101 protein-coding genes (1 of these 101 cut by a window edge) are annotated in these 113788 nt (G+C 66.1%); 50 read left to right on the top strand and 51 right to left on the bottom strand.

Annotated elements, in window-relative coordinates:
- Positions 1-250: the 3' end of an FAD-dependent oxidoreductase gene (locus JOD97_RS23450; protein ID WP_209724010.1), read on the top strand. It extends 1241 nt beyond the left edge of the window; the window shows 250 of its 1491 coding nt (coding positions 1242-1491); the start codon falls outside the window, past its left edge; it ends in the stop codon at positions 248-250.
- Positions 251-391: 141 nt separating this feature from the next.
- Here the strand turns inward: JOD97_RS23450 and JOD97_RS23445 are convergent, their stop codons facing one another.
- The 7 genes from JOD97_RS23445 to JOD97_RS23415 form a co-directional block, all read right to left on the bottom strand.
- On the bottom strand, positions 392-1507 hold the full coding sequence (locus JOD97_RS23445) for a ribonucleotide-diphosphate reductase subunit beta (protein WP_209724008.1): 1116 nt from the start codon (positions 1505-1507) through the stop codon (positions 392-394).
- Positions 1508-1604: 97 nt separating this feature from the next.
- Positions 1605-4547 carry a ribonucleoside-diphosphate reductase subunit alpha gene (locus tag JOD97_RS23440; RefSeq protein ID WP_209724006.1) on the bottom strand — a complete coding sequence of 981 codons (2943 nt, stop codon included), beginning with the start codon at positions 4545-4547 and terminating at the stop codon, positions 1605-1607.
- 286 nt (positions 4548-4833) lie between these two features.
- Positions 4834-5457, bottom strand: coding sequence for a 1,6-anhydro-N-acetylmuramyl-L-alanine amidase AmpD (ampD, locus tag JOD97_RS23435; RefSeq protein ID WP_209724004.1), 624 nt, complete (start codon positions 5455-5457; stop codon positions 4834-4836).
- Positions 5454-6932, bottom strand: a complete 1479-nt coding sequence (locus tag JOD97_RS23430; protein WP_209724002.1) for a sigma-54 dependent transcriptional regulator — start codon at positions 6930-6932, stop codon at positions 5454-5456. Before JOD97_RS23430 ends, ampD begins: the two co-directional genes overlap by 4 nt.
- A gap of 14 nt (positions 6933-6946) precedes the next feature.
- Positions 6947-8635 carry a PAS domain-containing sensor histidine kinase gene (locus JOD97_RS23425; protein WP_209724000.1) on the bottom strand — a complete coding sequence of 563 codons (1689 nt, stop codon included), beginning with the start codon at positions 8633-8635 and terminating at the stop codon, positions 6947-6949.
- A 15-nt stretch (positions 8636-8650) separates the two neighbouring features.
- Positions 8651-8959, bottom strand: coding sequence for a PP0621 family protein (locus tag JOD97_RS23420; protein WP_209723999.1), 309 nt, complete (start codon positions 8957-8959; stop codon positions 8651-8653).
- The gene (locus JOD97_RS23415; protein WP_209723997.1) at positions 8956-9759 is read right to left on the bottom strand and encodes an inner membrane protein YpjD; all 804 of its coding nucleotides are present in this window, start codon (positions 9757-9759) and stop codon (positions 8956-8958) included. The genes JOD97_RS23420 and JOD97_RS23415 overlap by 4 nt, the downstream gene beginning before the upstream one ends.
- Before the next feature lie 328 nt (positions 9760-10087).
- On the opposite strand from JOD97_RS23415, the gene JOD97_RS33145 reads away from it, so the two are divergent.
- On the top strand, positions 10088-15352 hold the full coding sequence (locus JOD97_RS33145; protein WP_209723995.1) for an autotransporter outer membrane beta-barrel domain-containing protein: 5265 nt from the start codon (positions 10088-10090) through the stop codon (positions 15350-15352).
- Between the two features lie 28 nt (positions 15353-15380).
- Here the strand turns inward: JOD97_RS33145 and JOD97_RS23405 are convergent, their stop codons facing one another.
- The 3 genes from JOD97_RS23405 to JOD97_RS23395 are packed head-to-tail and all read right to left on the bottom strand — an operon-like array spanning position 15381 to position 17989.
- Positions 15381-16178 (bottom strand): ABC transporter ATP-binding protein, encoded by a 798-nt coding sequence (locus JOD97_RS23405; RefSeq protein ID WP_209723993.1) that lies wholly within the window; start codon positions 16176-16178, stop codon positions 15381-15383.
- Positions 16179-16186: 8 nt separating this feature from the next.
- Positions 16187-17011, bottom strand: a complete 825-nt coding sequence (locus JOD97_RS23400) for an ABC transporter permease (RefSeq protein WP_209723991.1) — start codon at positions 17009-17011, stop codon at positions 16187-16189.
- Complete coding sequence (locus JOD97_RS23395; protein ID WP_209723989.1) at positions 17012-17989, bottom strand: ABC transporter substrate-binding protein; 978 nt, start codon at positions 17987-17989, stop codon at positions 17012-17014.
- Positions 17990-18199: 210 nt separating this feature from the next.
- On the opposite strand from JOD97_RS23395, the gene JOD97_RS23390 reads away from it, so the two are divergent.
- The 3 genes from JOD97_RS23390 (at position 18200) to JOD97_RS23380 (ending at position 20856) form a co-directional block, all read left to right on the top strand.
- Positions 18200-18718 (top strand): hypothetical protein, encoded by a 519-nt coding sequence (locus JOD97_RS23390; RefSeq protein WP_209723987.1) that lies wholly within the window; start codon positions 18200-18202, stop codon positions 18716-18718.
- Between the two features lie 139 nt (positions 18719-18857).
- Positions 18858-20225: a signal recognition particle protein gene (gene ffh / locus JOD97_RS23385; protein ID WP_209723985.1), complete on the top strand. Its 1368-nt coding sequence runs from the start codon at positions 18858-18860 to the stop codon at positions 20223-20225.
- 235 nt (positions 20226-20460) lie between these two features.
- Entirely contained in the window at positions 20461-20856 is a 396-nt protein-coding gene (locus tag JOD97_RS23380) for an SWIB/MDM2 domain-containing protein (protein WP_209723983.1), read from the top strand.
- Positions 20857-21026: 170 nt separating this feature from the next.
- Here the strand turns inward: JOD97_RS23380 and JOD97_RS23375 are convergent, their stop codons facing one another.
- Together JOD97_RS23375 and JOD97_RS23370 are read right to left on the bottom strand one after the other, a co-directional pair.
- Positions 21027-21626 (bottom strand): lytic transglycosylase domain-containing protein, encoded by a 600-nt coding sequence (locus tag JOD97_RS23375; protein WP_373999919.1) that lies wholly within the window; start codon positions 21624-21626, stop codon positions 21027-21029.
- Entirely contained in the window at positions 21623-23359 is a 1737-nt protein-coding gene (locus JOD97_RS23370) for a proline--tRNA ligase (protein ID WP_209723981.1), read from the bottom strand. The genes JOD97_RS23375 and JOD97_RS23370 overlap by 4 nt, the downstream gene beginning before the upstream one ends.
- Before the next feature lie 202 nt (positions 23360-23561).
- Between JOD97_RS23370 and JOD97_RS23365 the strand changes: the two genes are divergently transcribed.
- Together JOD97_RS23365 and JOD97_RS23360 are read left to right on the top strand one after the other, a co-directional pair.
- The gene (locus JOD97_RS23365) at positions 23562-24206 is read left to right on the top strand and encodes an RNA pyrophosphohydrolase (protein WP_209723979.1); all 645 of its coding nucleotides are present in this window, start codon (positions 23562-23564) and stop codon (positions 24204-24206) included.
- Positions 24207-24263: 57 nt separating this feature from the next.
- Positions 24264-24689 carry a DUF1841 family protein gene (locus JOD97_RS23360; RefSeq protein WP_209723977.1) on the top strand — a complete coding sequence of 142 codons (426 nt, stop codon included), beginning with the start codon at positions 24264-24266 and terminating at the stop codon, positions 24687-24689.
- A gap of 149 nt (positions 24690-24838) precedes the next feature.
- Here the strand turns inward: JOD97_RS23360 and mqo are convergent, their stop codons facing one another.
- The 3 genes from mqo to JOD97_RS23345 all read right to left on the bottom strand — a co-directional run bounded on the left by mqo (position 24839) and on the right by JOD97_RS23345 (position 27580).
- Positions 24839-26473, bottom strand: coding sequence for a malate dehydrogenase (quinone) (gene mqo / locus JOD97_RS23355; RefSeq protein WP_209723975.1), 1635 nt, complete (start codon positions 26471-26473; stop codon positions 24839-24841).
- A gap of 409 nt (positions 26474-26882) precedes the next feature.
- Positions 26883-27224, bottom strand: coding sequence for a cytochrome c (locus JOD97_RS23350; protein ID WP_209723973.1), 342 nt, complete (start codon positions 27222-27224; stop codon positions 26883-26885).
- Positions 27225-27235: 11 nt separating this feature from the next.
- Positions 27236-27580: a cytochrome c gene (locus tag JOD97_RS23345; RefSeq protein WP_209723971.1), complete on the bottom strand. Its 345-nt coding sequence runs from the start codon at positions 27578-27580 to the stop codon at positions 27236-27238.
- A 207-nt stretch (positions 27581-27787) separates the two neighbouring features.
- On the opposite strand from JOD97_RS23345, the gene JOD97_RS23340 reads away from it, so the two are divergent.
- From JOD97_RS23340 to JOD97_RS23330, 3 genes are read left to right on the top strand one after another with little or no spacing between them, the layout of a single operon-like run.
- Positions 27788-28642, top strand: a complete 855-nt coding sequence (locus JOD97_RS23340) for a MoxR family ATPase (RefSeq protein WP_209723969.1) — start codon at positions 27788-27790, stop codon at positions 28640-28642.
- The gene (locus JOD97_RS23335; RefSeq protein WP_209723967.1) at positions 28642-29235 is read left to right on the top strand and encodes a GNAT family N-acetyltransferase; all 594 of its coding nucleotides are present in this window, start codon (positions 28642-28644) and stop codon (positions 29233-29235) included. Before JOD97_RS23340 ends, JOD97_RS23335 begins: the two co-directional genes overlap by 1 nt.
- A gap of 1 nt (position 29236) precedes the next feature.
- On the top strand, positions 29237-30406 hold the full coding sequence (locus JOD97_RS23330) for a VWA domain-containing protein (protein WP_209723965.1): 1170 nt from the start codon (positions 29237-29239) through the stop codon (positions 30404-30406).
- Positions 30407-30535: 129 nt separating this feature from the next.
- Here JOD97_RS23330 and kdpE read toward each other — a convergent pair whose 3' ends face one another.
- The 7 genes from kdpE to JOD97_RS23295 all read right to left on the bottom strand — a co-directional run bounded on the left by kdpE (position 30536) and on the right by JOD97_RS23295 (position 39772).
- The gene (kdpE, locus tag JOD97_RS23325; RefSeq protein ID WP_209723963.1) at positions 30536-31255 is read right to left on the bottom strand and encodes a two-component system response regulator KdpE; all 720 of its coding nucleotides are present in this window, start codon (positions 31253-31255) and stop codon (positions 30536-30538) included.
- Position 31256: 1 nt separating this feature from the next.
- Complete coding sequence (locus tag JOD97_RS23320; protein ID WP_209724577.1) at positions 31257-34079, bottom strand: DUF4118 domain-containing protein; 2823 nt, start codon at positions 34077-34079, stop codon at positions 31257-31259.
- Positions 34080-34094: 15 nt separating this feature from the next.
- The gene (gene kdpC / locus JOD97_RS23315; RefSeq protein WP_209723961.1) at positions 34095-34685 is read right to left on the bottom strand and encodes a potassium-transporting ATPase subunit KdpC; all 591 of its coding nucleotides are present in this window, start codon (positions 34683-34685) and stop codon (positions 34095-34097) included.
- Between the two features lie 10 nt (positions 34686-34695).
- A complete protein-coding gene (gene kdpB / locus JOD97_RS23310) occupies positions 34696-36780 on the bottom strand; it encodes a potassium-transporting ATPase subunit KdpB (RefSeq protein ID WP_209724575.1) in 2085 nt (694 codons plus the stop codon).
- Positions 36781-36813: 33 nt separating this feature from the next.
- Complete coding sequence (gene kdpA, locus JOD97_RS23305; protein WP_209723959.1) at positions 36814-38631, bottom strand: potassium-transporting ATPase subunit KdpA; 1818 nt, start codon at positions 38629-38631, stop codon at positions 36814-36816.
- Positions 38631-38720, bottom strand: a complete 90-nt coding sequence (gene kdpF, locus JOD97_RS23300) for a K(+)-transporting ATPase subunit F (protein ID WP_209723957.1) — start codon at positions 38718-38720, stop codon at positions 38631-38633. Before kdpF ends, kdpA begins: the two co-directional genes overlap by 1 nt.
- A 296-nt stretch (positions 38721-39016) precedes the next feature.
- A complete protein-coding gene (locus JOD97_RS23295; protein WP_209723955.1) occupies positions 39017-39772 on the bottom strand; it encodes a TorF family putative porin in 756 nt (251 codons plus the stop codon).
- A 223-nt stretch (positions 39773-39995) separates the two neighbouring features.
- Between JOD97_RS23295 and JOD97_RS23290 the strand changes: the two genes are divergently transcribed.
- On the top strand, positions 39996-41993 hold the full coding sequence (locus tag JOD97_RS23290) for a DNA topoisomerase IV subunit B (protein ID WP_209723953.1): 1998 nt from the start codon (positions 39996-39998) through the stop codon (positions 41991-41993).
- A gap of 12 nt (positions 41994-42005) precedes the next feature.
- Complete coding sequence (parC, locus tag JOD97_RS23285; RefSeq protein ID WP_229264664.1) at positions 42006-44414, top strand: DNA topoisomerase IV subunit A; 2409 nt, start codon at positions 42006-42008, stop codon at positions 44412-44414.
- Positions 44415-44577: 163 nt separating this feature from the next.
- Here parC and JOD97_RS23280 read toward each other — a convergent pair whose 3' ends face one another.
- The 5 genes from JOD97_RS23280 to JOD97_RS23260 form a co-directional block, all read right to left on the bottom strand.
- Positions 44578-45045 (bottom strand): hypothetical protein, encoded by a 468-nt coding sequence (locus JOD97_RS23280; RefSeq protein ID WP_209723951.1) that lies wholly within the window; start codon positions 45043-45045, stop codon positions 44578-44580.
- A 158-nt stretch (positions 45046-45203) separates the two neighbouring features.
- Positions 45204-46643, bottom strand: a complete 1440-nt coding sequence (locus tag JOD97_RS23275; RefSeq protein ID WP_209723949.1) for an IgA Peptidase M64 — start codon at positions 46641-46643, stop codon at positions 45204-45206.
- Between the two features lie 64 nt (positions 46644-46707).
- Complete coding sequence (locus tag JOD97_RS23270; RefSeq protein WP_229264663.1) at positions 46708-47895, bottom strand: cyanophycinase; 1188 nt, start codon at positions 47893-47895, stop codon at positions 46708-46710.
- A 166-nt stretch (positions 47896-48061) separates the two neighbouring features.
- A complete protein-coding gene (locus JOD97_RS23265) occupies positions 48062-49381 on the bottom strand; it encodes a cyanophycinase (protein WP_209723945.1) in 1320 nt (439 codons plus the stop codon).
- Positions 49382-49489: 108 nt separating this feature from the next.
- A complete protein-coding gene (locus JOD97_RS23260; protein WP_209723943.1) occupies positions 49490-52246 on the bottom strand; it encodes a TonB-dependent receptor in 2757 nt (918 codons plus the stop codon).
- A 223-nt stretch (positions 52247-52469) separates the two neighbouring features.
- On the opposite strand from JOD97_RS23260, the gene JOD97_RS23255 reads away from it, so the two are divergent.
- Positions 52470-53618: a succinylglutamate desuccinylase/aspartoacylase family protein gene (locus JOD97_RS23255; RefSeq protein ID WP_209723941.1), complete on the top strand. Its 1149-nt coding sequence runs from the start codon at positions 52470-52472 to the stop codon at positions 53616-53618.
- 55 nt (positions 53619-53673) lie between these two features.
- Entirely contained in the window at positions 53674-55068 is a 1395-nt protein-coding gene (locus JOD97_RS23250; protein ID WP_209723939.1) for a YfcC family protein, read from the top strand.
- Between the two features lie 111 nt (positions 55069-55179).
- Here the strand turns inward: JOD97_RS23250 and JOD97_RS23245 are convergent, their stop codons facing one another.
- On the bottom strand, positions 55180-55605 hold the full coding sequence (locus JOD97_RS23245; RefSeq protein WP_209723937.1) for a GNAT family N-acetyltransferase: 426 nt from the start codon (positions 55603-55605) through the stop codon (positions 55180-55182).
- A 96-nt stretch (positions 55606-55701) separates the two neighbouring features.
- Here JOD97_RS23245 and argH point away from each other — a divergent pair, with 96 nt between their 5' ends.
- Positions 55702-57099: an argininosuccinate lyase gene (argH, locus tag JOD97_RS23240; protein ID WP_209723935.1), complete on the top strand. Its 1398-nt coding sequence runs from the start codon at positions 55702-55704 to the stop codon at positions 57097-57099.
- A 9-nt stretch (positions 57100-57108) separates the two neighbouring features.
- Here the strand turns inward: argH and JOD97_RS23235 are convergent, their stop codons facing one another.
- Positions 57109-57765, bottom strand: a complete 657-nt coding sequence (locus JOD97_RS23235; protein ID WP_209723933.1) for a hypothetical protein — start codon at positions 57763-57765, stop codon at positions 57109-57111.
- Positions 57766-58522: 757 nt separating this feature from the next.
- Between JOD97_RS23235 and JOD97_RS23230 the strand changes: the two genes are divergently transcribed.
- From JOD97_RS23230 to JOD97_RS23175, 12 genes are all read left to right on the top strand, one after another.
- Positions 58523-61069, top strand: coding sequence for a M4 family metallopeptidase (locus tag JOD97_RS23230; RefSeq protein ID WP_209723930.1), 2547 nt, complete (start codon positions 58523-58525; stop codon positions 61067-61069).
- A 67-nt stretch (positions 61070-61136) separates the two neighbouring features.
- Positions 61137-62339, top strand: coding sequence for a type II secretion system F family protein (locus JOD97_RS23225; RefSeq protein ID WP_209723928.1), 1203 nt, complete (start codon positions 61137-61139; stop codon positions 62337-62339).
- A complete protein-coding gene (locus tag JOD97_RS23220) occupies positions 62336-64018 on the top strand; it encodes a GspE/PulE family protein (RefSeq protein ID WP_209723926.1) in 1683 nt (560 codons plus the stop codon). The genes JOD97_RS23225 and JOD97_RS23220 overlap by 4 nt, the downstream gene beginning before the upstream one ends.
- On the top strand, positions 64005-64904 hold the full coding sequence (locus tag JOD97_RS23215) for a hypothetical protein (RefSeq protein WP_209723924.1): 900 nt from the start codon (positions 64005-64007) through the stop codon (positions 64902-64904). The genes JOD97_RS23220 and JOD97_RS23215 overlap by 14 nt, the downstream gene beginning before the upstream one ends.
- Positions 64901-65476: a hypothetical protein gene (locus JOD97_RS23210; protein ID WP_209723923.1), complete on the top strand. Its 576-nt coding sequence runs from the start codon at positions 64901-64903 to the stop codon at positions 65474-65476. Before JOD97_RS23215 ends, JOD97_RS23210 begins: the two co-directional genes overlap by 4 nt.
- Positions 65464-66063, top strand: a complete 600-nt coding sequence (locus JOD97_RS23205) for a hypothetical protein (RefSeq protein ID WP_209723921.1) — start codon at positions 65464-65466, stop codon at positions 66061-66063. The genes JOD97_RS23210 and JOD97_RS23205 overlap by 13 nt, the downstream gene beginning before the upstream one ends.
- Positions 66060-66605: a hypothetical protein gene (locus JOD97_RS23200; RefSeq protein WP_209723919.1), complete on the top strand. Its 546-nt coding sequence runs from the start codon at positions 66060-66062 to the stop codon at positions 66603-66605. Before JOD97_RS23205 ends, JOD97_RS23200 begins: the two co-directional genes overlap by 4 nt.
- On the top strand, positions 66602-68560 hold the full coding sequence (locus tag JOD97_RS23195) for a secretin and TonB N-terminal domain-containing protein (RefSeq protein WP_209723917.1): 1959 nt from the start codon (positions 66602-66604) through the stop codon (positions 68558-68560). The genes JOD97_RS23200 and JOD97_RS23195 overlap by 4 nt, the downstream gene beginning before the upstream one ends.
- 2 nt (positions 68561-68562) lie before the next feature.
- Positions 68563-69063 (top strand): type II secretion system protein, encoded by a 501-nt coding sequence (locus tag JOD97_RS23190; RefSeq protein ID WP_209723915.1) that lies wholly within the window; start codon positions 68563-68565, stop codon positions 69061-69063.
- A 4-nt stretch (positions 69064-69067) separates the two neighbouring features.
- On the top strand, positions 69068-69445 hold the full coding sequence (locus JOD97_RS23185; RefSeq protein WP_209723913.1) for a type II secretion system protein: 378 nt from the start codon (positions 69068-69070) through the stop codon (positions 69443-69445).
- Positions 69420-69932, top strand: coding sequence for a type II secretion system protein (locus JOD97_RS23180; protein ID WP_209723911.1), 513 nt, complete (start codon positions 69420-69422; stop codon positions 69930-69932). The genes JOD97_RS23185 and JOD97_RS23180 overlap by 26 nt, the downstream gene beginning before the upstream one ends.
- A gap of 129 nt (positions 69933-70061) precedes the next feature.
- Positions 70062-72290: a M4 family metallopeptidase gene (locus JOD97_RS23175; protein WP_209723909.1), complete on the top strand. Its 2229-nt coding sequence runs from the start codon at positions 70062-70064 to the stop codon at positions 72288-72290.
- 13 nt (positions 72291-72303) lie between these two features.
- Here the strand turns inward: JOD97_RS23175 and JOD97_RS23170 are convergent, their stop codons facing one another.
- Entirely contained in the window at positions 72304-73935 is a 1632-nt protein-coding gene (locus tag JOD97_RS23170; RefSeq protein WP_209723907.1) for an S-layer protein, read from the bottom strand.
- A 164-nt stretch (positions 73936-74099) separates the two neighbouring features.
- On the opposite strand from JOD97_RS23170, the gene JOD97_RS23165 reads away from it, so the two are divergent.
- Complete coding sequence (locus JOD97_RS23165) at positions 74100-75326, top strand: Xaa-Pro peptidase family protein (RefSeq protein ID WP_209723904.1); 1227 nt, start codon at positions 74100-74102, stop codon at positions 75324-75326.
- Positions 75327-75334: 8 nt separating this feature from the next.
- Positions 75335-75565: a hypothetical protein gene (locus tag JOD97_RS23160; protein WP_209723902.1), complete on the top strand. Its 231-nt coding sequence runs from the start codon at positions 75335-75337 to the stop codon at positions 75563-75565.
- Positions 75566-75712: 147 nt separating this feature from the next.
- Here the strand turns inward: JOD97_RS23160 and JOD97_RS23155 are convergent, their stop codons facing one another.
- The 12 genes from JOD97_RS23155 to paaA form a co-directional block, all read right to left on the bottom strand.
- Positions 75713-76144, bottom strand: coding sequence for a hypothetical protein (locus JOD97_RS23155; RefSeq protein ID WP_209723900.1), 432 nt, complete (start codon positions 76142-76144; stop codon positions 75713-75715).
- Between the two features lie 78 nt (positions 76145-76222).
- Positions 76223-78274, bottom strand: a complete 2052-nt coding sequence (paaZ, locus tag JOD97_RS23150) for a phenylacetic acid degradation bifunctional protein PaaZ (protein ID WP_209723899.1) — start codon at positions 78272-78274, stop codon at positions 76223-76225.
- A gap of 17 nt (positions 78275-78291) precedes the next feature.
- Positions 78292-78903 (bottom strand): phenylacetic acid degradation protein PaaY, encoded by a 612-nt coding sequence (gene paaY / locus JOD97_RS23145; protein ID WP_209723897.1) that lies wholly within the window; start codon positions 78901-78903, stop codon positions 78292-78294.
- Between the two features lie 9 nt (positions 78904-78912).
- Entirely contained in the window at positions 78913-80238 is a 1326-nt protein-coding gene (gene paaK / locus JOD97_RS23140) for a phenylacetate--CoA ligase PaaK (RefSeq protein WP_209723895.1), read from the bottom strand.
- Positions 80239-80256: 18 nt separating this feature from the next.
- Positions 80257-80727 carry a hydroxyphenylacetyl-CoA thioesterase PaaI gene (gene paaI, locus JOD97_RS23135; protein WP_209723893.1) on the bottom strand — a complete coding sequence of 157 codons (471 nt, stop codon included), beginning with the start codon at positions 80725-80727 and terminating at the stop codon, positions 80257-80259.
- Positions 80720-82312 (bottom strand): 3-hydroxyacyl-CoA dehydrogenase PaaH, encoded by a 1593-nt coding sequence (paaH, locus tag JOD97_RS23130; RefSeq protein WP_209723890.1) that lies wholly within the window; start codon positions 82310-82312, stop codon positions 80720-80722. Before paaH ends, paaI begins: the two co-directional genes overlap by 8 nt.
- Positions 82313-82314: 2 nt before the next feature.
- On the bottom strand, positions 82315-83106 hold the full coding sequence (gene paaG, locus JOD97_RS23125; protein ID WP_209723889.1) for a 2-(1,2-epoxy-1,2-dihydrophenyl)acetyl-CoA isomerase PaaG: 792 nt from the start codon (positions 83104-83106) through the stop codon (positions 82315-82317).
- A gap of 17 nt (positions 83107-83123) precedes the next feature.
- Positions 83124-84203: a 1,2-phenylacetyl-CoA epoxidase subunit PaaE gene (gene paaE, locus JOD97_RS23120; RefSeq protein WP_209723887.1), complete on the bottom strand. Its 1080-nt coding sequence runs from the start codon at positions 84201-84203 to the stop codon at positions 83124-83126.
- Between the two features lie 5 nt (positions 84204-84208).
- A complete protein-coding gene (gene paaD / locus JOD97_RS23115; RefSeq protein WP_209723884.1) occupies positions 84209-84757 on the bottom strand; it encodes a 1,2-phenylacetyl-CoA epoxidase subunit PaaD in 549 nt (182 codons plus the stop codon).
- 10 nt (positions 84758-84767) lie between these two features.
- On the bottom strand, positions 84768-85520 hold the full coding sequence (gene paaC, locus JOD97_RS23110) for a 1,2-phenylacetyl-CoA epoxidase subunit PaaC (protein WP_209723882.1): 753 nt from the start codon (positions 85518-85520) through the stop codon (positions 84768-84770).
- Positions 85521-85532: 12 nt separating this feature from the next.
- Entirely contained in the window at positions 85533-85817 is a 285-nt protein-coding gene (gene paaB / locus JOD97_RS23105; protein ID WP_090317313.1) for a 1,2-phenylacetyl-CoA epoxidase subunit PaaB, read from the bottom strand.
- Positions 85814-86803: a 1,2-phenylacetyl-CoA epoxidase subunit PaaA gene (paaA, locus tag JOD97_RS23100; protein WP_209723880.1), complete on the bottom strand. Its 990-nt coding sequence runs from the start codon at positions 86801-86803 to the stop codon at positions 85814-85816. Before paaA ends, paaB begins: the two co-directional genes overlap by 4 nt.
- A 168-nt stretch (positions 86804-86971) precedes the next feature.
- Between paaA and paaX the strand changes: the two genes are divergently transcribed.
- Positions 86972-87898: a phenylacetic acid degradation operon negative regulatory protein PaaX gene (gene paaX, locus JOD97_RS23095; protein ID WP_209723878.1), complete on the top strand. Its 927-nt coding sequence runs from the start codon at positions 86972-86974 to the stop codon at positions 87896-87898.
- A 112-nt stretch (positions 87899-88010) separates the two neighbouring features.
- Here paaX and JOD97_RS23090 read toward each other — a convergent pair whose 3' ends face one another.
- Entirely contained in the window at positions 88011-88256 is a 246-nt protein-coding gene (locus JOD97_RS23090) for a DUF4160 domain-containing protein (RefSeq protein WP_209723877.1), read from the bottom strand.
- Positions 88257-88421: 165 nt separating this feature from the next.
- Here JOD97_RS23090 and JOD97_RS23085 point away from each other — a divergent pair, with 165 nt between their 5' ends.
- Complete coding sequence (locus JOD97_RS23085; RefSeq protein ID WP_209723875.1) at positions 88422-89552, top strand: M14-type cytosolic carboxypeptidase; 1131 nt, start codon at positions 88422-88424, stop codon at positions 89550-89552.
- Between the two features lie 111 nt (positions 89553-89663).
- Positions 89664-90818: a hypothetical protein gene (locus JOD97_RS23080; protein WP_209723873.1), complete on the top strand. Its 1155-nt coding sequence runs from the start codon at positions 89664-89666 to the stop codon at positions 90816-90818.
- Positions 90819-90856: 38 nt separating this feature from the next.
- On the opposite strand, the gene pmbA is transcribed toward JOD97_RS23080, so the two are convergent.
- The gene (gene pmbA / locus JOD97_RS23075) at positions 90857-92209 is read right to left on the bottom strand and encodes a metalloprotease PmbA (protein ID WP_209723871.1); all 1353 of its coding nucleotides are present in this window, start codon (positions 92207-92209) and stop codon (positions 90857-90859) included.
- A gap of 94 nt (positions 92210-92303) precedes the next feature.
- On the opposite strand from pmbA, the gene yjgA reads away from it, so the two are divergent.
- The 3 genes from yjgA (at position 92304) to JOD97_RS23060 (ending at position 94314) form a co-directional block, all read left to right on the top strand.
- Entirely contained in the window at positions 92304-92903 is a 600-nt protein-coding gene (yjgA, locus tag JOD97_RS23070) for a ribosome biogenesis factor YjgA (protein WP_209723869.1), read from the top strand.
- Entirely contained in the window at positions 92893-93531 is a 639-nt protein-coding gene (mog, locus tag JOD97_RS23065) for a molybdopterin adenylyltransferase (RefSeq protein WP_209723867.1), read from the top strand. The genes yjgA and mog overlap by 11 nt, the downstream gene beginning before the upstream one ends.
- 117 nt (positions 93532-93648) lie before the next feature.
- The gene (locus JOD97_RS23060; RefSeq protein WP_209723866.1) at positions 93649-94314 is read left to right on the top strand and encodes an alpha/beta hydrolase; all 666 of its coding nucleotides are present in this window, start codon (positions 93649-93651) and stop codon (positions 94312-94314) included.
- Between the two features lie 367 nt (positions 94315-94681).
- Here JOD97_RS23060 and JOD97_RS23055 read toward each other — a convergent pair whose 3' ends face one another.
- Positions 94682-95236: a carboxymuconolactone decarboxylase family protein gene (locus tag JOD97_RS23055; RefSeq protein WP_209723864.1), complete on the bottom strand. Its 555-nt coding sequence runs from the start codon at positions 95234-95236 to the stop codon at positions 94682-94684.
- A gap of 124 nt (positions 95237-95360) precedes the next feature.
- Here JOD97_RS23055 and JOD97_RS23050 point away from each other — a divergent pair, with 124 nt between their 5' ends.
- Complete coding sequence (locus JOD97_RS23050) at positions 95361-96692, top strand: aspartate aminotransferase family protein (RefSeq protein WP_209723861.1); 1332 nt, start codon at positions 95361-95363, stop codon at positions 96690-96692.
- A 216-nt stretch (positions 96693-96908) separates the two neighbouring features.
- Here the strand turns inward: JOD97_RS23050 and JOD97_RS23045 are convergent, their stop codons facing one another.
- The 4 genes from JOD97_RS23045 to JOD97_RS23030 all read right to left on the bottom strand — a co-directional run bounded on the left by JOD97_RS23045 (position 96909) and on the right by JOD97_RS23030 (position 101575).
- Entirely contained in the window at positions 96909-97760 is an 852-nt protein-coding gene (locus JOD97_RS23045; protein WP_209723859.1) for a fumarylacetoacetate hydrolase family protein, read from the bottom strand.
- A 31-nt stretch (positions 97761-97791) separates the two neighbouring features.
- The gene (locus JOD97_RS23040; RefSeq protein ID WP_229264662.1) at positions 97792-98697 is read right to left on the bottom strand and encodes a 2OG-Fe(II) oxygenase; all 906 of its coding nucleotides are present in this window, start codon (positions 98695-98697) and stop codon (positions 97792-97794) included.
- Between the two features lie 4 nt (positions 98698-98701).
- Positions 98702-99970, bottom strand: a complete 1269-nt coding sequence (locus JOD97_RS23035) for a nitrate/nitrite transporter (protein WP_209723857.1) — start codon at positions 99968-99970, stop codon at positions 98702-98704.
- A 147-nt stretch (positions 99971-100117) separates the two neighbouring features.
- Positions 100118-101575 carry a KamA family radical SAM protein gene (locus JOD97_RS23030; RefSeq protein ID WP_209723855.1) on the bottom strand — a complete coding sequence of 486 codons (1458 nt, stop codon included), beginning with the start codon at positions 101573-101575 and terminating at the stop codon, positions 100118-100120.
- Between the two features lie 234 nt (positions 101576-101809).
- Here JOD97_RS23030 and JOD97_RS23025 point away from each other — a divergent pair, with 234 nt between their 5' ends.
- Together JOD97_RS23025 and JOD97_RS23020 are read left to right on the top strand one after the other, a co-directional pair.
- On the top strand, positions 101810-102265 hold the full coding sequence (locus tag JOD97_RS23025; RefSeq protein WP_209723853.1) for a cache domain-containing protein: 456 nt from the start codon (positions 101810-101812) through the stop codon (positions 102263-102265).
- 51 nt (positions 102266-102316) lie between these two features.
- On the top strand, positions 102317-103990 hold the full coding sequence (locus tag JOD97_RS23020) for a methyl-accepting chemotaxis protein (protein WP_209723851.1): 1674 nt from the start codon (positions 102317-102319) through the stop codon (positions 103988-103990).
- On the opposite strand, the gene JOD97_RS23015 is transcribed toward JOD97_RS23020, so the two are convergent.
- Positions 103892-104479 (bottom strand): DNA-3-methyladenine glycosylase, encoded by a 588-nt coding sequence (locus JOD97_RS23015; protein WP_209723850.1) that lies wholly within the window; start codon positions 104477-104479, stop codon positions 103892-103894. The genes JOD97_RS23020 and JOD97_RS23015 overlap by 99 nt on opposite strands.
- A 261-nt stretch (positions 104480-104740) precedes the next feature.
- Between JOD97_RS23015 and JOD97_RS23010 the strand changes: the two genes are divergently transcribed.
- The 9 genes from JOD97_RS23010 to JOD97_RS22970 all read left to right on the top strand — a co-directional run bounded on the left by JOD97_RS23010 (position 104741) and on the right by JOD97_RS22970 (position 111584).
- Positions 104741-105607, top strand: a complete 867-nt coding sequence (locus JOD97_RS23010; protein WP_209723848.1) for an HDOD domain-containing protein — start codon at positions 104741-104743, stop codon at positions 105605-105607.
- 11 nt (positions 105608-105618) lie between these two features.
- Positions 105619-106839: a DUF2863 family protein gene (locus tag JOD97_RS23005; protein WP_209723846.1), complete on the top strand. Its 1221-nt coding sequence runs from the start codon at positions 105619-105621 to the stop codon at positions 106837-106839.
- A gap of 330 nt (positions 106840-107169) precedes the next feature.
- Complete coding sequence (locus JOD97_RS23000; RefSeq protein ID WP_209723844.1) at positions 107170-108348, top strand: tetratricopeptide repeat protein; 1179 nt, start codon at positions 107170-107172, stop codon at positions 108346-108348.
- A 16-nt stretch (positions 108349-108364) separates the two neighbouring features.
- Positions 108365-109066 (top strand): GNAT family N-acetyltransferase, encoded by a 702-nt coding sequence (locus JOD97_RS22995; protein WP_209723842.1) that lies wholly within the window; start codon positions 108365-108367, stop codon positions 109064-109066.
- A 69-nt stretch (positions 109067-109135) separates the two neighbouring features.
- The gene (locus JOD97_RS22990) at positions 109136-109396 is read left to right on the top strand and encodes a type II toxin-antitoxin system CcdA family antitoxin (RefSeq protein WP_209723840.1); all 261 of its coding nucleotides are present in this window, start codon (positions 109136-109138) and stop codon (positions 109394-109396) included.
- A 71-nt stretch (positions 109397-109467) separates the two neighbouring features.
- Entirely contained in the window at positions 109468-109824 is a 357-nt protein-coding gene (locus JOD97_RS22985) for a helix-turn-helix transcriptional regulator (RefSeq protein WP_209723838.1), read from the top strand.
- The gene (locus tag JOD97_RS22980; RefSeq protein WP_209723836.1) at positions 109821-110894 is read left to right on the top strand and encodes an SRPBCC domain-containing protein; all 1074 of its coding nucleotides are present in this window, start codon (positions 109821-109823) and stop codon (positions 110892-110894) included. Before JOD97_RS22985 ends, JOD97_RS22980 begins: the two co-directional genes overlap by 4 nt.
- A 118-nt stretch (positions 110895-111012) precedes the next feature.
- Positions 111013-111297 (top strand): CopG family ribbon-helix-helix protein, encoded by a 285-nt coding sequence (locus tag JOD97_RS22975; RefSeq protein WP_209723834.1) that lies wholly within the window; start codon positions 111013-111015, stop codon positions 111295-111297.
- Positions 111285-111584, top strand: coding sequence for a type II toxin-antitoxin system RelE/ParE family toxin (locus JOD97_RS22970; RefSeq protein WP_209723832.1), 300 nt, complete (start codon positions 111285-111287; stop codon positions 111582-111584). The genes JOD97_RS22975 and JOD97_RS22970 overlap by 13 nt, the downstream gene beginning before the upstream one ends.
- A 211-nt stretch (positions 111585-111795) precedes the next feature.
- Here the strand turns inward: JOD97_RS22970 and JOD97_RS22965 are convergent, their stop codons facing one another.
- On the bottom strand, positions 111796-112296 hold the full coding sequence (locus JOD97_RS22965) for a DNA-deoxyinosine glycosylase (protein WP_209723830.1): 501 nt from the start codon (positions 112294-112296) through the stop codon (positions 111796-111798).
- Positions 112297-112536: 240 nt separating this feature from the next.
- Between JOD97_RS22965 and JOD97_RS22960 the strand changes: the two genes are divergently transcribed.
- The 3 genes from JOD97_RS22960 to JOD97_RS22950 all read left to right on the top strand — a co-directional run bounded on the left by JOD97_RS22960 (position 112537) and on the right by JOD97_RS22950 (position 113673).
- Complete coding sequence (locus JOD97_RS22960) at positions 112537-112731, top strand: type II toxin-antitoxin system VapB family antitoxin (RefSeq protein WP_209723828.1); 195 nt, start codon at positions 112537-112539, stop codon at positions 112729-112731.
- Positions 112728-113123: a PIN domain nuclease gene (locus JOD97_RS22955; protein ID WP_209723826.1), complete on the top strand. Its 396-nt coding sequence runs from the start codon at positions 112728-112730 to the stop codon at positions 113121-113123. Before JOD97_RS22960 ends, JOD97_RS22955 begins: the two co-directional genes overlap by 4 nt.
- 112 nt (positions 113124-113235) lie before the next feature.
- Entirely contained in the window at positions 113236-113673 is a 438-nt protein-coding gene (locus JOD97_RS22950) for a DUF962 domain-containing protein (protein ID WP_209723824.1), read from the top strand.
- Positions 113674-113788 lie beyond the last annotated feature (115 nt).

The following is a 113788-nucleotide window of genomic DNA, read 5'->3' as shown; positions in this document are numbered from 1 at the left end:
GGCCGGCGGCTGGACCTTGCTGCGGTATGAACCGGACGGCGCCGGCGTGGTCGCGCCGCGCAAGGGGCTGAGAATAGTGACGGTTGGAATGGACGGCGAGCTGCGCGACGACGGCGGGCATCTGCGGACGGCGTACGGCTTCGCGCCGGGGGAGGTGGCGCTGATACGGCCGGATGGCTACATCGGGGCGCTGGCGAGCGACGAGCGCGGTCCGGCATTGAACACATATATTGCGAACTCGCTGATTTAACCCGCAAAGCCCGCGCACAAGGGGTCGGACCCCACGGGGTCCGACCCCGCCCGGCCCTGCGGGTTGAGCGCCGGCGTCCACCCGCCGCAAAAAAAAAACGGGCCCTCCCGGACCCGTTCCACAACCCATGCGATGCGGCGATCAATCCCAGTTCAGCGCGCCGCCGGTCTGGTACTCGATCACGCGCGTCTCGAAGAAGTTGCGCTCCTTCTTCAAGTCGATCATCTCGCTCATCCATGGGAATGGATTATCTTCCTGGTCGAACAAGGTCTCCAAACCGATCTGCGTGGCGCGGCGGTTGGCGATGAAGCGCAGGTAGCCCTTGAACATGGTCGCGTTCAGACCGAGCACGCCGCGCGGCATGGTGTCTTCGGCGTACGCGTATTCCAGATCGACGGCCTTCAGGAACAGCTGCTTGATCTCCTCCTTGAACGCCGGGGTCCACAGCAGCGGATTTTCCATCTTGATCGTGTTGATCAAATCGATACCGAAATTGCAATGCATCGATTCGTCGCGCAGGATGTACTGATACTGTTCGGCCGCGCCCATCATCTTGTTCTGGCGGCCCAGCGCCAGGATCTGGGTGAAGCCGACGTAGAAGAACAGCCCTTCCATCAGGCAGGCGAACACGATCAGGGACTTGAGCAGCTTCTGGTCGTTTTCCACGGTGCCGGTGGTGAAGGCCGGATCGGTCAAGGTGTCGATGAACGGGATCAGGAACTCGTCCTTGTCGCGGATCGATTTGACTTCGTTGTAGGCGTTGAAGATCTCCGCCTCGTCCAGGCCCAGCGACTCGACGATGTACTGGTAGGCGTGGGTATGGATCGCTTCCTCGAACGCCTGGCGCAGCAGGTACTGGCGGCACTCCGGCGCCGTGATGTGGCGGTAGGTGCCCAGCACGATGTTGTTGGCGGCCAGCGAGTCGGCGGTGACGAAGAAGCCGAGGTTGCGCTTGACCAGGCGGCGCTCGTCCTCGGTCAGGCCGTTCGGGTTCTTCCACAGCTCGATGTCGCGCTGCATGTTCACTTCCTGCGGCATCCAGTGGTTGGCGCAGCCGGCCAGGTATTTGTCCCATGCCCACTTGTACTTGAACGGCACCAGCTGATTGACGTCGGTTTTGCCGTTGATGATGCGCTTGTCGTCGGCGTTGACGCGACGCGAGACTTGTTCGGCGTTGGCTTCGCCGGTGGCCAGCGCGGCTTCGTTGACAGCTTGTGGTACCGCTGGTGCGGCTTCTTCGTCCCAGGACAGCGACATAGTGTGTTTCCTTCAGAATTCGGTGTGTTCGGTGTAAAGCGAACCGCCCGGACGGGCCGGGACGGTTCTCTCTCTATATATATTAGTCAGCGCCGGCTTATTGGCAAGCTTCGCATTCCTCGAAGCCGTCGTCGCCCGGACGCAGGTAGCAGGCTTCGCCATCCGCTTCGGCCGTGACGGCCGGGGCCGCCGCTACCGGTGCCGGGGCCGCCGCGGCGGCCGAGGCCATCGCGCTGGCCGACATGCCGCCGTCCACCGCCACCGCGTTCAGCGCGCCGGTCTTGGAGGTCGACTTCTCGGTGTGGGTGGCCGAAGTGGTGCGCAGGTAGTAGGTGGTCTTCAGGCCGCGCAGCCAGGCCAGCTTGTAGGTCTCGTCGAGCTTCTTGCCCGAGGCGCCGGCCATGTAGATGTTCAGCGATTGGGCCTGGTCGATCCACTTCTGGCGACGCGACGCCGCTTCCACCAGCCAGGTCGGCGACACTTCGAACGCGGTTGCATAAATGTCACGCAGGTCGTTCGGGATGCGGTCGATCTTGGCCAGCGAACCGTCGAAGTACTTCAAGTCGGCGATCATGACCTCGTCCCACAGGTCGCGCGCCTTCAGGTCGCGCACCAGGTAGGAGTTGATCTCGGTGAACTCGCCCGACAGGTTGGACTTCACGTACAGGTTCTGGAAGGTCGGCTCGATACAGGCCGACACGCCGATGATGTTCGAGATGGTCGCGGTCGGGGCGATCGCCACGCAGTTCGAGTTACGCATGCCGAACTTCTTGATGCGCTCGCGCACCGGGGTCCAGTCCATCGCCGACGACAGGTCCTGCTCCAGGTAGCCGCCGCGTTCTTCGGCCAGCAGCTTGACGGAATCCTGTGGCAGGATGCCGCGGTCCCACAGCGAACCTTTGTACGATTGATAATGGCCGCGCTCTTCCGCCAGCTCGGTCGAGGCCAGGTAGGCGTAGTAGCACACCGCTTCCATCGAGGTGTCGGCGAAGGCCACGCAGGCGTCCGACGAGAACGGCACGCGCATCATGTGCAGGCAGTCCTGGAAGCCCATCACGCCCAGGCCCACCGGACGGTGGCGCATGTTGGCGTTGCGGGCCTTGTCGACCGCGTAGTAGTTGATGTCGATGACGTTATCGAGCATGCGCATCGCGGTGCGGATGGTCTTTTGCAGCTTGACGTGATCGAGCTTGCCCTCTTTCATATGGGCCGGCATGTTGACCGAGCCGAGGTTGCAGACGGCGATTTCGTCCGGGCCGGTGTTCAGCGTGATCTCGGTGCACAGGTTCGAGCTGTGGACCATGCCCACGTGCGACTGCGGCGAACGGATGTTGCATGGGTCCTTGAAGGTGATCCATGGGTGGCCGGTTTCGAACAGCATCGACAGCATCTTGCGCCACAGGTCCAGCGCGGCGATCTTCTTGAACACGCGGATTTCGCCGGCGGCGGCCTTGGCTTCGTAGCCCAGGTAGGCTTTTTCGAAGGCCTTGCCGACCAGGTCGTGCAGGTCCGGGCAGTCGGACGGCGAGAACAGCGTCCAGTCGCCTTTTTCCATCACGCGCTTCATGAACAGGTCCGGAATCCAGTTGGCGGTGTTCATGTCGTGGGTGCGGCGGCGGTCGTCGCCGGTGTTCTTGCGCAGGTCCAGGAACTCTTCGATGTCCATGTGCCAGGTTTCCAGGTAGGCGCACACCGCGCCTTTGCGCTTGCCGCCCTGGTTGACCGCGACGGCGGTGTCGTTGACCACTTTCAGGAACGGCACCACGCCTTGCGATTTGCCGTTGGTGCCCTTGATGTGGGCGCCCAGCGCGCGCACCGGGGTCCAGTCGTTACCCAGGCCGCCGGCGAACTTGGCCAGCAGCGCGTTTTCCTTGATGGCGTCGTAGATGCCTTCCAGGTCGTCCGAGACCGTGGTCAGGTAGCACGACGACAGCTGCGAACGCAGGGTGCCCGAGTTGAACAGCGTCGGCGTCGACGACATGAAGTCGAACGACGACAGCAGCTGGTAGAACTCGATGGCGCGCGCTTCGCGGTCGCTTTCGTTCAGCGCCAGGCCCATCGCCACGCGCATGTAGAACGCCTGCGGCATTTCGATGCGCACGTCACGCACATGCAGGAAGTAGCGGTCGTACAGGGTTTGCAGGCCGATGTAGCCGAACTGCAGATCGCGGTCGGCGACCAGCGCCTTGGCCAAGCGGGCCAGGTCGAATTCGGCCAGCTTGGGGTCCAGCAGTTCGTTCTCGATACCCTTGGCGACGTATTGCGGGAAGTAAGTGATGTACTCGGCGGCGGCGGCGCCCTGCGCGACTTCCTTGCCGAAGACTTCCTTGCGAATGGTGTGCAGCAGGATGCGGGCCGTCACCTGCGAGTAGGCAGGGTCCTTTTCCATCAGCGCGCGGGCGGCCAGGATGGCGGATTTGTGCAGCTCTTCGACCGGCACGCCGTCGTACAGGTTCTTCAAGGTCTCGGCGACGATGGCGTCGGCGTCGACGTGCTTTTCCAGGCCGATGCAGGCGGCGTTGATCAGGCCCGTGACGCGGTCCATCTCCAGCGGCTTGCGCTCGCCGTTTTCCAGCACGTGGATTTGCGGCGCGGCGATCTTGGCGGTGGCGCCTTGCGCTTCCTTGAGCGCGCGGCGCTCTTCCATGTGCTTGGCGCGGTACAGGACATAGGCGCGCGCGACATCGTGTTCGCCGGAGCGCATCAGCGCCAGCTCGACCTGGTCTTGCACGTCTTCGATGTGGAAGGTGCCGCCGGACGGCTGGCGGCGCACCAGCGCCGTCACCACGCTGGAGGTCAGCTGTTCTACCAGTTCGCGGATGCGCGCCGAGGCGGCGCCCTGGCCGCCGTTCACGGCCAGGAAGGCCTTGGTGACGGCGATCGCGATTTTCGACGGTTCAAACGCGACGACCGCGCCGTTGCGGCGGATGATGCGGTAGTCACCGAGGTCGCTGGCGGCCGTCGTCGGGCTGCTGGCGGTGCTCGCAGCGGCCGCTGGTACCAGCGCTGGATTGATGGTGATGTCTTGAGTAGATTGCATTTAAGCTCCCCGATAACGGCGTGCAGTCAGTGCTGCGCGGCTATGTTTGTAAATAAAAAGGCCAAAATGAAGCGATCAGCCACACCTGCCTGGCTGGTTTAACTGCAACAAAAAGGAGTGGGACCTGGCCCCGAGGGCATGATGTAGATGAAGAACCAGTGTCATGAGAACTACTATATCTAGTGATTGCGAAGATTCAATACACTGATTGTAGTAGCCGAAGGCGGGTATATCAAGCTCTACCCTATTGAAAAAAGAAGAAATAATTAGGCTTGCACTATTGACTTTAAGGAAGCCCTTTGACAAAGCGCAATACGGCGGTAGCGTTCACTAACTCCGGTGCAAACTTTCTAGTTTCTTCACAGAATCCCAGCCAACTTTTAACATAAAAGTTCCAATCAAACAACGGTCCGGGGTCGGTTTTGCGGCCCGGCGCGATGTCCTCGTGGCCCTGGACGTCGGTCAGCCGGTAGCGCCGCCGCAGCGCCTCGGTCAGCGCAGCCAGCGCCGCGTACTGCGCCGGTTCGAACGGCGTGTCGTCGGTGCCTTCGAGCTCGATGCCGATCGAGTAGTCGTTACATTTTTCGCGGCCGCGAAACGACGACACGCCGGCGTGCCAGGCGCGCTCGTTGGCCGAGACGTACTGGATCACCGCGCCGCCGCGGCGGATGAAGAAGTGGGTCGACACCCTCAGCCCGCGCAGGTCCGCGAGCGAAGGGTCAGCATTATAGTCCACCCGGCAGGTAAACAGGTCGGAGACGTGGGGACCGCCGAAACAGCCGCCCGGCAGGCTGATATTGTGGATCACCAGCAGCGTGATGTCGTCCGGGTCGGGACGGCTGTCGAAGTTGGGGCTGTCGTAGCGCACCGCCGGCGGCCACCAGCCATCCGCGCCTATGCGGTGGTTCATGCGTCCGGCTCCTGGATGTTCAATTTCTGCATCTGATAGCGCAGCTGGCGGAAGCTGATGCCCAGCAGCTGCGCGGCCTGCGTGCGGTTGAACTGCGTTTGCGCCAGCGCGCGCAGGATGATGTCGCGCTCCACCTGGTTCAGGTAATCGGGCAGGCTGGCCGGCAGCGGCTCCGGCGACGGCGGCACCGGCGACGGCGCCGGCGCCTCCATTCCGGGCTCCGGTGGCGGCAGCGCGTTCGGCAGCGGTATCCACATCGGCGCCGGCGGCGGCGACGGCGCGGGCGCCTCGGCCACCCGCGCCCCCTTGAGCGCCAGGTCGGCCACCTCGATCACGCCGTCGTTGGCGAAGGCCAGCGCCCGCTCCAGGATGTTTTCCAGCTCGCGCACGTTGCCGGGGAAGGAATAGCCGCGCAGGGCGTCGAGCACGCCGGGCCCCAGCACCGCCTTGTGCTCGAAGGTGCCGAGCCGCGCCAGGATCGCCTCGGTCAGCACGGGCAGGTCGTCGAGCCGTTCGCGCAGCGGCGGCAGCGCCAGTTCGATCACGTTGAGCCGGTAGAACAGGTCCTGGCGGAAGCTGCCCTGCTCCACGCATTGCGCCAGGTTTTTATGGGTCGCGCTAATAATACGCACGTCGACCGGCTCCTCGGCGGTGGCGCCGATCTTGCGCACGCGCCGCTCCTGGATCGCGCGCAGCAGCTTGACCTGCATCGCCAGCGGCAGGTCGGCCACCTCGTCGAGCATCAGGGTGCCGCCGTTGGCCGCCTGGAAGAAGCCATCCCGCTCGTCGGCGGCGCCGGTGAAGGCGCCCTTGCGGTAGCCGAAGAACTCCGCCTCCATCAACGCCTCGGGGATGGCGCCGCAGTTGACGGCGATGAAGGGCTTGCCGGCGCGCGAACTTTGCGCATGGATTTCGCGCGCGGCCAGCTCCTTGCCGCTGCCCGATTCGCCATTGATGGCGATCGGCGCCATCGAGCGCGCCAGCCGGGCGATCTGCGCCCGCAGCGACTGGATCACGGCCGAATCGCCCTTCAGGCGGCTGGCGACGGGCGCGCCGCTGGCCGCCGGACCGGCCGCCGGTTCGGCGTTCAGCCGCAGGGCCGACTGCACCATCAGGCGCAACTGGTCCAGCGCCACCGGCTTGGAGATGTAGTCGAAGGCGCCGGCCTTGAGCGCGACGACGGCGTTGTCGGCGCTGCCGAAGGCTGTCACCACCGCGATCGGCGTGTTCTTGTGGGTGGCGCACACTTCGCGCACCAGCTCCAGACCCAGGCCGTCGGGCAGGCGCATGTCGGTCAGCACCAGCTGATATTCGCGCTGTTCGCCGCGCTCGGCGCCGGCCAGCAGCGCGCGCGCCTGCGCCAGGGTCGCCGCGCTGTCGACGTCCAGCCCCATTTTCAGCAGGGTCAGTTCCAGCAGTTCGCGCAGGTCGGCTTCATCGTCGACCACCAGCACGCGAGGAGAACGTACGCTCATGGAACCGCCTCTTCTTATTTTTGCGCCGGTTGGGCGAAGGTGATCACAAAGCGCCCGCTGGAGCGGCGGCCGCCATCGGCGCTGTCGCGGCTATCGAAACGGTATTCATAATCGAGCCGCGCCTCGTTATTCAAACACAATTCGCGCGCCAGATACAGCCCCAGGCCGGTGCCTTTGCTCGATGTGGTGTAAAACGGCTCGAACAGGTGGGCCCGCACCTCCGGCGAGATGCCCGGGCCGTCGTCCTGCACGTGCAGCTCCATGCGCTGCGCGTGGTGCGGATGGGTAAGCAGGTCGACCCGGATCGAGCGCGGCGCGCCGCTGGCGTAGCGCACGGCGTTGTTTAAAAGGTTCAGCACCACCTCGCGCAGGTGCAGCGGGTCGAAGCGCACCATCGTCCCCGGCGCCACCGACAGGCCGACGATATCGGCCGGCAGGCCGTGGGTGTCGACGAATTCGGTCATCAGCTCGGCCAGAAAGCCGTCCAGCGCCAGCGGCTCGTTGTTGGGCTGCACCTTGCGCGACAGCTGCAGGATATCCTCCACCATGCGGTTGACGCGCGCCACGTTGTCGCCGACGATCTTGAGCAGCCGCAGATGCACGGTGCTGTCCAGGTCCTCCCCCAGCAGCGCGGTGGCGTGGCCGATGGCCGACAGCGGGTTGCGCACCTCGTGCGCGATGCTGGCCGTCAGGCGCCCCATCGACGCCAGCTTGAGTTGCTGCGCCTGGTTTTCGATGCCCGTCACGTCCTGCAGGAAGATCACGCTGCGCTCCAGCCCCGGGCCGGAGGTGTCGACCGCCGCGAAGCGCACCTTCAGATGGGCCGACAGGTCGCGGCGCGCGCTCCAGGCGGCGGTCAGCCCTTGCAGCGCGGCGTCGCTGAACGGCTTGATGGTGATGAACACCGTGCTGCGCGCGGGGTCGGCGCGCCATTCGCCGTACACCTGCGCCAGCGGCGCCAGCGGCGCGGCCGCCGACAGCTTGAAGTTCAGCTCCGGCCCGGCCAGGCCGAGCATCTGGCGCGCCGCCGGGTTGCCGGCCGTGACCTGCCCGTCCGGATCGACCACCAGGATGCCGTCGCCGATGTTGGCCATGACCAGGCGGTTGACCGCCTGCTGCACGTTGATTTCCACGCCGCGCAGGATCGCCAGCTCCTCCTGCCCGATCAATTTGCCGGCCATGCGGTTGACCATGAACACGGCGGCGAAGAAGGCGGCGCCGTACAGGCCCGATTGCAGCAGGCCGTGCTGGCTCTCCATCGCCAGCAGCTGCCACATGCTTTCGCCCAGCATGAACAGCGCCACCAGCGCGGCGCAGAACAGCGCCAGCACCAGCGGCGACAGGATGGCCGAACCGGCCAGCGGGAACAGATACAGGATGGCCAGGCCGCTGCGCACGCCGCCGCCGGCGATGTACAGCAGCGAGATGACGGCCAGGTCGCAGGCGATCTGCGCCAGCAGCTGCGGCAGGAAGCGGCGCCGCCAGTACAGCGCCGACAGCGCGAAGGCGACGGCCAGGCCCAGATAGGCCAGGCAAACGGGCAGGTAGGGATATTCGCCGACGACGCGCAGTCCCCGGCTGTCGAAGCTCAGGTAAACCAGCAGCACCAGCGCGATGACGACGCGGGTGGCGCCGAACGTTTGCAGCGAGCGCCAGAAGGTGGCGCGCGATTCAGCCGACAGGGCTTGCAGGCGCGCCACCATCGGCCGGCCCGGGCCCTACGCCGCCGGCGCGGCGGCGTGCGCCGCGCAGCAGTAATCGCGGCCGTGGGCGTGGACCGCCTCGGAGGCGGGGAAGAAGATGCCGCACTTGGCGCATTCGAGCATCGTCTCGGCGTCGGCCAGCGCTTTTTCGGTGCCGCGCGCGCGGTAGCCGGCCGCCCCGCCGCCCTGGCCGGGCGGCACCTCCTGGTGCGGCGGCGCTTGACGGAACTGCTGCTCGTTGCGCTTCTGGGCGCCGCGGATCTTGCTGCGGACCGCGAAGAACACCAGGAAAATCAATGCCAGCCAAAATACGATACGGCTCATGCCCATCCTTTATGCAAAACCACCTCAAACACAAAACGGCTGCCGACATACGCCAGCAACAACGTCGCGAATCCGGCCAGCGTGAAGCTCAGCGCCGTCTTGCCGCGCCAGCCGCGGAAGCGGCGGCCGGCCAGCAGCGCGGCGAACAGCATCCACGACAGCAGCGTGAAGGCCGACTTGTGGTCCCATTTGAGCGCCTGGCCGAACAGCTGTTCCGAAAACACGATGCCCGACAACACCGTCAAACTCAGCAGCGCGAAACCGAAGCCTATCATGCGGAACAGCAGCTTCTCCATCGTCAGCAGCGCCGGCAGCTGGTCCAGCGCGCCGGACAGGAAGCTTTTGCGGTCGGTGGCCGCGTGCAGCCGCGCCTCCTGCAGTGCCATCAGCACGGCGTGGAAGGCGGCGATGGTCAGGGTGCTGTAGGCCATCGTGGCGATGGCGATGTGCCAGCCGAACAGCGAGCTTTTGCCCTCCAGCGGGATCAGGTTGCCGGGGAAGATGGCCTGCAGCGCGGCGGCGACTGCGGCGCTGGGCATGACCAGGCGGCGCATGCCGTCCAGGCTGAAGTTGCGGTTTTCCAGCCAGTAGGCCGCCACCGACACCCATAGCGCCGACGACAGCATGGCCGCGAAGCCGATCCGCAGCGAGCCGGCGGCGGCCACCTCCAGCCACAGGCCGGCGCCGTGCAGCGCCCAGGCGGCCACCGTCACGGCCGAAATCAAGCCGGCGCGGCGCGATGGCAGCGCGGCGCACAGGATGTACAGCGCGATGGCTGCGATGAACAAGTAGGTCTGCATGACCGGCAGTTTACACCATCGCCCGCCATCGCGGCCCGGCGCCGCTGGCGACGCCGCCGCCGGCGCCATTCTTCCCCGAACGCGGCCGCCGGACGGCGCTGTTGCGTAATTGCCATGGACTCAAGATAGCGCTAACTTTATTGACTATTGGTATGCTATTCTCCCAAAAAGTTGCATCGAATCACTATTCCTTCACCTCCCCGCAGCGGCGCCGGCGCACTTTGCGATGCTGTGGGCAACCTCAGAAAGCGAACGTATGGGACCTGTTTCGACCGCAAAGCCGGGCCGCGCCAACACCGGCGGGATGAAGAAAAGAACGAATAAAAGGATGAGCAAGCTCCACGCCGCCGGTTCCGGCGCACTGGCGCTGGCGGCGCTGATCCCCCCGCCGGGCATGGCCCAGAGCTACGACGTCGCCAATGAAACGGAACTGGGCGCGGCCGTCCAGGCGGCCAACGCCAGTGCCGGCGCCAGCGCCACGATCAATCTGACCGGCGGCTTCACGGGACAGGGCATACCGGCGGTCGCCAAGCCGATCACCTTCGACCTCCACGGCTTCTCGATGACCGGCACCTACACGCCGGGCACGCTCACCACCAGCGGCACGATCACCTTGACCGGCCCCGCGGGAGCCGGCCTGCTGACGCTGTCGGGCGCCGGCGCCATCCGGGGCGCCGACGCCGGCCCGGCCGCCGCCACCAACGGCGGCATCGGCCTGTTCCTGAACACGAGCGCGGCGCTCGTCAACGCCACCACCATCGTCGGCGGTGCCGGCGGCGGGGCCGGCGGGAGCGGCGGCGCCGGCGCGCGGCTGCTGAACAATTCGACCCTGGTCAACAGCGGCACCATCGCCGGCGGCCAGGGCCTGGCCGGCGGCGGCGGCCAGGGCGCGCAGCTCAGCTCGGGCGCGCTGACCAACGACGGCATCATCCGCGGCGGCGACAGCGCGTCGGGCAACGGCGGCCCGGGCGTGCTGTTCCGCGCGCCCGGCGGGCCGTCCGTGCTGACCAACAACGCCGGCGGCATCATCCGCGGCGGCACCGGCACCGTGCTCGGCGGCACGGGCATCGACGTGCGCGCCGGCGTCGGGCAAATCATCAACGCCGGCACCGTCGAAGGCGGCAACGGCGGCGTCGCGGTCTCCAGCAACGCCGCCCCGATCGACCTGGTCAACAGCGGCACCATCCGCGCCGGCGCCGGCCAGGCCAACGCGATCGGCTTCACCACGCCCGGCGCGGCCTCGGCGCTGACGCTCGAGCTGCGCGCCGGCTCCGTCATCGCGGGCAATGTCGTCGGCAACGCCGCCCAGCCCAACGACATGCTGCGGCTGGGCGGCACCGCCAACGCCAGCTTCGACGCCGCCGCCATCGGCGCCGCCGCGCAGTACCGCAATTTCGACCAGTTCGAAAAGACCGGCGCCAGCACCTGGACGCTTACCGGCGCCACCACGGCCACCACCGGCTGGACCATCGGGGGCGGCACGCTGGCGGTGGCCGACGACGCCAGCCTCGGCGACGCGGCCGGCGCGCTGACCATCAACGGCGGCGCGCTCGCCACCACCGCCAGCACGACGTCGGCGCGCGCGCTGGTGCTGGCCGGCGCGGCCACGCTCGACAGCGCCGCCGCCACCACCCACACCGTCGACGGCGCCATCACGGGCGCCGGCGCGCTGGCCAAAAGCGGGACCGGAACGCTGACGCTGACGGCCAACAGCGCCGCCTACAGCGGCGCCGTCGACGTGCTGGCCGGCACGCTGCGGGTCAACGGCGTCCTCGGCGACGCCAGCTCGACGGTGGCCGTGCGCGCCGGCGCCACGCTGGGCGGGTCCGGCACGCTCGGCGGCAACGTCGGCGTCGCCAACGGCGCCGTCCTGGCCCCCGGCAACAGCCCCGGCACGCTCACCATCAACGGCAATCTGACCCTGGCGCCGGCGGCGGTCTCGCGCTTCGAGCTCGGCCAGGCCAATGTCGCCGGCGGGGCGCTCAACGACCTGGTCAACGTCGGCGGCAACCTGGTGCTCGACGGCACGCTGGCGGTGACGCGCGCGGCCGGCGGCAGTTTCGATCCGGGCGTCTACCGCCTGTTCAACTATGGCGGCGCGCTCACCAACAACGGCCTGCAGGTCGCCTCCCTGCCCGGCGCCAACGAGGGCTATATCCAGACCTCGGTCGCCCAGCAGGTCAACCTGGTCAACACCGGCCCGGCCACCCCGGCGGTGCCGCCGGCGCCGCTCAACTTCTGGGACGGCGCGGCCGGCCACGCCAACGGCGCCATCGACGGCGGCGCCGGCGTGTGGCAAAGCGGCGCCGGCAACGCCAACTGGACCGGATCGACCGGCGCGGCCAACGGCGCCTACCAGGACGCCGCCTTCGCCATCTTCGGCGGCGCGCCCGGCGTCGTCACCGTCGACGCCGGCGCGGGCGCCGTCACGGCGTCGGGCCTGCAATTCGCCAGCGACGGCTACCGCGTCGCCGGCGCCAGCGTGGCGCTGACCGCGCCGCGCTCGGTCATCCGCGTCGGCGACGGCACCGCCGCCGGCGCCGCCTACCGCGCCACCATCGACGCCGCGCTCACCGGCGCGGGCGGGCTGGCCAAGGCCGACGGCGGCACGCTCACGCTCACCGGCGCCAACACCTACGCCGGCGGCACCGCGCTCGAACAGGGCGCGCTGCGCGTGGCCCGCGACGCCAACCTCGGCGCGGCGGCCGGCGCGCTGGCCTTCAACGGCGGCGCGCTCGAGACCACGGCCGACTTCGGCAGCGGGCGGGCGGTCGCGCTCACCGGCGCCGGCGCCATCGCCACCGATGCCGGCACCACCTTGACCCTGACCGGCGCGCTGGCCGGCGCCGGCGCGCTGACCAAGCGCGGCGCCGGCACCCTGGTGCTGGCCGGCGACGGCGCCTCGTTCGCCGGCGCGACGTCGGTCGCCGGCGGCACGCTGCTGGTAAACGGCAAGCTCGGCGGCGCCACCGGCGTGGTGGCCGGCGGCACGCTGGGCGGCACCGGCACCCTGGCCGGCAACGTCAACCTGACCGGCGGCGTGCTGGCGCCCGGCGCCGGCGGCGCCGGCACGCTGACCGTCGGCGGCAACCTGGTGCTCGGGGCGGGCGCGCGCATCGCCTACGACGCCGGCGCCGCCAACACGGTCGGCGGCGCGCTCAACGACTTGATCGACGTCGGCGGCGACCTGACGCTGGGCGGCACCCTGGACGTCGCGGTCACGCCCGGCGGCGCCTTCGGCGTCGGCATCTACCGGTTGGCCAACTACGGCGGCACGCTCACCGACAACGGCCTGGCGCTGGGCGCCCTGCCGGCCGGCGCGCTGGTGTCGGTGCAGACGGCGGTCGCCCACCAGGTCAACCTGGTCAACGCCGCGCCGCCGTCCACCCCGGCGGCGCCGGGCGCCGGCGGGCTCGAGTTCTGGGACGGCGCGGCCAAGCCGGGCGCCAACGGCGCCATCGACGGCGGCGCCGGCGTGTGGCAAAGCGGCGCCGGCAACACCCACTGGACCGACGCGGCCGGCGCGGTCAACGCCGGCTACCGCGACGGCGGCTTCGCCATCTTCACCGGCGCGGCCGGCAGCGTCACCATCGACAACAGCCGCGGCGCGGTCGCCGCCTCGGGCCTGCAATTCGCCCGCGACGGCTACGCGCTCGGCGGCGGCGCGCTGACGCTGGCCGGCGCGCAGGCGGCGATCCGCGTCGGCGACGGCACGGCGGCCGGCGCCGGCTACACCGCCAGCGTCGACGCCGAGCTGGCCGGCGGCGCGCAACTGGTCAAGCTCGACCTGGGCACGCTCGCGCTCACCGGCAACAACAGCTACACGGGCGGCACGCTGATCCGGCAAGGGCAGTTGCGCATCGCGGCCGACGCCAACCTCGGCGCCGCCGGCGGCCGCCTGACCCTGGACGGCGGCACGCTGGCGACCGCCGCGACGCTGGCGAGCGGGCGCGCCGTCACGGTGGCCGGCGCCGGCGCCATCGCCCCCGCGGCCGGGACCAGCCTCACCCTCTCCGGCGCGATCGACGGCGCCGGCGCCCTGACCAAGGCCGGCGCCGGCACGCTGCGGCTCACCGGCGACGGCGGCCGCTACACCGGCGCGGCCACGCTGGCCGCCGGCACGCTGGCGGTCGACGGCAGGCTCGGCGGCTCGCTGGCGGTCGCCGCCGGCGCCCGCCTCGAGGGCGGCGGCGTGGTCGGCGCGCTGGCCAACGCCGGCGTCGTCGCCCCCGGCGGCGAGCGCTTCGGCACCTTGACGGCCGCCGGCTACACGGGCGCGGGCGGACGCCTCGAGATCAAGGCCGAGCTGGGCGGCGACAACTCGCGCGCCGACCTGCTGGCCGTCACCGGCGCCACCGCCGGCGCCACCGTCGTCGGCGTGCGCAACCTCGGCGGCCTCGGCGCGGCCACGGTGAACGGCATCAAGATCATCGACGTGGCCGGCGCGTCGGCCGGCAGCTTCACCCTCGACGGCAACTACACATTCCGCGGCGAACCGGCGCTGATCGCCGGCGCCTACGGCTACCGGCTGCGCCAGAACGGCGTGGCCACGCCGGCCGACGGCGACTGGTACCTGCGCTCGAGCCTGATCGATGCGCCGGTCCAGGTTGTCGTGCCGGACCCGGCCGTCGCGCCGGGCCCGGCCGAACCGGCGGGCGCCCCGCTCTACCAGCCGGGCGTGCCGGTCTACGAAGCGTACGGCCAGACGCTGCTTGCGCTGAACGATGTCGGCACCATGCGCCAGCGCGTCGGCAACCGCCAGTGGCCGGCTGCCGCCGGCGGCCGGCCGTCAGCGGCCTGGGGCCGCGTGCAATCCGAGCGCGCGCGCCCGAACGCCGCGTTCTCGGCCAGCGGCGCCGGCCTGCGGGTCGACACCAGCAAGCTCGAAGTGGGCGTCGAGCGCCAGCTCGGCGGGCATGGCGACAACACGCTCGTGCTCGGTCTGCTCGGCAGCGTCGGCCAGGCCAACGCCGACGTCGGCTCGGTCTTCGGCAACGGCGCCATCGACACCAAGGCCTACGGCGCCGGCGCCACGCTCAGCTGGCTGGGGGCGGACGGCGGCTACGTCGACGCCCGCGCCCAGGCGAGCTGGTTCGACAGCAAACTGACCTCGTCGGTGCTCGGCACGCTGGCCGACGGCAACGACGGCCACGGCCAGGCTTACAGCGTCGAGGCGGGCCGGCGCTGGCCGGCCGGCGCGGCGCTGTCGCTCACGCCGCAGGTCCAGCTGGTGTATTCGAAGGTCGGTTTCAGCCGCTTCACCGGCCCGGCCGGGGTGGCGGTGCGGGCCGGCCGCGACGACAGCCTGACCACCCGCGCCGGACTCGCGCTCGACCGGCAGACCGGCGCCGGCCATCTGTACGGCATCGCCAACCTGCGCCGGGAATGGCGCGCCGGCACCGTCGCCGACGTCTCGGGCACGCCGATAGCACGCCGCAACCACCGCCTGTGGGGCGAGCTCGGCATGGGCGCCAGCACGATGGTGGACGAGCGCTGCTTCCTGTACGCCGAGGTGGCGGCCAACACCGCCGTCAGGGATTTCGGCAAGAGCTACGGTTTCAAGGGCGAGGTCAGCTTGCGCTTGGCCTTCTAGGGGCCGGCGACGTTGAAACCGGCCGCGCTCAGTCGACGGCCGCCAGCCGCAATTCGTCATTGTGGTGGCGCTGCTGTTCCTCCATGACCAGCTGGCCCAGTTCGCGCTTCAGGGCGTTGAATTGGGCGTCCGCCGGATCGCGCAGGCGCGGCAGCTCGACCAGCAGGTCGCGCTTGACGGTGCCGGGCCGGTAGGTCATGACGACGATGCGGTCGGCCAGGTAGATCGCCTCTTCTATACTGTGGGTGACGAAGATGATGGTCTTTTTCAGCTCGGCCCAGATGCGCAGCAGCTCGTCCTGCAGGTTGCGCCGGGTGAGCGCGTCGAGGGCGCCGAACGGCTCGTCCATCAGCATGATCGGCGAGTCCAGCGCCAGCACGCGGGCGATCGCCACCCGCTGGCGCATGCCGCCCGACAGGTCCTTCGGAAAGCGCTGGCGGAAGTCGTTCAAGGACAGCATGCCGAGCAGCTTGTCGACGATGGCGTCGATCTGCGCCCTGGCCATGCCCTTGATCTCCAGGCCGAAGGCGACGTTGTCGGCCACCGTCATCCACGGGAACAGCGCGTACTCCTGGAACACCATGCCGCGCTCGGGGCCCGGCCCCGTCACCAGCTTGCCGTCGGCGGTGATGGAGCCCGACGACGGCGGCGCGAAGCCGGCCACCGCGTTGAGCAGGGTCGACTTGCCGCAGCCGGAGGGCCCCAGCAGGCAGACGAACTGGCCCTGCGGGATCTCCAGGTTGATCTCCTTGAGCGCCACCAGTTCGCGGTCGGCGGTCTGGAACACCTTGCTGACATTCGATACGACGATATGGGTGGCGCTCATGGCCGCTCCTAGTTTTCCAGGCCGCGGTGCCAGCGCAGCAGGTGGTTATTCAGCTTGTTCATGCCGACGTCGATGGCCAGGCCGATCAAGCCGATGCTGATCATGCCGGCGATGATCTTGTCGGACCAGAAGTACTCGCGCGCCTCGAGGATGCGGAAACCGAGGCCGTTGTTCACCGCGATCATCTCCGAGACGATCACCACGATGAAGGCGGTGCCGATGCCGATGCGCACCCCGGACAAGATATACGGCACGGCGGCCGGCAGGATCACGCGGATGAACATGGTGCTGCCGGTGGCGCCCAGGTTGCGGGCCGCGCGCAGGTAGATGCCGTCGACCTGGCGCACGCCGGCGATGGTGTTCATCAGCACCGGGAAGAAGGCGCCCAGCGCGATCAGGAACACGGCCGGCGGATTACCGAGCCCGAACCACAGGATCGACAGCGGGATGTAGGCGATCGGCGGGATCGGCCGCAGCAGCTGCACCAGCGGATTGAGCCAGTCGTAGACCCTGGGCTTGGCGCCCATGGCCAGCCCGATCGGCAGCGCCAGCCCGGCGCCGATGACGAAGCCGACCACCACCCGATACAGGCTGCCGATCGAATCGGTGATCAATTCGCCGGAGACGGCCCAGCTCAGCCAGCCGCCGGCGGCCGGGTCGTACGGCTGCAGCGGCAGCAGGTAGGCGATCCACTTCTCCACCACCGCCAGCGGCGACGGCAGCACCTGCGGATTGACCCAGCCCAGCATCGCCACCGCCTGCCACAGCGCGATGACCAGGGCCGGCACGATCATGCCGACGGCGGCCTGCCGCCACGAGGAGTTGGCGGCCATTTACTTCACGCCCAGGTTTTTCTTGGCCGCGTCGAGCAGGTCGGTCTTGACCCAGTCCTTGGCCAGCGGCGGCTTGCCCATGCGGCCGACGCCGGTCTTGACCATGACGTCGGTGGTGGTCTGGATATGCTCGGGCGTGATGTCGTAGCTGTACGGCGAGTTGCCGATGGCGTCGTCGAAATCGTCCTTGGTGATCTGGCCCTTGAACACCACCTCGCGCACATACTTCTCGGCCAGCGCGCGGTTCTCGATGAAGGTCTTGGTGGCCTGCACGAAGCAGTTCATGAACTTCTCGGCCACCGGCCGCTTCTCCTTGTAGAACTTCTCGGTCATGACCATGGTGCGCACCGGCTCGCCGATCGGGGTGTCGTAGGGCTTGATGATCTCGGCGCCGAAGCCCTTGTTGATGGCCTGCGACGACTGCGGCTCGGACTGCATCATGGCGTCGATGTTCTTGCCCAGCAGCGCCTGGTTGAGGTCGGCGTAGGCGAGGAACACCAGTTGCACGTCCTTGCCCGGCTGGTCGGAGAAGGTCATGCCGTTGCGTTGCAGCTCGGCCAGCAGCAGCACCTCCTGGATGCCGCCGCGGGTGACGCCGACGCGCTTGCCCTTGAGGTCCTTGACGGTTTTCAGGTTGAGGTCGGTGCGCCCGACCAGCCGCGCGCCGCCCTTGGCGAAGCCGGCCACGACGAAGATCGGCGCGCCGCCGGCGCGGCCGGAGATGGCCGCCTCGGACGCCGTGGTCCCCACGTCGAGCTCGCCTGCGATGATGGCCTGCATCACGTCCAGCCCCTTGGCGAAGATGTGCTCCTCGACCTTGATGCCGCACTTGGGGGCGATCTCCTTGATATAGGCGACGGCGCCGTAGTGGGCGAACTTCAGGTTGCCAAGGCGGACCACGTCCTGCGCCTGGGCGCCGGCGGCCGTCATCATGGCCGCGGCCGCTATTATTATCTTGCCGAAGGGTGTCAATTTCATGCGATTTGTCTCCTGAGTTTAGGCCGGGCTGAACCCTTCCTATTATGTGCAAATCATACCAAGACGCATCTTCAGATACAGCGAAATTTTGCGCAATGTCATGCCGCGCGCTTATTTGGAGCTTGTTTATGTCACAATGATGTGCATATCACAACTGCCCTTCCCGGCCCCCCCACTCAAACCAAGAGGTCTGCATGCAGCACAACATCGTTGGACATCTATTCCGCGCCACGCTCAGCGCCTGCGGCGGCGGCGGCGCCGATACGCCGTCCAAGTCGGCGGCCGGCATCACGCTGTGCGCCGCGCGATCCGCAGCAGGCGCCGGACAGCTCGGGCGCGGCCGCGCGCTTCGACCTGCCGGTCCTTAACGGCGCCGACAGCGACGGCAATCTCTACGTCGCCGACCCTATCGTCGGCCATGGCTCGTCGGTGTTCCGCAACTACAAGATCACGCCGCAGGGCGTGGTGACGACCACCACGTTGAACGCCTTCACGCCGGCGCCGGTGCGCGACGACGCCGGGCGCGCCTACACCATCGCCTACGCCGCCGACGACGACCCGGTATCGACCGTGCGCAGGGACGACGGCACGATCGTGGCGGGCGTGCCCGGCCAGACCGGCAACCTGACCGGCCTGCTGGACCATCCGCGCCAGCCGGTGAAACTGGGGCCTTACAGCTTCGCCCTGATCTCGGGCTCGGCCATCGTGCGCCTGGACGTGCCGCACTAGCCGGGGCGGCGGCGCGGCGGCGGCCGGTCGACCGGCCGCCGCCCGTCCGGGCGGGGCCGCCGCCGGCGCGCGATGCGGTAAAATGGCGGCCATTGTCCGGCCCCGCGCCGGCCCACCCCACCGTTTCGCAGGTCCGAACATGCTAGATAATCTTACCCAACGCCTTGCCAAGGTCGTCAAAACGATGCGCGGCGAGGCCCGTCTGACCGAAGCCAACACCGCCGAGATGCTGCGCGAGGTGCGCATGGCGCTGCTCGAGGCCGACGTCGCCCTGCCGGCCGTGCGCGAATTCATCGCCCGGGTCAAGGAAAAAGCTCTCGGCGAGGAAGTGATCTCCTCGCTCACGCCCGGCCAGGCGCTGGTCGGCGTGGTGCAGCGCGAGCTGGCCGCCATCATGGGCGCCGACCTCGGCCCCGAGGCGGCGCAGCTGAGCTTTGCCCAGCAGCCGCCGGCGATCATCCTGATGGCCGGTTTGCAGGGGGTCGGTAAAACCACCACCGTCGGCAAGCTGGCCAAGTACCTCAAGGAAGAAAAGAAGAAGAAGGTGCTGACGGTGTCGGCCGACGTCTACCGTCCGGCCGCGATCGCGCAGCTGCAATCGGTCACCGCCCAGGTCGGCGCCGACTTCTTCCCGTCGACGGCGCAGGACAAGCCGGTCGACATCGCCCTGGCCGCGCTCGACTGGGCCAAGAAGCACTACCACGACGTGCTGATCATCGACACCGCCGGCCGCCTGGGCATCGACGAGGCGATGATGACCGAGATCGCCGCCGTGCACGCGGCCGTCAAGCCGATCGAAACCTTGTTCGTGGTCGACGCCATGCTCGGCCAGGACGCCATCAACACCGCCAAGGCCTTCAACGACGCGCTGCCGCTGACCGGCATCGTGCTCACCAAGCTCGACGGCGACTCGCGCGGCGGCGCGGCGCTGTCGGTGCGCCACATCACCGGCAAGCCGATCAAGTTCGCCGGCGTGTCCGAAAAGCTCGACGGCCTCGAGGCGTTCGACCCGGCGCGCATGGCCAACCGCGTGCTGGGCATGGGCGACATCATGGCGCTGGTCGAGGAGGCCCGCAAGGGCGTCGACAGCAAGGCGGCGGCCGACCTGGCGCAGAAGATGAAGGTCGGCGGCAAGTTCGACATGAACGACTTCAAGGCGCAGCTGGGGCAAATGAAAAAGATGGGCGGCATGGCCAGCCTGGTCGACAAGCTGCCGGCGCAGTTCCAGCAGGCCGCCGGCGGCGCCAACATGGACCAGGCCGACAAGCAGGTGCGGCGCATGGTCGGCATCATCGACTCGATGACGCCGCAGGAACGGGCCAAGCCGGAGCTGATCAAGGCCACCCGCAAGCGCCGCATCGCCGCCGGCGCCGGCGTGCAGGTGCAGGAGGTCAACCGCATGCTGACCCAGTTCGAGCAGATGCAATCGATGATGAAAAAGCTCTCCGGCGGCGGCATGATGAAGATGATGCGCTCGATGAAGGGCATGATGCCGGGCATGCGCTAACGCCGGCGGCGGCGCCTCCGGGCGGCGGGGGCGGCGCGCGCCAAAACGGCGCGGACACATGGAAATATGCGGCTTGGCGCCCCCGGAAGGTGCAACGGCCCACGTAGCCCGGGAATTACGTGGTGTTTCCAGACAAAAACGCGAAAAACACTTGCATAAGGCTTAAATCCCCACCAATATTAGCCGGTGCGATCAATTGCGCAATTTTCCATGTGTTCGTTAAGGAGGCTCGAGAATGGCAACAGCCAAAAAAACCCCAGCAGCAGCGCCAGCCAAGAAGGCCGCGGCCGCTAAACCGGCAGCCGCGAAAAAAGCAGCACCAGCAAAAGAAGCAGCAGCCAAACCCGCAGTGAAAAAAGCCGCGGCCCCAGCCGCCGCACGCAAGCCGAACGCCGCATTCATGAAAGCGATGACGCCATCGACCGTGCTCGCAGCCGTCGTGGGCGCCACCCCGCTGCCCCGCACCGAAGTGACCAAGAAAGTCTGGGACTACATCAAAAAGCTCGACCTGCAAGATCCGGCCAACCGCCGCATGATCAACGCCGACGACAAGCTGAAAGCGGTATTCGGCGGCAAAGCCCAAGTATCGATGTTCGAGATGACCAAGCTCATTTCCGACCACCTGAAATAATCAGCGCGGCGGCCATCCTCCTGGCCGCGCCGGGATGCCTCCCTCGCCACGCGACGGAGGCATTTTTTTCGCCTGTCACTCCGGGGTCAGGTCCACCATTTCTACACAAACCCGGCCGTAGACGGGCATTGCGGATGAACCCGTGTAGAAATGGTGGACCTGACCCCGGATTATTTCCAGTTGTTCCACGCCGTCAGCACGGCGTTCGGGTATTGGGGGCGTCCCCGGCTGCCGTTGTAGCGGCCCAGCGCGAGGTAGAGGTTGCCGCCCTCCATGTCGATGTACATGCGCAGGATCGCGCAGCCGTAGCGCAAATTGGTTTGCATATTGAACAGCGCGCTGCGGTCGCGGTCGCCGATCACGTTGGTCCAGAACGGCATGACCTGCATGTAGCCGCGCGCGCCCACCAGCGACACCGCGTACTTGCGGTAGGCCGATTCGACCTGGATCAGGCCGAGCACCATGCCCGGCTCGAGCCCGGCCCGGCGCGCCTCGTACCAGACGGTGGCGAGGAACTCGTGGCGGGTTTGCTGGTCGGGCAGCTTGCGCTGCAGGCGCGCCGACATCTGCGCCAGCCAGCCCTCGTAGCGCAGCCGTTCGGCCTCGCTGCGGAAGATGATGCGCGGCGGCGTCGCGTCCTTGATGCTGTTGGCGAGGGCGACGCGGACCGAATCGGCCAGCGCCTCCTCCTTCTGATTGCCGGCCTGCGCGGCCGGCGCCGTCACCACCGACAGCGCCAGCAGCAGGCCGGCTAGACCACGTTTGTTCACTGCGACATTTTGCCCTGGATGAAGCCGATCACATCGGCCACCGGCACGGCGGTGGCCTCGCTGTCGCGGCGGCCCTGGTATTCCAGGTTGCCTTCCTTGAGGCCGCGGTCGCCGATGACCACGCGGTGCGGCACGCCGATCAACTCCCAGTCGGCGAACATGCCGCCCGGACGCAGGCCGCGGTCGTCGAGGATGACGTCGATGCCGGCCGCCTGCGCCTCGGCGTACAGCTTCTCGGCCGCCTCCTTGACGGCCTCGCTGCGGTCCATGCCCATCGGGCACAGCACCAGTTCGAACGGCGCCAGCGACGCCGGCCAGATGATGCCCTTGTCGTCGAAGTTCTGCTCGATCGCCGCGCCCAGGATGCGGGTGATGCCGATGCCGTAGCAACCCATCTGCAGCGGCGCCGGTTTGCCGTTCTCGTCGAGGAAGGTGGCCTTCATCGCTTCCGAGTACGCGGTGCCCAGCTGGAACACGTGGCCCACTTCGATGCCGCGCTCGATCGCCAGCACGCCCTTGCCGTCCGGCGAGGCGTCGCCTTCGACGACGTTGCGCAGGTCGGCGACGATGGCCGGCTCGGCCACGTCGCGGCCCCAGTTGGCGCCGGTGTAGTGGAAGCCGGCGTCGTTCGCGCCGCAAACGAAGTCGGCCATGTTGGCGACGGTGCGGTCGGCAACCACGGTGACCGGGGCCTTGGTCCCGACAGGGCCCAGGTAGCCCGGCACGCAGCCGTACACTTCCAGGATTTCCGCCTCGGTCGAGAAGCGGTGCGCGGCCAGGCCGGCCACCTTGCCCAGCTTGACCTCGTTGAGCTCGTGGTCGCCGCGCAGCAGCAACATGAAATACTGTTTAGCTGTTTTACCGTCTTTTTCGGTCTCGACGGTCAGCGCCAAGGTCTTGACAGTGTGCGCCAGCGGCAGCTTGAGCTGCTCGGCCACCAGCTCGCACTTGGTGGCGTCCGGCGTGGCGACCTTGGTCAGCGCCTGGGTGGCGGCCGGACGGCTGGCGTTCAGCGGCAAGGCCTCGGCCGCCTCCATGTTGGCCGCGTAGTCCGACGTCGGGCAGTAGACGACCGCGTCCTCGCCGGTGCTGGCGATGACGTGGAATTCGTGCGAGCCGGTACCGCCGATGGCGCCGTTGTCGGCCGCCACCGCGCGGAACTTCAGGCCGAAGCGGTTGAAGATGCGCACGTAGGCGTCATACATGATTTGGTAGGAAGCCTGCATGCCGGCCAGGTCGCGGTCGAACGAGTAGGCGTCCTTCATCGTGAACTCGCGTCCGCGCATCAGGCCGAAGCGCGGGCGGCGCTCGTCGCGGAACTTGGTCTGGATGTGGTAAAAATTCAACGGAAGTTGACGGTACGATTTAATTTCCGAACGGACAACATCGGTGATGACTTCCTCGGCGGTCGGCTGGAAGGCGAACTCGCGGCCGTGGCGGTCCTTGATACGCAGCAACTCGGCGCCCATCTTGTCCCAGCGGCCCGTTTCCTGCCACAGCTCGGCCGGCTGGATCAGCGGCATCAGCAGCTCGATGGCGGCCGACTTGTTCATCTCTTCGCGCACGATGGCCTCGACCTTGCGGATCACGCGCAGGCCCATCGGCATGTAGGTGTAGATGCCCGAGCCGAGGCGCTTGATCATGCCCGCGCGCATCATTAACTGGTGACTGACGATCTCGGCGTCGGAAGGCGCTTCTTTAAGCGTGGAAATAAAAAATCGTGAGGCGCGCATACGGTGAATTCTTTTTAAAAAGAGAGAGTTATAATCAACCTAATTTTAAAGGATTAGCTGGCTGATGCGTCCATACTTTATACAAATGCGTTCAATAGATGGCCCTTCGACCGTTTTCGTACCCCGAAAACCCAGCCGTAGCGTCTTTTTATGGGCAAAAATATAAGCAGGGAGCTCAGTCGCAGAAAGTTTGAGGTGCAATATGCTCGATCGGGAGGGGTTTCGGCCCAACGTCGGCATCATCCTGCTCAACGCCCAGAACGAGGTGTGGTGGGGCAAGCGCGTGCGCGAGCACTCGTGGCAGTTTCCGCAAGGCGGCATCAAATACGGAGAAACGCCGGAGCAGGCGATGTACCGGGAGTTGGAGGAAGAGATCGGCCTGCGGGCCGAGCACGTGAAAATCGTCGGCCGCACGCGCGACTGGCTGCGCTATGAGGTGCCGGATCATTTCATCAAGCGGGAAATCCGCGGCCACTACCGCGGGCAAAAGCAGATTTGGTTCCTGCTGCGCATGTGTGCGCGCGACAACGACGTCAACCTGCGGCTGACCGACCATCCGGAATTCGACGCCTGGCGCTGGCACGAATACTGGGTGCCGCTCGATGTCGTGATTGAATTCAAGCGCGACGTGTACCAGCGCGCGCTGCAGGAGCTGTCGCGCTTCCTGACATGGCCGGCCAACGGCCACGACCGGCGCCAGCACGGCTCGCGCTACCTGCGCCAGCCGCATCCGCCGCGGCCGAACCCGGAACCGCCGGGGTCGACGTGCGCAACCGCCGACGGCGCGGCAACGTCCGCGGGCGCCGTCGCGGCCGGGCCGGCCGAGCCGGTCAAGAGCGACGGTTAAGACCAGCGGGACAGGCACACTGTCCCGCTTTTTTTTCGCCGGAGGTACAATGGCGGCATGTTCAATCCATCCTCCGACGACGTGCGCCGCTTCTTTTGCGAAGCCTACCGCAAGCAGCGCGCCAACGAAATCCTGACCCCGCTCGAGGCGATGGCCGCCGACTGGGCCCGCCACCACCCCGAATACCACGACGTGCTGGCCGACGTCGACGCCGCGCTGGCGCGCGACTACTCGGTCGAGGGCGCGCAAGCGAACCCGTTCCTGCACCTGTCGATGCACCTGTCGATCGACGAGCAGATCTCGATCGACCAGCCGCGCGGCATCCGCGACGCCGCCACCGCGCTCACGCTCAAGCTCGACTCCGCGCACGAAGCGCAGCACCAGATCATGGAATGCCTGGGCGAGATGATCTGGAACGCCCAGCGCACCGGCACGCCGCCGGACGGCGACGCCTACATCGAAGCGGTCAAGCGCCGCCTCTAAACTCCGGGGTCAGGTCCACCATTTCTACACGAACGCGGCCGTAAGGCGGTGATTCGGCCCGCCATTGTCCAGGCCGTGTAGAAATGGTGGACCTGACCCCGGATGAAAAAAGCCACGCGATGCGTGGCTTTTGGTTTTGCGCCGGCGGCTTACTCGCCGGTGTTGACTTCCGCTTTAGCCGCAGCGGGTGCGGCGGCAGCCGTGGCGGCCGCCGTCGACTCGTCCAGCGTGAACGCCTTCAGGCCCAGGATGTCGCTGCTGTAGTGGCGGATCTTGTTGGCCAGCACCGGATCGCTGTTGAGCTTGAGGCCGTACGACGGCACCATGGCCTTCATTTTCGCGTCCCATTCCGGCGTGGCCAGCTTGGCCTTGAACGCAGTCTGCAGCACCTTGATCATGATCGGCGGCGCGGTCGAGGCGCCCGGCGAGGCACCCAGCAAGGCGACGATGCTGCCGTCGGCCGAACCCACCACTTCCGTGCCGAACTGCAGCAGGCCGCCTTTTTCAGGGTCGTCCTTGACGATCTGCACGCGCTGGCCGGCGTTTTGCAAGGTCCAGTCCTCCAGCTTGGCCATCGGCAGGTATTCCTTCAGCGCCGCCAGACGGTCCTGCGGCGAATTCATCACCTGGCCGATCAGGTACTTGGTCAGCGGGATGTTGTCGTAGCCCGCTTGCAGCATCGGACGCACGTTGTGGCTGTCGATCGAGGCCGGCAGGTCGATCCACGAGCCGTTCTTCAGAAACTTGGTCGAGAACGTGGCGAACGGACCGAACAGCAGCGCCTTCTTGCCGTCGATGATGCGCGTGTCCAGGTGCGGCACCGACATCGGCGGCGAGCCGACCGACGCCTTGCCGTACACCTTGGCCGCGTGCTGGTCGATCAGCGCCTGGTTGGTGGTCACCAGCCATTGGCCGCCGACCGGCACGCCGCCGTAGCCCCTGGCTTCCGGAATGCCCGATTTTTCCAGCAGCGGCAGCGAACCGCCGCCGGCGCCGATGAACACGAACTTGGCGCGCACGGTCTTGACCGAGTCGTCGGCCAGGTTCTTGACGGTGACGTTCCAGGTGCCGTCGCTGCCGCGCTTGATGTCCTCGACCTGGTGGCGCAGGTTCAAGGTGGTGCCGTGGGTGTCGGTCAGGTGCTTGACCAGCGCCCGCGTGAGGTTGCCGAAATTGACGTCGGTGCCGATCTCCATGCGGGTGGCGGCCACTTTCTGGTGCTTGTCGCGGCCGGTCATGATCAGCGGCGCCCATTGCGCGATGACGGCCGGATCTTCCGAGTACAACATGCCCTTGAACAGGTTTTCCTTCTGCAGCGCCGCGTAGCGCTTGCGCAGGAAGTTGATGTTGTCGTCGCCCCAGACAAAGGCCATGTGCGGCACGTTGTTGATGAACGTTTGCGGCGCGCCGATGTATTTGTTCTTGACCTGGTAGGCCCAGAATTGCTTCGACACTTCGAACTGCTCGTTGATTTCAACGGCTTTCTTGGTCTCGATGTGGCCGTCGGCCGCTTCCGGGGTGTAGTTCAGCTCGGCGAACGCCGAGTGGCCGGTGCCGGCGTTGTTCATCGCGTCCGAGCTTTCGGCGGCGACCGAATCCATGCGCTCATAGATGGCCATGGTCAAGCTCGGGTCCATTTCCTTGAGCATGGTGCCCAAGGTGGCGCTCATGGTGCCGGCGCCGATCAGCAGCACGTCGACCGGTTTGTCGGACGACGCCGGCGGCGTTTTGCTACATGCCGCCAGGATCAGGCACGACATTAAAATTACAAGTGACTTACGCATACGTAACTCCATTCCTTAGGTACTGACTGGATTCCGGACTGGCAATGCCGGCCATCCCGCGCCGGGGCGGCGGGAAGTGGCATTCGAAGGTGACTGGTCGGCCGTGGCGGTGACCTGCGCGGACGAAGAGGGTGACGGCTGCCGGGCCCGCTCAATTCATGCCTGCGGCGACAACCGCCAGCACAAAATTGCGCAAGTGTCCATAGATAATATCAAGAAAGAGAATTTTAGCAGCGCGGGCTTGGCCGCAGATGAGGGATAACACTTAAGGAAAGCGGAAGAAACTACGTAGACGGCGCAAGAAAAACGGAGGAAAGATGCAAAAAAAGCCACGCAAGGCGTGGCTTTTCATAGTGCTAACCCGTCAACTTTTGGCGATACGCGCGCGCCGCGTATGGCCGTGCGGGTGTCAGCGGTGCACCGCCAGGCTGCCCGGCAGACTGTGCAGATAGGCCGCCACGTCCTTGATGTCCTGGTCGGTCAGCGGCTTGACCTGGCCGGTCATGATGGCGTTGTTGCGGCCGTTGGCGCCGTCGCCGCGCTTGTAGGCGGTCAGCGCATGCTGCAGGTAATCCTTGTGCTGGCCGGCCAGCTTCGGATAGCTGGGGTCGATCGGGGTGTTGTAATCCTTGCCATGACAGGTGAAGCAGCTGTACTTGTCGGCCACGGCCTTGCCGGCGGCGACATTGCCGCCGGCGACGGCGGAGAACGACAGTGCGGAACAGAACAGTGCGGCGATCAGTTTTTTCATGGTGGCGGTCCTCATTTCGCGGCCGTGCGCGTCTGCTGCGAGTAGAAGGCGGCGACATCGGCGATGTCCTGGTCCGACAGGCTGGCGGCGATACCCTTCATGGATGGGTGCTTGCGATCGCCCTTCTTATAGGCTTGCAGCGCGTTTTCAATATACTTGACCGACTGTCCGCCGATCATCGGCACTTGAAACACTTCCGGGAAAGTGGCTTTGTAGCCCGGAATTCCATGACAACCAATACACATTTCAACCTTTGCCTTGGCGTTCTGGGCATTGCCCACGATGTCGGCCGCAGCGGCGACCTGGGCGGTCTGGGCGAGGCCTGCGAGCACGAGAAGTGCGGTGATTTTTTTCATGGTGTTTGCAAGGTAAGTAATCGGATACTACCGCGGATGCAAAACTTGACTTTTGCACTATTAGCCTGCGATTCTAACTCAAGAAATTATTCTAAGCTACACGGAATCATTGCCAGAACAACACATTGAAGAGGCCGGCAGCCGGCCAACCACGCGGGCGATTCTCCCCTATACTCTTCAAATCCCATTTTCACCGAGACACCACGCATGCAAGCCACTCCCCGCTTTGAAGGTTCCGACCAGTACGTCGCGACCAATGACCTGAAACTGGCCGTGAATGCGGCCCTGACGCTGCAACGCCCGCTGCTGATCAAGGGCGAGCCGGGCACCGGCAAGACCATGCTGGCCGAGGAGGTGGCCGCCGCGCTGGGCATGCCGCTGATGCAGTGGCATATCAAGTCCACCACCAAGGCGCAACAGGGCTTGTACGAGTACGACGCGGTGTCGCGTTTGCGCGACTCCCAGCTCGGCGACGAGCGCGTGCGCGACATCCAGAACTACATCGTCAAGGGCGTGCTGTGGCAGGCGTTCACGGCGCCGGCGCCGGTGGTGCTGCTGATCGACGAAATCGACAAGGCCGACATCGAGTTCCCCAACGACCTGCTGCGCGAGCTCGATCGGATGGAGTTCTACGTCTACGAGACGCGCGAAATGGTGCGCGCGGTGCACCGGCCGCTGGTGATCATCACCTCCAACAACGAGAAAGAGCTGCCGGACGCCTTCCTGCGCCGCTGCTTCTTCCACTATATTAAATTCCCGGACCGCGACACGATGGAGCAGATCGTCGCCGTGCACTATCCGCAACTGAAAAAGGATCTGCTGGCGCAGGCGCTGCAAAGCTTCTACGAGGTGCGCGACGTGCCGGGTCTGAAGAAAAAGCCGTCGACGTCGGAGTTCCTGGACTGGCTCAAGCTGTTGATGGCCGAGGACATCCCGGCCGAGGCGCTGCGCAGCCAGGACGCCAAGGCCATCGTGCCACCGCTGCACGGCGCGCTGCTCAAGAACGAGCAGGACGTCCATCTGTTCGAGCGGCTGGTATTCATGTCGAGGACCAACCGCTGATGAAGTCCCCCGCCCCGCTCACCCTGGAATTGAACGGCGTGCGCCTCGAGCCGCTGGGGCCCCAGCACGCCGATGGCCTGCTGGCCGCCGCGCAGGACGGCGAACTGTGGAACCTGCGCGTCACCTCCGTGCCGGCGCCGAACGAAGTGGACGCCTACATCGACAAGGCGCTGGAGATGCGCCCCACCCGCCTGGCCTTCGCCGTCGTCGACGCGGCCAGCGGCGCCGTCATCGGCTCGACCAGCTACCACGACATCTTGCCGGAGCTTGGCCGCATCGAAATCGGCTACACCTGGTACGCCAAAAGCCGTCAGCGCAGCCACGTCAACACCACCTGCAAGCTGCTGCTGATGACGCACGCGTTCGAAAAACTGGGCGCGGCGCTGGTCGGCCTGCGCACCGATAACTTCAACCACGCCTCGCAGGCGGCCATCGAGCGGCTCGGCGCGCGCAAGGACGGCGTGCTGCGCCACCACGGGCTGCGGCGCGACGGCACCGTGCGCGACACCGTCATGTACAGCATCACCGCCGGCGAATGGCCGGAGATCAAGGCGCAGCTGCGCTATCGGCTGGAACGGCACGGGAAGGCCTGAGATGCTGATCGATTTCTTCTTCACGCTGAAAGACGCCAAGATCCCGGTCACGATCAAGGAGTTCCTGACGCTGCTCGAGGCGATGCAAAAAAACGTCATCGACGCCTCGCTCGACGACTTCTATTACCTGTCGCGCCTCACGCTGGTCAAGGACGAGGCCCACTTCGACAAATTCGACCGCGCCTTCGGCATGTACTTCAAGGGCGTCAACGACGTTTTCGAGACCAACAGCGCGATTCCGCTCGACTGGCTGCTGCAGCGCATGAAGCGTGAGCTCAGCGACGAACAAAGGGCCGAACTGGAGAAGTTCGGCTACGACAAGCTGATGGACCGCCTGCAGGAACTGCTCAAGGAGCAGAAGGAGCGCCACGAAGGCGGCAGCAAATGGATAGGCACGGGCGGCACCTCCCCGTTCGGCAACGGCGGCACCAATCCGGAGGGCGTGCGCATCGGCGGCAAGGGCGGCAACCGCACGGCGGTCAAGGTGTGGGAAGCGCGCGCCTACAAGGACTACGACGGCGACAAGGAAATCGGCACGCGCAACATCAAAGTCGCGCTGCGGCGCCTGCGCAAGTTCGCGCGCCAGGGCGCAGAGGAGGAACTGGCGCTCGACGCCACCATCCGCGCCACGGCCAACAACGCCGGCTACCTGGACATCAAGATGCGGCCCGAGCGCAAGAACAACATCAAGGTGCTGATGCTGTTCGACGTCGGCGGCACGATGGACGACCACATCGAACGCACGGAGGAACTGTTCTCGGCCTCGAAGACGGAGTTCAAGAACATGGAGTTCTTCTACTTCCACAACTGCGTGTACGACTACATGTGGAAGAACAACCGGCGGCGCCATTCGGAGCGTTTTCCGACTTGGGACATCCTGCGCAAATACCCGGCCGACACCAAGCTGATATTCGTCGGCGACGCCACCATGAGTCCATACGAGGTGCTGCAGCCTGGCGGATCGGTCGAATACAACAACGCCGAAGCGGGCAGCGCATGGCTGGCGCGCTTCACCAGCGCGTTTCCGAAATTCGCCTGGCTTAATCCGGAGCCGGAAGGGATCTGGCAGTACCGGCAATCGATCGGCATCATCCGCCAGCTGATGAACAACCGCATGTTCCCGCTGACGATGGACGGCCTGGAACGCGCCATGCGCACGCTGAGCAAATGACCGCGGCTGTCAAAATCTGCTAAATATTCTAAACCACGTAGGGCGGATTAGCGCGAAGCGCGTAATCGGCCATGTATGAGCCGTTGGCGGCGCATACATGGCCGATTACGGCGTTCCGCCTAATCCGCCCTACGAAAATCGCGAAGATTCGGCCAACTGCAAACGATAACCAACCGCCGTTTCGGTCAACAAATGACGCGGCTGGGTCGGATCTTCCTCCAGCTTATGCCGCAAGTGCCCCATATAGATGCGCAGATAATGCCCGTTCTCCGCCTGCGACGGCCCCCACACGGCGCGCAGCAACTGCGGATTGGTCATCACCCGCCCCGCGTTACCGACCAAAACCGCCAGCAGCCGATACTCGGTCGGCGTCAGATGCACATTCTCCCCGCCCCGCGTGACCCGCCGGTTCTTCAAATCCACCACGACGTCGCCGAACTCAATCAACCCGTCATGATCGACTGCCGGCTGGCGCTGCCGCCGCAACGTGGCCCGCACCCGCGCCAGCAACTCCCCCACCCCGAACGGCTTGGTCAGATAATCATCCGCCCCGGCATCGAGCGCGCGGATCTTGTCCGCCTCGTTAACCCGCGCCGACAGCACGATCACCGGCACCGCCGACCATTTGCGCAAATCCGTCACAAAATCGATGCCGTCGCCATCGGGCAGGCCGAGATCGAGCACGACGAGGTCCGGCTTGCGGGTGCCGGCGTCGATCAGGCCACGCTTCAAGGTCTCGGCCTCGTGCACCTGCCAGCCCTCCTCCTCCAGCGCGGCGCGCACGAAACGGCGGATCTGCGGCTCGTCCTCGACCAGCAAGGCGATGGGGGCGACGGTGACATCATTCATGTTAGCTATCCTGTTCCAGCTCCGGCATCTCCGGCATTTCCGGCGGCGCGCCAAGCGGCAGCGAGATCGTGAAGCCCGCACCGCCCAACGGCGACGGCGCCGCCGCGATGCGGCCTCCGTGCGCCTCGACGATGGCCCGGCAAATCGCCAGCCCCAACCCGACGCCCGGCTTGGCCGATTCCCGCTCGCCGCGCGTGAACTTCTCGAAAATGGCTTCCTCGCGCCCGGCCGGCAGTCCCGGACCGTCATCATAGACCATGATATCGATCCATGCCCCGTGCAGCGCGGCGGCGACGACGATCTGCGAGCCAAGCGGCGTGTACTTGGCGGCGTTTTCGACCAGGTTGCACAGCACCCGTTCGATCAGCACGGCGTCGTAGCGCAGCAGCGGCAGGTCGGACGGCAGCCGCGTACCCACGACGTGACCCCGGAGCTGGGAGCCGCTGGCGCGCAGCGCGCTGCCCACCACCTCCTCCAGCGGCTGCCATTGCAGGTTGAATTTAACCTCCCCGCTCTGGATGCGCGCCATGTCGAGCAGATTCGATACCAGGGTGCTCATGCGCAGCGCCTCGTCGTGCAGGGCGGCCGCCATATCCAACTGCGACGGCGCCAGCGCCGGCTTCGACCCGGCCAGCGATTCTGACAGGCCGACCAGTGACGTCAGCGGCGTGCGCAAGTCGTGCGACAGCGCCGCCAGCAGCGAGTTGCGCAACCGTTCCGACTCCATGTTGACCAGCGCGTTTTGCGCCACTTCGATGTAGTGCACCCGTTCCAGCGCGATGGCGGCCAGCGCGGCGAAGGTGTCGAGCTGCTGCCGCTGCTCGGGTATCAGTATCCAGCGCGCGTTCGCCGGTTCGATCGCCAGCACCCCGCGCGTGCGCATCGGCGCCTCCAGCGGCAGGTAGAAAATGCGGCTGGCCGGCAAGGTGCCGGTGCCCAGGCCCGCGCTTTCGGCGTGGTCGAACGACCATTGGGCGATGCCCATGTCGAGCGCCGAGCGGTGCGCGATGTAGGCGGCGTCGATGCCGGACGCGCCGCCGGCGCCGGGCGGCGGCATCCGCAGCCGGCCCGCGTCGTCCGGCACCATCAAGGTGGAGCGGGCGCGGAAGGCGCGCTGGACCGCCGCCTGCGTGGTCTCGAAGATTTGCTCGGCCTGCAGCGCCCCGGACAGTTCGCGGGCGAACTCGTACAGCGCGCGCGAACGCTTTTCGCGCTGCGAGGCGATGCGCGCCTCGAAGCGCAGGCCGGCGGTCAAATGGCCGGTGATCAGCCCCACCGCCAGCATGACCACGAACGTGATCACGTACTGGAAGTCGGTGACGGCGAAGGTGAAGCGCGGCGGCACGAAGAAAAAATCGAAGCAGGCCACGCTGACACACGTGCCCAGCACCGACGGCCCGCGACCGAAGCGCACCGCCACCAGCACCACCATCAGCAAAAACAGCATGGCGATGTTGGCCAGGTCGAGCCACGCCGCCAGCGGCGTCGCCACCAGCGCGGTAGCCACGCTGGACGTCGCCGCGATCAGGTAGCCGGCGGCGCGGCTGCGCAGCCATGGCACTTTGGCGCCGGCTTGTCCCGGCACGCTGGTGTCGTCGCCGCCGGGCATGTCCCCGTCCAGCTCCGCGCCCCTTGCGCCGGCGCGGCCATCCCAGGCGACCGGCGACGCCGTCTCCGGTTCCTTGCTGGCCCGGCCGATTTCGATCAGGTCCAGGTCCGGCGCGTACAGCGCCAGGCGCTTGATGTGCGGTGTTCGCCACGTCCAGGTCGGATGGGCGCGGCCAACCACGATCTTCGACAGATTGTGGCCACGCGCATAATCCACGGTCGCCAACGCGATGTCGCGCCCGGAAATGACCGCCGTGGTCGCGCCCAGGCTCTCGGCCAGCTTGAGGGTTTTGAGGATATGCTCGCGCCGCGCGGCCGGCAACCGGTGCAGCGAGGGCGTCTCGACATAGATCGCGTGCCAGCCGGTGCCGAGCTGGCCGGCCAAGCGCGCCGTGCTGCGCACCGTGTGCTCGCCGCCAGGGCGCGGGCCGACGCAGGCCAGCAGCGCGGCGCCGGTCTTCCAGATGTCGGCGATCGATTGCTCGACGCGGTAGGCGCGCACGTCGTCCTCGACCCGGTCGGCGGTGCGGCGCAGCGCCAGCTCGCGCAGCGCGATCAGATTCCCTTTGCGGAAGAAGTTTTTCGACGCGCGCTCGGCTTGCTGCTCCTGATAGACCTTGCCGCTCCTGAGGCGCGCCAGCAGCTCGTCGGCCGGAATATCGACCAGCACCACCTCGTCGGCCTGGTCGAACACGGTGTCTGGCACCGTCTCGCCGACGCGGATGCCGGTGATGCCGCCGACGACGTCGTTGAGGCTTTCCAGGTGCTGCACATTGACGGTGGTGAGCACGTCGATGCCGGCGTCGAGCAGCTCCTCGATGTCCTGCCAGCGCTTGGGGTGGCGCGAGCCGGGCGCGTTGGAGTGCGCCAGTTCGTCCATGAGGATCAGCGGCGGGCGCCGCTCCAGCGCCGCGTCCAGATCGAATTCGGCGAGGCTTTTGCCGCGATAATCGATGCGCTTGAGCGGCAGCACGTCCAGCTCCCCCAGCATGGCGGCCGTTTCGCTACGCCCGTGGGTCTCGACCACGCCGACCAGCACCGCCTGCCCTTCGGCCCGCAGCTTGCGGGCGGCGGCCAGCATCGCGTAGGTCTTGCCGACGCCGGCCGAGGCGCCGAAGTAGATGCGCAGCTTGCCGCGCGCGGCCTTGCGCTCCTGCGCCTGCACCTGCGCCAGCAGCGCATCGGGGTCGGGCCGTTGGCTCTCGTTGGGGAACATGGACATGCGCAGATTTTACCCCTTGTCCGGGCTTGCCGCCCGATCCAGAGCCAGATTCAACGCCAGCACATTGACCCTCGGCTCGCCGAAGAAACCAAACACCTGGGCGATCTGATGACGCTCGATCAACGCCAGCACCTCCTTGGCCGGCAGCTTGCGGGCGGCGGCGATGCGGCCGGCCTGATAGCGCGCGGCGGCCACGCTGATCTCGGGATCGAGCCCGCTGGCCGACGCCGTCACCAGATCGACCGGTATGGCTGCGGTGTTGGATGGATCGGCCGCCTTGAGCGCGTCGATACGCCCCTTGACCGCGTCCAGCAGCGCCGGATGGTTCGGTCCCAGGTTGGAGCCGCTGGAACCGGCCGCGTTGTTTGGCATCGGCCCGGTGGCCGATGGACGGCCCCAGAAATACTTCGGCGACGAGAACGACTGGCCGATCAGCGCGGAGCCGACCTGCTTGCCGCCCACTTCCACCAGGCTGCCGGCCGCCTTGGCCGAAAACGCGGCGGCACCGATGCCGGTGACGGCGAGCGGATAGACCACGCCGCAGATCAGGGTCAAGGCGCCGAAGACGACGACGGCGGGACGAATTGCGGAAAACGACATGATGAACTCCTTAAACCAGGTTAAGCGCCGACAGCAGCAGGTCGATGGCCTTGATGCCGACGAACGGCAGGATGATGCCGCCCACGCCGTACAGCAGCAGGTTGCGGCGCAACAGCGCGACGGCGCCGATGGCGCGGTAGCGCACGCCCTTGAGCGCCAGCGGAATCAGCGCGACGATGATCAGCGCATTGAAGATCACCGCAGACATGATGGCCGACGACGGGCTGGCCAGGTGCATGACGTCGAGCGCCTTCAGTTGCGGATAGGTGCCGACGAAGGCCGCCGGGATGATGGCGAAGTACTTGGCGATGTCGTTGGAGATCGAGAACGTCGTCAGCGAGCCGCGCGTCATCAGCATCTGCTTGCCGATTTCGACGATCTCCAGCAGCTTGGTCGGATTCGAATCCAGGTCGACCATGTTGCCGGCCTCCTTGGCCGCCTGCGTGCCGGAGTTCATCGCCACGGCCACATCGGCCTGCGCCAGCGCCGGCGCGTCGTTGGTGCCGTCGCCGGTCATCGCCACCAGCCGGCCCTCGGACTGGTAGCTGCGTATCAGTTTGAGCTTGTCCTCCGGCGTCGCCTCGGCCAGGAAGTCGTCGACACCCGCCTCGGCGGCGATGGCGGCGGCGGTCAGCTTGTTGTCGCCGGTGATCATGACGGTCTTGATGCCCATGCGGCGCAATTCCGCGAAGCGCTCCTTGATGCCGCCCTTGACGATGTCCTTCAACTCGACCACGCCCATCACGCGGCCGGCGTCGACCACCACCAGCGGGGTGCTGCCGCGACGCGAGATATCGTCGACCGCGCGGGTCACCTCGGCCGGATATGGCAGGCCCAGGGCCTCGACGTACTTGCGCACGGTGTCGGCCGCGCCCTTGCGGATCGCGCGCTCGCCGATATCGACGCCGCTCATGCGGGTTTGCGCGGTGAACGGCACGAACACCGCGTTCAGCGACGCCATCCCGCGCTCGCGCAGGTTGAACTTCTGCTTCGCCAGCACCACGATGCTGCGCCCTTCCGGCGTCTCGTCGGCCAGCGAGGCCAGTTGCGCGATGTCGGCCAGCTGCTGCTCGGTCACGCCGGGCGCCGGCACGAACGACGACGCCTGGCGGTTGCCGAGGGTGATGGTGCCGGTTTTATCGAGCAGCAGCACGTCGACGTCGCCGGCCGCCTCCACCGCGCGGCCGGAGGTGGCGATCACGTTGGCCTGCATCATGCGGCTCATGCCGGCCACCCCGATGGCGGACAGCAGGCCGCCGATGGTGGTCGGGATCAGGCACACCAGCAGCGCGATCAGCACCGTGATGGTGACCGGCGTGCCGCTGCCGCTGGCGGCCACGGAGAACAGCGAAAACGGCAGCAAGGTCACGGTGACGATCAAGAACACGATGGTCAGCGCCACCAGCAGGATCGTCAGCGCGATCTCGTTCGGGGTTTTCTGGCGCTTGGCGCCTTCGACCATCGAGATCATGCGGTCGAGGAAGGTCTCGCCCGGGTTGGCGGTGACTTTGACCACCAGCCAATCCGACAGCACGCGCGTGCCGCCGGTGACGGACGAGAAGTCGCCGCCGGATTCGCGGATCACCGGCGCCGATTCGCCGGTGATCGCGCTTTCGTCGACCGAGGCCACGCCTTCGATCACTTCGCCGTCGATCGGGATCACGTCGCCCGCCTCCACCAGGATGTAATGCCCCTTGCGCAGATCGAGCGCCGGCTGCGGCAGCCAGGTGGTGCCGTGCTTCGGCGTGGCCAGCTTCTTGGCGACCACGGTTTGCTTCAGGCTGCGCAGCGACGCCGCCTGCGCCTTGCTGCGGCCCTCGGCCATCGCCTCGGCGAAGTTCGCGAACAGCACCGTGAACCACAGCCAGACCGTGATCGCCAGGATGAAACCGGGGCTGGTCTCGCCCTTGCCCAACAGCGCCTGCGCGTACAGCAGCGTGGTGATGATGCTGCCGACGTAGACCACGAACATCACGGGGCTGCGCAGCTGCGTGGCGGGACTGAGCTTGCGGAACGAATCGGCGATGGCCGGCATTAGCAGCTCGGTATCGAACATCCCCTGCCTTTTGACGGGTGGATTGGTAAAGATCGTCATCTCTTTTTGAATTGTCTGCGACATGGTGATTCCTTATTTGGCAAACAGCTGCAGGTGGTCGACCACCGGGCCGAGCGCGAGCGCCGGAACGTAATTGAGCACGCCGACCAGCGCCACCACGCCGCACAGCAGCGCGATGAACATCGGGCCGTGGGTCGGCATCGTGCCGGCATTCGCTTGCAGCCTGTTTTTGCCGGCCAGCGAACCGGCGATGGCCAGGATAGGCACGATCATCGCGAAGCGGCCGAACCACATCGCCACCGCCAGCATGCTGTTATAGAACGGCGTGTTGGCGGACAGTCCGGCGAAGGCGCTGCCGTTGTTATTGGCGGCGGAGCTGAACGCATACAGGATCTCGGAGAAGCCGTGCGCGCCGGGATTGGCGATGCCCGCCTTGCCGGCTTCCGTCAGGACGGCGATGGCCGTCCCCACCAGCACCAGGGTCGGCGTCACCAGGATGGCGATGGAGGTCATCTTCATCTCGTAGGCCTGGATCTTCTTGCCCAGGTATTCCGGCGTGCGGCCGATCATCAGACCGGCGATGAAGACGGCCATGATCGCGAAGATCAGCATGCCGTACAGGCCGGAGCCGACGCCACCGAAAATCACCTCGCCGAACTGGATCAGCAGCATCGGGATCATGCCGCCGATCGGCATGAACGAATCGTGCATGGCGTTGACCGCGCCGCAGGAGGCGGCCGTCGTCACGGCGGCGAACAAGGCGGAGGCGCTGATGCCGAAGCGGGTCTCCTTGCCTTCCATGTTGCCGCCCGATTGCATCGCGCTCATGGCCTGGTCGACGTGCAGCGCCTGCAGCGCGGGGTGCGCCTGCTGCTCGGCGCCCAGCACGACGACGGTGGTGACGACGAACAGCAACGTCATCGCCCCCAGCACCGCCCAGCCCTGGCGTGGATCGCCCACCATGCGGCCGAACGCGAAGCACAAACCGGCCGGGATCAGGAAGATGGCCAGCATCTGCATGATGTTCGCCAGTGGCGTTGGATTCTCATACGGGTGCGCCGAATTGGCGTTGAAGAAGCCGCCGCCGTTCGTCCCCAGCATCTTGATCGCCTCCTGCGACGCGACCGGTCCCATGGCGATGGTCTGCGTGGTCGCGGTCAGCGTTTCGGTGACCGGCTCGCCCTTGGCGTCCTTCAGCGGTTGGCCGTCCGCGCCCACTTTGGGCTGGGTGTAGGTGACCGGATCGAGCAGGGTCACCTCTTGATAGGCGGAGAAGTTCTGGATCACGCCCTGCCCCATCAGGAACACGGCGAAGACCAGCGACAGCGGCAGCAGCACATACAAGGTCGAACGGGTGGCGTCGACCCAGAAGTTGCCGATCGACTTGGCCGAGCGCGAGGAAAAGCCCCGGATCAGCGCATAGGCGACTGCCATGCCGGTGGCGGCGGAGAAGAAGTTCTGGCCCGTCAGCACCAGCATCTGGGTCAGGTAGCTCATGGTCTGTTCGCCGCTGTAGCCCTGCCAGTTGGTGTTGGCGACAAAGCTGACGGCGGTGTTGAACGACGAGTCGGGACTGACGTTGGCCAGGCCCTGGGGATTAAGCGGCAGGAAGGCCTGCAGGCGTTGCAGCGCGTAGACGGCCAGCGCGCCGATGCCGTTAAAGGCCAGCAGCGCGATGGCGTAGGCTTTCCAGTTCTGGCCTGCGGGCTTGCCGTCCTTGCCGGCGATGCCGGCGGCGCGGTACAGCAGCGCCTCGATCTTGCCGATCCAGCCCATGCCGGGGATGGCGCCGCCATCGCCGACGCGCGCCAGCAGGATGCCAAGCGGGTAGGCCAGCGCGAAGACGGCGGCCAGGAACACCACCAGCAGAATGGTCGATTGCAGGGTCATCACAGCTCCTCCGCTTTCAGCAGCGCCACGATCAGATACACCAGCAGGCCGGTGGCGGCCACCGCGCCGATCACGTAGAACAGGTTCATGGCTGGCCTCCCAGCTTGTCGCAACCGGCGGCAAATGCCACGGTCACGGCAAAGAACACCACCATCGCACCGATAAATACTATGTCCATCACACCCTCACAGGTCTTGTTTTGATACTGAGAAGGTTAGCGGGAAGGGTCTAAAGATTTTGTAAAGACTTGGAGGGGCGGTGTAAACAAACCGTAAAAATCGCGCAATAATGGTGTCGTTCACCGCCGCACCCCGAACCGTTGCGGGGTCGTACCCCATGGGGTACGCCCCCTGCCCGGACCTGCGGGTTGGGTGCTAAAAAAAGATCAAAAGACTTTGCTGACCGTTAGCTGCAAAGCCGTCCTGCCCAGGAATTTTCCATTGGCCGGCGAAGCGTAGGCCGTCTTGCCGGCATTCGTGCCGATCACCGCCAGCGCCCCGGTCACCAAGCCGAAGTCCTTGGTCGCGCCGATCTTCCAATCGGTATAGCTGGAAGCGTCGTTGTGCTTCACCTTCTGATGTCCGGCGTGCAGGTTGACCATAAAACCATCGCCCGCGTCGATATTCGCGCCGACATCCACATAACCGCTGTTTTTGCTGTCGACGAAGCCGAACAGATTGGTCACCGAGTGCGAGTACTTAATATAGGCGGGTCCATAACCGAGCTGCCCGTAAATCTCGGTGGTATCGGCATTGGCGAAGCCACGGACGTTTTTCAGGTCGTTGGACGGGTACACGTAGGTCAGCACGCCGACGTCGTACGAGACAACCTCGCCGACCTGCCCGCGCTTGCCGGCGTAAATGTCCACCTCGACCTCCCCATCACCTCCCGCGTCCCTGGTCCATTTGATGGTCGACAGCCAGGTGCCCGCATATAAGCCGGTCGGGTTGTTCACATAATCGACACCACCCTGCAGCGCGGGCTTCAGGCGGGTCTGCGAGATGCCGCGATAGCGGTAGTCCGAAACGGCGGCGACGTTGAAGCTGGTCTCGTTGTCCGGTTTGGGCGCGTCGTCCCCCGCATACGCGTGGGCGCACGCGAAGGCCGCGCTGGCGGCAGCGGCGAGCATTAATTTGTTCATAAAGCGGTTCTTTCCGGTGGTTGTGAGACAAAACAGCTTATCCACGCGACCGTAAAAACGGTCTAAAAAGTCACGCCCCCGTTGTAAACATCGTGTATAAATTGGCCCGCAGCTATTTTTTGTCCAGTTTTAGGCCTCGATGGCGTCCGGTTGAGGATAGAATACGCAAACGAACGCCTAAAACTGTACATAAACCCAGTATTAAAATCACAAGCTTGAACGTATGGCCACTAAAAAACCAGTTTCCGACTACAGCGAATCATCCATCCGGGTCCTCAAGGGCCTGGAACCAGTCAAGCAACGTCCGGGCATGTACACCCGCACCGAAAATCCGCTGCACATCATCCAGGAAGTCATCGACAATGCCTCCGACGAGGCGCTGGGCGGCCATTGCAAGAACATCATCGTCACGCAAAACGCCGACGGCAGCGTCACCGTCGAAGACGACGGCCGCGGCATCCCGGTCGGCCTGCACCCCGAGGAAGGCGTGCCGACGGTGGAAATCGTCTTCACCCGCCTGCACGCGGGCGGTAAGTTCGACAAGGGCTCGGGCGGCGCGTACGCCTTCTCGGGCGGTCTGCACGGCGTCGGCGTGTCGGTCACCAACGCGCTGTCGAAGCGCCTGGAGATCACCGTCTGGCGCAAGGAACCCGACGGCACCGGCCTGCACAAGCTGGCCTTCGAACACGGCGACGTGGTCGAGCCGCTGTCCTCCGTGGTCGCGCCGCGCGACGGCAAAAAATCCGGTACCCGCGTCACGGCCTGGCCGGACGCCAAATACTTCGACTCGCCGGTCATCTCGCAAACCGAACTTCAGCGCCTGCTGCGCTCCAAGGCGGTGCTGCTGCCCGGCGTGTCCGTCACGCTGACCAACGCCAAGACCGGCGAATCGCAAACCTGGCAGTACAACGACGGCCTGCGCGGCTACCTGACCGAGGCGCTGGCGCAATCGACCGACGGCGAGACCCTGATCCCGCTGTTCGAGGGCGCGCAGTTCGCCGGCCCGGACGCCGAGGGCTTCGCCGAGGGCGAGGGCGCGGCCTGGGTGGTGGCGTGGACCGAGCAAGGCGCCGTGGTGCGCGAATCCTACGTCAACCTGATTCCAACGCCGAACGGCGGCACCCACGAATCGGGCCTGCGCGACGGTTTGTACGGCGCGGTGAAAAACTTCGTCGAAATGCACTCGCTGCTGCCGAAGGGCGTCAAGCTGCTGCCGGAGGACGTATTCGCGCGCGTCTCGTTCGTGCTGTCGGCCAAGGTGCTGGACCCGCAGTTCCAGGGCCAGATCAAGGAGCGCCTCAACTCGCGCGACGCCGTGCGCCTGGTGTCGACCTACTCCAAGCCGGCGCTCGAGCTGTGGCTCAACCACCACGTCGACTACGGCAAGAAGCTGGCGGAGCTGGTCATCAAACAGGCGCAATCGCGCCTGCGCTCCCTGCAAAAAGTCGAGAAGAAGAAGTCCTCCGGCGTGGCCGTCTTGCCGGGCAAGCTGACCGACTGCGAATCGAACGACGCGACGCGCACCGAATTGTTCCTGGTCGAGGGCGACTCGGCGGGCGGTTCGGCCAAGATGGGCCGCGACAAGGAATTCCAGGCCATCCTGCCGCTGCGCGGCAAGGTGCTCAACTCGTGGGAGACGGACCGCGACCGCCTGTTCGCCAACAACGAGATCCACGACATCTCGGTGGCCATCGGCGTCGATCCGCACACGGCCGACAGCACGCCGGATCTCTCCGGTCTGCGCTATGGCAAAATCTGCATCCTCTCCGATGCGGACGTCGACGGCTCGCACATCCAGGTGCTGCTGCTGACGCTCTTCTTCAAGCACTTCCCCGGCCTGATCGCCAACGGTAACATCTGCATCGCCCGTCCGCCGCTGTACCGCGTCGACGCGCCGGCGCGCGGCAAGAAGCCGATCCAGAAGCTGTACGCGCTCGACCCGGGCGAGCTGGTGGCCATCGAGGACAAGCTGCGCAAGGACGGCCTGAAGGAAGGCGCCTGGTCGATCTCGCGCTTCAAGGGCCTGGGCGAGATGAACGCCGAACAGCTGTGGGAAACCACGATGAATCCGGACACCCGCCGCCTGCTGCCGGTGTCGCTGGGCGCCTTCGCGCACGGCGAATCGGCCGCGCGCTTCAATATGCTGATGGGTAAAGGCGAAGCCGCCGCCCGCCGCGCGTGGATCGAAGAACACGGCAACGAAGCCGAAGCCGATATTTAATTTTGAACGACTATGACTCAAGCAAATCTCTTTGACGAATCCACGCCGGCGCCGGCCCAAGCCGGCCAGCCGCCGCAGCCCCCAGTGCCTCCCGTTCCGCCGCAAGGCGGCGACGGCGACGGCCCGATCGGCGGCGGCGATGGTGGCGACGGCGGCGAAACGCTGACCCTGTCCACCTTCGCCGAACGCGCCTACCTCGATTACGCCATCTCGGTGGTCAAGGGCCGCGCGCTGCCGGACGTCTGCGACGGCCAGAAGCCGGTGCAGCGCCGCATCCTGTACGCGATGAACGAAATGGGCCTGAACCCGACCGCCAAGCCGCGCAAATCGGCCACCGTGGTCGGCGACGTGCTGGGTAAATTGCACCCGCACGGCGACCAGTCGGTGTACGACGCCATGGTGCGCATGGCGCAGGACTTCTCGCTGCGCTATCCGCTGGTCGACGGCCAGGGTAACTTCGGCTCGCGCGACGGCGACGGCGCGGCGGCGATGCGATACACCGAGGCGCGGCTCACGCCGATCGCCAAGGTGCTGCTCGACGAGATCAACCTCGGCACCGTGGAATTCCAGGCCAACTACGACGGCTCGACCGAGGAACCGTGCCTGCTGCCGGCGCGCCTGCCGATGGTGCTGTTGAACGGCGCCTCGGGCATCGCGGTCGGCCTGGCGACGGAAATCCCGTCGCACAACCTGGGCGAGGTCACGCAGGCGGCCGTCGCCATGATCCGCAATCCGAAGATCTCGCACAGCGAGTTGATGGCGCTGGTGCCGGGCCCGGACTTCCCGGGCGGTGGCCAGATCATCACGCCGGCGGCGCAGATCAGCGAAATGTACGCCAACGGGCGTGGCAGCATGAAGGTGCGCGCGCGCTGGAAGATCGAAGAGCTGGCGCGCGGCCAGTGGCAGGCGGTGGTCACCGAACTGCCGCCGGGCACCTCGTCGCAGAAGGTGCTCGAGGAGATCGAGGAGCTGACCAATCCGAAGATCAAGATGGGCAAGAAGGCGCTGTCGCCGGAACAGCTGGCGCTCAAATCGCTGATCCTCAACTCGCTCGACACCATCCGCGACGAATCGGGCCGCGCCGCGCCGGTGCGCCTGGTGTTCGAACCGAAGTCGAAGAACCAGGATCAGACGGAATTCATGCTGATGCTGCTGGCGCACACCTCGCTCGAATCGTCGGCGTCGATCAACCTGGTGATGATCGGCGGCGACGGCCGTCCGCGGCAAAAGGGGCTGGGCGAGATTCTGCAGGAATGGATCGAGTTCCGCTTCGTCACCGTCACCCGCCGCACCAAGTTCAAGCTGGGCAAGGTCGACGCGCGCATCCATATCCTGGAAGGCCGCGAAACCATCCTGCTGAACATCGATGAAGTGATCCACATCATCCGCAACTCGGACGAACCGAAAGCGGCGCTGATGGAGCGTTTCCGCCTGTCGGACATCCAGGCCGAAGACATCCTGGAAATCCGCCTGCGCCAGCTGGCACGCCTGGAAGCGATTAAGATCCAGCAGGAACTGGCCGAACTGCGCAAAGAAAAGCAGCTGCTGCAGGACCTGCTCGACAACCCATCGTCGATGAAGCGCGCCATCATCAAGGAAATCGAAGCCGACACCAAGCAATACGGCGACGCCCGCCGCACGCTGATCGAAGAAGCGCAGAAAGCGGTGGTCGAGCAGAAGGTGGTGGATGAACCGGTCACCGTCATCATCTCGGAAAAAGGCTGGATACGCGCGCGCACCGGCATCGGCCACGACGCCACGCAATTCACGTTCAAGGCTGGCGACACGCTGTACGGCGCGTTCGAATGCCGCACGGTGGACAACCTGCTCGCCTTCGGCAGCAACGGCAAGGTGTACTCGGTGCCCGTGGCCGCGCTGCCGAACGCGCGCGGCGACGGCGTGCCGATCACCACCCTGATCGACCTGGCCAGCGGTGCCCGCATCCAGCACTACTTCGCCGGTCCCGCCGCGACGCAGCTGATGATGGCCACCAGCGCGGGCTTCGGCTTCATCGCCAAGGCCGGCGACATGGTCAGCCGCATCAAGGGCGGCAAGGCCTTCGTCACGCTGGACGAAGGCGACGTACCGCTGCCGCCGGCGGTGGTTGGCGACGGTGCCAGCGCGGTGGCGGTATTGTCGGCCAACGCGCGGGTGCTGGTGTTCGGCATGGACGAAATGAAGGTGCTGACCAACGGCGGCCGCGGCGTCATCCTGATGGAGCTGGACGACAAGGAGACCCTGATCGCGGCCAAGCCGATCAGCCAAAAAGGCGTGATCGTCTCGGGCATCGGACGTGGCGGCAAGGCGCAGGAAGAGCGGCTGTCGGCATCGGCGCTGGCGGTCCACTTCGGCAAACGCGCCCGCAAAGGCAAGGCGCTGGCGACGAAGATCAAGCCAACCTCGCTGACTCCGATCGTTTAACTCCAGGGTCAGGTCCACCATTTCTACACGAACTCGGCTGTAGGCGGATGACTTATCCGGCTACTGTCCGGGCCGTGTAGAATTGGTGGACCTGACCCCGGATTTAGGAATTTCTGGACGAAAAAAAAGACGGGCGAACCCGTCTTTTTTTATGCGCGGCTAATTAATGCTTGGCGGCGGCTTCTTTGACTTCGGCTGCCGATTTGGCTTTGACGGCGTCGGTCTTGTTGGCGGCCAGCGCTTTGTCTTCGGTGGCGTCAACGGTTGCCTTGATGGCTTTGGCGTCGGCTTTCACAGCCTTCTTGTTGGCTTTTTCTTCAGCCTTGGCGATGTTTTTTTCGCCTTTGGCGGCAGCTTTGTTTTTGTCTTCTGGATCGGCCTTGGCGATTTTTTCGTTCGCTTTGGCGGCTTCCACGTTTACTTTAGCCTGGGCTTCATCGTGGGTCTGGTTGGCTTTGGCGACGGCCTTGTTGGCTTTCTTGTCGGCTTTGGCGTCAACCTTCATTTCCTTCTGTTCCGCCTTGGCGACGTCTTTGTTGGCTTCTTGCTGCGCCTTGGTGACTTCAGGCGTTTGTGCGAAGGCAGCGGTTGCGAACAGGCCGGCGATCAGGGTAGCGATGATTTTGCTCATGATAATTCCTCTCAAGTTTAATTTGGATGCGTTCTTATCTTATTAAAGCAAGGCCTTGGGCCTTGCCTGCGTTGCGCTCTTGTTTAGAAGCGCCAGATCACGTATCCAGAATACCCCCGGGGACGGATGAGCTCTGTACGGTACCGTACTAAACCCGATTATTCCTGCGCGGGCCCCGAGTACAGGTCGATGATCGCGCCGATCGCGTCAGCGCACACGGAGCAGAACTTGTCGCTGCGGTCGAACATGATGCACTGCATCTCGGGCCGGTAATACCCCTTGGCCTCGTAGTTCGCGCCCTCGAACGCGCCCACCACGTGGCGGTTCGGATCGCGCGAGAACAATTGGTTGGTCTGCTCCAGATCCCTATGGAACAAGGCGCTCATCTCCGATTCGGGGCGGTTGGCCTGGCGCAGCGCCACGCGCTCCTTCTGGTAGGCGCGCGACGCCGTCTCGTATTCTTCCTTCTTCCACGGCGTCGGCAGCGCCGTGCCGTCCTTGACGAACTTCTTCCACTTCACATTGGCCGGGTCGCGCAGCGCCGTCGCATTCGGCTCCCATGGTTCCCGCCGCTCGCCGCCCGTGGCGTAGGCCACCGGCGAGGTGTAATACTCGTCCGCCAGCCCGGCGAAGTGGTGGCCGAATTCGTGGACGAACAGGTAGTTGGCCCAGTCGTTGCTGGCGGCGGCGGTGCTGAACTGGCCGAAGATGCCGCCACCGCCGTAGGTGTCGTTGTTGACCAGGATTTCGATGAATTCATACGGCGCGTTCTGCGCCAGTTCGCGCAACGCGCGGTTGTCGGTGGTGAGCACATAACGCTCGCTGCCGAAGATGTCGTAGCGCGTGCCCAGCGGCGAGGCGTGATGCACGCCGGTCGACGGGCGCGACACGCCCGATTCCTGGGTCGGCAGCGCCAGCGCCCAGACGTTGAAGTCCTTGGCGCGCTCCTTGAACGGCGAGGTGTCGAACAGATGGTCGGCCAGGCGGCGGGCGGTCGCCTCGAACTTTTTCATCTCGCCCGCCGTGTAGCCGTCGCCCAGGATCAGCAGATCGACCTTGTCCTTCGACGGGCCGTTGACGCGGATGCCGATCGGCTTGACCGGCGCCGGCGCCGACTTGCGCACCACGTCCATGGCGTCGGTGTCGACGCTGGCCGTCCACACCACGGAGAAGGCGCCACGCTCGTCGCGCTTGAGGATGCGCACCTTCACCGGCTTGTCCGGTTTCGGGAAGCGCACAGACTCCTGGAAGCCGCGATTGGCCTTGCCCGCCTCCTCGGTGCTGGCCCATTCGGCGAACACGGTCGAAAAACCGCGCGAGTACAGCAGCGCGCCCGATGCGGCGTCGACCACCTCCACCAGGTTGTTGCCGCGATTGGTGTTGTCGATGGTGCGGCGCATGTCGCCGGGCCACGGCAGCGGCTCGATGACCACCCGCTCCATCGCGTACTGCTCGTTGAGGGCGTTGCCGCTGTGGATATAGTCGAGACGGACGGTGGCCGGTTGCGCGGGCGGCGCGGCGAATGCGGGAGCGGCGCAGGCGGCCAGCGCCAGCATCAGCGCGGCGACGAAGCCACGGGGGTGTGCGAAGAGAGTCATGGGGGTCCTGGCGGTCGGTTGAAAACGTGCCCGCTATTTTAATCCCGTCGCGGCCAGGACCGGCCTAGTTTTTCGGGTTCGTCAGCGACTGGCCGATGTCGAGCGGGCGGATATCGAGCCGGACGTTGAGGATCGAGTAGCTTTGCGCCGCCGCCGACATGTAGCCGACGCTGTCGCGTGTTTTGCTGAAGGTGAACTGGAAGCCCAGCTCCGGCAGCAGCGATTGCGGGCCGCTGGTCGCGATGCCGATCGCCTCGACGCGGCGGTTGACGATCAGGCTTTCCATCAGCTCCACCACCGCGTTGCGGCCCAGGATATCGGGCGAGAACACCGGCTGGTGCAGCATCGCGTCGGCCGCCAGCAACCGCCCGCCGGCCTTGGCCTCCGACGGCGTGAAGGTGTGCGAGGCCAGGTCGTAGCGGTCGCCCCGGTCCAGATAGCTGATCACCGCGTTGGAGACGTTGAAGCCGGCGCTGGCGGCGTCCGTGGTGGCGCGCGACAGGTCGATCAGCAGCGCGCCCTTGTGGCCGACGATTTCCACATGGCGGCGGCTGTCGACCACCATGGCCGTGTTCTCGTCGATGCCCAGCCCGATCTTGTAGCCCTTCTTGAGCATCGCCGGGATCATGCGGGCGAAGCGTCCGCGCACCAGCAGATGCTGGTCGACGAAGACGTCGTCGCCGATGAAGCCCAGGCCGGGCGCGATCTCGCGGCCGTCGCTGACGCCCCCGCGCAAGGTGCCGAACACCGAATTGGGCGAGTAAAACATCGTGCTGCTCATGATGGCGGCGCCGGCGCTGTCGCCGGCCACCACGCCGCCGTCGCGGTAGACGTCCCACACCGCCTGCAGCACCGCGCTGCGGCTGCCGTCCTCGCGCACCAGCGCCTGCGTGATGCGGGCCTGGTCGCCGCCGGCGAAGAACACGCCGCCGGCGCCGCGCACGGCCTCCGCCAGTTCGCCATCCTCGGCCACCCGGCGGTAATCGCTGCCGGCCAGGCGCACCGCCAGCGGCACCACGAAGGCGGCCGCGCCGTACCCGTTAAGACGGGCGACGATGGCCTCGCCCACCCGCTCCGGGTCGGCCGCCGCCGACGGCAGCACGGCGATGCGCGCGCCCGGCCCGCCGGCCAGCGCCACGATGCGCTGCCAGACGTCGGCGTTGTCGCCGCGCAGGGCGCCGCCGATGATCACCAGCGAGCCTTTGGGGGAGTCCGGCGCCGCCACCGCGCCTTCCAGAGGAACGGCCAGCATAAAAACGGCCCCGATCAGGTGCTTCAGCAAGTTGCCTCGTGTGCGCATGATGACCGACTCCCCCAAAAAAGCCACGGAAAACCCGGCGAGCTTTTGCCGATACGCGTGCAGCGCCGCTTAGGGGTCGTACCCCAGGGGTACGACCCCGGATGGCGGTGCGTGTGCGCTACCGGTATCGGTAAAGCGGCTGCTGCAGCTGGATCGGCCGGATGTCCATCCTTAGTTTGAGCACCGAATAGGCCTCCACCTCGGTGGAGCTGTAACCGACGCTGTTGATGGTTTTACTGAACCGGAATTCGAAGCCCAGGTCCGGCGACGAGTCGCGCGGATTGCCGAAGGCGATGCCGATAGCCTCCTGCTGGGCGTTGTCGATCAGGTTCACCATCAGGTCCAGCACCGCGTTGTTGCCCAGGATGTCGTTGGTGTAGACGGTGCCGCGCGTGTCCGGCTGGTTCGGATCGAGCTTGTTGTCCGCCTTGTCCGCCGACGGCGTGAACTCGCGCGTCACCAGATTGAATTTGTCGCCCCGGTCCAGATAACTGATGGTGGCGTTACTGATATTAAAACCCTTGATGCCGCGGTCGGTGATCGCCGCCGACAGGTCGAGCAGCAGCGCGCCGCTGTAGCCGATGATCTCGACGTCGCGGCGGGCGTTGACCACCATCGCGCTGTTCTCGTCGATGCCCAGGCCGATCTGATAACCTTTTTTCAACATCACCGGGATCATGCGGGCGAAGCGGCCGCGCACCAGCAGATGCTGGTCGACGAAGACGTCGTCGCCGATGAAGCCCAGGCCCGGGGCGATCTCGTTGCCGTCGGTGACGCCCTGTTTGAGCATGTCCAAGGTCGCCTTGGCGTCGTAGAACATGGTCGTGCTCATGATCGCGGCGCCGGCGCTGGAGCCGGCTACCACGCCGCCGTCGCGGTACACGTCCCACACCGCCTCCAGCGCCAGGGTGCGCGAGCCGTCCGGGCGCACCAGCGCCTTGGTGATGCGGGCCTGGTCGCCGCCGGTGAAGTAGATGCCGGTGGCCGAATGGATCAGGGCCACCACCTCCGGGTCCTCTGCCGCCTTGCGGTAGTCGCTGTTGGGCAGGGTCACGCCGAGCGGGATGAAGAACGCCTGGGCGCCATATTGATTGAGTTTGTTGACCGTGTTCTGGGCCGACTTCTCGGGATTGATCGAGGCCGAGCCGAACACGCCGATGCGCGCGCCGCGGCCGCCGGCCAGCTGCACGATGCGCTGCCAGACTTCGGCGTTGTCGGCGCGCAGGCCGCCGCCGATGATGACCAGGTTGCCCGCCGGCGGCGCCAGCACGGGCTTGGGCGGCGGCACCGCCTTGGCCGGCTTGCTGGCCTTGGTGCTCGTCTGCGCCTTGGCCGACGACGTCACGGCCGCTCCCTGGGCCGCGTGCGCGCTGGCGCCGGCGAACACCAGCAGCCAAAGCATGCAAAGGCGCTGGAACGTAGAACCTGTAAATTTCATGTTGCCCTTCCAATGATGAAACCGGCGCCGGGGGCTTACGCGCGGCGCCGTGGTAATGCAGATGATACCAATCAATTACTTAAGCATGTATTACATTGTGGAGGGCTTTCATTTGAACGCGTAATTGGCGCTGGCGTAGAAGCGCCGGCCACGCGGATCGGTATAGGTGGGATCATACCCGGACAGGAAGAAGTAGGCTTGGTTCGAGTAAGGCGGCGCCTTGTCGAACAGGTTCTGGATGCCGGCGCGCAGCTTGAACGCCTTGCTCACCTGCCAGGCGCCCGACAGGTCCCACAGCGAGTACGAGGCCACCCGGTTGGCCGCCACCACGCTGCCGTCGTCGGTGTTGATGGCCGAGTTCTGGTCCTCGTAGGCGCCCGAGAAGGTGTTCGACAGGCTGGCCGCGAACGGACCCTGGTCCCAGTCGAAGGTGATGGTATGGCGCCAGCGTTGCACCACGCCGTCGGTGACGAATCGTCCCAGGTTGCTGACGTACGGGTCGCCCGGCGCGTTCTGGATCTTCGAATTCATCACGTAGGTGCCCGACAGGCGCCCGCCGAAGCGGCCGGCCCAGGTCTGCACGCCTTTGTAGTCGATCGTCAGGTCGAGGCCCGACGCCTTCTGCGCGCCGCGGTTTTCCTTGTTCATGTCGATGTAATCGATATAACCGTCTTCGTCGCGGTGTACCAGGCTGCCGTACTTGCCCTGGTTGGCCAGGATGATGTCGTCGCCGATCTCGGAAATCAGGTCGGTGCGCTTGATGTTCCAATAGTCCAGGGTCAGCATCACCTTGCTGCTCGGTTGCAGCACCATGCCGGCCGACAGCTGGCGGCTGCGCTCCGGCTTCAGGTTCGGGTTCGAATGGCGGCGGGTGTTCCAGGCGTCGGCGCACTCGGCGTAGTTGTTGTCCACCGTGGCGCAGTAGACCGGGTCCGGCAAGGTGGCGGTGGCGCCGGTCTGCATCGGCCGGTACAGGTCCGTCATCGACGGCGCGCGGAAGCCGCGGCCGGCCGAGGCGCGGAACAGCATGGTCTTGGTCGGCGTGTAGCTCACGCCCACCTTCGGGCTGGCCGCGCCGCCCACCACCTGGTAGTGGTCGTAGCGCGCCGACACCTGCGCCTCCCACTGCTTGGTGAACGGCAGCAGCAGTTCGCCGTAGATGGCCTTGACGTTGCGCGCGTAGCTGGTGGCCTGGCCGCCCTCCGGCGCGGCGTCGTTGTTGATGTTATCGCTCAGCAGCAGCGCCGACGGGTTGTAGTCGGTCTTCTCGCGCCGCACCTCGCCACCGACGGCCAGCGCCGCCTCGCCGCCGGCCAGCTGGCCGACCGCGTGCGAGAGCTTGAAGTCGATCGAATCCATGGTGCCGCGCGCGTGGCGCACCTCGTCGTTGACCTGCAGGCTGTCGAGCAGCTTGCGGCCGGCCGCGCTGGACGGGCCGAAGGGGTTGATCAGGCCATCGGTGATGCCCTGTACCAGCTCGTTGTACAGCACATAGCCGTGGGTGTCGCGGTCGCGCACGACGTTGACGCTGTGATTGAGGCCGACGTCGTAGTCCCAGCCATTGCGGCTGCCGGTCAGGCCGACCACGTAGCGCTGGCTCTCGCTGGTCAACTCGCTGGTGCGGCGGCCCGCCTCGTTCAGGCGGATGCGCAGTTCGACCTCGCCGTCGCCGCCGGCCTCCTCCGACGCCAGGTCGTAGCCGGCCAGCGCCGGCACGGCCGAATAATCGACGTTGGCGCGCACCCGCGCCGACGACGCCGCGTACCAGGTCTTGGAGCGGCTCAGCGCCACCTCCGCGTACAGCTGGTTGTCGGCGTTGAGCTGCAACACGCCGCGCGACAGGAAATTGGACTTCTCCGACTTCGGATACAGCTCGGTGTCGCCCATGTAATTATAGGTGCAGGCCTCGGGACCGCCGGTGCCGGTGGGCAGGTGCAGATTGGCCGGCGGCGAGCAGTTGGGCACCGATGGATTGATCAAGCGGCTGGTGATCGGCTTGCCGTTGATGGTGAAGCCGTTGGCCGCCAGGTAGTCGCGCTGGTCGCCCGACAGGCGGATGTTGGCCGGCGAGGTGTAGCCCGACAGCAGATGCGGCAGGCGCTCGGCGATGCGCAGGTCGCCGATGAAATCGCGCTGCGAGGTGCTCAGCGCGTCGGTGCGCTGGACGTCGACCACGGCGAACACGTTGTAGCCGTCCTTGGCCAGGTCGCCGTGGCCGACGGTCAGGCTGGCGGTGCGCTTGCCGGCGCCGCCCTCCTCGGTCTTCAAACCGTAGGCGTTGAGCTCCAGGCCCTGGAAGTCCTTGCGGGTGATGAAGTTGATCACGCCGCCGATGGCGTCGGTGCCGTACAGCGCCGAGGCGCCGTCGAGCAGCACCTCGACGCGCTGGATCGCGGCGGCCGGGATGTTATTCAGGTCGACGCCGGTATCGTCGCCGGGCGAGGCGAAGTTGGCCATGCGGCGGCCGTTGAGCAGCACCAGCGTCGACGAGGTGCCGATGCCGCGCAGGTTGGCGCTGTTGAAGCCCCGCTGGTCCTTGCCGTCGGTGATGCTGGCACTGTCGGTCAGGCCGCCGACGTTGGCCGACAGCCGCGCCAGGATCTCCGAGGCGGTGGTCACGCCGACCTTGTCGATCTCCTCGCGGGTGATGACCTGCACCGGCAGCGCGGTTTCCGATTCGATGCGCTTGATCGCCGAGCCGGTGATCTCCACCTTCGGCATCGGCTTGGCGGCGACGGCGTCGGCCGCCTCCTGCGCCAGCGCCACGCCGGTGTGACCGAGGACGCCGAGCACCGCCCCCAAGCCCAGCGCGCGGCGCACCGAGCGCGCCATCGTGGAAATTCGCATGCCGTCCAATTCAGCCATAGTTTTCTCTCTGCGGGTGGTGATGTTATAAGTAAAGTTAAATATAAATAATTCCAATCAACTAACTGTACGCATATCGAGCGGAAAACTCAAGAAAGCGGCGCCCGATTCGCGCCGAACGATTTACTTTGTGAAAATAGTGCTACATACTCAAGCGCTAAACCATGGCCGACGCCCGGGCCACGCCCCGCGTCGAACCGTCAACCCTCCCTGCCAGATCATCATGCACGCACAAAAACACACCCTTTCCGGCCCCCACAGCAGCACCGCGTTCGAGCTGACCAGCCTCCATTTCGGCACCCCGGGCGCCGGCAAGAAGGTCTACATCCAGGCCTCGCTGCACGCCGACGAGGTGCCGGGCATGCTGGTGGCGCAGTTCCTGCGCAAGCGCCTGGCCGCGCTGGAGGCGGCCGGCCAGATCGCCGGTGAGATCATCCTGGTGCCGGCGGCGAACCCGATCGGCCTGGCGCAGGCGATCCACGGCGCCGCCTTCGGCCGCTTCGACCTGACCACCGGCGTCAATTTCAACCGCAACTACAAGCACGTGTTCGACGACCTGAAAAAATCGCTGGACGGCCTGCTCGGCCAGGACGCCCAGGCCAACGTGCGCCTGATCCGCGAGCACGCGCGCGCCTCGATCGCCGAATGGCGCCCGTCCACCGACGCCGACACGCTCAAAAAAGCGCTGATGACGATGGCCGTCGACGCCGACATCGTGCTCGATCTGCACTGCGACAACGAGGCCGTGATGCACATCTACGCCGGCACGCCGCTGGCCGACGCCGTCGCGCCGCTGTCGGCCATCATGGGCGCGCACGCGCTGCTGCTGGCCTACCAGGCCGGCGGCGAACCGTTCGACGAGGCGTGCAGCCGCCTGTGGTGGGATCTGGAGCGCCACTTCGAAGGCAAATATCCGATTCCGCCGGCCTGCCTGTCGACCACCGTGGAGCTGCGCGGCGAGATGGAGGTGAGCTACGACCTGGCCGAAAAGGACGCCGCCGGCCTGCTGCGCTTCCTGGCCTTGAGCGGCGTGCTGCTCGACGACGGTAGCGGCGCCGGCGCAGCCGCCATCGCCGCCGCGCCGCTGCCGGTGCCGCTGTGCGAGGCCACGCCGCTCGAAGGGGTCGAGCCGCTCTACGCGCCGCACGCCGGTGTGCTGGTCTACACGCGCGAGCTCGGAGAGCGCGTGGCGCCCGGCGACGCCATCGCCGACCTGATCGACCCGGTCAGCGGCGAGACGACCGTGCTGCGCGCCGGCGTGGCCGGCGTCTTCTTCGCCCGCAGCGCCCACCGCCACGTCCTGCGCGGCATGAACGTCGGCAAAGTGGCCGGCGCCCAGGCCTATCGCGCGGGCGATCTGCTGAGCCAATAAGCGCGCCGTTAAGCGCCATTCAGCACCGGATAACGACAACAATAACGACGTCCCCATGACCACGAAAAAATTCAAGCTGCCGCACACCTTCGTCCTGCTCTTTATTATCCTGGCGCTGATCGCCACGGCCACCTGGCTGGTCCCGGGCGGCAAATACGACACCCACCTGGTCAACGGCAAGCAACTGATCGTGCCGGACAGCTTCCATTACGTGGACAGCGCGCCGCAGGGCGTGGTGGCGCTGCTCAAGGCGCCGATCAAGGGCTTCGTCGAGGCGGCGCAGATCATCGGCTTCGTGCTGATCGTCGGCGGCGCCTTCGCGGTGCTGCAAAAGACCGAGGCGGTCGATTCGATGATCAAGGCGCTGGCGCGCGCGCACAAGGATTCGGCCTTCATCCAGAAGGCGCTGATCCCGGTGTTCGTCACTTTGTTCTCGATCGGCGGCGCCACCTTCGGCATGAACGAGGAGGCCATACCGTTTATATTGATTTTCGTGCCGCTGGCGCTGGCGCTGGGGTATGACACCATCACCGGCGTCTCGATCCCCTTCCTCGGCTCGCAGGTCGGCTTCGGCGCCGCCTTCCTCAACCCCTTCAACGTCGGCATCGCGCAGGGCATCGCCGGCGTGCCGGTGTTCTCGGGGTGGGGCTACCGGCTGATCGCCTGGACCATCGCCACCGCCATCACGGCCGGCTTCCTGATGTGGTACGCGGCGCGCGTGAAGAAAAATCCGCAGCTCAGCCCCACCTACGCGCTCGATCTGGAAAAGCGCAAGGAGCAGCCGCACGGCCTGGGCGAATTCGACGGTATGACCGCGCGCCACAAGCGGGTGCTGTGGATCTTCGCCGCGTCGCTGGCCATCATGGTGGCGGGCGTGGTGCACTACGGCTGGTACATCGACGAAATCGCCGCGCTGTTCCTGACGATGGGCGTGGTGATCGGCCTGGTGGGCAAGCTCGACTCGGGGCAGATCGTCGAAGGCTTCATCCAGGGCGCGCGCGACCTGGTGGGCACGGCGCTGGTGATCGCGCTGGCGCGCGGCACGATGATTTTGGCGCGCGACGCCCAGATCATCGACACCATGCTGCACGCGTTGACGCCGCTGGTGCAGTCCTCCAGCCCGATCTTCACGGCGTGGAAGATGTTCGGCATCCAGACGGTGATCAACTTCTTCATCCACTCCGGCACCGGGCAGGCCGCGCTGACGATGCCGATCATGGCGCCGCTGGCGGACCTGGTGGGCGTGACGCGGCAGACGGCGATCCTGGCGTTCCAGTTCGGCGAGCTGACCACGCCGATGATCCCGACCTCCGGCATCACGGTGGGCGTGCTGGCGCTGGCGCGGGTACCGTGGATCACCTGGGCCAAGTGGATGATTCCACTGCAGCTGATCTACGCGGTGATGGCGCTGTCGCTGCTGGTGCCGCCGGTGCTAATGAACTGGCAATAACCCAGAGCGTCCATCTAAAACACGTAGGGCGGATTAGCGCAGCGTAATCGGCCATGCATGCGCCGCCAACGACGCAAACATGGCCGATTACGGCGTTCCGGCTAATCCGCCCTACTGGCGGTAAACGTCGGGGCAGTAGCGCTCCATCAGCGTGGCCGGCCGCACCGGCGGCGTGAACCCGAACTGCGCATACAGGCCGTGCGCATCGGCCGTCGCCAGCGTAAAGCGCCGCAATCCCTGCAGCTCCGGATGCGCGACGATCGCCTCCACCAAGCGCTTGCTGTAGCCGTGCCCCCGCTGCGCCGGCAGCACGAACACGTCGACCAGGTTGGCGAACGTGGCGCGGTCGGTCACCACGCGCGCGAAACCGACCTGCCGCCCGTCCAGATAGGCGCCGAAACACAGCGAATTGGCGATCGCCCGCTCCAGCACCGCGCGCGGCATGCCGATCGCCCACGTCGATTGCTCGCTGAGGAATTGATAAATCAGGGGCACGTCCAGTTGCCCCTTGTCGGTGCTGATCTGCAGAGTCGTCATGTTTTACGTGGCCAAAATAGCAATAATGACATATTTTTGAGCACTTGACGGTTTATAATCCGTCACACCAATACCGCGAAAACCATCCCCACCACTATGACCGCACAACTTTCCAAAAAGAGCGAAGCCTGGTCGGCCCGCTTCAACGAACCCGTTTCCGACCTCGTTAAACGCTATACCGCCTCCGTATTCTTCGACAAGCGCCTGGCCAAAGCCGACATCCAGGGCTCGCTGGCGCACGCCGAGATGCTGGCCGCGCAGGGCATCATCAGCGCCGCCGACCGCGCCGAGATCGAGCGCGGCATGGCGCAGATCTCGTCCGAGATCGAGGCCGGCCAGTTCGAGTGGCTGCTCGACCTGGAAGACGTCCACCTGAATATCGAAAAACGCCTGACCGAACTGGTTGGCGACGCCGGCAAGCGCCTGCACACCGGCCGCTCCCGCAACGACCAGGTGGCCACCGACATCCGCCTGTACGTGCGCAGCGCCATCGACGACGTGGTCGAACTGATCGGCGCCCTGCGCGGCGCGCTGACCGACCTGGCCGAGAAAAACGCCGACACCATCATGCCCGGCTTCACCCACATGCAGGTGGCGCAGCCGATCACCTTCGGCCACCACATGCTGGCCTATGTCGAAATGTTCGGCCGCGACGCCGAGCGCATGCTCGATTGCCGCAAGCGCGTCAACCGCCTGCCGCTGGGCGCCGCCGCGCTGGCCGGCACCACCTTCCCGATCGACCGCGTGCGCGTGGCCAAAACGCTCGGCTTCGACGACGTGTGCCACAACTCGCTGGACGCCGTCTCCGACCGCGACTTCGCGATCGAATTCACCGCCGCCGCCTCGCTGATCATGACGCACGTGTCGCGCATGTCCGAGGAGCTGGTGATCTGGATGAGCCCACGCGTGGGCTTCATCGACATCGCCGACCGCTTCTGCACCGGCTCGTCGATCATGCCGCAAAAGAAAAACCCGGACGTGCCGGAACTGGCGCGTGGCAAAACGGGCCGCGTTTACGGCCACCTGATGGGCCTTCTGACCTTGATGAAGGGCCAGCCGCTGGCCTACAACAAGGACAACCAGGAAGACAAGGAACCGCTGTTCGACACCGTCGACACCGTGGTCGACACCTTGCGCATCTTCGCCGACATGGCCGGCGGCATCAGCGTCAAGCCGGAGGCGATGCGCGCCGCCGCGCTGCAGGGCTACGCCACCGCGACCGACCTGGCCGACTACCTGGTCAAGAAAGGCCTGCCGTTCCGCGACGCCCACGAGGCGGTGGCCCACGCCGTGCGCGCCTGCGACGACCTGAGGATCGACCTGGCCGAGATGACGCTCGACCAGCTGCGCGCCTACTCGACGCTGATCGAGGACGACGTGTTCGCCGTGCTCACGCTCGAGGGCTCGGTGGCGGCGCGCGACCACGTCGGCGGCACCGCGCCGAACCAGGTGCGCAAGGCCATCGCCCGCGTGCGCGAACAACTGGCTAAATAACTGACCGCGCTAGTGCATCGCCAGCCGTGACAGCACCGAGAACGCCGCGCCGGTCTGCTCCTGCTTGAGCAGGATGGTCAGCTCGGTGTAGGTGCAGATCATGTTGACCAGGTTGATCTTGTCCCACGCCAGCTGCTTGAGTATCGCGTGATAGATGCCCGGCTCGCGGCTGGTGTCGGGATTGAGGTGCAGGGTCACGGCGTTCAGATCGTCCTGCCGCGCGAGCAGCCGCTCGCCGGCGAACACCTCTTCCACCACCTGCGCCAGCACCCGGCTGCAGATCACCATCACCTCGTTGACGCCGCGCGTGACCGTCACGAACGCGCCGCGCAGCGGCTCGGCCTTGGCCAGCAGCTCGCGATGGCAGTCGTGGATGCTGTCGGAGTGGCGGAACGTATATTCGGTCAGCTCCGTGCGCGTGGTCAGTTCGCCGGTCTTGTGCACCAGCGAGATCCCCCTGCTGGGCTGCTCGGGCAGCCGTTCGGCGACGCGCCGCAGCGCCATCACCACCGCCGCCTGGCCCACCGGCTTCCACAGATCGCTCTCGATCTGCGGCTGCAGCTGGCGCGCCAGCTCCGATAAATTGATCAACCCCCGTCTCAGTCCCTCGATCAGGAAGGACGACTCCATGACGATGCGTTCTACTTTGGTGGCAATCGACTGCATAAAAGATCCCCCTGTCCGCGCGCCGGCGGACAAAACCTGAACAACTAGCTGGCGCCGCGTCCGGCGGCCCACCGTGATCGGCGTCCGCGGGACGATACGATATCCGCCCCGGCGTCCCGGATAGGGACTGGCCGGCGGCCGATACGCAGCTAACGTGACCAAACGCGCGACGCGCTAGGTGGGGGGAGGCAGGCCGGTGCGGTTGGCGCGCAGCGCGTGGGCGGACATGCAAACGTGTTGAGGGTGTGTGATCATTTTCTCTTTTCCTGAAGTTCCCGGGTCGCGCTTGCGGGATCGTGCCCCTGCGCTTTTTATGCACCCGCTCGCGGCGACTAGCCACGGCCGGTTTGACCTAGTTTAATTCGCAAGATTAAAAATTTGCAACAGCCTTGCTGAAAAGATGAGCATAGTGTTGCGTAGCAACCGAAACTTATGTCAACGATCAACTTCCTGATTGATTTGCGACAAATTGCGCCAATCGTGCGCGTGCTAATGCGTCTTCCGTGTTAGCGCCAAGCCCCTCCAAAGTGATAGCCACGCCCGCGAAATGTCTCATTTGAGACATTTTTTTCATCCGCGACCAATTTTCTAAATTTTTTGACATCGCGATCTTGAAAAGAATAGTGTCCCCTCTACTCGCCGTTTTGACGCACAAAAATCGCCGCACAGCCATCCGCCAGCGCGGCATCGGAGACGCCGAGTTGGCCGCCACCATGGCCAGGCAAACCTTCGCGCACACACCTATCCTGGAGAAGAGATGAACCTACGTAAGACCCTACTTACCGCATCCGTCGTCGCCGCATTGCCGATCCTGGCCACCAACGCCGCGCACGCGGCCGGCCCGCTGATGGCGGCGCCAGTCAACCTCGCCTCTCCACAAGAGAGCGCGGGACTGGTCGCCAAACTGACCGCCCTCGACGCCCAGCGCGGCGTCGGCGGCGACAACGGCTTCCGCATCGCAAGCCAGCACCCCGGCGTCGTCGGCCAGAAGATCACCCGCGCGCAGCACACCTACAAAGGCCTGCGCGTGTTCGGTTCCGAATCGGTGGTGGTGACCAACAGCGCCGGCGACATCGTCAGCGAATCGGTGGCCGACCGCCGCGCCGGATTGAACGCGAACGGCGCCAACGCCGGCGCGGACTCCGGCCGTCCGCTGGCCGCCGCGGTGGCGGACCTGACGCCGGCGCTGAGCGCCACCGAGGCGATCGACAAGGTGGTCAAGGTGGTTTCGCCGCGCGCCGTGCACCGCTGGGCGCCAAGCGCCGAGCTGCTGATCTATCCGGTGATGAAATCGGTGCGCGTGCCGTCGGCCCTCAACAAATCCGAGGCCGCGCTCAACGCGACGGATCTGGAGGAAGTGGTCGACCGCTACGTGCTGGCCTACTATGTGCAAACGCGCATGTCGCAGGACCGCAAGCCGGTCTACTACGACACCATCCTCGACGCCAAGACCGGCGCCGTCGTCGCGCAATGGAAAGCGCTGCAAACCGTGGTCGGCACCGGCAACAGCCAGTACAACGGCGCGGTCCCGATCAACACCTCGCAATCGGGCAGCACCTTCCAGATGCTCGACTCCACGCGCGGCACCGGCGGCAAGTTCGGCGGCATGGCCATCACCAACGCCAACCACGCATCGGCCGACAGCCCGAGCCCGGGCACCATCTACACCAACAGCACCAACACCTGGGGCGACGGCAAGCAGTACATCGCCGGCGGCAGCACCACCAACGCCAACGGCCAGACCGCCGCCGTCAACGCGCTGTGGGGCCTGATGAACACCTACGACACCAACAAGAACGTGCTGGGTTGGCAGTCCCTCGACGGCAACAACACGGCGACCTACATCGCCGCCCACGTCGATACCGCCTACGACAACGCCTTCTTCGATCCGAGCTGCAAATGCATGTACATCGGCGACGGCGGCAGCAGCTTCAACAACCTGGGTTCGATCGACGTGATCGGCCACGAGATGTCGCACGGGATCACCGACGCCACCTCCAACCTGACCTATGCCGGCGAGTCGGGCGGCTTGAACGAATCGAACTCCGACATCGGCGGCGAGATGGTCGAAGCCTACGCCCGCGCCGGCGGCACCGGCACCGTCGTCCCGGCCGGCAACGACTGGATGACCGGCAAGGAGATCTCCAAGAGCGGCCAGCCGCTGCGCTGGCTGTACAAACCGAGCAAGGACGGCGCCAGCCCGAACGCGTGGAGCAGCACGATCAAGAACCTCGACGTCCACCTGTCGAGCGGTCCTAACAACCGCATGTTCTACTTCCTGTCGCAGGGATCGAACGCCACCTCCAGCAGCGACTACTACAGCCAGTATCTGACCAAGAGCCCGGCCGCGATGACCGGTATCGGCAACGACAAGGCCTATCGCATCTGGTTCAAGGCGCTGACCACCAAGTTCACGTCGTCGACCAACTACGCCGACGCCCGCGCCAAGGTGCTGCTGGCGGCGCAGGAGCTGTACGGCACCGGCTCGAAGGAAGCCATCGCCGTGCAGCGCGCCTACGCGGCCATCAACGTGGGCGCCGACGTCGACGAAGTGGCCGGCGGCTCCGGCGTCTCGATCACGACCCAGCCGGCCAGCGTGACCGTGGCCGCCGGCGCCACCGCCTCGTTCAGCGTGGGCGCCAGCGGCGGCACCTCGCCGTACACCTACAAGTGGTACCGCAACGGCGCGGTGATCAGCGGCGCCACCTCGGCCACCTATTCGTTGACGGCGCAAACGGCCGACAACGGCGCGGTGTTCAACGCCGTCGTCAGCGATTCGTCGTCGCCGGTCAAGACCGCGACCTCGGGCAACGCCACGCTGACCGTCGGCAGCAGCAGCTCGTCCGAGAAGATCGTCAACGGCGGCTTCGAGTCCGGCACCACCGGTTGGGCCGGCACCACCGGCGTGATCGGCACCTTCACCGGCCAGACGGCGTTCGAGGGCACGCGTTACGCCTGGTTGGGCGGCAACGGCGCAACGGCGACCGAAACGCTGACCCAGAGCGTGGCGATTCCGTCGACCGCCACCGCCGCCACGCTGACGTTCGCGCTGCATATCGACACCGCCGAAAGCGGCAGCACCGCCTACGACAAACTGGTCGTGACCGTGAAAAACAGCGCGGGCACCGTGCTGGGAACCCTGGCCACGTACTCGAATGCCAACGCGGCCAGCGGCTACCAGACCCGCAGCTTCAACCTGGTCTCCTACAAGGGCCAGACGGTGACGCTGTCGTTCGCGATGACGGAGGATTCGTCGCTGCAAACCTCGTTCGTGGTCGATAAGGTCAGCCTGATCACGCAATAAGGGTAAAGGGGGCGGCGCCGGCACATCGGTCGCCGCCCTGTTTTTGACCAGGAAGCCAAAGAATGCGATGCAGTTTCGATTACAAGTGCAGGGCGGGCCTGGCGGCCGGCAAACCATAGCGATCGACGCCGCCAGCGAGGCGGAGGCGATCCGGCAGGCGGCGCGCAACGGCTGGCGCGTGCTGGCCATCGACGGCACCGGCAACACGGGTGCGGGGGAGCGTGTACGCTCCGGTATCAGCAAGCAGCCGTTCCCGCTGCTGCAATTCAGCCAGGAGCTACTGGCGCTGCTTGAAGCGGGACTCAATCTGAGCGAGGCCACCGCCACGCTGCTCAACAAGGAAAGCCGCGCTGGCGCGCGCGCCACGCTGACGGCGATCCAGCGCTCGCTCCAGCAAGGCAAAAGCTTTTCCGACACCCTGGCCGACTTCCCGGCCGTCTTCCCCGAACTGTACGTCGCCACCGTGCGCGCGGCCGAACGCTCCGGCAACCTGCCCGAGGCGCTGGCGCGCTTCGTCGGCTACCAGCTGCAGTTCGACGCCATCCGCAAAAAACTCGTCTCGGCGGCGATCTATCCGGCCATGCTGCTGGTGGTCGGCACGCTGGTCACGCTGTTCTTGATGGGGTACGTGGTGCCCAAATTCAGCGTGGTGTACGAAAGCTCCGGCCGTGACATCCCCTGGGCGTCGCGGATGCTGCTCGGCTTCGGCCAAACGCTGGCGGCCCACCCGTGGCTGTGCGCCGGCGCGCTGGGCGCCATCTGCCTGGCCGTGGTGGTCGGCCTGGCCAACGCCGCGCTGCGCCAGCGGCTGGTGCTGGCGGTGCTGCGGCTGCCGGTGTTGTCGGCCAAGGCGGCCGAATTCCGGCTGGCGCGTTTTTACCGCGCCCTCAGCCTGCTGCTGCACGCGGGCATACCGCTGGCCAGGGCGCTGGCGATGACCAACGCCATGCTGCTGCCCGCGCAACAACAGCAGCTGGTGCAGACACGGCGTGCGGTCGAACAGGGGCTGCCCTTTTCCACCGCGCTGGAACAGAACGCGCTCGCCACGCCGGTGGCGCAATCGCTGCTCAAGGTGGGCGAGAACACCGGCCGCCTGGGCGACATGCTGGAACGCTCGGCCAAGTTCCACGACGAGGAATTCGCGCGCTGGGTCGATTGGGCTTCGCGCCTGCTCGAGCCGGTGTTGATGACGCTGATCGGGGTGGTGATCGGCGGCGTGGTGGTGTTGATGTACATGCCGATCTTCGAGTTGGCGGGGAGTTTGTCATGAATGCACGCGAACCGGCCGTCCTCGGCCCCGAGATGCTGCACAACGCGCGCGCCGCCGCGCTGGCGCAGGGCCGCCCGCCGATGACGGTGATGGAGGAGGCATCGGGCCTGACGCCGGAGGAATTCACGCGCCAGCTGGCGCAGTTGTTCTGCTATCCGGCCTGGCCGATGGCCAGACTGCAGGCGGCGATGCCCGCTTTCGACCTGCTGCCCTTCACCGATTGCGCCCAGCGCGAATGCGTGCTGCTGCGCGCGGAGGGCGGCCCGCCGGTGCTCGTCATCGGCAATCCGTTCGCGGACGACACCTTGCAGTGGGCCGACTACGCGATCGGCGCCGGCTACACGGTGGCGCTGGCGCATCCGGACGACCTGACGGCCTATCTGGCGCAGCAGGAGAACGTGCAGCAGGCCATGCAGGACATGATGGAGGACGGCAGCCACGGCGAGCTGGCCGGCCTCGATCAGAGCATCGAGGACATCTCGCTGATACGCATCAGCGAAGACAGCAGCCCGGTCGTCAAGCTGGTCAACTCGACCATCTACGACGCCCTCAAATTCCAGGCCAGCGATATCCACCTCGAATGCGACGCGGCCAGCCTGGTCATCAAATACCGCGTCGACGGGGTGCTGGTGCAGGCCGGCCAGGTGCAGGGCCTGCAGATGGCGGAGCAGATCATCTCCCGCATCAAGGTGCTGGCGGAACTGGACATCGCCGAGCGCCGCGTGCCGCAGGACGGCCGCTTCAAGGTGCGCGTCAAGGGCAGCGAGATCGATTTCCGCGTCTCGATCATGCCCAACATCTTCGGCGAGGACGCGGTGCTGCGGCTGCTGGACCGACGCGCGCTGACCGAGGCCGCGCAGGCGCTGCGGCTGGAAAGCCTGGGCCTCAACAGCGACGCCATCGTGCAGATCCGGCGCCTGGCCGCCAAGCCGCACGGCATGCTGCTGGTGACCGGGCCGACCGGCTCCGGCAAGACCACCACGCTGTACGCGGCCATCACCGAGATCAACACGGGACGCGACAAGATCGTCACCATCGAGGATCCGGTGGAGTACCGCCTGCCGCGCGTGCTGCAAATTCCCGTCAACGAAAAGAAGGGCCTGACCTTCGCGCGCGGCCTGCGCTCCATCCTGCGGCACGATCCGGACAAGATCATGATCGGCGAAATCCGCGACGACGAAACGGCGCAGATCGCGGTGCAGGCCTCGCTGACGGGCCACCTTGTCTTTACGACCGTCCACGCCAACAACGTGTTCGACGTGGTCGGCCGCTTCCTGCACATGGGCGTGGACCCGTACAGCTTTGCCGCCGCGCTGAACGGCATCGTCGCGCAGCGGCTGCTGCGGCTCAATTGCGAGCATTGCGCGGTCGATATCGAACCCGATCCGCAGGACTTGAAGGACAGCGGCCTGACGCCGGATCAGGTCGGCGAATGGCGCTTCAAGGCGGGCGCCGGCTGCGGGCATTGCCGCGGCACCGGCTACAAGGGCCGCAAGGCCGTGGCGGAGGTATTGATCTTGAACGACGCCATGCGCGAAATGATCTGCACCCGCGCGCCGGTTTCGCGCATGAAGGAGGAAGCCGCGACGATGGGATTCCGGCTGGCGCGCAGCGCCGGGCTGGATCTGGTGCGGCAGGGGGAAACCACTTTACTGGAGCTCAATCGTGTCACTTATTGAACGTCTGATCCGGCCGCTCCAGCCGGCAAGGCCGCGCAGCCTGGCCATCCTGCTGGCGCCGGGGCAGCTGTCGTGCGTGGTGCGCCAGGGACGGCGCCCCGTCGACGATGGCGCGCGGCGGATAGCTTTCGCCAATCCCGGCGGCCATTGGCAAGCCAGCCTGGATGCGCTGCGCGCGCTGCTGATGGAAGCCCCGGCCGCGTGGGCCGGTCTGCCGCTGGAGGTCAGCCTGTCCGGCCGCTGGAGCCACATGGTGGTGGCGCCGTGGAGCGACGCGCTGCTGTCGGAGCCGGCCGCCGCCCACTTTTTGCAATCGCAACTGACCGCCCTTTACGGCGACGCCGCGCGCGGCTGGCATATCGCCGGCGACGACGCGCCTTACGGACAGGCGCGCACCGTCTGCGGCGTCGATGCCACGCTGCTGCACGCGATCAAGGAGCTGGCCGGCGAATGCGGCCACCCGTGCCGGGCCATCGAACCGCTGCTGTGCACCGCGCTGCGCTCCCTGGCGGCGGACGAGTTGCGCGCGCCAGCCGCCGCGCTGGCGTTGATCGAACCCGGTCGCATCACCATGGCGGCCCTGGATCGCGGACGCGTGGCGGCGCTGCAGTCGCAGCCGGCCGGCGGCGGCTGGCGGCAGGAGCTGCCCCAGGCCTGGCAGCGCTGGACCCTGCGCGTGCCGGAGCTGGCCGCCATCGAGCATGTCGCCGTGGTGGATTTGAGCGCCGCACCCGCCACCGCGCCTGGCGCCATCGTGCAACTGGTCGCGGAGGCGCTGCCGCCGCGCTTCCGCATGGTTCCCCATCCATTCGGCTCCATCGGCGCGTCGCCAGCGAAGGAGCCGGCGAAACAGGCCGGCGCAACGCCATCGGGAGCGGCGGCATGACCCGGCTTGACTTTGTGCGGCGCGCCACGCCGCTGGCCGGCTGGCGCCTGGCGGTGCTTGCCATAGGGGTGCTGATGCTGCTGCCGGCGGCCGTCAACTGGATGGCGCAGTGGCAAACCGTCGGCCGGTTGCAAGCCCGCCTGGACGCGCAGTCGGCCGCGCTGCAACCACGGCGCCTGACCCGCCCCGCGCTGGCGCCGGCGCAGCAGCAGCAACTGGATCTGCAGGTGAAGGCGGTGGCCGAGGCGGTGCGTCAATTGAACCTGCCCGTCACCCGCCTGCTCAAGACGATCGAGGCGCGGGAGGATATGCGCATCGCGCTGCTCGGCCTGGACCTGAATGGCGAGCCGGCCCAGGACGGCCAGGCGGCCGCCCCGTCGACGCCGGCCGGCACGCTGAAAATCAGCGCCGAGGCGGAAACCGCGCAGGACATGATCAACTACCTGGCCTTCCTTAATCAGCAGCGGATGTTCCGGTCGGTGTATCTGCTCAAACATGAGATGACGGGCGCGGCGACCGGCACCGGCGAGCGCCCCTATCAATTCCAGCTGGAGGCGCAATGGCGGCAATAAAGACCAGCGAGGTTTTAAAACTGAAGGTCGCTCCTAACCTCCCGCACCGGCTGGCCTGGGAAGCACGCCGCACGATCCGACTCACCGGCACCGGTGCGGTCGTCGGCATCGGCTGCGCCCTGCTTGCGCTGCTGGCCCAGTGGCATGCGACGCAACTGGAGCAACGGCGCACCGCGTTGGCCGCGCAATTGAACATCGCCGCGCGCACGGCGGCGGCTCCGCAGGCGCCCGTGGTGACCACCGCCAGCGGTGTCGCCGCGTTCTTCGACCATCTGCCTGCGCACGACGCGATCCCCGACCAGCTCAAGGAACTGGTGCGGGTGGCACAACAGAGCAATATCCCGCTGGCCAAGGCCGAATACAAGCCGGAACAGGACGGCAACGCGGGATTTCTCCGCTACCGGATCACGCTGCCGGTCAAGGCCGATTTCGCCAACGTGCAAAGCTTTTTGATCACGGCGCTTCAAACGCTGCCGACGCTGACGCTGGAATCGGTCGCCTTCAAGCGGGAGCAGATCGAGGCCGGCGAGGTCGAAGCCCGTATCCAGTTCGTTTTGCTGGTGCGTCGGCAGGAGGAACGGCGATGAGGAAAATCGTACTTGGCACGGCGGCCGTGGCGACCTTGCTGGCGGCGTGGTTCGCGCCGGATCAGGACGGGGGCGTGGTCGGCCCGGCGGCGGCCACCACGCGCGAGGCGTCCGCGCCCGCAGGCAACCCGCAATTGGAGGCGCCTGCCGCCGCACTCCCCGCCATGGAGACCGCGCCGCCATCCGCGATCGATCTGCAAATCCACTCCCGGGTGGAAGACGATGAACCGGGCAATGTCTTCGCCAAACAAAGCTGGGCGCCACGGTCGCCGCTCAAGGTGATGGCGGAACAAGCGCCGCAACAGCATCAGGCCGCGGCGCCATCGGGCCCGCCGCCGCTGCCGTTCCAGTTCATGGGGCGCTTCACGGACGACGGCAAGACCGCCTACTTCCTGCAGATCGACGGCCAGAACGTGGTCGCCCGCCCCGGCGAAAAAGTCAACGACAGCTACCTGCTCGACAGCGTCAGCGGCGACACGATGAATTTCGTCTACCTGCCGCTCAACCAGAAACAATCTCTCGTCGTAGGGGACACCAATTGAACAAGACCATCGTCACGCGTCTGCACATCGCCGCCGCCAGTCTGCTGCTGTGCGCCTGCGCCGGCAACCAGACCTTCAAGGAAGGCAACGCGCTGCTGGACGCCGGCCAGATCGATCAAGGCCTGGCCAAGCTGGAACAGGCGGCCCAGGAAGATCCGCATAACGCCGAATACCGCATCGTCCTGCTGAACCGCAAGCTTAAGCTGGTCAACGCCATGAACAGCCGCGCCGACGCACTGCGCCTCAAGGGCCAGGGCGCCGACGCGGCCAAACTGTATGAGCAGGCGCTGGCGATCGATCCGGCGAACCAGGTCGCGCGCCAGGGCCTGTCGGCGCTGACCCAGGACCAGCGCAACCAGCAGGTGATGGCCGATGCCGAGGCGCTTTACCAGCGCGGCGGCGAGGCGGAGCTGGTCCAGGCCCAGGAGCTGCTGCGCCCCCTGCTGGCGCAGCGGCCCGGCCAGCGCGACCTGCTGCGGCTGAAGGCGCGGCTGAACGACGCGCAAACCCGCCTGCGGCCGGCCAGCGGACGGCTGGCCGCAGCCTACAGAAAACCGGTCACGCTGGAGTTCCGCGACGCGCCGGTGCGCGCCGTGTTCGATTTCATCGGCAAGGTGTCCGGCCTGAATTTCGTCTTCGACCGCGATGTCGATCCGGCGCTGCGGGCCACGATCTCGGTGCGCGACACCAGCATCGAGGAGGCCATCGGCATGCTGTTGAGCGCCAACCAGCTGGAGCAAACCGTCACGGGCGACCGCTCCATCACCATCTATCCGAACAATCCGCAAAAGGTGAAGGACTACCAGCAGCTGGTGGTGCGTAACTTCCTGCTGGCGAACGCCGACGTCAAGACGGTGGCATTCTCGCTCAAGACGCTGCTCAAGGCCAGGGACATCGTCACCGACGACCGTATCGGCAGCATCATCATGCGCGACACGCCGGCCATGATACGCATGGCCGAACGGATCATCTCGATGCAGGACGTCGCCGACCCGGAGGTGATGCTGGAGGTGGAGGTGCTGGAGGTGAAGCGCACGCGCGGCCAGGAGCTGGGCATACGCTGGCCCGATTCGGCCGGCCTGACGCTGCTCGGCAGCGGCGAGTTCGGCGCGCTCAATGTGGGTGACCTGCGGCATATCAACGGCAGCAAGATCGGCCTCGAACTGGGCTCGGTCAAACTGAACGCCAACAAGACCGATTCGGACAGCAATATCCTGGCCAATCCGCGCATCCGCGTGCGTAACAAGGACAAGGCCAAGGTGCTGATCGGCGACCGCGTGCCGGTGATCACGGTGACGACCAATAACGGCGTCAGCGCCGACAGCGTCAATTACGTGGACGTGGGCCTGAAGCTCGATGTCGAACCGAATGTGTATCTGGACGACGAAGTGGCCATCAAGATCAACCTGGAGGTCAGCAGCGTGGTCAAGGAGATCATCAGCAAATCCGGCACCCAGGCCTACCAGATCGGCACCCGCAGCGCGGCCACGGTGCTGCGCCTGAAGGACGGCGAGACCCAGGTGCTGGCGGGGCTGATCAGCGACGAGGACCGCACCACCGCCAACAAGGTGCCCGGCATCGGCGACTTGCCGATGATGAGCCGCCTGTTCGGCAGCCAGAAGGACGATTCGACCCGCAGCGAGATCGTGCTGTCGATCACGCCGCGCATCCTGCGCTCGATCCAGCGTCCGGAGCTGCCGGCGGCGGAATTCTACTCCGGCACCGAATCCGATGCCGGCGGACGCGGTCAATCCGGCGTGACGCTGGCCTCCGCCGGCGACGTCCCCCAAATGGCCGCCGACAGCGCGCCAACGCAGCCGCAGGCCGACAGCCCGGCGCCGGGCGGCGCGTTCGGCGGTTCCGGCATGACCGGATCGGATAGCGCGCCGGCGCCGCAGGCGGCAAAACCGGAACCCGCCGGCCAAACGCCGTATTCGCCAGGGAAGGGAAAATAGCCATGCATGGCAAGAACGCGCGCGGTTTCACCTTCATCGAGCTGATGATCACGCTGGCCATCCTCGCCACGCTGGCGATGGTGGCCGCGCCGATGGCGCAGGTGGCGGTGCAGCGCGAGCAGGAACGCCAGCTGCGCACCGCGCTGATCGAGATCCGCGAAGCCATCGACGCCTACAAGCGCGCCGCCGACAACGGCCGCATCAAACTGGCGATCGGCGACTCCGGCTATCCGAAGAAGCTGGAGGACCTGGTCAACGGGGTGCCGGACATACGCAGTCCGCGCAAGCAGAATATGTACTTCCTGCGCCGCCTGCCGCGCGATCCCTTCGCGCCGCCGGAAGGCAACGGCAACGGCTTCGCCAGCGGCGGCGCCGGCGGCGGCTGGGCGCTGCGCTCCTACGCGTCCCCGCCGGACAATCCGACCGAGGGCGAGGACGTCTTCGACATCAGTTCACGCTCCACTAAAACGGGATTGAACGGCATCCCGCTGCGACAATGGTGACGCCATGATCCAAAAACCCAAGGGATTCACGCTGGTCGAACTGCTGGTGGTGCTGGCGATCATATCGCTGCTGCTGACGGTCGCCCTGCCCCGCTATTTCAGCTCGGTCGACAAATCGAAGGAAATCGCGTTGAAGGAGAACCTGCAGGTCCTGCGCAGCGGCATCGACAAGTACTACGCCGACAAGGGCGAATACCCGGCCGCGCTGGCCGATCTGGTGAACCACCACTACTTCCGAAAAATCCCGCTGGATCCGGTGACGGAATCGGCATCGACCTGGCAGTTGCTGCCGTCGGCCGACGCCGAAAAACCCGGCGTGGCCGACATCCGCAGCGGCGCCAAAGGAAAGACCCGCGATGGCACGCCGTATCAACAGCTGTAGCCGGCGTCGCCAGCGCGGCTTCGCCTATCTGTGGACGCTGATGCTGGTGGCCTTCATGGGCGTCGGCCTGACCATCGGCGCGGACCTGTACGCGACGGCGGCGCGGCGCGACAAGGAGCGCGAGCTGCTCTTCATCGGCCACGAGTTCCGCCACGCGCTGGAGCGCTACTACAACGCCGGCGCGGCGGGCCAGAACCAGTATCCGCTGACGCTCGAGGACTTGCTGAAGGACCCGCGCTTCCCGAGTCCCCGCCGGCACCTGCGCCGCCTGTACGCCGACCCGGTCACCGGCAAGGCCGAATGGGCCCTGGTGCTGCAGCAGGGCCGCATCGTCGGCGTGCGCTCGACGTCGACGATGCGGCCGATCAAACAGGATAACTTCGACGACGACGACGCCGGCCTGGCCAGGAAATCGCGCTACGCCGACTGGATTTTCACGTATCCCCACGACCTGTTCACCGCCTCGCCGGGCGGCGACAAAAAGTAGTGCATAGTTCATAATATTTTGATCTGCGACATAACGACCCGTGCGCCGACGATCTAGCGTGGTTCATCCGCTTTTTGCGGAATCGGCGCCATCAATCGATGCCCGCCGGAACGGATTCGGGAGGACGAGATGAATTTGCACACCCCTTTACTAGCCGCATGCATCGCCGTGGCCGGCACCGCGCAAGCGGGCATTCAATTGATGGCGGCGCCGGTCGCGCCCCCGTCCCCGCAGGAGAGCGCGGGACTGGTATCGAAGCTGACGGCGCTCGAACGATCGCGCGGCATCCCTTCGGACTACAGCTTCCGCGTCAGCAGCCAGCATCCCGGCGTCGTCGGCCAGAAGATCACGCGCGCGCAGCACACCTTCAAAGGCTTGCGGGTGTTCGGCTCCGAGTCGGTGGTGGTCACCAACAACGCCGGCGAGATCGTCAGCTCCTCGGTGTCGGACCGCCGTCCGGGCCTGGTCCCCAGCGCGGTTGCCACGCCGATGGACTTGACGCCCGCGCTGACGTCCGCACAGGCCATCGATGTCGCCGTGAAGTCGGTTACGCCGGGCGCCGTGCACCGCTGGGCGCCGAGCGCCGAGCTGCTGCTCTATCCTGTGATGAAAACCGTGCGCGTGGCCTCCGCCGTCAACAAATCCGAGGCCGAACTCAATGCGCTCGATGTCCAGGAGGTGGTCGACCACCACGAACTGGCCTACTACGTGAAGATCCGCATGGCGAGCGGCGGCAAGCCGTTCTACTACGACATCGTGGTCAACGCCAAGACCGGCGCGATCATCGCCCAATGGCAGGCGCTGCAAACCGTCATCGGCGAGGGCAAGAGCCAGTACAACGGCGTGGTGCCGATCAGTACATCGCAATCCGGAGGCACGTTCCAGATGCTGGACGCGACGCGCGGCACCGGCGGAAAATTCGGCGGCATGGCCATCACCAACGCCGATCACAGCTCGTCCAACAATCCTAGTCCCGGCAGCATCTACGCCAACAGCACCAACAAGTGGGGCGACGGGCTGCAGTACAACGGCGGCGGCACCACCGACGCCAACGGCCAAACGGCGGCGGTCAACGCGCTATGGGGCCTGATGAACACCTACGACACCAACAAGAACGTGCTAGGATGGCATTCACTCGACGGCAACAACACCGCCACCTACATCGCCGTCCACGTCGACCGCGACTACGACAACGCCTTTTACGACGACAGCTGCAAGTGCATGTACATCGGCGACGGCTCCTTTTTCTACAGCCTGGGATCGATCGACGTGATCGGCCATGAGATGTCGCACGGCGTGACCGCGTCCACGGCGGACCTGGTGTACGCGGGCGAACCGGGCGGCTTGAACGAGTCGAACTCCGACATCGGCGGCGACATGGTGGAAGCCTACGCGCGCGCCGGCGGCACCGGCGACGTGGTGCCGGCGACCGGCAACGATTGGATGACGGGCAAGGAGATCAGCAAGAGCGGCGAGCCGCTGCGCTGGATGTACAAGCCGAGCAAGGACGGTCACAGCCCGGACGCGTGGAGCAGCTCCCTCAAGCGCCTGGACGTGCATTATTCGAGCGGCCCCAATAACCGCATGTTCTACTTCCTGTCGCAGGGCTCGAAGGCGGATCCCGCCAGCGACTATTACAGCAAATACCTGGTCAAGCAGCCGGCTGCGATGACCGGCATCGGCAACGACAAGGCCTATCGCATCTGGTTCAAGGCACTGACCACCAAGTTCACGTCGACGACCAACTACGCGGACGCGCGTGACAAGGTGTTGGCGGCGGCGCGGGAACTGTACGGCGCCAGCTCCAAGGAGGCCATCGCCGTGCAGCGCGCCTACGCGGCCATCAACGTCGGCGCCGATATCGACGAAGACGGTGTTGGCGGCGGCGATGGCGGCACCGAACTGGTGGTCAATGGCGGCTTCGAGGCCGGCACCACCGGCTGGCGCGGCACCACCAGCGCCATCGGCAGCATGGCCGGCCAGGCCGCGTACGAAGGCACCCGGTTCGCCTGGATGGGCGGCAAAGGCAAAAAGACCACGCAAACGCTGACCCAGGCGGTGACGATACCGGCGACGTCGGCCAGCGCGCAGCTCAGCTTCGCGCTGCATACCGATAGCGCCGACAAGACCAGCGTCGCCCACGACACGCTGGTGGCCACCGTCCGAAACAGCTTCGGCATGGTGCTGCGCACGCTGGCCACCTACTCCAATGCCGGTGCGGCCGACGGCTACCAGGTGCGCAGCTTCGACCTCAGCGAGTTCAAAGGCAAGAAGGTGACGCTGCACTTCGCCATGCGCGAGGACGCGTCGCTGAAAACCTCCTTCGTCCTCGACAAGGTCAGCCTGCTCGCCAAGTAGCGGCGAGCGCCGGTTACCGCAGCGTGACGAACACCGGGTTCGAATAGAACCACAGGCTGCGGTAGTTACGGTCGTTGATGTCGTTGAAGCGCTGGATGTTGTCGGTGGTGCCGGTGCGCTGGTCGGCCAGCGGTTCGCCGCCCTGCGTCAGGCCGGCGACATCGGTGCCCAGGTTGGTGCCGCGCAGGCGGTAGTACTGGTTCTTGGTGGCGGTGGTCTCGTAGCTGATGCTGAAGTAGCCGTCCGCATCGACCTTCCAATCGGCGCTGGTGAAGCGCTTGACCACCCTGGTGCTGGCGTTGGTGGCCACGCTGTAGGCTGCGCTGCCCTGCGCCGCTTTTGGTCCGACATCGCCGACGATCAGGTCGACGTGATCGACCACCGGCTTGACGTTGGCGGCGGTGCCGCTGTCGACCGGTTTCTCGTAGTTGTTCTTGGCGGGGCTCTTGAAGCGGATCGTGACGATCACCTTCTCGCCGCTGGCGACCTTCAGTTCCCCGCCCATCTCCTTGCGGTCATCCTTGCCGGCCAGGTTGAAGTCCAGCGCGTTGATCAAATCGCCGTAGACCGAGAACATTTTGCCCGAGCGCAGACCTTGCAGCAGGTCCTTCGCGGTCGGCACGCCCTGCGCGCCGTTGAAGACGTAGTTCTTCGCGTACTCGCCGGGGAAGTAGCCGCTGCTGTTGCCGTTGACGATCTTGAAGTGGGTGTCCGAATCGGTCAGGTTCCAGATCCGGCGCCCCTCGCCCAGCAGCGCGTCCCACACGCCGCCGACCTTGGCCACCACGTAATCGACGCCGCCATAGGCACGCAGGGGCGCGTTTTCAGGCGTGTAGGCGGCGGTGTAGCCGCCGCGATCCGGTTCCATCTGGTTGCCGACCATGCCTTCGATGGCGAACATGATGTTCGGCGCGATGTCGTTAAAGCGGCGGAAGTCATCGACCGTGTAGCTGCCCTTGTTGCGGGATGGGTGGTTGATCACCGCGTAGCTGGTGTCCGGGTAGTTGTCCTTCAACCAGCTGACCGCCTTGAGCGCGTCGTCGGCGGTCTTGTTGTAGCGGGTCTCGCCGTACTTCGCCTTCCACGCGGCGACGTCGGCGGCGTCGAACATGGCCGGGTCGCGGGTGGTGAACAGGTATTCGAATTCCTTCATGCCCTTGGTGCTGGAGGTGAGCTTGTCGGTGCCCTGGAACAGGCCGACGCCGAGATGGTCGTGAGTCGGCATGTCCCATTCGAAGCCGCTGAAAATGAGCTTGTCGGCGTAGGTTCCCGCCGCCTGCAAGGCCTGCACGTGCGGAATCTCGTAGCGCTCGACGCCGACCGACAGCGGTATCGACGAATCCAGGGTCGCGCCCTTCTCATCGCGCGTCGATACGCGCAGGTGGTTGGACACCGCCATCCAGTCCAGGCCAAAAGTGGTGAAAGCCTTGCCCAGCACCTTGTCCAGGGTCTGGCTGACGTCCGTGTCGGCCGATTGCGTGGTATGGGTATGCAGGTCGCCGGCGATCCAGCGGCCGCTCGGCAAAGGCGGCACGTTGCTGTTGACCGGCTGGTCGCTGCCGCCGCAGGCGACGGCCGCCACGACGATGGCGGCCGCGGTTGGAATCAGCAGGAGACGGGTGGAGAAGGCTTTGGTGCGCTGCATACTATTGTCCTGAAAGTGAGTGCGGAGAAGTCGGCACACTAGCATTTGATTGTTACGGGCCGATGACCGGCCGGCGGGGCGGCGCACGCAAAACTGCTATCATCGGGGGCTGTCGCGGACCGGCTCCGCGCACGTTCGAAAACTCTCACAGGGATGTTAAAAAAATGACTATTGGCGGAAAGACCATAGAGCAGGCTTTGTCGACGTTATCCGATATGACGGCGGGCGCGGTCCCGATCGGCAAGGAGGAACATCTGCAGCGTGTCGCCCGCGCCCAGGCCTTCATGCGCGAACAGGGCATCGCGGCGATCTATGTGAACGCCGGCGCCAACATGACCTACTTCACCGGCACCAAGTGGCACGCCAGCGAACGCATGGTCGGCGCCATCATTCCCGCCAGCGGCGCGGTCGAATACATCGCCCCGGCGTTCGAGGAAAGCACGCTGAAGGACTTCATGCTGGTCGACGGCCCGGTCAATTGCTGGCACGAGCATGAAAGCCCGTACCAGTTATTCGTCGACACGCTCAAGCGCATGGGCATCGCGCCCGCCGCCGGTGCGGCCGCGCCGCGCATCGGCATTTGCGAAAGCGCCGCCTTCTTCATCTACGACGGCATCCGTCCGCTGGCCGAAGGCTACGCGCTGGAGAACGCCAGCACCGTGACCGCGCACTGCCGCAGCCGCAAATCGGCGAACGAAATCGCCCTGATGCAGCGCGCCAAGGACATGACGCTGGCAGTCCACGTGGCCGCCGCCAGCATTCTGCGCGAAGGCATCACCACCGTCGAAGTGGAGGAATTCATCGACCGCGCGCACCGCAAGGTCGGCGCGTCGGGATCGTATTTCGTCATCGTGCTGTTTGGCGAAGCGACCGCGTATCCGCACGGCGTGAGTTACGTGCAGACGCTCAAGCCGGGCGACACGGTATTGATCGACACCGGCTGCAAGCTGCACAACTACATCTCCGACATCACGCGCACCTATGTGTACGGCGAGATCAGCGAGCGTCAGCGTTCGGTGTGGAACAGCGAGAAGGCGGCGCAACTGGCAGCCTTCAACGCGGCGCAACTGGGCGTACCGTGCGAGGAAGTCGACCAGGCCGCGCGCCGTTCGCTGGAGGCCGACGGTTTCGGTCCCGGCTACAAGCTGCCAGGCCTGCCGCACCGCACCGGTCATGGCATCGGCCTCGATATCCACGAGTGGCCGTATCTGGTCGGCGGCAACAAGACACCGCTGGATGTGGGCATGTGCTTCTCGAACGAGCCGATGATCTGCATCCCCGGCGAATTCGGCGTGCGCCACGAGGACCATTTCTACATGACGGAAAACGGTCCGAAATGGTTCACCGAACCGGCGCACAGCATCGACGATCCGTTCGGTCTCGCGCGCTGAGGGGCGGCATGCAGATTGCGACGATCCTCAGCCTGGCCGCCTCGGTAACGTGTGTCGGCCTTTTCACGAAGCAGAAGAACTGGGTGCTGGCGGCGGCCTTCGCCTTTTCCACGATCTACACGATATTAGACAAGGCGATCCACATCGCGGCGGTGCCGGCATTTGTGATCCCGTGGTGCGCCTACGCCTTTTTCGCCCTGGTGGCCTACGAGATCTTTAGAAAAGTCGTCCTGAGCTAACCGATTTGATCACGTAGGGCGGATTAGGCGGAACGCCGTAATCCGCCATTGCATGAGCCGCCAGCGGCGCATGCAATGGCGGATTACGCTACGCTAATCCGCCCTACGTGTTTTCGTGGTTTGCGCGGTTTAGAGTGGAGCCGACATTCAGGCCTGGATGCGCTTGAGCGCGCGATAAAAGCGCAGCGGGACCGTCACCGGGAATTCGCTGCCCACAGGCCGGCCGACGATGATCGGACCGAACATCGCGCGCAGCGGCGACGCGCTCTTGCGCACGAAGGTGCGGCCTTGCGCCGTCTCCTCCGCCGGCACGTAGCCGAACTGCGCGATCCGGCCGAGGAAGGCGGCTCTGCCCTCGGCCGACACCATGCCGCGCACAGGCAGGTGCTCGATCGCCGCCGAGCCGATATAGCCGGCGCAACCCAGTAGCACTATGCGCAGCACGCCCACCAGATCCCACCCGCGCGGCATTTGCGTCACCACGGCCAAACATAGCACCGCTACCGCGATGGTGACCCAGGTGCGGGGATTTTCCAGCGGATTGAGTACGATTTTGTGTTGGGTGATGGTGCTCGCCATGACTGCCGCCTGCTTAAAAATAAAGCGCTATTGTGACCGGCGGCGATAAAAAAGGAAAGCACCCTTCCCCACCCGCCCTTAGGCGCGCTTCATCACCAGCGTGAGGATGTCGTAGCTGGCCACCAGTTCTTCCCGCTGGTTGGTGACCTGCACGTCCCATGCGACCACACCCTGGCCGACGCCCTTGTCGTCGGTGCGGTTGCGGTCCACCTTGCGCTTGCACGTCAGGCGCGCGCGGATGGTGTCGCCGATGGCCACCGGCGTGATGAAGCGCAGGTTGTCCAGCCCATAATTGGCCAGCACCGGCCCCGGCGCCGGCGAGACGAACAGGCCGGCGGCGGCCGACAGCACGAAGTAGCCGTGGGCGATGCGCTTGCCGAACTGCGTGTCCTTGGCGGCGATGTCGTCGAAGTGCATGTAGAAGTAGTCGCCCGAGACGCCGCCGAAGTTGACGATGTCCGCCTCGCTGACGGTGCGCCGGTGCGTGAGCAGCGAGTCGCCGATCTTAAGCTCCTCGAAGTGCCTGCGGAACGGGTGCACGTCGCTTTCCTGCACCCGGGCGCCGCGCACGTACTCGCCGGTGACGGCGGCCAGCATCGTCGGCGAACCCTGCACCGCCGCGCGCTGCAGGAAGTGGCGCACCGCGCGAATGCCGCCCAGCTCCTCGCCGCCGCCGGCGCGTCCCGGGCCGCCGTGCTTGAGCTGCGGCAGCGGCGAGCCGTGGCCGGTCGAGTCGACCGACGCCTCGCGCTCCAATACCAGCACGCGGCCGTGCGAGGCGGCGGCCACCGGCACGGCGTAGGCGGCGATGGCCGGCTCCTTGGTCACCAAGGTCGACACCAGGCTGCCCTTGCCGCGCGCGGCCAGCGCCAGCGCTTCGTCGATGCCGTTGTAGCTGATGATGGTGCTGACCGGGCCGAAGGCTTCGACGTCGTGCACCGCGTCGTTGCCCATGCCGTCGCGGCACAGCAGCAAGGTCGGCGCGAAGAAGGCGCCGTCGGCGACACCGTCGCCCACCAATTTAAAGCCGTCGCGTTCCCCGAACAGCACCTCGTTGCCGCGCGCGAGCGTCTCCACCCGCTCGGCGACGTCGCGTTGCTGGTCCCTGGACGCCAGGGCGCCCATGCGCACGCCCTCGACCGACGGATCGCCGACGCTGACCTTGGCCAGCCGTTCGCGCAAGCGCGTGCCGACCGCGTCGACCATGTTCTCGGGGACGATGATGCGGCGGATGGCGGTGCATTTCTGGCCGGCCTTGCCGGTCATTTCGCGCGTGACCTCCTTGACGAACAGGTCGAACTCGACGTCGTCCGGCGTGACGTCCGGCGCCAGGATGGCGCAGTTGAGCGAATCCGCTTCGGCGGTGAACGGCACCGAGTTGGCGATCAGGTTGGGATTGACGCGCAGCCTGGCCGCGGTGTCGGCCGAGCCGGTGAAGGTGACGACGTCGGCGCCGCCCAGGCGGTCCAGCAGATCGCCGGTGCTGCCGATGACCAGCTGCAGCGCGCCTTCCGGCAGCAGGCCGGATTCGTGCATCATGCGCACCGCCGCCTCGGTCAGGTAGCTGGTGGCGGTGGCAGGCTTGCCGATGCACGGCATCGCCGCCAGGAAGCTGGGGGCGAATTTCTCCAGCAAGCCCCAGATCGGAAAGTTGAAGGCGTTGATGTGCACCGCCAGGCCGCCGCGCGGCACCAGGATGTGGGTGCCGCAAAAGCCGCCGTTTTTACCCAGCGCCATGGCCGGGCCTTCGTGCAGCACGTTCGACGACGGCAGCTCGCGCCCGCCCATGCTGGCGTAGGCGAACAAGGTGCCGGTGCCGCCTTCGATGTCGACCCAGCTGTCGGCGCGGGTGGCGCCGGTCAGGTGCGAGATCGCGTACAACTCTTCCTTGCGGCCGATCAGATACAGCGCCAGCGCCTTCAAGCGCGCGGCGCGCTGCTGGAAGTCGAGTTCCATCAGCGCCGGCACGCCGGTCTTGCGGGCGTAGGTCACCGCTTCGTCGAAGTCGATCCGTTCGGCGTGGGTGTGATAGATCAGCGAATTGTTCAACGCGTTGTGCAACGGCGTCGAGGCTTCGCGGCCGATCCAGCGGCCGCCGATCAGGCTTTGCAGGGTTGCTACTTGTGCCATGGTGTGTTCTCCGTGATTTATGCCGAGGCGTTCTTGTGCAGGTGCAGCGGCAGCGAGCTTTCCCACTCGATGCGCTTGCGGTCCGCTTCCACTTCGGTCAGCGCGTCGACCTCGCGCATGGTTCGCATGGACCGCACGGCCAGCTCCTGGTATTGGCCGGTGCCGGCGGTCTTCCATTGAATCTCGTCGTCGCGCAGTTCGCGCACCACCTTGGCCGGCGTGCCGACCACCAGGCTGCGGGCCGGCACCTCCATGCCGGCGCGGACGAAGGTCATGGCGGCGACGATGCTGTCGGCGCCGATGATGGCGTTGTCCATGATGACGCTGTTCATGCCGACCAGCGCGTTGCGGCCGATGCGGCAGCCGTGCAGCACCGCGCCATGGCCGATATGGCCGTCGCGTTCGACGACGGTGTCGGCGCCCGGGAAGGCGTGCATGACGCAGGTGTCCTGCAGATTGGCGCCCTCCTCCAGTATCAAGCGCCCGAAGTCGCCGCGCAGCGACGCCAGCGGACCGACGTAACAGCGCGGTCCGACAATGACGTCGCCGATCAGCACCGCGCTCGGATGCACGTACGCGGTCGGATGGACCACGGGGGTGACGCCATTGATCTCATAGACTTTGACCATGTTCGCCCCTTATGCCCGCTCGCGCGGCCGCTGGTCGACCACGCGGCGCGCCTTGCCGGTCAATGTGCGTTCGATGCCGTTGGGCGCCACCAGCCGCACCTTGGTGCTGACGCCGACGTTGGTCTTGATGCGTTGTTCCAGTTCGCGGCCCAGCGCTTCGACTTCGGTGGCCAGCACATCGCCGGCTTCCATACGCAGCTCGGCCAGCACCTCCAAGCGATCGAGATGGCCGTCGCGGGAAATGATCAACTGGTATTGCGGCGCCAGTTTCGGCATCTTGAGGATCAGTTCTTCGATCTGTGACGGGAAGACGTTGACGCCCCTGATGATCAGCATATCGTCCGAACGGCCGGTGATCTTGCCGATGCGGCGCATCGAGCGCGAGGTGGCCGGCAGCAGCCGCGTGAGATCGCGCGTGCGGTAGCGGATGATGGGCAGCGCCTCCTTGCTCAGCGAGGTGAATACCAGTTCGCCCTCCTCGCCATCGGGCAGCACCTCGCCGGTTTCGGGATCGATGATCTCCGGGTAGAAGTGGTCTTCCCAGATCACCGGACCGTCCTTGCTCTCGATGCATTCGCTGGCGACGCCGGGGCCCATCACCTCGGACAGGCCGTAGATGTCGACGGCGTCGATGCCGGCGCGCCGTTCGATCTCGGCGCGCATGGCGTCGGTCCAAGGCTCGGCGCCGAAGATGCCGACCTTGAGCGGGCTGGCGGCGGGGTCGAGGCCCTGGCGCTGGTACTCCTCGATGATGTTGAGCATATACGACGGCGTGACCATGATGATCGATGGTTTGAAGTCCTCGATCAGCTGCACCTGCTTTTCGGTCTGGCCGCCCGACATCGGGATGACCGTGCAGCCAAGGCGCTCGGCGCCATAATGCGCGCCAAGGCCGCCGGTGAACAAGCCATAGCCGTAGGAGATATGCACCATGTCGCCGCGCCGCCCGCCCGCCGCGCGGATCGACCGGGCCACCACGGCGGCCCAGGTGTCGATGTCGTTTTGCGTGTAGCCGACCACCGTCGGCTTGCCGGTGGTGCCGCTCGACGCGTGCACCCGCACCACCTGGTCGCGCGGGACGGCGAACATGCCGAACGGGTAGTTTTCGCGCAGTTCCTTCTTGCCCGTGAACGGGAATTTGGCGGTATCGGCCAGCGAGCGCAAATCATCGGGATGCACGCCCGCCGCGTCGAAGGCGGCGCGGTAGTGCGGCACGTTGTCGTAGGCGTGCTTGAGCGACCAGCGCATGCGCTGCAGTTGCAAGGCTTGAAGTTCATCCTTGCTGGCGCGTTCGATCGGCTCCAGATCGGCCGGCTCGGGAATGCGTTGGACCATCGGTGTCTCCTCGGTGCTTTATATGACTTCGCCGCCGACCCGCAGCGATTTGCCACGAAACAGGGCGATCGTTCGGCCTTCCTGATTGCTCACCTTGACGTCATAGACGCCGCTCTTGCCGTTGAGCGCCTGCTCCACCGCCTCGGCGGTGAGCACGTCGCCCAGCCGGCCGGGCGCCAGATAGTCGATCGTGCAGGCCGCGCCGACGGTGTTCAGGTTGTAGCTGTTGCAGGCGAAGGCGAAGGCGCTGTCGGCCAGCGTGAAGATAAAGCCGCCGTGGCAGCTTTGGTGGCCGTTCAACATGTCGGCGCGGATGGTCATCGACATGCTGGCGTAGCCCGGGCCGACGGCGTTGATGGTCATGCCCAGGCCTTGCGAGGCGGGGTCGCGCGCGAACATCCCGGCGGCGACGGATTCCGCCAGGGCTTGGGCGTCGGCGTCGGCGTCGGCGTCGTCATTGGCGCCGGAAATTTTCAATGGCTTATGCATAAAACCCCGCGCCGCTGGCATGTTTGCGGCGCAGCAGCGGCGAGACCCGGTAGCGGTCCTCGCCGTAGCTTGCGGCCAGGTTGGTCAGCACGGTAACGACCTGGCCGATGCCGATGGCGTCGGCCCAGGCCAGCGGCCCACGCGGATAGTTGACGCCCTTTTGCATGGCGATGTCCGCCGCCTCGGCGCTGCAGACGCCCTGGTTGACGGCGTCCGCCGCTTCGTTGACGAGCATCGCCACGGTGCGCATGACGGCCATGCCGGGGACGTCGTCCAGCCGCGTGACGGCGAAACCGGCGGCCTGGAACAGTCCCACCACCGATTGATACGCGGCCGGCGAGCACTGGTCGGAGCAGCTGACGGCGATACGCGTGGCGCTGGCGTAGTCCAGCGCCAGGTCGAACAATACCGTATCCGGGTGCTGGTTGTCGCGCGCGCGCTCGGTGGCGCTGCGGCCGTCGGTGAGGTACACCGCCGCGCCATTGCAATGGAACGCTGGAGCGCCGTCGGCGCCGGCGGCGTGGCCACGCGCCTCGGGAGACTGCCGATGGGTGACATTGACACCCGCCGCGCGCAAACGCCCGGCCAGCGCATCGGCGACCACGCTGCCGGCCACGCGCGGCGCGCCAGCCTTGGCGCCCTGCTCGACGGTGTAGCTAACGAATTCCGGCATCGGTTGCGCGGCCTCCGTGTGCGGCTGCGGCGCGACGGCGGCGCCATCGCCGTACGCATAAAAACCACGGCCGGATTTGCGCCCCAGGAACCCGGCATTGACCATCTCCTGCTGCAGCACCGACGGCGTGAAGCGCGGATCGTTGAAATAGGCGTTGAACACCGACTGCGTGACCGAGAAATTGACGTCGTGCCCGATCAGGTCCATCAACTCGAAGGGTCCCATGCGGAAGCCGCCGGCCTCGCGCATGACGGCGTCGATGGTGGCGGCATCGGCGGCCCGCTCGCCGAGCAGGCGCCAGCCCTCGGCGTAAAAAGGCCGCGCGACGCGGTTGACGATGAAGCCCGGCGTCGATTTGGCGTGCACCGGGTTCTTGCCCCAGGCGGCGGCGGTGTCGCACACCGTTTGCGCGACGGCGGCGTCGGTGGCCAGGCCGCTGATCACCTCGACCAGCGCCATCAACGGCACCGGATTGAAGAAGTGCATGCCGACCAGGCGTTCCGGCTTGCGCAGTTTGGCGGCGATGGCGGTGACCGAGATCGACGAGGTGTTGGTGGCGAGGACGCAATCGTCGCCGACGATGGATTCCAGTTCGGCGAACAGGCCACGCTTGGCGTCCAGGTTTTCGACGATCGCCTCCACCACCAGCCCGGCGCCGGCCACCTCGTCGAGCGTGACGGCGGCCCGCAGGCGGGCGATGGCGGCGGCGGCGGCGACGGCGCTCATGCGCTCCTTGGCCACCAGCTTGTTGAACACCAGCGCGATGTCGGAGATGGCCTTGGCCACCACTTCGGGGCGGGTGTCGTACAACTTGACGGTGTAGCCGGCGACGGCGGCCACCTGCGCGATGCCGGCGCCCATCGCCCCGCTGCCGATAACGGCGACCAGACGGTCCTTGCCCAGAGCTGCCATGCTTATTTCCCCTGGAATTGCGGTGCGCGTTTTTCCATGAAGGCGGCGACGCCCTCGCGATAGTCCTCGCTGCGACCCAGTTCGCTCATCATGCCGCATTCGAGCGTCAGTTGCTGCTGCAGCGTGTTGTGGGCGCTGGCGTACAGCGCCTGCTTGGTGAAGGCCAGTCCCTTGGTCGGCGCGCTGGCGAAGTGGCGCGCCAGGGCCATGGTTTCGGCGGCCAGGTCCTCGTCCGGCACGGCCTTCCAGATCAGGCCCCAGGCCTCGGCTTTCTCGGCGCTGAGTTTTTCACCCAGCATGGCCAGGCCCATGGCGCGGGCGCTGCCGATCAGGCGTGGCAGGAAATAGGTGCCGCCGGTGTCCGGGATCAGTCCCAGCTTGCAGAACATCTCGACGAACGATGCCGATTTGGCCGCGAGGACGATGTCGCACGCCAGCGCGAGGTTGGCGCCGGCGCCGGCGGCCACGCCGTTGACGGCGCAGATGACGGGCATCGGCAAGGCGCGCAGCGCCAGCACCAGCGGCGCGTAGTTTTTCTCGACCGAGTCGCCCAGGTCGACCGCCCGCGCGCCCGGTTCCACCGCGCGGTCGTTCAAATCCTGGCCGGCGCAGAAGCCGCGCCCGGCGCCGGTGAGGACGAACACGCGCACGCTCTTGTCGGTGCCGACCTTGTGGACGGCGTGGCGCACCTCGTCGTGCATCGCCTGCGTGAAGCTATTGAGTTTATCGGGGCGGTTCAGCGTCAACCGGGCGATGCCGTCGTTGATCTCAAAAAGGATGTTCTCGTAGTTCATGGCGTCTCCGTTTTATTCTATTCAGCCTGGTCGAAGTCGATGACGACTTTGTCCGTGATGGGGAAGCTCTGGCAGCTCAGGACATAGCCGCGCGCGATCTCGTAGTCTTCCAGCGCGTAGTTGACGTCCATGTCGACCTTACCTTCGATCAGTTTGCAGCGGCAGGTGGAGCACACGCCACCCTTGCAGGAATAGCGCATGTCGATGCCGGCGCGCAGGCCGGCGTCGAGCAATGACTCCTTGTCCTGGTCCATGGTGAAGCTGCTCGCGTTGCCGTCCATGATGACGGTGACTTCGGTTTCGTGGCGCCCCGCTGCCGGATCGAGGGCGCGCGGCTTGTGCTGGTGCTTGGGAATGCTGGCGGCGAACAGTTCGATCTTGATGTTCGACTTCGGCATGCCGGCCTCCTGCAGCGCCTCGGACACGCCCAGCATCATGTCCTCCGGCCCGCAGATGAAGGCGACGTCGACGTCCTCCACCCGCACCCAGTGGCGCAGGAACTGCGCGCATTTATCCTTGGTGATGCGGCCGTTGAACAATTCGATGTCCTGCTGCTCGCGGCTCATCACGTAGGCCAGCTTGAGGCGGTCCATATAGGTGTCCTTCAAGTCCGACAGTTCGTCCCTGAAGATCACCGACGACGAGGCCCGGTTGCCGTAGAAAAGCGTGAAGCGGCTGTGCGGTTCGGCGGCCAGCGTGGTCTTGATGATCGACAGGATGGGCGTGATGCCGCTGCCGGCGGCGAAGGCCAGGTAGTGCTTATGGTTGGCGGCGTCCAGCGGCACGTTGAAGTGGCCCATCGGCGGCATCACGTCGAGCGTGACGCCGGGCTTGATGGTGTCGTTGGCCCAGCTGGAGAACAGCCCGCCCTGGGTGCGCTTGATGGCCACGCGCAGCGCGCCGTCCTGCACGGCCGAGCAGATCGAATACGAGCGGCGCACGTCCTCGTCGTCGATGTGCGCGCGCAGGGTCAGGTGCTGGCCCTGCTGAAAGCGGAAGCTGTCCCTCAGCTCGGGCGGCACGGCGAAGGTGACGGCGATGGTGTCGCGCGTTTCGTTGCGCACTTGCGAGACGGTCAGCGGGTGGAATTTGCTCATGGTCGTTAGTGGCACTTGAAGTAGTCGAAAGGCTCGCGGCAGTCCAGGCATTTGTACAGCGCCTTGCAGGGCGTGGAGCCGAACTGGCTGGTGATTTCGGTGTGGCGGGAGCCGCAGTTGGGACAGGCGATGGACGGCGCCGCCGGTGCGCGGCGCGAGATGGCGGCCAGCGCGCCGCTGCGCAGGCGGCTGACATCGATCACCTTTTCGGCCGGCGGCGCGATGCCGTAGCCGGACAGCTTGGCCTTGCCCTCCTCGCTCATCCAGTCGGTGGTCCAGGCGGGCGACAACTGGTTTTGCAAGCGCACCTCGGCCACGCCGCGCGCGTGCAGCGCCCCGGTGATGGCGTCGGCGATGACCTGCATCGCCGGGCAGCCGGAGTAGGTGGGCGTGATGGTGACCGTGCAGGCGCCGTCGTCGTCGATCCGCACGTCGCGCACGATGCCCAGATCGACGATCGAGATGACCGGGATTTCGGGGTCCGCCACCTCGCCCAGCCAGGACCAGACCTGCCCGGGACTGACGGCGCGGGCGTCGATGGCGGCGGCGTTCATCGCTGCCCCCTCACCACTGGGCGCCGGGATAGGCGCGCTGCAGGAACTGCATCTCGGCCAGGATATAGCCCAGGTGCTCGGTGTGGCGCCCCTGCTTGCCGCCCTTTTGCATCCAGGCGTCGGCCGGCGGCATGGTCAGCGTCGCCTCGGCGAAGATCTCGGCCACGTGCGCCAGCCATTGCGCGCGCAGTGCGTCGGCCGGCGGCGCGATGCCTTCGGCGACCATGGCGTCGTCGACGGCGTCGTAGGCGAACACTTCGCCGCTGTACATCCACAGCTCGTCGGCGGCGGCCTGCGTGCGCGCGTGCGCCAGCTCGGTGCTGTCGCCCAGGCGCACGATCAAGTCGCCGCTGCGGCGCAGGTGGTAGGTCACCTCCTTGAGCGACTTCTCGGCGATGGCGGCGATGCGCGGGTCGGCGCTGCGCGTCAGGCCTTCGATCAGGAAGTAGTGCCAGGTGTCGAAGTAAAACTGCCGCATCATCGTATCGGCGTAGTTGCCGTTCGGCTGTTCGAGCAGCAGGCAGTTCTTGAAATCGTGGGCGTCGCGGTGGTAGGCCAGCTTGTCCTCGTCGCGGCCGGCGCCTTCGAGTTCGGCGGCGTATTCGTACCACAGGCGGGTCTGGCCCAGCAGATCCAGCGCGACGTTGGTCAGCGCCATGTCCTCTTCCAGCGCCGGCCCTTTGCCGCACAATTGCGAGAGCTGCTGGCTGAGGATCAGCGCATTGTCGCCCAGGCGAAGCAGGTAATTGACTTTGGTGTCCACGATGCGCTCCGCCTACAGGTTCTTGACTTCGGCCGGCATCGGGAAGAAGGTCGGATGGCGATAGACCTTGCTGTTGGCCGGCTCGAACAGCGCGCCCTTGTCGCCAGGGCTGCTGGCGACGATGTCGGCCGCGCGCACCACCCAGATGCTGACGCCCTCATTGCGGCGCGTGTAGACGTCGCGCGCGTTGTTGACGGCCATTTCGGCGTCCGGCGCGTGCAGGCTGCCGACATGCTTGTGCGCCAGACCGTGCTGGCTGCGGATGAACACTTCCCACAGGGGCCATTCCTTGCTCATGCCGTTCTCCTCGATTTAGCGTGTTTATCGGCGTGGACCACCAGCGCCTCGCGGAACCAGGCGCCGTCCTCCCAGGCCTTGACGCGGGTGCGCAGCCGTTCGCGGTTGCACGGGCCGTTGCCCTTCAAGACGTTGTGGAATTCGCTCCAGTCGATGGCGCCGAATTCGTAGTGGCCGGTGTCGGCGTTGAATTTGAGATCCGGGTCGGGCACCGTCAGGCCGAGGAATTCGGCCTGGGGCACGGTCTGGTCGACCATGCGCTGGCGCAGTTCGTCGTTGGAGAACAGCTTGATGCGCCATTGCGCCGACTGCGCGCTGTTGACCGATTCCGCGTCCGAGGGGCCGAACATCATCAGCGACGGCCACCACCAGCGGTTGAGCGCATCCTGCGCCATGGCTTTTTGCTCGGGCGTGCCGCGCGCCAGCGACAGCATGATGTCGTAGCCCTGGCGCGCGTGGAACGACTCCTCCTTGCAGACGCGGATCATGGCGCGCGCGTACGGACCGTACGAGCAGCGGCACAGCGGGATCTGGTTGATGATGGCCGAACCGTCGACCAGCCAGCCGATGGCGCCCATGTCGGCCCACGACAAGGTCGGGTAGTTGAAGATGCTCGAGTATTTGGCTTTGCCGCTGTGCAGGGCGGCCAGCAGCTCGTCGCGCGACACGCCCAGCGTTTCGGCGGCGCTATATAAATACAGTCCGTGGCCCGCTTCGTCCTGGATCTTGGCCAGCAGGATGGATTTGCGCTTGAGCGTGGGCGCGCGCGTGACCCAGTTCCCTTCCGGCAGCTGGCCGACGATCTCCGAGTGCGCGTGCTGCGAGATCTGGCGGATCAGGGTTTTGCGGTAGGCGTCCGGCATCCAGTCCTTGGCCTCGATCTTGACGCCGTCGTCGATGCGGGCCTGGAAGGCGCGTTCGTCGGCGGCCATGTCGTCGGCCGTGCGGACGGTGCTCAGGCCGGTCTCCACCATTTGTGCGTACATAGCTGTCTCCTCGTGTCACGCCATATTACGATACACAATCTGATTTTGCTACGACTATTTCGAATCATATTAAAATAGAGCATCCAAACAGAAACCGCCCAGAAATAAATGCTGCGCCGCAGTCGGGGCAAAGTAAACTATTGTTTCCATGTACAGAGACGTCCGCCTATGAATTATTCCGATTGGATAGCGCAGTTCCTCGCCGGCGAGCCGCCGCGCTCGAAGTCGCTGGTGGTGACGATTTTCGGCGACGCCATCGTGCCGCACGGGGGGATGGTCTGGCTGGGCAGTCTGATCGAGCTGTTGGCGCCGTTCGGGGTCAACGACCGGCTGTTGCGCACGTCGGTGTTCCGGCTGGCGCAGGAGGGCTGGCTGGGCGCCCAGCGCGACGGCCGGCGCAGCTCGTACGCGATCACGCCGGACGCGATGGCGCGCTTCGTGCACGCCTACCGCCGCATCTACGCGCCGCTCAACGTGCATTGGGACGGCAGCTGGACTTTGGTGCTCAACGGTGACGGCGGGCTCAACGCGGCCGAGCGCGGCGCCGTGCGCAAGGAACTGTTGTGGGAGGGCTACAGCGTGATCGCGCCCGGCATCATGGGGCATCCGGCGGCCGACGCCGCCGCGCTCGACGAGTTGCTCAAGCGGCTGGGCGTGGCGGGGAAGTTGTTCGTGGTGCAGGCCAAGTCGGTGGAGCGGGTCGCGGGCCGGCCGTTGAGCGATCTGGTGGCCGGCGGCTGGGATGTGGACGGCGTGGCGCTGGGCTATGGCGGCTTTATCGCGCGCTTCGAGCCGTTGCTGGCGGCGTTGCGGGCGCCGGGCGCGGCGGCGGCGTTGACGCCGGAGCAGGCGTTTGTGATCCGCACGCTGCTGATCCACGCGTACCGGCGGGTGCAGTTGCACGATCCGCAACTGCCGGTGGAGCTGCTGCCCACGCCGTGGCCGGGCGCGCTGGCCTATGAGCTGGCGCGCGGTATCTATCGGGCGGTGTTCGCGGACGCCGAGCGGCATGTGGAGGCGGTGCTGCGCCGCGAGGACGAGGCCGCGCCAGCGGCCGAGCCGGCGTTTTTCGAGCGGTTTGGTGGATTGGCTTGATGCGCCGCCGACGGCTCATCGATGGCCGATTACGGCGTTCCGCCTCTCAAGTCCTCCGGCAGGAGGACGCTCGTTCGATGTGCCCCCGGGGCGGATTGGCGGGCATCGCCCGCTAATCCGCCCTACGCAACCACGTGCGCCAGATTTGCCGCATTTGCGCAACATGGTCGACGATGAATTGCTCGGCTTCGCGCAGTTGCCTCTCCGATAACCCGGTGTGCCACGCCAGCGCCACCTCGGGCTCCAGCCAGAACTTGGCCGTGCCGTCCGGGTGCGAGACGTGGATGTGCATGCGCTTGTCGCCACGGGCGAAAAAATAGTAGCGGTAATCGTCGACCTGGAATAGCGGCGGATTCATGGCGGGCTCCTGCGCGGCGTGGCGGTCACCTCAACTTAGCAAACCCGCCGCCGGCCGGCTTGCGCTGGCGCAGAGCGCCCGGCCGCCGCGCCAGCCTGTATGATGTCGGCACTGCGCCAAAAGTGCAAACATCCTCTTTACACTGAATCCACCAGGACTTACGCAATGTCTATCAAAATCAGCCAGCAATTCGACGCCGGCGCCATCGAAGTCGTGCGCGCCGACGACCCGGCCGCCATCGACCTGAACATCCGCAAGGATTCCCACGCCGACATCACGCAATGGTTTTATTTCCGCGTCCAGGGCGCCGCGGCGACGCCGTTGAACCTGCGCTTCCTCAACGCCGGCGCGGCCGCCTACCCGGACGGCTGGAAAGATTACCAGGCCGTCGCCAGCTACGACCGCGACAGCTGGTTCCGCGTGCCGACCACCTATGACGGCCAGGTGATGACGATCAGTCACACGCCGGAATACGACAGCGTCTACTACGCCTACTTCGAGCCGTACTCGTGGGAACGCCACCTGGCGCTGCTGGACAACGCGCAACTGTCGCCGCTGGTCAAGCAGGTCGACCTGGGCAGCACCATCGACGGCCGCGACCTCAACATGCTGGTCATCGGCGACCCCGAGGCCGAACAAAAGGTGTGGGTCATCGCGCGCCAGCATCCGGGCGAGACGATGGCCGAGTGGTTCGTCGAGGGCATGGTCGACGCCCTGCTCGACCCGGCCAATCCGTTCGGCCGCCAGTGCCTCAAGGAGGCGGTGTTCTATGTGGTGCCGAACATGAATCCGGACGGCTCGGTGCGCGGCAACCTGCGCACCAACGCCGCCGGCGCCAACCTGAACCGCGAGTGGCTCAATCCGACGATGGAGCGCAGCCCGGAGGTGTTCCTGGTCAAGAACAAGATGCTCGAGATCGGCTGCGACCTGTGCCTCGACATCCACGGCGACGAGGGCTTGCCGTACGTGTTCGTGGCCGGCAGCGAGTCGTTGCCGAATTTCACGCCCGAACAGGCCGAGGCGCAACAGTATTTCATCGACAACTTCCTGATCGCCAGCCCGGACTTCCAGGACGAATACGGCTACGGCGAGACGCCGTACACGCCGGAAACGCTGACGATGGGTTCGCCGCACATCACCCACGCGTTCGGCTGCCTGTCGCTGACCCTGGAGATGCCGTTCAAGGACAACGCCAACGATCCGGACCCGGACACCGGCTGGAACGGCGCCCGCAGCGCCGAGCTGGGCCGGGCGGTGTTGCAGCCGGTGCTGCAATCGCTGCTCGCGCAGCAGTGACCATGGCAAGCGCCTGAGAAGGTTCCCTGCGGCGCGACAATGTGTTCGCCGCAGGGAAAAATACACTGGGCCTCACACGGCGCATCCCCGCGCCGCCCCGGGAGGTTCAGCATGATTACCCTGTTTTGCGCGCGCCGCGCGCTCGTTTGCGCCGCCATGTCGGCCACCGCCTTGCTGCTGGGCGCCTGCAACACCCCCTACCGACCGCCGCTGTTCGTCGAGCCCGACCCCGTCTTCCCCGGCCTGATCGACCTGGCCGCCCGGGCCGACGGCAAGGGCGCCGACGTGCTGCTGGTGCACGGCATGTGCACGCACGACGCCAAGTGGGCGCCCAAGGCGGTGGCGCAGATGACGCAAGCGCTTACGGCCGCCACGACGTCCCCCGAAGCCGGCCCCGCCGCCGGCGCGGCCGGGGAGGTCCCGCGGGTGCAAATCGTGCCGTCCACGGTGCGCACGCCGGCCGGCACGCTGCGCTTCGCCGCGATGATCTGGTCGCCGCTGACGGTGCCGCTCAAGCGCCAGCTATGCTACGACCAGACCAACAAATTGGCCATCTGCGCCGGCGAGCCGCCCTACCCGTTCACCCGCGCGCGCCTCAACGCCCGCCTGAAGGACGTGCTGGTCGACGATTGCCTGGCGGACGCGGTGGTGTATCAGGGCGTCTCGCGCGACGCCATCCAGCGCCGCATGCGCGAGGCGATTTTGCAGGTGCTGACGGCCAGCGACGGGCCGTCCGATCAGCCGCTGATGGTGGTCTCTAGCAGCCTGGGCAGCAAAATCCTGTTCGACACGCTGCTGCGCATGACCGAGGAGGAGCCCGGCGCCCGGGCGTCGCGGCTGGCGCTGCGGGCGGTCGAGCGCCTGCGCTTTCTGGTAATGGCGGGCAATCAGATTCCGCTGCTGTCGCTGGCCGACCAGCAGATCGGCGACGCCGACACCGCCCGCCGCCTGGTGCCGTCGCCGCCGGACAGTTTGCAGCTGCTGCTGCAAAAGCGCAGCGCCGGCAAGCGGCTGCCCGTCGCCGGGCCGGGGCTGACCCTGGTGGCGTTCACCGATCCCAACGATTTGTTGTCGTACACGCTGCCGGCCGAGCGCTACGCGGGCGACGACGTGGCGGTGTATAACATTATGGTATCCAACGCGCCCACATGGCTGGGCTTGCTCGCACGCCCGGACCAGGCCCACCTGGACTATCTGGACAATCCGGACGTCGGCCGCCTGATCGCCTGCGGCCGGCCGGCCAGCGCGCACTGCAAGCGGGAATAGCACCGCCGCGCGGGGCGGCGGGCGCTTCGGCGTATGGCTCAGCCGCCCGCCACCACCATGCTCTCGATCAGGATCGAGCCGGTTTCCTTGGTGCCGCGCACCAGCGTGTCGGCGCCGACGGCGACGATCTGCGCCAGCATGTCCTTCATGTTGCCGGCGATGGTGATCTCCTCGACCGGATACTGGATCACGCCGTTCTCGACCCAGAAGCCGGACGCCCCGCGCGAATAGTCGCCGGTCACGTAGTTGGTCCCTTGGCCCATCAACTCGGTCACCAGCAGGCCGGTGCCCAGCTTTTTGAGCATGGCCACGAAGTCGTCGCTGTTCCTGGTCAGGGTCGACGTCAGCGCCAGGTTGTGCGAGCCGCCGGCGTTGCCGGTGGTCTTCATGCCCAGCTTGCGCCCCGTGTAGGTCGACAGGAAGTAGCCCTGCACCACGCCGTCCTTGACGACGTCGCGCTTGACGGTGCGCACGCCCTCCTCGTCGAACGGCGCCGAGCCGACGCCGCCGATGATGTGCGGATCCTCGGTGATCTGCACGTGCTTGGGCAGCACCTGCTTGCCCAGCGAATCGATCAAAAAGCTCGACTTGCGGTACAGCGCCCCGCCGGACGTCGCCTGCACGAACGCGCCCAGCAAACCGGCCGCCAGCGGCGCCTCGAACAGCACCGGACAAGTGCGCGTGGCGATGGTGCGCGCGTTCAGGCGCGCCAGCGCGCGTTCGGCCGCGTACCGGCCGATGGCCTCCGGCGACGCCATCTTGCTGGCGTCGCGCACCGACGAATACCAGTCGTCGCGCTGCATGCCGGCGCCCTTGCCGGCGATCGGCGCCACCGACAGCGTATGGCGCGAGAACGGATAGCCGCCGATGAAGCCGCGCGAATTGGCCGACACGAAATGCGACTGCTGCACATGCACGTTGGCGCCCTCGGAATTGGTCACGCGCGGATCGACGTCGAACGCCGCCGCCTCGGCGCGCCGGGCCAGCGCCACCGCGCCCTCGGTGCTCAGGTCCCACGGATAGAACAGCTTCAGGTCGCGCGGCGCCAGCTCCAGCATGTCCTCGTCGGCCAGGCCGGCGCAATCGTCGTCGGCCGTGAAGCGGGCGATGTTGTAGGCCGCCTCCACGGTCGCCTTCAGCGCCGCCGGCGAAAAATCGGAGGTGCTGGCGTTGCCGCGGCGCTGGCCGATGAACACCGTCACGCCCATGCCCTTGTCCTTGTTTTGCTCGATCGTCTCGATCTCGCTCTTGCGGACGGACACCGACAGCCCACTGCCTTCGCTGATCTCGACGGCGCAATCGGTGCCGCCCTGCGCCTTGGCGAAGGCCAGCACATCGCGGGCGAGCTGCTGCAACTGGTCCTGGGTGTGGGTGAAATGGGGATCGCTCATGGGCTGTTTTCTTCGGGTGGCCGCTAAAACAGTTATCATAGCAGTCGTTTACAGTTTACAGGGGCAGGTACACGCCCCACCGAAAGTTGATATTATGGTAAATCCAAATCGCGGCGCGGTCGGCTTCAGCTCCACCGAATTCGAGCAAGAATACGAACGCCCTTCCAAATCCGAGATGAAGCGCCAGTCCGACGCCCTGCAGAAAATGGGCGAAACGCTGGTCGAGGCGGCGCGTGACCGCGTCAAGCGCGTGCCGATGCCCGAGGACGTGCGCGACGCCATCCTCGAGTGCCAGCAGATCACCAACCACGAGGGCCGCCGCCGCCAGATGCAATTCGTCGGCAAGAAGATGCGCACCCTCGACGAGGCCGAAGTGGCCGAGATCCAGAAGGCCATCGACAGCTGGAAGGGCGCCTCCAAGTCGGAGACGGCCGCCATGCACGCGCTGGAACGGCGCCGCGACAAGCTGCTTGCCGATGACAAGGCGCTGACCGTGCTGCTGGAGGAGAACCCGGAACTGGACGTGCAGCAGCTGCGCACCCTGATCCGCAACGCCCGCAAGGAGCAGGCCGAGAACAAGCCGCCGAAGGCCTACCGCGAGATCTTCCAGATCCTCAAGCAGATCGAGGGCAAGAAGAAAAAACCGGCCGCCGATGACGGCGACGAAGACGACAGCGAGCAAGATGACGAGTAAGGACATTGACGTCAGCGTCGACCCGGGCCAGTTGCTGGTGATCGGGCTGGTGTCGGTCTCGGACCGCGCCAGCGGCGGCGTGTATCAAGACCTGGGCATTCCGGCGCTGGAGGAATGGCTGGCGCGCGCGCTGACCACTCCCTACCGCCTTGAAACCCGCCTGATCGCCGACGAGCGGGCGCTGATCGAAGCCACCCTGACCGACCTGGTCGACATCGACCGCTGCCACCTGGTGCTCACCACCGGCGGCACCGGCCCGGCGCGGCGCGACGTCACGCCGGAGGCCACCTTGGCCGTCGGCACCAGGGAAATGCCCGGTTTCGGCGAACAAATGCGTCAAATCAGCCTGCGCTTCGTGCCGACCGCGATCCTGTCGCGGCAGACGGCGGTGATCCGCGAGACGCCCGACCACGCGGCGCTGATCATGAACCTGCCGGGCCAGCCGAAGGCCATCGCCGAAACGCTGGGCGGGCTGAAAGACGCCGACGGCGCCACCTTGGTGGGCGGCATCTTCGCCGCCGTGCCCTACTGCGTCGACCTGATCGGCGGTCCGTACATGGAAACCGATCCGGCCGTGTGCAAGGCGTTCCGCCCCAAATCCGCGCTGCGTCCGCAGCCGGCGGCCTGACGCCATACGCCCATCGCCATGGCCACCGCGCGCACGCGCCGCCGTTTGCTGGGCGGCGCCGGCGCGGCCGGCCTGCTATATTTCTGCCAACGACTATCCGCATCCCCGAGGAGCCCCATGAGCACGCTGCTGCAAACGATCGAAAAAGAAACCGGCGCCAATCCGAGCGTCGCCATCATCTGGATGCACGGCCTGGGCGCCGACGCCAACGACTTCGCGCCGATGCCGCAGGAGCTCGATTTGCGCGGGCTGCCGCCGATCCGCTTCGTGTTCCCCAACGCCGACACGATGCCGGTGACGGTCAACGGCGGCTACGTGATGCGCTCGTGGTACGACATCGTCGCCAGCGACCTTGGCCGGCAGGAGGACGAAGCGGGGCTGCGCGCCTCGCAGCTGAAGGTCGAAGCGTTGATCGCGCGCGAGAACGCGCGCGGCATCCCGACCTCGCGCATCGTGCTGGCCGGCTTCTCGCAAGGCTCGGCGATGACGTTGCAAACGGGATTGCGGCAGAAGGACAAGCTGGCCGGCATGATGTGCCTGTCGGGCTACCTGCCGATCGCCGCCAAGGCCGGCGCCGAGCACACCAGGGAAAGCCTGGCCACGCCGATCTTCATGGGGCACGGCCGCATGGACCCGGTGGTACCGCTGGCGCGCGCCGAACAATCGCGCGACGCGTTAAAGCAGCTCGGCTACGACGTCGAATGGCACGAGTACCCGATGCAGCACTCGCTGTGCCAGCAAGAAATCGTCGACATCAGCGCCTGGCTCAAGCGCATCCTCTAAAGCAACTCCGGGGTCAGGTCCTAATGCCGCTAAGTTAAGACGATTTGCGTAGGGCGGATTAGGCGGAACGCCGTAATCCGCCATGAGCCGCCGACGGCGCTTGGCGGATTACGCTGCGCTAATCCGCCCTACGTGATTCCGATCCCCGCTTAACTTAGCGGCATTAGGGTCACGGCATTAGGGTCACACGGCATTAGGGTCAGGTCCACCATTTCTACACGAGCTGATGCGTGCCTCGGCCGGACTCCGCGAAATTGGGATAGCACCCCACAACGGATACCTCCAAATAACGAACCTGGACGACCCGCACGCTGCCCATGCCCCATACGGCCGGGCTCGTGTAGAAATGGTGGACCTGACCCCGGAGTTACTCCGGCAGCGGCACGGCCGCCGACGCCGGCACCTCGGTCTGCGAAGCGTTCATCACCATGGCCAGAAATGTGTAGTAGCCGTTGATCCCCATCAAATCGACTACGCCGTGCTCGCCGAACATCGCCAGCGCCGCCGCATACGTGTCGTCGTCGATGCGCTGGCGCTGGTGCAGCATCACGCAGAAGTCGTGCACCAGCGCCTCGTCCGGCGCCATGCCCTCGGGCCGCCGCCGCGCCGCGATCGCCGCGATCACCTCGTCGGCGATGCCGTGGTAGCGCGCGATCGGCTCGTGGATCGCCCATTCCACCTGCTGGCTCCATTGGCGCGCCGTCACCAGGATCGCCAACTCCGTGAGCCGCGTGCCGATCGCGCTGCGGTAGCGCAGGTACTCGCCCATGCGCTGCGCCGCCGCCATCAGCTCCGGGCTGCGGATCAGCGGCACGAACGGCCCGTACAGCGCGCCGCGCGGGCCGTCGATCACCGCCTGCGCCGCCACCTGCTGGCTGGCGCTCATCTGTGCAAAGGGAATCGGTCCCAGTCGATCGTCCATATCATTGTCCTTGTGGCTTTGGGAAACTATTTACTTATGTTCCGGCATTTATCAAGGGAATACAAGCCGATCGGCGCTATCTTCTGCTGTCGGTCACACTCTTCCCCCCGCCAGAAAGGACGCCATGAGCAACATCATCCACCGCAATCTGCGCCGCCCGCCGCCGCTGGCCGTTAGCGCCTCCGGCCTGACCGTGCGCGACAGCGCGGGCAACAGCTATCTCGACGCCAGCGGCGGCGCCGCCGTCTCGTCGCTGGGCCACGGCCACCCCGACGTGCTGGCCGCCATGCACGCCCAGATCGACCGCAACGCCTACGCCCACACCGCCTTCTTCACCTGCGAACCGGCCGAGGAACTGGCCACGCGCCTGGCCAACGACGCCCCCGGCGACCTCGATCACGTCTACCTCGTCTCCGGCGGCTCGGAGGCGATGGAGACGGCGCTCAAGCTGGCGCGCCAGTACTTCGTCGAGGCCGGCGACACCGAGCGCAGCGTCTTCATCGCCCGCCGCCAGAGCTACCACGGCAACACGCTCGGCGCGCTGGCCATCGGCGGCAACGAGTGGCGCCGCCGGCCATTCGAGCCGCTGTTGATGAACGTGCCGCGCGTGTCGCCCTGCTACGAATACCGCCACCGCCCCAAGGACCAGAGCGTCGACGACTATACCGATAGCCTGCTGCGCGAACTCGAGGCGCGCATCCTGGAGACCGGGCCGTCGCGCGTGATCGCCTTCTGCGCCGAGACGGTGGTCGGCGCCACCGCCGGCGCGGTGCCGCCCACGCCCGGCTACTTCCGCGGCGTGCGCCAGCTGTGCGACCAGTACGGCATCCTGTGGATCGCCGACGAGGTCATGTGCGGTATGGGCCGCACCGGCACCTTGTACGCGTTCGAGCAGGAGGGCGCGCTGCCGGACCTGGTGGTGCTGGGCAAGGGCCTGGGCGCCGGCTACCAGCCGATCGGCGCGGTGCTGGCGCGCGAACACATCGTCACCCGCCTGCGTGAGGGCAGCGGCGCCTTCCAGCACGGCCACACCTACATGGGCCACCCGATCGCCGCCGCCGCCGCGCTGGCGGTGCAGAAGGTGATACAGCGCGATAACCTGCTGGGCGCCGTCACGGTGCGCGGCGCCAGCTTCCGGCGCATGCTGCGCGAGGCCTTCGGCGAGCATCCGTACGTGGGCGACATCCGCGGCCGCGGCCTGTTCATCGGCATGGAACTGGTCAAGGACCGAGAGAGCAAGGAGCCGTTCGATCCGCAGCTCAAGCTGCACGCGGCCATCAAGGACCAGGCGATGGCGGTCGGCTTGATGGTCTATCCGATGGGCGGCACCATCGACGGCCGGCTGGGCGACCATATCCTGCTGGCGCCGCCGTTCACCAGCACCGAGGCGGAGCTGGCCGAAATCACCAGCCGTCTCGGCGAGGCCGTCAAGCGGGCGTTCACCAGCGTGTTGTGACGGTGCGGCGGCGCATTCCGTCACGCGCCGCCGGCGGCGCCGTGGCGGATTACGCTGCGCTAATCCGCCCTACGTGTTTCCACGGTTACGCGCACGTGTCGGCCATCGGCGGCCTATGTATCGGCCACCATCTCGACGTGGCCGGATATCCACGTAGGGCGGATTAGCCGGAACGGCGTAATCCGCCAAGCGCCGCCAACGCGATGCGACAACGGCCTACCGCGCCTGCCAGGCGATAACATCCTGCTGCTGCTCGCCCAGGCCGGCGATGCCCAGCCGCAGCGTGTCGCCTTTCTTCAGGAAGCGCTGCGGCTTGCGCGCCTGGCCCACGCCCGGCGGCGTGCCGGTCGCGATTACGTCGCCCGGTTCCAGCGTCATGAACTTCGACAGATAGCTGATGATTTGCGCGACCGGGAAGATCATCGTCCCGGTGCTGCCCGTCTGCATGCGCTTGCCGTTCAAATCCAGGTACAGGTCGAGCTTTTGCACGTCGTAGATATCCTCCGGCGTCACCAGCCACGGGCCGATCGGGCCGAAGGTGTCGCAGCCCTTGCCCTTGTCCCACTGCGTGCCCATCTCCAGCTGGAAGGCCCGCTCCGAGACGTCGTTGACCACGCAATAGCCGGCCACGTATTTGAGCGCGTCCTGCTCGCTGACGTACTGCGCGCGCGTGCCGATCACCACGCCCAGCTCCACCTCCCAGTCGGTCTTCTTCGACCCCTGCGGCAGCATCACCGGATCGTCCGGGCCGTTGATGCAGGTGACGGCCTTCATGAACACCACCGGCTCCCTGGGCGGCTGCATGCCGATTTCGGCCGCGTGGTCCGAATAATTGAGGCCGATGCCGATGAATTTGCCCACCCGCGCGAGCGGCACGCCGTAGCGCGGATTGCCGCGCACCAGCGGCAGCGACGCCTGCGCGATCTTTTCCAGTTTGCGCAGCGCCTTGGGCGACAGCTGCTCGGCGCCGATATCGTCGATCACGCCGGACAGGTCGCGCAGCTTGCCTTCGTCGTCGATCAGGCCAGGTTTTTCTTTGCCGGGACGGCCGTAACGCACAAGTCTCATACAGTTCCTTGGTTAAGATGTCCGCGACATTCTAACCGTAGCGGCCCTGCCTCAACCATTTGTTGGCGATGATCTTGGTGCCGCTGACCACCGGCGCGCCGCCGTGCAAGGTCTGGCGGTCCGGCTGGTGGTTGGCGTCGGTGTTGAGGAACCACAGCGCGTTGCCCTTTTTCGGGAACACCTCCAGGCCGATGCCGGGGAAGACGGTGCCGCCGCCCTGCTCGACGTCGCTCAGGTAGAGGATGAAGGTGGCCAGGCGCTGGCCGCCGCGCTGCAGGTGGCTGCGGTGGCCGCCGCTGTCCGGATCGAGCCAGTCGAAGTGCGGCCGGTACTCCTGCGTGCTGCCGTACTTCTGCAGCTGGAACGGCTCGCCGCATTCGGCCGGCCAGTGCGCCAGCGCCGCCAGCCGGCGCTCGATGCGCTCGGCCACCTCGGCCTCGCCGCGCTGGATGAAGGCCATCTCGCTGGTGCGGCCCTCGTGCACCACGCTGGCGCCGTCGGCCTCGCCGGTGACCGTCGAGCGGGTGTAGCGCGTGCCGCAGTGGGCGACGATGGCGTCGCACTCCTCCATGCTCAGCACATTGCCCAGCAAGATGACCTGCGGCTGTTTGAGCACGAACAACAGCTCCACCTCGCGGTCCGGTGCGGCCACGCGATTACGCTCGATATCGATGTAGGGCATCTGCTGCGGCGCCACGAACACGCTGTCCGCCGGCTCGGCGGCCGCGCCGCCGTCGGCCGCCGCCCGCATGCGCAGCGCCTCGTCGATGGCGGCGCGCGCCACGGCCATGCTGTGCTGGCCGGAGCGCGCCATGCTGTTGGCCATGTCCAGCGGGCTGCAGGCGCGCGCCAGGTTCTCGTTGATCCAATCCTGCCAGGTCTTCGGCAGGGATGTGAAAACGTTAAGGTCGTTTTTGGCCGGTTGAACTTTGGTCATCGCGTCATGGAAGGCTGGTCGCCGGGTTGCCGGAATGGAGGTCCATTCTACCGGAACCGGCCGGCCGTCTCCAGCGCCGCCACACGAACCACAACAATCCCGGCGCCTGCAACAACACCAGCGCCGCGAAGCCGGCCTGGTAGGCCTGGGCCGGATACTGCTGCAGCAGGTTGGGCCGCCAGCAGCCGACCAGCATGCCGAAGCCCGCCTGCACCGCGAACGCGCCCAGGAAAATGAGCAGGTTCAGGCAGGTGGCCGCGCGTCCGGTCAGGGTGCCGGGCAGGTTTTGCGCGACGATCGCGTACTCGATGCCGGTCACCGTGCCGACCAGCGTAAACAGCACCGACAAGGTCTGGAAGCTGGGCGACCAGTTGCACACGAAGCCCAGCTGCACCAGGATGAACAGCCCCACGCCGGCCGCCGCCACGTTGATCGGCGCCACGCCGCGGCGCCCGGCCCATTCGGTGATCATGCCGACGGCGATGGCTCCAAAGATGATAGCCGCCATGCCCAGGTACAGCAGGTAGGCGACCGCCTCCTCCGAAAAGCGCGCGACGTCGGTCAGCCAGCGGCTGATCCACAGGCCCTGCATGCCGAAGAACACCGTGTGCGGTATCAGCACCAGCGAAGCGACCTCGCGGAAGGCCGGATGGCGGTACACCTCGCGCATGGCCGTCAACACCGGCGCGCGCGGCGCGGACGACGGCCGCGGATGCGGCGGCGCCAGCGCGCGGATCAGCAGGCCGGTGCCCAGCGCCGCCACGGCCAGGCCGATGAACAGGCCGCGCCAGTCGGTGTAGTGCAGCGCCAGGCGCACCGGCAAGGTGGCCGACGCCGCCCCCAGGCCGCCGACGGCGATCAGGTAGCCCTGCACCGACGGCATGCGCGACGGCGCGATCCAGGTCGATATCGCCTTCACCGCCGACATGAAGCAGCCGCCCACGCCCAGGCCGATGACGGCGCGCGCCACCAGCAGCTCGGTGAAGTTGGTGCCGCCCGAGAAGGCCAGCGCGCCCAGCGCCGCCACCATCAGCATCGGCAGCTGCACCTTGGCCGGCCCCCAGCGATCGAGCGCGATCCCCACCGGCAGCTGCACCAGCGCGAACGAAAAGAAGAAGGCGCTGGTGAGCAGCCCCAGTTGGCCCGGCGTCAGCGCCAGCGTCGCCACCAGTTGCGGCGCCAGGGTGGCGTTCACGGTGCGCATCAGGCTCGACAGATAGTGCCCCAGCGCGAACGGCAGGAACACCAGCACGAACACCGCGCCGCGCGACATGGACGGCGCCGGCGCGCCCACCCCGCACCCCGAATGCGCGGGGTCGGACGCCGCACGGGGTCCGCCCCCTGTGGCCGCGGTGCGGGTCAAGGATGGCGCCACGCGCGCGCCCGTCCGCGTCCGTTCCCTGGTCAGCATGGCGTACCCCTATGCGGCGTTCGGTTCGGTGCAGCCGGAGGCCGCGGCGGCGGCGGCCGCCTCCTGCCGCGCCGAGATCAACGGAATCACCTTGCGCTGGCCGGGCGCCTCGGCGCCGTACTCGCTGCGGCTGCCGCCCTCCTCCTCGAAGAAGAACTTGTCCTTGCCGAAGGCCGGTTTCAAATGATCCATCCAGGTCGCCTTGGGATCGTACTTGGCGTAGAACGGGCGGCGCACCCAGTTCGGATTGCGCGCCTGCAGGAACTGCAGCGCGAACAGCTTCTCGCCGGCGATGTTGACCACGCCGTCGATCACCACCTTGCCGGGGAAGGCGCTCATCGACGGCCCGCGCACGGTGCGCGCCAGGCCCGACACCATCTGGTAAGCCTCCTGGAAGATCTCGTGCGCGCGCGCCAGCGGCAGCTCGAAGTACTCGCGCGGGCCGGTGTCGCGCTCGACGAACATATAGTACGGAATCGCCCCCAGGCGCACGCCGGTCTGCCACAACTCGGCCCAGCTTTTCGGGTCCTCGTTGATGTGGCGGATCAGCGGGCCTTGCATGCGCAGCGTGGCGCCGGTGCCGACGATGCGCTTGACGGCGTGCTGGGCGATCTCCGGGCGCAGCTCCACCGCGTGGTTGTAGTGGCCCATGATGGCCATGTTCTTGCCGCTGGCGACCACCCGCTCGAACAGGCGCAATAAATCGTCGGCGTCGCGGTCGGTGACGAAGCGCTGCGGCCAGTAGGCCACCGACTTGGTGCCGATGCGGATGTTCTGGATATGCGCCAGCTCGGGCACCAGCAGCGGTTCGATATAGGCCTCGAGCGAACGGGTGTTCATGATCAGCGGATCGCCGCCGGTGATCAGCACATCGGTCACCTCCGGATGCAGCTTCAGGTAGGCCGCCAGCTCGTGCGACTCGCGGGCGTCGAACTTCATGTCGTCCATGCCGACGAACTGCGGCCAGCGGAAGCAGAAGGTGCAATAGGCGTGGCAGGTCTGGCCGGCGCTGGGGAAGAACAGCACCGTCTCCTTGTACTTGTGCTGCAGGCCCTTGACCGGCGCGTCGTTCACGCGCGGCACGTTGTGCGTCATCTGCCCGGCCGGATGGGGGTTCATGCGCAGGCGGATCTTGCGCACCAGCTCGGCCATCGCGGCCGGGTTGGCCTTGCCCAGCACCATGTCGCGCAGCTGGGCGTAGTCGTCGGCCTGCAGCATGTCCTTGTGCGGGAACACCAGGCGGTAGATCGGGTCGTCGGGGATGTTGTTCCAGTCGATCAGGTGGTCGAGCACGTATTCGTTGGTGCGGAACGGCAGCACGTGCGACACCACCTGCACCGCCTCCTGCAAATCGGGCGACAGCCTGTCCCATTGGCGCGCGTTGGCGATGGTCTGGCGGATGAAGGGTTTGAACTTGGGCGCCTGCGCGGCGCTGGGGGTCCCGGACGGATTCAGATCGGTGGTCATGGCGGTTTCCTATCGCTTGTGAGGTGGCGGAAACTGCATGCTAGGCCTCCAACAGGCAATTCAAATTGCCCAAAATCAAGTGACCAATGGAAATTTTTGGGGACTGGGTGCACGCGGCAATAAAACCACGCTCGCCATTTCCATACGGCCACACTTTGCGGCAGCGCAATCCCGGGCACCGCCGCCGGCGTAAAGTGCATAGGAGCAAGCCCACCCACCTGACAAGGATCCGCCATGAAACAACACTACGCCCTGGCCGCCATTGCCGCCGCCCTGCTCCACCTGCCCGCCGCCGCCTCGGAGCCGACCCAGAAGGACGCCATCGCCATGGCCGAAAAAGGCGCCGCCTTCATGAAGGCCAACGGCAAGGAGGCGATGATGAAGAAGATCACCGACAAGGACCCCGACTTCGTCCAGGGTTCGCTGTACGTCGACATGCGCGACATCAACACCGGCATCGTGCTGGCGCATCCGATCAACCCGTCCATCGTCGGCAAGGACCTGACCGACGTGCCCGACGCCAGCGGCAAGAAATACCGCCGCGAGATCATCGAGCTGGCCGCCAAAAAGGGCAGCGGCTGGGTCGACTACCAGTACAAGAACCCCACCTCCGGCAAGATCGAGCCGAAGACCACCTACATCCTGCGCGTCGGCGACGCCGTGCTGGAAGCGGGCATCTATAAAAAGTAATCGCGGCACACCCCGCCACACGCCGTCCGCGCACCCGAGCTGGAGAGCAACATGCTGAAGAAATTACGTATTGGACCCAAATTGCTGCTCGCGCCCGGCCTGGTGCTGGTGCTGCTGATCGTCACCGCCGCCGCCGGCTACTACGGCATGGTGCGCCAAAACGCGTCGATGGAAAACCTGGTGCAGGTGCGCGCCGCGCGCCTCAAGGCGGCGGCCGACGTCTCCGGCGAGGCGCGCTACGCGCACGCCCACATCTACCAGTTGCTGGCCTGGGTCAACGGCAGCTTCGCGCAGGCCCGGCTCGACGCGCTGGGCCAGCAGATCAAGGCGCGCCACGCCGCCATCGAGGCGCAGCTGCGCCGGCTGGCCGCCGACGCCGGCGGCGACGCCGCCGAGCGCAAGATCGTCGAGCGCGCGCTGGTGTCGCTGACGGCCTACCGCAAGGCCGTGCTCGAAACGATGGACCTGGCGCAAATGGACCAGAGCATCGCCACCAATTCGATGGCCAAGGCCGAGAAGCAGTTCCTGCTGCTCAACGAGGAGCTGGAACAATTGTCGGCGCTGCAAAAGCAGCTCAGCATGGACGCGCACGCGCGCGCCAAGGGCGACTTCGCCGCCATGAGCGCCACCATGGGCGTGGTGGTGTTGCTGTCGATCGCGCTGTCGCTGGGCGTGACGATGGCCGTGCGCGGCGCCATGCTGCGCGACATCCGCGGCATCGCCGACGTCGTCGTGGCGCTGGCGGCCGGCAAACTGGGCGCGGGCCGGCGCAACGACGGGCGCGACGAGATCGCCGACACCGCCCGCATGCTCGACCAGACCATGAGCAACCTGACCCAGACCCTGGGCACGATCCTGACGGCGGTGCGCTCGATCGACACCGCCGCCCACGAGATCGCCAGCGGCAACCTCGACCTGTCGACCCGCACCGAGATGCAGGCCAGCTCGCTCGAGCAGACCGCCAGCGCGATGGACAGCCTGACCCACGCGGTGCAGCAAAACGCCGCCAACGCCCAGCAGGCCTGCAAGCTGGCCGCCGGCGCCAGCGAGATGGCCCAGCGCGGCGGCGACGCCGTGCAGCAGGCGGTGCGGACGATGACGTCGATCCGCGCCAGCTCGCGCCAGATCGTCGACATCATCGGCGTCATCGACGGCATCTCGTTCCAGACCAACATCCTGGCGCTGAACGCCGCCGTCGAGGCCGCGCGCGCCGGCGAGCAGGGCCGCGGCTTCGCGGTGGTGGCGTCGGAGGTGCGCACCTTGGCGCAGCGCTCGGCGGCGGCCGCCAAGGAAATCAAGACCTTGATCGCGGCCTCGGTGGCCACCATCGACAGCGGCAGCGCCTCGGTGCACCAAGCCGGCGAACGCATGGGCGCCATCGTCGACTCGGTGCGCGAGGTCAACGACATCATCGCCCGCATCAGCGACGCCAGCGCAGAGCAGGCGCAGGGCATCGCCGAGGTCAACCAGGCGGTCGGCCAGATGGACGACGTCACCCAGCAGAACGCCGCGCTGGTCGAGCAGGCGGCGGCCGCCGCCGAGAGCCTGCAAGAACAGGCGGTGCAGCTGTCGCAGGCGGTGTCGGTGTTCACGGTCGAGCCGCCGACGGCGGCGGCCGGCGCGCCGTCAGGCCCGCAGGGGCTTGCTCAGAAAGCGCGAGCCGGCCACGCCGAAACGCCACGGCAGCTCCACGGCTTTCGAAATGCCAATGCGCGGGCCGGCTGACACCACGATCGGCTCGCGCCCCGGCAACGGCTGATCGGCCGGCAACAGCTGGAACGGCGCGGCGTCGAGCGGCAGGTTGTTGTGCGCGCGCGTGACGCCAAGCGCCTGGCACAGCCGGCCCGGCCCGGCGCACAGCAGGCGCTCGTCGTCCAGGCCGCGGCGCGCGCGCATGATGTCGAGCCCGGCCACCGGCTCGAGCGCGCGGATCAGCACCCCGGCGCCGTGGCCGTCCTCGCGGCAGACGAAGTTGAGGCACCAGTGCAGCCCGTGCGAGCGGTACACATAGCTGCGTCCGGGCGGGCCGAACATGGAGAAATTGCGTTCCGTGCGGCCGATGTAGCAATGCGACGCCGGCTCCTCGCGGTCGTAGGCCTCGGTCTCGACGATGCGCCCGCCGACGCCGTCGACCAGCACCGTCACACCGATGAGCTGGCGCGCCACCTCGTGCGACGGCGCGGCGAAATTGATCCCTGCGATAAGCTTGTCCATGGGCGATATTGTAAATGCCAATCTGGACCGCGCGACCACGGACGGGCTAGCGAATCGTTATCAAAGCGCCATCAAAGTGTCACCCGCGCAGAAATTTAACGACAAAATCGCCACCCGTGTAGCTTGAAAGCAATAAAATCCGGAGAAATTCGCGCTACCGGCGCGCGCTTGCGGCGATAATGACGGGTATGCATACCCTCGACATTTGCCAGCGCCGGGCGGTCACCGTTGCCGCGCGCCGCCTTTACCCCTGAAGATAACATGACGACAGTAGCAGCCCCAGCCATGCCAGTAGAAAACGCGGTGGAAGAAGCGCTGATGCGCTCCATCCGGATTCCTCCCCGGCCCAGCCTGCTCGTCGACCTGCAGCGCGAGCTGGCCCAGGCCGACCCGTCGCCGCGCCGCATCGCCCGCATCATCGGCAACGACGTCGGCATGTCCGGCGCCCTGCTCAAGCTGGCCAACTCGCCGTTCTTCGGCGCCGCCCGCAAGGCCAAGTCGGTCGAACAGGGCATCAACTTCCTCGGCGTCGACCAGTGCGCCGCGCTGCTGACCGGGCTGCTGGCGCGCCAGGCCATCGAGGGCAAGGAGGCCGACCTGAACGCCTTCTGGGAAGTGTCGGCGCGACGGGCCCAGGCGCTGGTGTTCACCTCGCGCAAGCTGCGCATCGCCCCGCCCGACATCGCCCACACCTTCGGCCTGTTCTGCGACATCGGCGTGCCGCTGCTGATGAACCGCTTCGCCGACTACGCCGACACCTACGCCGACGCCTGCCACGACGCCGAGCGCCCGTTCACCGCCGTCGAGGACCAACGCTACAGCACCAACCACGCCGCCATCGGCTGCCTGCTGGCGCGCAACTGGGGGCTGTCGCCGGACGTCTCCTGGGCCATCCTGCTGCACCACGACTACCGCGTGCTCGACGACCCGGCCACCGACGACGCCGTGCGCTCGCTGGTGGCGCTGTCGCTGCTGGCCGAAAAAGGCATCCAGCGCTTCCACGGCCGCGCCATGTCCTACGAATGGGAAAAAGGCGGCGCGCTGGCCTGCCAGCACCTCGGCCTGACCGAGGACGACACCGCCGACCTGCTCGACGAACTGCACGAAGCCTTCCACCACGAACGATAAGACCGACCTACATGCCCAAGAACAAGCGCCCCGTACCGCGCAAATCCGCCAACTCCCCGGAACTCAAGGACGAGCAGCAAACCACCGAACTGTGCGCGCTGGCGCTGGACCTGTCGGATGGCGAATTCAATAACGACATCGTGGCCGACAGCACCCGCGCCGAACTGGCGCAAAAGGCGCTCGAGTTCCAGCGCCTACTGCGCAAGCTGCTCAACCAGGGCAAGGACGAGGTACTGTACGGCGCCATCGAACTGGCGCGCGACGAATCGGTCGACGGCTACCGCTACCTGCGCAACGCCGTCGAGGAAGGCGCCGCCAGCCTGCTGCTGCGGCGCGAGGGCGCACCCGAGATGGAGATCGACGCCTTCGCCATTCCGGTGTTCGTGCACAGCCGCGGCGGCCTCGATCCGGCCGCCGACTTCCAGGACGGCGACGCCTACGACGCGCTGCTGGCCAGCTTCACAGGCGCCGGCCTGGAAAGCCCGAAGGCCAAGGTGGTGCTGGTCAGCCACGCCTACGACTTGACCGAGTTCGAGCGGGTCACCTACGGCCAGCTGCACAGCATGGTGCGCGAGGCGGCGCAGTCGCTGACCGAGAAAAAGATCGCCGCCGCGCCGGCGCTCGAGCGCAGCATGGCGGGCGGCTGGACGCCGACCAGCTTCGGCCCGGACGACAGCGCCGTCGAGCTGCGCTTTTTGCTCGGCTTCGCGCTCAAGCGCGCCGACGACGCCTTCTACCAAGTGCCGGCGGGCGAGAAGGCGGCCGACGCCCACTTCGCCCAGCGCGCCGAGCGCTACCAGAAATGGACGCAGCAATACGCGCCGCTGGTGGCGCGCTGCCTGGGCCGCGGGCGCGGCGCCGAGGCTGCGCTCACGCTCAATTTCCTGTACCAGGACCTGTTCTTCGGCGCCCGGGCGCAGGGCCAGGCCGAATACGACATGCTGCGCATCCTGTCCGAGCTGAACGAGGCGCTGGCCTCGCACGCGCCGGAACAGGTCAGCGCCATCATCGCGCCGGGCGATGTCGACGATGAAATGGTGCTGCGGGTACAACTGTCGGCCGGCGCGGAGGTGCTGGCCACGTGCGACAAGCCGCTCGACATCACCGCCGACCTCGAGCTGGAAGTCGACGACCTGCGCGACGCGCTGGCCAGCATCGGCATCGAGGCGGTGTCGGTGGCGCTGCGCTTCGACGGCGAAGGGCGGCCGGTGGACGTGCGGCCGCTGGCATAGTTTTCATGCGCCTGTGGCGGATTACGGCGTGCCGCCTAATCCGCCCTACGTGTCTCCGCGTGTCTCCGCGCGCGAGAAGGGGCCGCTGTCCGCCGCGTAACGACGGATCCACGTTGGCGCGTGGCGGATGGGGCCACTGTCCAACGCGTAACCACGGATCCACGTAGGGCGGATTAGCGCAGCGTAATCCGCCACCGCGCCGCCCGCGACGCAACATGGATACTCGTTGACAGCGCCCGGTTAGCGGCAGATACTTTCCCCAGGCGGAACACAGAGTCCGCAGCCTGGTGCGGCGCCGGCCTTGTGCTCCGCAGCAAAGGGAGACATGTCATGAAGCCATGGGCCATGCTCTGGTGCGCGCTCGCGTTGTTGCTCGGCGGCTGCGCCACCCCACCGCCGGCGCAGCGCGCGCCGATGTCCGAACTGTTCCACGACCAGCTGTTCAAGGCCCCGGCCGCGCCGATCGACACGTCCACCATCTTCGCGCTCAACGAGCGCATGCGCGACTACCTCAAGCACGACCTGCCCCGCCGCGGCGGCGAGCCGGACGCGCGCCGCGCGCTGTTCGACGCGCTGTACCGGCGCGACCAGCTCAAGCTCGAATACGATTCGGCCATGACGCGCAACGCCGCCCAGACCTTCGAGGCGCGCGCCGGCAACTGCCTGTCGCTGGTGATCATGACGGCGGCGCTGGCGCGCGAGCTCAACTTCACCGTGCAGTTCCAGCAGATCCAGATGGAGGAAAGCTGGAGCCGCGCCGGCAGCCTGTATTTCGCCAGCAACCACGTCAACCTGGTGCTGGGCAAGAAGCGCACCTCCTACCTCGACGGCTACCAGATCGACAACGCCAACGCGCTGACGGTGGACTTCATCCCGATTCCGCCCAAGGCGCGCGAGAGCGCCCGCCTGCTCGAGGAAAACACCATCGTCGCCATGTATCTCAACAACCGCGCCGCCGAGCTGCTGTCGGCCGGCAGCATCGACGACGCCTACTGGGCCGCGCGGCAGTCGGTCGAGGCGGACCCGTCCTTCCTGAACGGCTACAACACGCTGGCCGTCATCTACCAGAACCACGGCGACACGGCGCAGGCGGAACAGGCGCTGCGCTACGCGCTGCGGCAGGCGCCCAACAACACCATCTTCCTGTCGAACCTGGCGCAGACGCTGGAGACCCAGCAACGCCCGGCCGAGGCGGCCACGGTGCGCGCGCGGCTGGCGCAGCTCGAGCCCTACCCGCCGTTCCACTTCTTCCACCTGGGGCTGGAGGCCGTCAAGCTGGGCGACTACGTGCGCGCACGCCGGATGTTCGAGCGCGAGCTGGAACGGGCGCCCGACTACCACGAATTCCACTATTGGCTGGCGGTGAGCCAGTACCAGCTGGGCAACCTGCGCGAGGCCGACAAGCACATGCGGCAGGCGCTGGAGAACAGCACCACGCGCGGCCACCACGACCTGTACGCCGCCAAGCTCGACCGTATCCGCGCCTACGAGGCCAAGGTGCTGAAATGATGCTACCCTTGCGGCAATGCGAAACAATGAACTACTCGACCGTATTTTCTGGCATACGCTGACCGGCGCGCACGCGGCCCACGCCAGCGGCGCCGGCGGCGCGCGCCGCTACACCAGCGGCTTCTCGCCCATCCTCGCCTTCGCCGACAGCGCCGCGCCCGACTTCGACGCGCTGCTGCCGTACTGCGCGCCGGGCGAGCACTTCTACTGCGAAAACTGGACCGGCGCCGCCCCGCCCGGCTGGCGCGTCGACGCCGAGACGACCATGTACCGCATGGTCTGGGGCGGCGCCATGCCGGCCGCCGATCCGGCGCCGGCGGCGCTGCCGCTGCAGGCCCGCCACGCGCCACAGGCGCTGGAGCTGGCCACCTTGTGCAAGCCCGGGCCGTTCGGCATCCGCACGATCGAACTGGGCGACTACTTCGGCTACTTCGACGGCGAGCGGCTGATGGCGATGGCGGGCGAGCGCCTGCGCGCGCCGGGGCTATGCGAGATCAGCGGTGTGTGCACGCACCCGGACTACCAGGGCCGCGGGCTGGCCAAGCAACTGATCGGCAAGCTGATCCGGCGCCACATGGCGCGCGGCGACACCTCGTTCCTGCACGTGATGCGCGCCAACCCGGCGCATCAGTTGTATCTGGACATGGGCTTCGAGGATTATCTGGAATCGGTGGTGCGGGTGGTGGTGCGGGAAGGTGATCCAAGTAGCGGCGGCTGAACGGAGGATCGCCTCATGCGGCGTATAATTCATCTCACATCCCACATTCATGACGCGCATTAGATCAACATGAAGCGGGCAAACTACGTATCGTCCACAGCGAAAACTCCTTCCAAGAAATCCACCGGTATCAGCCTGGCCATGGATGTGTACCTCGATGCAAAAAAATTCGGCATCGATATTTCGCAATTTTGCGAAGAGCGGTTGCGTGACGAGATACGAACGAGAAAAGAGCAACAATGGAATGAGCAACATGCGAACTTCCTCGCCGCCTACAACAGCTTGGTGGAAGAGGAAGGCGTGGCGTTGCGGGAATGGCGGCCCGTCTGATGACCCGTGCTTGAAGACATTTCAGTAAGAACTGCTTGACTCAGAGTTTTCTCCACCCTATATTCACCCTTATGGATGAATATAAAAACACGCAGCTCGATGACCTGTTCGCGGCGGTGTCCGACGGCACTCGGCGCGCGATCCTGGCGCGGCTGGCGCAGTCCGACGCGCGGGTGACGGAGCTGGCAAGCGCGTTTCCGATCTCGCTCAACTCCACCTCCAAGCACATCCGCATCCTCGAGCGCGCGGGACTGGTCACGCGCACCGTGCACGGGCGCGAACACGTGCTATCGCTGAATGCTGCGCCGATGGCGCAAGCGGCAGAATGGATGGCGTTCTACAGCCGCTTCTGGGACGACCGCCTGGCGGCGCTGGAAGACTTCGTACTCAAAAAACGCAAGACGGACAAACCCGGGAGCAAACAATGACACAGGCAAAAAACGACGGCACCATCTTGGTCAAGCGCACCATCGCGGCGACCGTCGACGAGCTGTTCGACGCCTGGCTGGACGCGGACAGCCTGGCGCAGTGGATGCACCCCGGCACGACCGCGCCCAGCACCGCCAGCGTCGACGCGCGCGTGGGCGGCGCCTTCGAGGTGGTGATGCACTATCCGAACAATCCTCTGCGCCACCACGGCGTCTACCGCCACATCGAGCGCAACAAAAAGCTCGTCTTCACCTGGTGCTCCGACGCCACGCACCACACCGAAACGCTGGTCACGGTAGAGTTCCACATCGCCAGCGCCGGCACCGAGATCGTGCTCACGCACGAGCGCATGCCCGACCGCGCGGCCGCCGACGCCCACGCCCAGGGCTGGACCTTGGCGTTCGACCTGCTGGAGCAGCTGACCGTGGGCAAGCCGCTGACCCTGTTCACCTTCGATTGGGTGCCCGACATGCCGAGGGGCTTTGTGCGCGACCTGCGCGTGCGCTGGGCGCTGGAAGAAGCCGGGCTGCCCTACCGCGTACAAAGCGTGCCGTTCCGCGACCGCAACGCCGAGCATTTCTCGCACCAACCGTTCGGCCAGGTGCCGTGGCTCACCGACGGCGACCTGTCGATCTTCGAGAGCGGCGCCATCGTGCTGCACTTGGGCGAGCGCAGTGGCGGCGCGCTACTGCCCGCCGATCCGGGCGGCCGCGCCCAGACGCTGGAGTGGCTGTTCGCCGCCCTCAATTCGGTCGAGATGGCGAGCCTGCCGTGGGGGCTGTTCAAGTTCTCGGGTTTCGGCGGCGACTCCCCGGGCTGGGAGTTTCTGGACGGCTTCCTCAACCTCCGGCTCAAGCATCTGGAGTCGGTGCTGGCGGGACGCGAATGGCTGGCCGGGCCGTTCTCCATCGCCGACATCGTCATGGCCGACGTGCTGCGCCTGGTGGATCGTTTCGACGGCCTGGCGGCCTATCCGGCCTGCGGCGCCTACGTCGCGCGCGCCACCGCCCGGCCATCGTTCGTCAAGGCCCATGCGGACCAGATGGCGCATTTCGCGGCGGCGGATTAGACGCGCATTGCCGGAGATGGATATCTGGTCAACGTACGCCTCCATTTAAACACTGCTTGAGGAAAAAACTGAAAAAGTGCTACCCTAGTAGCACCTCACTCTTTACGGCAGCCCTACCATGGCAACTACATCACTAAAACTTCCTGATGAGCTCAAACAGCGGGCCACGACCGCTGCCCAAGAATTAGGGATAAGCACGCATGCCTTCATGGTCGGCGCCATCCGACAAGCCGCCGACGCCGTCGAGCAGCGCTCACAATTTATCGCCCAGGCCCAGGCGGCGCGCGCCGAAATGCTGCAGAGCGGGCTGGGACACGATGCGAACGAGGTTCGCGCCTATCTGCGCGAACGCCTGGCCAACGATCAAACAACCAGGCCTGACGCCAAGCCATGGCGCAAGTGATCTACGCGAACCAGGCACTTACCGATCTCGAACACATCAGCGACTTTCTTTCCAAGAACAACATAAATGCGCTTGAGACACTAGATTTAATCGATGAAGCCATCGGCATCCTGGTCCGTCATCCTTTGGTCGGCCGGCAGGTTGAATCCGGGCTGCGCGAGCTCGTAATTTCGCAAGGAAAAACCGGTTATGTCGCGCTCTATGCCTACGAGGTGGAACACGATACCATCATGGTGCTCGCCATCCGGCACCAAAGGGAAGCGGGCTTCCACGGCCAAAATATGTGAGCGGTTAACATGTCGTACGAATTCAAGGATGCTCAGCAACTGATGGGGATTTCTTTGCAGCTGTTGACCCGCGGACTGCCAAAGGTAAAAAACCGATGAAACCGATTGCGATGGGGATCGTGCCGCAAGAGCGCATACGCGAGCGTGTGCTTGCGATTGCCCGTGACCCCAAAAGCCCAAGCCGAAGGAACCTTCACTGAGTCTTAATGGCCTATAACAGCATTTTCCAGCGTTCGAGTTTTTGTGCCAGAGTGAGCGAAGCATGCGCCGGCGACGTCGATGGCAGCACCACGGTGCGATAGCCTTCGGCCGCGAATTGCGGCGCGAACTTGCCCGAAGTCTGGCCGTTGAAGCCGACCGTTTCCAACGATGGGCACAACTCGCGCAGGCGCGCGAAATCGTTGGCGGCGGGCTTGCGGATGGCCGAGTCCAGACTCCCCTCGCGCTCGCAGGCGCCCAGCACATCCCACAGCCCGAAACCATGCGCCAGCAGGCGCGGCAAGCGCTCGGCATACGGCAGCGCGGCGAGCGGCTCGCCGGTCAGCGCCGATAAAATCGGCCACAGCAAATTGCGCGGATGCGCGTAGTATTGCTGCGCGGCCAGCGAGGCGGCGCCGGGAAAGCTGCCCAACACCAGGATGCGCGTGCGTGCGTCGACCACGGGCGCGAGGCCGGTCAAGGCGGAGGAAGTCAAATCAGTGTCGTCGGGCATGCCAGTATTTTACCGCGTGCCTGTTTCAGCTATTGCGCACACAATATGAGCGCCGGTAGATGCGGCAAGCGTTCAGCATACGACAGCGCGGAGGGCTTGCCGATCAGCCCCGACAGGATCTACCACAACAAATTGATTTTTTTTTGGTCAATTGACACCCATCAGACCGGAAAGAAATCCGATTGCATGCCCAGTCTGCGGCGACTAGTATGTGTAGATCTAACTTTGGTTGTACACATCATGCGAACCAATATTGTGATCGACGACAAATTAATTGAAGATACGCTCCGAGCGACTGGCCTTACAACCAAGCGAGAAGTCGTAGAGCTTGGATTGCGCACCTTACTTCGTCTTAAGAAGCAGGAGAAGATACGCCAATTTCGCGGTAAGCTGGCTTGGGACGGCGACCTCGATACAATGCGGATCGACAAGTGATTCTGGTTGATTCGAGCGTCTGGATTGACTATTTCAGAGGCATTGCGACGCCTCAGACCAATATGCTAAATGCATTACTGGGCAACGAACCTATTGCCACCGGCGATCTGATTTTGACTGAGGTGCTGCAAGGTTTCCGGACAGACCGTGATTTCAAGCAAGCAAGGAAACTGCTGACTTCGCTGATCGTGGTTGATCTAGGAGGACGAGCAATGGCGATTCAGGCAGCCAGCAATTTTCGTGCATTGCGGTCACTCGGCGTCACGGTACGAAAAACCATCGACACGATGATTGCCACCCGTTGCATCACGGACAACTATCATTTGCTGTACAGCGACCGGGATTTCGATCCATTCGTCACCTACCTTGGACTTCGTTCCGCACTCTCATGATCTCCATATCACTCTATAACTCAGTATTGATAGGCCCGACTAACCCTAAAAATCGGGTGTAGAATTTACCGGCGGCCAGACCGCGACATAACAACAATCGCCGGAGACCACCATGCCGCAACCGCGCACCATCGATTTGCTGCTCGCCCAGTACAGCGCGAGCCATCTGCATCCGACCAACGAAGTGATCCACTTCATCTGCGTGCCAGTCATCGTGTTCACCCTGCTGGGACTGGTGTGGGCCATCCATCCGCTGGCCGCCATCGCGGTGACCCTGGCGGCGCTGGGCTATTACTTCACGCTGTCCAGGCCCTTCGCGGTGGGCATGCTGCTGATGGCCGCCGTCATGCTCGCCGTGCTGGCCGCCCTGCCGCAACAGGCGGTGCTGCCGCTGTCGCTGGCGGTGTTCGTGCTGGCGTGGATCGGCCAGTTCATCGGCCATAAGATCGAGGGCAAGAAGCCGTCGTTCTTCGAGGACCTGCGGTTTCTGCTGATCGGGCCGCTATTCGTGCTGGGGTTTCTGTATCGGCGCTATAAGCTGGCCTATTAGCCGCTGGCGGCGCTTGGCCTTGGCGGATTACGCTGCGCTAATTGTGATGTTTCAATAGGTTGTTGTGGTTCATTCGGACTAGACTTGAGAACTTGGAAATCGCCAAACCCCCAAT

Source organism: Duganella sp. 1411 (assembly GCF_017833525.1).
Taxonomy (GTDB): Bacteria; Pseudomonadota; Gammaproteobacteria; order Burkholderiales; family Burkholderiaceae_D; genus Rugamonas.
The sequence above is the reverse complement of the archived record's forward strand: the minus strand, read 5'-3'. Positions and strand labels throughout refer to the sequence as shown.

Coding starts and splice junctions, on each gene's coding strand:
- JOD97_RS23445 (WP_209724008.1), bottom strand. CDS start 1,507: ATGTCGCTGTCCTGGGACGAAGAAGCCGCACCAGCGGTACCACAAGCT.
- JOD97_RS23440 (WP_209724006.1), bottom strand. CDS start 4,547: ATGCAATCTACTCAAGACATCACCATCAATCCAGCGCTGGTACCAGCG.
- ampD (WP_209724004.1), bottom strand. CDS start 5,457: ATGAACCACCGCATAGGCGCGGATGGCTGGTGGCCGCCGGCGGTGCGC.
- JOD97_RS23430 (WP_209724002.1), bottom strand. CDS start 6,932: ATGAGCGTACGTTCTCCTCGCGTGCTGGTGGTCGACGATGAAGCCGAC.
- JOD97_RS23425 (WP_209724000.1), bottom strand. CDS start 8,635: ATGGTGGCGCGCCTGCAAGCCCTGTCGGCTGAATCGCGCGCCACCTTC.
- JOD97_RS23420 (WP_209723999.1), bottom strand. CDS start 8,959: ATGAGCCGTATCGTATTTTGGCTGGCATTGATTTTCCTGGTGTTCTTC.
- JOD97_RS23415 (WP_209723997.1), bottom strand. CDS start 9,759: ATGCAGACCTACTTGTTCATCGCAGCCATCGCGCTGTACATCCTGTGC.
- JOD97_RS33145 (WP_209723995.1), top strand. CDS start 10,088: ATGAGCAAGCTCCACGCCGCCGGTTCCGGCGCACTGGCGCTGGCGGCG.
- JOD97_RS23405 (WP_209723993.1), bottom strand. CDS start 16,178: ATGAGCGCCACCCATATCGTCGTATCGAATGTCAGCAAGGTGTTCCAG.
- JOD97_RS23400 (WP_209723991.1), bottom strand. CDS start 17,011: ATGGCCGCCAACTCCTCGTGGCGGCAGGCCGCCGTCGGCATGATCGTG.
- JOD97_RS23395 (WP_209723989.1), bottom strand. CDS start 17,989: ATGAAATTGACACCCTTCGGCAAGATAATAATAGCGGCCGCGGCCATG.
- ffh (WP_209723985.1), top strand. CDS start 18,858: ATGCTAGATAATCTTACCCAACGCCTTGCCAAGGTCGTCAAAACGATG.
- JOD97_RS23380 (WP_209723983.1), top strand. CDS start 20,461: ATGGCAACAGCCAAAAAAACCCCAGCAGCAGCGCCAGCCAAGAAGGCC.
- JOD97_RS23370 (WP_209723981.1), bottom strand. CDS start 23,359: ATGCGCGCCTCACGATTTTTTATTTCCACGCTTAAAGAAGCGCCTTCC.
- JOD97_RS23365 (WP_209723979.1), top strand. CDS start 23,562: ATGCTCGATCGGGAGGGGTTTCGGCCCAACGTCGGCATCATCCTGCTC.
- JOD97_RS23360 (WP_209723977.1), top strand. CDS start 24,264: ATGTTCAATCCATCCTCCGACGACGTGCGCCGCTTCTTTTGCGAAGCC.
- mqo (WP_209723975.1), bottom strand. CDS start 26,473: ATGCGTAAGTCACTTGTAATTTTAATGTCGTGCCTGATCCTGGCGGCA.
- JOD97_RS23350 (WP_209723973.1), bottom strand. CDS start 27,224: ATGAAAAAACTGATCGCCGCACTGTTCTGTTCCGCACTGTCGTTCTCC.
- JOD97_RS23345 (WP_209723971.1), bottom strand. CDS start 27,580: ATGAAAAAAATCACCGCACTTCTCGTGCTCGCAGGCCTCGCCCAGACC.
- JOD97_RS23340 (WP_209723969.1), top strand. CDS start 27,788: ATGCAAGCCACTCCCCGCTTTGAAGGTTCCGACCAGTACGTCGCGACC.
- JOD97_RS23335 (WP_209723967.1), top strand. CDS start 28,642: ATGAAGTCCCCCGCCCCGCTCACCCTGGAATTGAACGGCGTGCGCCTC.
- JOD97_RS23330 (WP_209723965.1), top strand. CDS start 29,237: ATGCTGATCGATTTCTTCTTCACGCTGAAAGACGCCAAGATCCCGGTC.
- kdpE (WP_209723963.1), bottom strand. CDS start 31,255: ATGAATGATGTCACCGTCGCCCCCATCGCCTTGCTGGTCGAGGACGAG.
- JOD97_RS23320 (WP_209724577.1), bottom strand. CDS start 34,079: ATGTTCCCCAACGAGAGCCAACGGCCCGACCCCGATGCGCTGCTGGCG.
- kdpC (WP_209723961.1), bottom strand. CDS start 34,685: ATGTCGTTTTCCGCAATTCGTCCCGCCGTCGTCGTCTTCGGCGCCTTG.
- kdpB (WP_209724575.1), bottom strand. CDS start 36,780: ATGACGATCTTTACCAATCCACCCGTCAAAAGGCAGGGGATGTTCGAT.
- kdpA (WP_209723959.1), bottom strand. CDS start 38,631: ATGACCCTGCAATCGACCATTCTGCTGGTGGTGTTCCTGGCCGCCGTC.
- kdpF (WP_209723957.1), bottom strand. CDS start 38,720: ATGAACCTGTTCTACGTGATCGGCGCGGTGGCCGCCACCGGCCTGCTG.
- JOD97_RS23295 (WP_209723955.1), bottom strand. CDS start 39,772: ATGAACAAATTAATGCTCGCCGCTGCCGCCAGCGCGGCCTTCGCGTGC.
- JOD97_RS23290 (WP_209723953.1), top strand. CDS start 39,996: ATGGCCACTAAAAAACCAGTTTCCGACTACAGCGAATCATCCATCCGG.
- parC (WP_229264664.1), top strand. CDS start 42,006: ATGACTCAAGCAAATCTCTTTGACGAATCCACGCCGGCGCCGGCCCAA.
- JOD97_RS23280 (WP_209723951.1), bottom strand. CDS start 45,045: ATGAGCAAAATCATCGCTACCCTGATCGCCGGCCTGTTCGCAACCGCT.
- JOD97_RS23275 (WP_209723949.1), bottom strand. CDS start 46,643: ATGACTCTCTTCGCACACCCCCGTGGCTTCGTCGCCGCGCTGATGCTG.
- JOD97_RS23270 (WP_229264663.1), bottom strand. CDS start 47,895: ATGCTGGCCGTTCCTCTGGAAGGCGCGGTGGCGGCGCCGGACTCCCCC.
- JOD97_RS23265 (WP_209723945.1), bottom strand. CDS start 49,381: ATGAAATTTACAGGTTCTACGTTCCAGCGCCTTTGCATGCTTTGGCTG.
- JOD97_RS23260 (WP_209723943.1), bottom strand. CDS start 52,246: ATGGCTGAATTGGACGGCATGCGAATTTCCACGATGGCGCGCTCGGTG.
- JOD97_RS23255 (WP_209723941.1), top strand. CDS start 52,470: ATGCACGCACAAAAACACACCCTTTCCGGCCCCCACAGCAGCACCGCG.
- JOD97_RS23250 (WP_209723939.1), top strand. CDS start 53,674: ATGACCACGAAAAAATTCAAGCTGCCGCACACCTTCGTCCTGCTCTTT.
- JOD97_RS23245 (WP_209723937.1), bottom strand. CDS start 55,605: ATGACGACTCTGCAGATCAGCACCGACAAGGGGCAACTGGACGTGCCC.
- argH (WP_209723935.1), top strand. CDS start 55,702: ATGACCGCACAACTTTCCAAAAAGAGCGAAGCCTGGTCGGCCCGCTTC.
- JOD97_RS23235 (WP_209723933.1), bottom strand. CDS start 57,765: ATGCAGTCGATTGCCACCAAAGTAGAACGCATCGTCATGGAGTCGTCC.
- JOD97_RS23230 (WP_209723930.1), top strand. CDS start 58,523: ATGAACCTACGTAAGACCCTACTTACCGCATCCGTCGTCGCCGCATTG.
- JOD97_RS23225 (WP_209723928.1), top strand. CDS start 61,137: ATGCAGTTTCGATTACAAGTGCAGGGCGGGCCTGGCGGCCGGCAAACC.
- JOD97_RS23220 (WP_209723926.1), top strand. CDS start 62,336: ATGAATGCACGCGAACCGGCCGTCCTCGGCCCCGAGATGCTGCACAAC.
- JOD97_RS23210 (WP_209723923.1), top strand. CDS start 64,901: ATGACCCGGCTTGACTTTGTGCGGCGCGCCACGCCGCTGGCCGGCTGG.
- JOD97_RS23205 (WP_209723921.1), top strand. CDS start 65,464: ATGGCGGCAATAAAGACCAGCGAGGTTTTAAAACTGAAGGTCGCTCCT.
- JOD97_RS23200 (WP_209723919.1), top strand. CDS start 66,060: ATGAGGAAAATCGTACTTGGCACGGCGGCCGTGGCGACCTTGCTGGCG.
- JOD97_RS23190 (WP_209723915.1), top strand. CDS start 68,563: ATGCATGGCAAGAACGCGCGCGGTTTCACCTTCATCGAGCTGATGATC.
- JOD97_RS23185 (WP_209723913.1), top strand. CDS start 69,068: ATGATCCAAAAACCCAAGGGATTCACGCTGGTCGAACTGCTGGTGGTG.
- JOD97_RS23180 (WP_209723911.1), top strand. CDS start 69,420: ATGGCACGCCGTATCAACAGCTGTAGCCGGCGTCGCCAGCGCGGCTTC.
- JOD97_RS23175 (WP_209723909.1), top strand. CDS start 70,062: ATGAATTTGCACACCCCTTTACTAGCCGCATGCATCGCCGTGGCCGGC.
- JOD97_RS23170 (WP_209723907.1), bottom strand. CDS start 73,935: ATGCAGCGCACCAAAGCCTTCTCCACCCGTCTCCTGCTGATTCCAACC.
- JOD97_RS23165 (WP_209723904.1), top strand. CDS start 74,100: ATGACTATTGGCGGAAAGACCATAGAGCAGGCTTTGTCGACGTTATCC.
- JOD97_RS23160 (WP_209723902.1), top strand. CDS start 75,335: ATGCAGATTGCGACGATCCTCAGCCTGGCCGCCTCGGTAACGTGTGTC.
- JOD97_RS23155 (WP_209723900.1), bottom strand. CDS start 76,144: ATGGCGAGCACCATCACCCAACACAAAATCGTACTCAATCCGCTGGAA.
- paaZ (WP_209723899.1), bottom strand. CDS start 78,274: ATGGCACAAGTAGCAACCCTGCAAAGCCTGATCGGCGGCCGCTGGATC.
- paaY (WP_209723897.1), bottom strand. CDS start 78,903: ATGGTCAAAGTCTATGAGATCAATGGCGTCACCCCCGTGGTCCATCCG.
- paaK (WP_209723895.1), bottom strand. CDS start 80,238: ATGGTCCAACGCATTCCCGAGCCGGCCGATCTGGAGCCGATCGAACGC.
- paaI (WP_209723893.1), bottom strand. CDS start 80,727: ATGCATAAGCCATTGAAAATTTCCGGCGCCAATGACGACGCCGACGCC.
- paaH (WP_209723890.1), bottom strand. CDS start 82,312: ATGGCAGCTCTGGGCAAGGACCGTCTGGTCGCCGTTATCGGCAGCGGG.
- paaG (WP_209723889.1), bottom strand. CDS start 83,106: ATGAACTACGAGAACATCCTTTTTGAGATCAACGACGGCATCGCCCGG.
- paaE (WP_209723887.1), bottom strand. CDS start 84,203: ATGAGCAAATTCCACCCGCTGACCGTCTCGCAAGTGCGCAACGAAACG.
- paaD (WP_209723884.1), bottom strand. CDS start 84,757: ATGAACGCCGCCGCCATCGACGCCCGCGCCGTCAGTCCCGGGCAGGTC.
- paaB (WP_090317313.1), bottom strand. CDS start 85,817: ATGAGCAAGGAATGGCCCCTGTGGGAAGTGTTCATCCGCAGCCAGCAC.
- paaA (WP_209723880.1), bottom strand. CDS start 86,803: ATGTACGCACAAATGGTGGAGACCGGCCTGAGCACCGTCCGCACGGCC.
- paaX (WP_209723878.1), top strand. CDS start 86,972: ATGAATTATTCCGATTGGATAGCGCAGTTCCTCGCCGGCGAGCCGCCG.
- JOD97_RS23090 (WP_209723877.1), bottom strand. CDS start 88,256: ATGAATCCGCCGCTATTCCAGGTCGACGATTACCGCTACTATTTTTTC.
- JOD97_RS23085 (WP_209723875.1), top strand. CDS start 88,422: ATGTCTATCAAAATCAGCCAGCAATTCGACGCCGGCGCCATCGAAGTC.
- JOD97_RS23080 (WP_209723873.1), top strand. CDS start 89,664: ATGATTACCCTGTTTTGCGCGCGCCGCGCGCTCGTTTGCGCCGCCATG.
- pmbA (WP_209723871.1), bottom strand. CDS start 92,209: ATGAGCGATCCCCATTTCACCCACACCCAGGACCAGTTGCAGCAGCTC.
- yjgA (WP_209723869.1), top strand. CDS start 92,304: ATGGTAAATCCAAATCGCGGCGCGGTCGGCTTCAGCTCCACCGAATTC.
- mog (WP_209723867.1), top strand. CDS start 92,893: ATGACGAGTAAGGACATTGACGTCAGCGTCGACCCGGGCCAGTTGCTG.
- JOD97_RS23060 (WP_209723866.1), top strand. CDS start 93,649: ATGAGCACGCTGCTGCAAACGATCGAAAAAGAAACCGGCGCCAATCCG.
- JOD97_RS23055 (WP_209723864.1), bottom strand. CDS start 95,236: ATGGACGATCGACTGGGACCGATTCCCTTTGCACAGATGAGCGCCAGC.
- JOD97_RS23050 (WP_209723861.1), top strand. CDS start 95,361: ATGAGCAACATCATCCACCGCAATCTGCGCCGCCCGCCGCCGCTGGCC.
- JOD97_RS23045 (WP_209723859.1), bottom strand. CDS start 97,760: ATGAGACTTGTGCGTTACGGCCGTCCCGGCAAAGAAAAACCTGGCCTG.
- JOD97_RS23040 (WP_229264662.1), bottom strand. CDS start 98,697: ATGACCAAAGTTCAACCGGCCAAAAACGACCTTAACGTTTTCACATCC.
- JOD97_RS23035 (WP_209723857.1), bottom strand. CDS start 99,970: ATGTCGCGCGGCGCGGTGTTCGTGCTGGTGTTCCTGCCGTTCGCGCTG.
- JOD97_RS23030 (WP_209723855.1), bottom strand. CDS start 101,575: ATGACCACCGATCTGAATCCGTCCGGGACCCCCAGCGCCGCGCAGGCG.
- JOD97_RS23025 (WP_209723853.1), top strand. CDS start 101,810: ATGAAACAACACTACGCCCTGGCCGCCATTGCCGCCGCCCTGCTCCAC.
- JOD97_RS23020 (WP_209723851.1), top strand. CDS start 102,317: ATGCTGAAGAAATTACGTATTGGACCCAAATTGCTGCTCGCGCCCGGC.
- JOD97_RS23015 (WP_209723850.1), bottom strand. CDS start 104,479: ATGGACAAGCTTATCGCAGGGATCAATTTCGCCGCGCCGTCGCACGAG.
- JOD97_RS23010 (WP_209723848.1), top strand. CDS start 104,741: ATGACGACAGTAGCAGCCCCAGCCATGCCAGTAGAAAACGCGGTGGAA.
- JOD97_RS23005 (WP_209723846.1), top strand. CDS start 105,619: ATGCCCAAGAACAAGCGCCCCGTACCGCGCAAATCCGCCAACTCCCCG.
- JOD97_RS23000 (WP_209723844.1), top strand. CDS start 107,170: ATGAAGCCATGGGCCATGCTCTGGTGCGCGCTCGCGTTGTTGCTCGGC.
- JOD97_RS22995 (WP_209723842.1), top strand. CDS start 108,365: ATGCGAAACAATGAACTACTCGACCGTATTTTCTGGCATACGCTGACC.
- JOD97_RS22990 (WP_209723840.1), top strand. CDS start 109,136: ATGAAGCGGGCAAACTACGTATCGTCCACAGCGAAAACTCCTTCCAAG.
- JOD97_RS22985 (WP_209723838.1), top strand. CDS start 109,468: ATGGATGAATATAAAAACACGCAGCTCGATGACCTGTTCGCGGCGGTG.
- JOD97_RS22980 (WP_209723836.1), top strand. CDS start 109,821: ATGACACAGGCAAAAAACGACGGCACCATCTTGGTCAAGCGCACCATC.
- JOD97_RS22975 (WP_209723834.1), top strand. CDS start 111,013: ATGGCAACTACATCACTAAAACTTCCTGATGAGCTCAAACAGCGGGCC.
- JOD97_RS22970 (WP_209723832.1), top strand. CDS start 111,285: ATGGCGCAAGTGATCTACGCGAACCAGGCACTTACCGATCTCGAACAC.
- JOD97_RS22965 (WP_209723830.1), bottom strand. CDS start 112,296: ATGCCCGACGACACTGATTTGACTTCCTCCGCCTTGACCGGCCTCGCG.
- JOD97_RS22960 (WP_209723828.1), top strand. CDS start 112,537: ATGCGAACCAATATTGTGATCGACGACAAATTAATTGAAGATACGCTC.
- JOD97_RS22950 (WP_209723824.1), top strand. CDS start 113,236: ATGCCGCAACCGCGCACCATCGATTTGCTGCTCGCCCAGTACAGCGCG.